Below are 113754 nucleotides of genomic sequence, written 5' to 3' on the forward strand. Positions count from 1 at the left end.
GTACTTCAGGGGTGAGCGGGCCTTGCGTCGGGTGGAACAGGACGAGGTTTGAATGGAGACCCGCGCCAATTACATCGCCATCGGCGCCTTTGTCTTTGCGATCATCATCGCAGCCTTCGTGTTCATCTATTGGCTGGGTGTCACGTCCAACGGCACCAAGAGCGTAAACATCAAGGTTATTTTCCCCGGCGCGGTGACCGGCCTGTCCACGGGCGGGCAGGTGCTCTACAACGGCATCAAGATCGGCGATGTCGGCGCTTTGGAGTTCAATCCGCGCGATCCCAAGGTCGTGCTGGCGACGCTGCGCGTCAACCCCAACGCCCCGCTGCGCAAGGACACCAAGGCAACGCTCGGATTTCAGGGTCTTACCGGGGTAGCCTATGTCGAGCTTTCGGGCGGCACGCCGGGCTCGCCATCGCTGTTCGAGACGGCGGACGACAAGGAACCTGTCCTGTATGCGGAACGTTCGGCTTTCGAGGATATCGTCGAAGGCGCACGCAACATTCTTGGCAAGGCGGACACCACTCTCGACACGATCGAGGAAGTGATCGCCGGGAACCGGGACGAGATCGACCAGACGATCAAGAACATAAACCAGTTCTCCGAAGCGCTGGCCAAGAACTCCGACGGTGTCGACCAGTTCATGTCATCGGTCGCCGACACCGGTGAGGCGTTGACGAAACTGTCGAACCGTCTTGAAGGCCTCGTGGCCAAGGCGGAAACGATCGTGGATGCCGTGCCGCCCGAAAAGATCACCTCGATCGTCAATGATACGGCCGAAATCGCCACGAAAATTTCCGAGGCTTCGAACGGGCTTTCGACGTTGATCGCCGACTCAAAGACGGCGGCGGAAGAATTGCAGAGCTTTACCGCAGGGCTCAACGAGAGCCTGAAGCAGGTCGATGCGGTGCTGGCCGAGGTCAAACCGGGAGATGTCCAGAAGATCGTTCAGGGCGTTTCACAATTCGCAGAAGTGCTCGACAACCGCAGCGCTGATATCGACAAGGTCGTCGCGTCCACGGCGGCGACGATGGAAAACGTCGAGAAGGTTTCAAAAACGCTTGGCGACCGGCAGGTCCAGATTGCTGAATTCATCGACAGCGCGGCCGCTGCAGGAGAACGCCTGAATTCGACGCTCGAGGAGGCGGGAAAGATCATCGCTACCGTCAATCCGCAAAGCGTGCAGGATATCGTCGATGGGGCGGCGAGCTTTTCCAAGGTGCTGAACGAGCGTCGCGGGGATATCGACAGGGTGATCGCATCCGCCGCTTCGTCCATGGACAATATCGAGAAGGTTTCCAAAACGCTCGGGGACCGTGACGCGCAGATCGGCCAGATCGTAGACAATGCCGCGCTCGTGGAAGAAAAGCTCGTCCAGTCGCTCGACGAGGCGAATCGCGTCTTGTCTGCCGTGAACTCGGACGAAGTCGCGCGGATCATTGCCTCGCTCGATACGCTGACATCCGATGTGGCGGGAAAAACCCAGACAATTTCAACGGCGATCGACGATGCTGGAAAGGCGGCAGCGAACATCCGCTCCTTCACCGGCGACATTGAAGGCCGCAAGCCCGATATCGACCAGATCATCACCAACGTGAACGAGCTTTCGAAGAACCTGAATGCCGCAAGCGTGAGAATTCAAGGCGTTATCGACAAGGTTGACGGCATGGTGGCCGGCGATGGAGAGGGCTTCGTTTCCGAAGCGACGAAGGCTGCGGCCGCGATTCGCAAGGCGGCGGATATCCTGCAGGAAAACATCGGGCCGATCGCGAACGGCCTGAACAAGTTCGCCACGCGCGGATCGGCGGATTTCTCGGCCGCAATGGGCCAACTCAACAGGACCTTGGTGGAAATTCAGCGTGCAGTGGCTAATATCGACCGCGATCCGAGTCGCGTGATCTTCGGCGGATCGGATACACCGACATTCGGCGGGGCGAGGCGACGGTGACAGCAAGGGCGTTTCGGGGCGAACGGGGCCGCATTCCGGCAGGCGAGGGGGATGGCAGGGGCGCGTGCCGCCGCGCCTTCCGTGTCGCTTTGGCGCTCGCGTTCGCCGCAGGGCTCGGCGCTTGCGCCAGCACCACGCCTTCCGCGCTATACGGCTTGAACGCGCCGCGCAGCGTGCAGGGCGCGGCAGCCCGCAGCAGCCGCCAGATACTTGTGCCGCAGCCTTCCGCGCTGCAAGCGCTTGATACGGTCAATATCGCCGTCGTCGATACCGGTCCGATCTACACCTATTTTCCGCGCGCGGCATGGTCGGACACGCTTCCGAAAGTCGTGCAGGCCAAGATCATCGAAACGCTGGAAAACACCGGGCGCCTTCGCGGTGTCGGGCGCCCGGGCGAGGGGCTACTGATCGATTACCAGCTCCAGACGGACCTGAGAGCCTTCGAGCTTCGCATCGACGGTCAGGACCGTGCCTATGTGGAAATCGCGGCACGGCTTCTCAACGACCGCACTGGAAGGGCGCAAGCCAGCCGCGTTTTCTCGGCTCAGGTTCCCTCGCGCGGCGTCAACGTGGATCAGGCGGTTGAAGCCATGAATGCCGCCGTGGACCAGGTGTTGAGCGAGATGGCGGCCTGGGTGCTGCGCCAGGTCTGAGCCCTGATGGGGCGTTTCCCAGGGAAGCGTTCCAGAACCAATGAGTCCTGGCCGAACTGTCTTTTTCCTTGGTGAAATTGAAAGAAAAAGGGGCGCATCCGGCTGGATTGCGCCCCTTTTCCTCATAGCGGTTGTGCGTCGCTATTGAATGAGGATGAGGCCCTTGCCCGGAAGGCAAGGGCCTCATTTCGATCAGTCGAGCCTGCCGCTCGCATGCGCGAGCATCGTGTAGACCTTGCCGGTATCCGACGTCAGATAGGTCTGGCTCAGCATGCTGTCGCGGTCGTTGCGCGAAACCTGGGCAAGAAGCTGCTCGAAGTCGCGGATATAGCGGTCTACCGCGCCGCGGAATTCCGCGTCTCTTGCATACTTCTGGCGGATTTCGTCAAACGTCTGCTGCCCTTGAAGGGTGTAGAGCCGACGGGTGAACACGTGCCGTTCGCCGCGCTTGTAACGATCCCAGAGATCAAGGAAGGTCTCATGGTCGATCGCGCGGGCAATGTCCATCGACAGTGAATTGAGCGATTCAACCATGTGCAGCGGAGAGCGGCCGTTAGAGCCCGCGTCGACCTTCGGTGCCTCTTCCGCCGCCTCGTCGCGCGAGGCACGGCGAAGAAGGTCGCTCACCCAGCCGCGGCCCTGCGGTTGCAGCTCTTCCTGGCGGGGCTTTTCCAGGTCGCTCAGCGATACCTTGCGCGGCTCGGCACGTTCCTCACGAGGAGCGGCCGGAGCCTGGCTGGTCTGCGGCTGAGAGGAGGGCTGGCGCTCGCGCGCAGCCGGCTCGGCAGACGCATTGGGCGCGGAGCGGTTGGTGGCGGATGCCTGCTGCAACTGCGCCTTTTCGCCGGAACGCGACACGTCCAGCGAATTGGACTGCTTGGCAACGATATCCGACAGTTCGCCGAGTGCCCGCACCTGCTCGCTGACGATCTTGCGAAGCGCCGCGGTTGATTCCTCCGCCTCTTCGGGAAGATCCAGGATACCCTGCTTCAGCTCCGCGCGCGTAGCTTCGAGTTCGCGATGGACGTCCTTGGCGACATCGCGCATGCGCGTCGTCGCTTCGGTGAAGCGTTCGGAAGCTTCTCCCAGCATCCGCGACATCTCGGTGACGATCTCGTCTTCCGCCGCCTTGATGGATTCGCGGGCCTTCTGCCCTTCGAGCCCGGCGGAACGGCGCATGGACTCGAACTGCTCGGTAATCGCCTGGGTCGCCCTTTCGGCGGCGGCGGCCAGCATCGTCGTCACTTCGCGGGTCTTGTCGTCCGCCGAATTCAGGGTTGCGGAAAGCTGGTCGGTGAAGCTGCGCATCAGGATGTCGACAGCTTCGGTTTTCGCGAGCAACGTATCGGCCACATCTTCGATCGCCGTACGGCGGTCGGCGATGCGCGAGGAAACGTTCGCATCCGTTTCCTCCAGCTTCCGAGCGGCGTCCGAAAGCTGGCGCCCCTGCTCCTCGAAGCGGTGGGCGAGGGCGGTGATATCCGCAAGCACCGTGTTGGAAACATCGCGCAGCAGGCCGACTTGCTGGTCGATCGTGCCGGTGGATGTATTCGTTTCCTGGACGGCGCGGTCGACGGCGGTCCGGAACTCGCCGGCGCTGCGCGACAGGCCGCTTTCGACCGTCGAAAGGTTGAGGCCGGCTTGCTCCAGAACCTCGCTGAGCGTCCCGTTTGCCTGGTTCAGCCGGTCGAGGATGCCGCTGATGTCTTCCTCCAGCCGCGCCTTTGTCGACTGCAGGACGTCGGCAGCCGAGTTGCTTCGCTCATCCAGCGAGTTGATGATGCTGTCGCCGGCTTCCACCAGGGCCCTGGTCGTTTCCAGCCCCTTGCGGGCGAAGTCGTCGGCGGTCTCGCGGCCCTTGACGGTGATCGCGTCGAGGATGGCCGAATGGACCTCTTCGACACGCACCGTGAGACTGCGAGCGCGCTCCTCGATCGTTTCGACGAGGACATTGCCGTCCGTCCCGATGAGCCTGGACATTTCCTCGGTCCGCTCGCCGAGCGACTTGTTGAGTTCATCCGCCTGGGAAAGCAGGTTGGCCGCCACCGCATGACCGCGTTGCGACAGCATGTCGGCTGCCTCGCGCACGGCTTCGGAAATGCGCCCGCGCACATCGTCCGTCTCGCCGGAGATGAGATTTCGGATTTCTTCCGTGGCACGGCCAAGGATCAGGCGGGCCTGTTCGCTCTCCGCCGACAGCGCGCCGGACAGTTCCGCGACCGTCCGCGACAGGTCGGTGCGGGCCTTTTCCGTCTCGCCGCCAAGCGAATCCGCCATTTCCGCGAGCGTTCCCACATACAGCGCACGTGCCTTCTCGCTTTCCGCGGCGAGGCTGCGGGCAGCCTCGTTGACGGCGGTGAAGACAAGATCGCGCACCTGCTGGCTTTCGCCGGAAAGGGCACTCGTCGCCTGCGTGATTGCATGGGTGATCGATTCCGCGGCCTTGGTGCTTTCGCCCTGCAGGACGCCTCGCGCCTCGCCAATGGAACCGAGGATGATCTCGCGCAGCCGGCCGCTTTCGCCGCCGAGTTTGTCGGTGGCTTCGTTCACGGACGTATCGATGATCATGCGCAGGCGGTCGCCTTCGCCGCCGAGGCGGCTGGTCGCATCGTTGATCGAAGCGTCCACAAGTTCGCGCAGCCTCTCGCCTTCGCCGGAGAGCGAGCCCGAAACCCGGTCGATCGTCTGCGAGGCGATGTCGATGACACCGGTGACGGCAACGCGTGCCTTCTCCGTTTCGGAGGACAGTGTGCCGGATATCGCGGCAAGGCGCTCGGACAGGATCTGCTCGAGCTTGCCGGCCCGGCTGTCGAGCGTTTCCGCCACCTCGAACACCTTCGCGCCGAGGGAGACGTTGATTTCCGCCACGCGATCGGCAAGCGAGTCCGTGAGTTCCTGGCTTTGCCGGGCAAGCACGGTGCCCGCGGCTTCGAGCCTTTCGTCGAGTGCGCTCGCCATTTCGTTCTGGCCCGCCACGAACGCGGAGGCGATTTCGCGGGTGCGGGCGATCAGCGTTTCGCTGATCTGGCGTCCGCGCGCATCGAGTGCCTGATCGATCCGCTCCGCGCCCGAAGACATGGTCTCGGCAAGATGCGTCGTCTTGTCCGTCAGGGCCGTCGCCGCATTCTCGACCTTCTCGCCGATCGACTTTTCGAAGGTCGCCAGGTGCTGCTCGATGGACGTACCGATCTCGTCGGAGCGTCGCGTCAGGCTGCGACCGATCGATTCCGCGCGGTTTCCAAGGCTAGCGCCGACCTCGTCGACCTTGGCCGATAGATGCTCGGTGATCGCGTCGGTGCGGGTCTCAAGCACATTGGTGAGTGCCTGCGTCTTGCTTTCAAGCGCTTCGGCAAGAGCGGATGTGCGGCCTTCCAGGGCTTCCGAAAGGGCGTTGGTGCGTCCTTCGATCGCTTCGTTCAGGGTCGCGGTGCGCTCATGCATCGCCGCCTCGAAGGTGGCCGTGCGCTGGTTGAGCGTCATGTCCAGCGTCTCGATGCGCCCGTCGAGCGTCTCGCCAAGCGCGTTCGTACGCTCGCCAAGCGTGGAATCGATTGCCTTTGCGCGGCTTTCAAGTGTCTCGTTGAGCGTCGACAGACGAGCACCGAACGTCTCGTCGATCGCCTGAACACGGCCTTCAAGCGTGCCATCGAGCCTCGACAAGCGTGCATCGAAAGTTTCGTCGATCGCCCTTGAGCGGCTCTCCAGGGTTTCGTCGAGCGCCGAAAGACGGGCGCCGAATGTCTCGTCGATCGCCTGGGCGCGCCCTTCGAGCGTCCCGTCGAGTGTGGAAAGGCGTGCGTCGAAGGTTTCGTCGATCGTTCTTATGCGGCCGTCAAGCGTATCGTCGAGCCGCGTGAGGCGCATGTCGAAGGAATCGTCGATATGCGCGATACGGCTGTCGAGAGAAGTGGTCAGCGCGTTCGTGCGCTCGCCGAACTTCGTGTCGATGTAATGGATGCGGCTGTCGAGCGTCTCTGCGATTGCGCTGTTGCGTTCGTCGAAGGCGGCGATCAGACGGTCGCCACGCTCGCCGACGATGCTTTCAAGCTGTTCGAGCCTCGTGCCGAGGCTCGCCTGCAGGACGTCGCTGCGATGTTCGAGAGTTCCGGTGAAACGCTCGCCCGCGGCGATGATTTCCTGGGAGGCCTTCGAACCGCGCGAACCGATGAGTTCCGCAAGATCGGTGCCGGTCTGGGCCAGTTTCTGTCCGATCGCGACCGTCTGCTCCGAAAGCGTGCCGGATATCTGGCCCGATGCGCTTTCCAGCGTGTCACGGAAGAGGTTGGTCTGGCCTTCGATAAGTTCGGCGATCTCCTTGCCGCGCAGGTTGAGGCGGTTGTCGAGCGTCTCGCCATTGATGGAAATCGCTTCGTGGATGCGCTCGCCGACCTGGTCGAGGCGGTTGGCAAGCTCCGTGCCGCGTACCGAGATAGTGTCGGTGAGGTTCGCCGCCGTTTCGTCGAGCTTCGTGGCGATTTCGCCGCCGCGCAGCGAAAGGTCGACAACGATGGACTCGCCGGTGCCGCGCAGGATTTCGGCCACTTCGCTCGTGCGGCTCGACAGGGTTTCGATAATCTCCGTACCCTTGTGCGCGATCGCGTGGGCGACATCCTCTCCGCGCCGGGAGATGCTGTCGACGACCTGCTCCCTCGTGGTGGAAAGGGATTGGTCGAGCGCGGTGACGCGGGTGTCGATCGTCGACATCAGGTTTTCGGTGCGCCCGGTGATCGTGTCGATCAGGCGTCCGCTCGTCAGCGACAGGTTGGAATTGATCTCCTCGCTGCGTTCGGTGATGGACTGCTCGACAGCCGCGCCCGTGGCGGCGATCTGGTCGGTCAGTTCCTTGCCGCGCACCGACAGGGCCTCGGTGAGGGAGGTCGATGTCGTCGACAGCGTATCGTTGATTTCCTGTCCGCGCTGCGAAAGCGTCTCGATGAAGCCGCTTGCGGTATTGGCGAAGCGGGAATTGATGTCGTCGCCGCGTGTCGCCAGCGTTTCCGTCAGTTCCGTGCTCGTACGGTTCATCGTGTCGACGAGTTCGGAGCCTGTGGAGGTCAGCCTTTCGACATAGTCGGAGCTGCGCGATGTCAGGCTGTCGATGAGCTCAGCGCCTGCCGCGTTGAAGGTCTCGGTGATGTTGGTCACGCGGGAATCGACGGTCGATGTCAGTTCTCCGACCCGATCCTCGATCGCATCGGTCAGCCGTGCGGTCGCCGCATCGACGGAATTGTCGAATTTCTGGGTCGTGGTGTCGAGCTGCTCGGCAAGGGCCTCATGCGCGCCCGCCAGCGCATCGCGCACGCGGTCGGCATTCGTGATGACCGCTTCGCGCTGCGTGACGAGTTCCTCGATCAGCGAGCGGATCTTGAGTTCGTTGTCATTGTAGGAACGCTCGAGCGAGGAAACCTCGTTGTGAACGAGAACCTCAAGCTCGCTGGCGCGTGCGATCGCCCGCTCGATGCCGTCGCCCATGGCCGTGACCTCGCGGCGGATCGCCTGGCCGACACTGAGGATGGATTCCTTGGCGATGTCTTCCGGCTCGGCCAAGCGCAGTGCGACTTCCGTCATTCCGCGGGCGACGTTGCGCATTTCCTGGGCGCGCCAGATCATCATCGCCATGACCCAGAAGAAGACGATGGGAACACCGACCGCGACCAGCGAAAGGACCAGCCCCGGCGCATTTGCGAGGTCGGCAAGGCTCGTGATGGTGGCGGCTTCCGCCTTGAAGGCGTTGAGGGCCAGCATGGTGCCGATCCCGCCCCAGATGGCGCTGAGCAGGAGGGCGATCCAGAATGGCGTCGAAGAAGGACGGCGCTGGAGCGAATAGATCAGGTTGCCGATGGAGCGGCGGTCGTCGTTGGCAGCGGAAGTCGGCCGCCCGCCACCACGCCCGCGGCGGCGGCGCTGCGCCTGCTGCGGGGCTTGTTCTTCGGCCGTTTCGCCAACGGCCGGCTTTTCCGCCTGTTTTTCCGCGTTTTCCGGTGCGCGGGCTTCGGGCGCGGTTTCGCTCGCGCTCGCTTCCGCCTCCTGCGATGTGTCGTCCGGTCCGCCGAAATCGATTTTCAGCGCTTCTTCCACAGCCGAAAGGGCCGCTTCCGCCGGATCTTTCATCTTCGGGGGATTTGCCATCTGTCGTTGCCTCGCGTCCGTACTCTCAACTCACCGGCCGCCGCAGCTTATATCGAGTCGCGCTGCGTGCCAGGGTGCGTCAAGGAAGTGTGCTCCAGAAGCTTACAGCCCTCAGGGGCCCCTTGAGAACACTATCCGGGTGGATCGCATTTGCGCATCTGTTGCCGCTTGCGCGCAAATACGATCATCCAGCCTTGCCGCATCACCATAGCTAATGACACAATAACACCACCCTAACAAGGATTTGCGGCTGTCCCCGCAATGAGCAAATGAGCAAAATCAAGGCGAAAATCGGGTCGAAGAGTGCATCTTCCGAAGTTGCTGCAAAAGCTTCGTCCAAGCCCTCGCCGACGCGCCGGTTGACGGCCGCGCAGCGTTCGTGGCTCGAGCGGGGCCTCGATCAGGCCGGAGGGAAGCTGCCCTTGTTCGATGTCGGGGGACGGGAAATTTCGCATAGAACGATCCGCGCCTGTATCGCCGCAGGCCTTGCAGAACCTTGGTTTTCCAACCCTATCAAGCCTGACTGGCTCGTCTGCCGGCTCACGGAAGAAGGCTATCGCGCGCTCGGCAAGGCACCCCCCGGCGATCTTTGAAAGACATCTCCTCCGATCGCAAATTCGTGGTGCGTCTGGCGTTAACTTTCAGCCTCGTAAAGGTTCGTTAACCTTAATATTTAGAAGTTGAATAATTGTGTTAACCAAAAAATAACTTTCTTGAAAATCTTTCGCGAAATTCACTGCATAAGTGCCTTGCCTTAACTCGAATTTGGGTTAGAGGGGCCGACTCTCGATCTTCCCCTGCCGGCTTTGGGCGGTATTCGGAGCGTCGAGACCGCTCGACCGGACGGGACAATGGTTAACGACCGGCCTGACGGAAGGTGGCGAGATGGCGCAAGCAGCGTTCGGCAATTCTGGCGAGACGGAACGGGCTCCCGATGGAGCCGCGATCGACCTTGCACATCTGGCGCGGCATACGCTCGGCAACCGCAGCCTGGAGCGGGAGGTGCTGCGTCTGTTCGTAACCCAGGCCGAGATGGTGCTTGCGCGGCTGGAAGACACTCAACACGCAATGGTGATCCGCGAGCAGGCGCATACCATCAAGGGGTCTGCGCGCGGTATCGGCGCATGGAAGGTAGCGCTTGCGGCCGAAGCCCTGCAGGACGACACGGCAAGCGGCACCGAAAGCGCGTTGATTGTCTTGAGAAAGGCCATCGAAGAGGCGAATGCCTTCATCGCCGATCTTCTGGGCGAATGAGCGCCTGCCTCACTTACTGCACTGAAACCTTTGTCGAGCGCGCATTCCGTTTCTTCCCTTGACCTTTTCGGGCGAATGGCTATGTCGGTGGCAGTTCCTGTCTGTCACCTCTTCAAGTCTGCGAGCCCATGCCGAAAATTACATATGTCGCGCCCGATGGAACCAAGAGCGAGATCGATGCGCCGGTCGGGTCCACCGTCATGGAAAATGCGGTTAAGAACATGGTCGACGGCATCGAGGCCGAGTGCGGCGGCGCCTGCGCCTGCGCGACATGTCATGTCTACGTGGACGATGCCTGGGCGGAGAAGATCGGCACGCCTCAAGCGATGGAAGAGGATATGCTCGACTTCGCCTACGACGTGCGCCCGACTTCGCGTCTGTCGTGCCAGATCAAGGTGAATGAAGAACTCGACGGCCTCGTCGTGCATATCCCGGAGCGCCAGGCCTGACGTCGAGGCTCCGCCTCATACGTTAAGCAGCAGGTATTCTCGTTCCCACGACGAAATCACCTTGTTGTAGAGCCGCCACTCCAGGCGTTTGACGTCCACGAAAGCGTCAACGAAGCGCTCGCCGAGGATCTCCCTCAGCGGCTTGCAGGTTTCGAGAACGCTCAGCGCTTCATGGATGTGCCAGGGCAGCGATACGCCAAGGGTATGCGCGTCCACGTCCACGGCGGGCTCGGGCAAGCGTTTTTCCTCAAGCCCCAGCAACCCGCAGGCTAGTGTTGCCGCCATGGCGAGATAGGGGTTTGAATCCGCTCCGATCACCCGGTTTTCGACGCGGCGCGCCTCGGGCGGCGAATCCGGTACCCTCAAGCCGCAGGTGCGGTTGTCACGTCCCCAGTGGACGTTGATCGGGGCGTCGGATTCAAGGCGAATGCGGCGGTAAGAATTCACGTTCGGGCAGAACAGGGACATCGCCGCCGGGATATAGGCCTGCAAACCGGCGATATAGTGCAGCAGCTCTTGCGAATCCGAACCATCCTCATTGGCGAAGATGTTCTTGCCGGTAGCGATGTCGATCACCGACTGGTGGATATGCGTCGCTGAGCCCGGCATGTCCTGATGCGGCATGGCCATGAAGGTCGCGACCATGTCGAAGCGGCGCGCGGCCAGCCTTGCCGTACGCTTGAACAGGAACGTCTGGTCCGCGCGCTCTATCGGGTCGCCATGGCGAAAATTCATTTCAAGCTGTGCGGGCCCTGATTCATGAGCCATCGTCGCGATCTCGATGCGGCTTTTTTCGCAATATTCGTAGATCAGGTTGACGACATGGTCGAAATCGTTGGCGTGCTCGATGCCATAGGCCTGACGGCCGGATTCGCGCCGCCCCGATAGACCGTAAGGCACGGTCAGCGGCAGGTCGGGGTCGTCATTGCGACCCGTTAGGTAAAACTCCAGCTCAGGCGCCACGACCGGGCGAAGGCCTTTGTCCGCATAGCGTTCCAGAACGCTGCGAAGGACCTGACGGGGCGCGAAATCGACGGGCTTTTCGTCGATGAAGGACGAATCGCAGATCACCTGCGCGGTTGGCTCGTCGTACCAGGGTACGTAGCGCAGCGTTGCAATGTCGGGGACGGCGCGAATATCCCGGTCGAGCGGGTTCACGACGGCGGAATCGTCCGCCGTGTCGCCTGTAACGGCCTGGAAGAACAGGAATTCGGGAAGCCTGATGCCGTCCGCGATGACGCGGATGAAATCTTCCCGAGGAATGATCTTGCCACGCATCATGCCGTTCATATCCGGCACCATGCATTCCACTTCGTCGATACGAAGGGAACGAAGCCACTCGATGGCATCGCCGACAGAGGAAGGCCGGTGGGAGATGAGGTCTTCTGGCTTGCTGGCAGCGGGCATGGTCAGGCTCCGGAACGCGCGTTGCGAAAGGGCACGCGGGATCGTTTGAGGAAGCGTGATCCCGCCTGTCGCGTCAAGCGAATCCGGAGCGGGCCTTACTCGGCGGGTGCGGTGGCGGGCCGCCAGGGCAGGGCTACCTCGTTGCCTTCGCGCGGGGCGAGCGGCACGAGACGGGCGAGGAACAGGCTGATGCCCGCCATGCCGGCGCCGATGAGAAAGACCGCAGACGGCGAGATCAGCCAGATCAACCCGAATGCCGCCGGGATGAAGACCGCGGCAATATGGTTGATCGTAAAGGCGACGCCCGCTGTCGGAGCGATATCCGCCGGGTCCGCGATTTTCTGGAAGTAGGTCTTCATCGCGATCGCGATCGCGAAGAAGGCGTGGTCTATGACATACAGCGTGGCCGCAAGCGCCGCATTCGTCACGAAGGCATAGGTCGTGAAAACGCAGATCAGCCCGATGTACTCCACAGTCAACGCCCTGCGCTCGCCAAAGCGCATGATCAGTTTTCCGATTTTCGGAGCAAGCAGCATGTTGAAGACGCCGTTCAGCAGGAAAAGCCCGGCAACTTCATGAACATGGTAGCCGAAGCGTTCCACCATCAGAAAGCCTGCGAAGACGGTGAAGATCTGCCGGCGCGCGCCGCCCATGAAGGTCAGGGCGTAGTACAGCCAGTAGCGTTTCCTGAGCACCAGTTTCTTGCGTTGCGGCACGCCTTCGCGGAAATGCGGAAAGGCGATCACGAGAAAGCCCACGACGACGAGCGTCAGCGCCCCGGCGATCAGAAACACCGTCTCGAATGTGAGCTGGAAGGTCTGCCAGGCGATAAAGATGATGCCATAGGCGACCAGCTGCGCGAAAGCGCCGACGGCGATGATCTTGCCCATGCTGGCGGCCGCCGTCTCCTTCGGCAGCCACTGCAGCGAGAGCGACTGGTTCATCGTCTCGTAATAATGAAAGCCCACCGACATGACGAAGGTCGTGAAATAAAAGCCCCATGTCGTCGGGAAATAGCCGGTTGCTGCGACGCCCAGCCCGAGGAAGATCAAAGACACGAACGCAAGCGTCTGCTCGCGCATGACGAGAAGCAGATAGATCGCCGTGAACGCAAGGAAGCCCGGAATCTCGCGGATCGACTGCTGGATGCCGATCTCGCGGCCCGTGAAGTCCAGTTCGTGAACCGCGAAATTGTTCATCAGGTTCCACCATGCAGCAAATGAAAGCTGCATGGCGCCTGCCATGATCATCAGCATGACTGCTGGCGAACGCCAGCCTTTCGCCTGTGCCGGATCGGCGGAAGCGGTGAAATAGCTCATTGTCCGGTCTTCTTCAGGTGGCCTCTGCGGTGGAGGCGCGAATTTAGGTGTTCGCGCTTATGTACCCCAAGTCCGTCTTGCGTGTTAGCGCCAATGTGCCATTTTATGTTGGTGAAACGACAAGATAGGCGGTTCCCCCATGGGTACTTTACCGGCTGAACGCATCCACCCGGAACATTTCGAACGTCCCGACCAGGCCCACCCGGTGCCGGTCGTCGCTTACGCTTCGGACGACAGGGCAGGTTTCACGAGGGCACGTCACAGCCATCCGCGCGGTCAATTGCTTCACATTGTGTCGGGAAGCCTTACCGTCCTGACGGATTTCGGGACGTTCGTCGTGCCGCCGGAGCGCGCGGTCTGGATTCCGCCGTTCGTCGAGCATGAAACGCATTATCCGATCAGGACCGCGCTTAGAACGCTTTACGTCAGGCCGGAGTTCGGGCCCGAGTTGCCGGAAAGGCCGGGCGTCATTCAAGTCACGCCGCTGTTGCGCGAGTTGATCCTGACTTTCATGGAAGGGCCGCGCGATTACGACGCTTCAGGTCCGGCCGGGCGTCTTGTCGCGGTCCTTCTCGATCAGATTTCCCACCTGCCGGTTGCGCCGCTTCAGCTGTCGCTGCCGGTGTCCGGCCGCATGAGGGAGATCGCGGAGGCGATCATCAGGTGTCCCTCCAACATTCCGGCGCTGGGCGAGGCGGCAAGGTCATGTGCGTTGTCGCAGCGCTCCTTCGAGCGCCGCTTCTCCGGAGAAACCGGACTGAGCTACCGCTCCTGGTGCCGTCAGGCCAAGCTTTTTCGGGCGCTGGAGTTGCTCGCTGCCGGCCGCAGCGTGGGGGACGTGGCGCACAATCTCGGCTATGAGGGGCCGAGTGCGTTCGTCGCCACGTTCCGCAAGGCTTTCGGTGTAACTCCCGGGCGGTATTTCCAGAAAGTCTAGGCGGCCCGGATCTCTTCAAAGAACCTGTCGACCAGGGACTTCAGCCGTGTGGAATTGTCGGCAAGATTTCCCGCGGCTCCCAGCAGCTCTCCGGCGCGGGTTTCTGTAACGGCGAAGCCGGCCGACACTTCCGTGATGCGAGTGCTCACGTTGCTGGTTCCCTCAGCGGCCTCCGTCACGTTGCGGGCGATCTCATTGGTCGCGGCACCTTGTTCTTCCACCGCGGCGGCCGCGGCAACCGCCGTCTCGTTGATGCGCGAGACGATTTCCCCGACCGAGCGGATTGCCGTGGCGGCTTCACTCGAAACGGCCTGGATCTGCTGGATCTGCGTCTGGATTTCATCCGTTGCGTTAGCGGTTTGCGAAGCCAACCCCTTCACCTCCGTGGCCACCACGGCAAAGCCCTTTCCGGCTTCGCCCGCACGCGCGGCCTCGATCGTCGCGTTGAGGGCGAGAAGGTTCGTCTGTTCGGCGATATCGCTGATCAGGCTGCTTACGGTGCCGATTTTCTGCGCGGCGGTGACGAGGCCCTGAACGGTCTTGTCCGTCGTGGAGGTCAGTTCCTTCGCCTCGCCTGCAATGCGCATGGCGGATGACACGCGTTCGGACACCTCGCGGATCGATACCGACAGCTCGTCGGAAGCGGATGCGACCGTCTGCACGTTATTGGTGGTCTGGCTCGCCGTCGCCGCTACGTCACTGGCGTTCGCGGAGCTTTTTTCCGCCGTCTCGTTCAGCGAATTGGCGGTCATGTGAAGGTCTTCGGACGCCTTGGAGACATTGGCAAGGATCGCCTCGAGTTCCTCCGCAAAGCCGTTTATCAGCGTATCCACCTTCCTTGCCCGCTTTTCTCTCGCGGCTTGTTCGCCGGCTTGGTCCCGCTCAAGCTTAAGCCTTTCCAGGCCGTTTTCCTTGAAGACCTGCACGGATCCTGCCATGGCTCCAATCTCGTCGCTTCTGCCGGCGAACGGCACTTCGGTGTCCATGTTTCCCCTGGCGAGACCGCACATCGAATCTTCAAGTTCCTTGAGAGGTTTCAGCACTTTTCGCGCGACCGTGTGGAAGCTGAAGCCGATCAGCCCGAGGGCCAATACGCCGATAATCTGGATAAGCGTTATCGAGAAGTTCGAAGTCTGATTGGCGCTCATCGCCTCTTTCTGAGCGACCGATAGTTGCAGGTTTACGAGGCTGCCGACCGGTTCTCCGATCGGATCGATAACCTGATAGAGCTTGCCGTTGATGAAGGCGACGAGTGCGTCGCCGTCCTCGCGCTTGAAGATCGCGCGCAATTCGTCGATCGCCGATTGGGCGACCTTCGTCGCGGCTTCCGTCTCCTCGACCAAGGCTGCTTCCTCGGAAGTCAGGAACGTCGAGGTATAGGCACGCCATTTCTCATCAATGCGCGCGAGCGCTTCATCAAGATTCTCGCGCGCCTGCGCCCAGGTCAGGGCGCCGCTTCGCACCTTATGGCTCATATCCACGATATCGACGGCATAATGATCGGAAATCGATTTCAACTGCTCCAGAGGCACGACGCGGTCGGCGACGATGGTCCTGATGCTGTCATTGGTCTTTATGAGTGCAAGGCCGCTGATCAAGCCGATGATGATTACCGTCAGCGACATGAGACCAAGCGCCAGATAGAGCCTGAAACGAATAGTCATTGTTCCCCCAATTCGAAATGTCTTCGAGGCGTCGGCATTCGCGATCGCGGCAAACAGAAGGCCGGGCGTTTCAGGGAGATCGCTCTCCATCTGGTTGAATTTGCGAATGTGGAAGCCGAGAACCCGCTTTTCTTCTCTATTGTTTTGTTCAGGATGCGTTCGGACCGTCGGATTTCCGGAGAAACCGGCGTCGATAGAATTTCGCCGAAAATGCATCTAATGGTTGTATTGATTAGAATGCCGATGGTAAAATTTCTGTTTCGCAATAGCCGGTTCGCTCGCTGCGAGTGATTTTTCCCTTCTGGCGGATGAGAAACACTGGCGAAATCCGCTTCACGGCCTTTCGGGACATCTGGGTTCGGAGATTTCGAGCCTCGCGAGCCTTGCAAGGGTCATGTCGCGCACATACTGTTTGCGCCGGTTATCCAAATCCGAGAGGACATTGATGCGCTTTGAAGGAACGGCCGATTACATTGCGACCGAGGATCTGAGGATTGCCGTGAATGCCGCAATCACGCTCGAAAGGCCGCTGCTCGTGAAGGGGGAGCCCGGGACCGGCAAGACGGTTCTGGCCCAGGAAGTGGCAAGTGCCATTGGCGCCCCGCTCATAGAATGGCATGTGAAATCGACGACCAAGGCGCAGCAGGGACTTTACGAATATGACGCCGTTTCGCGGCTGCGCGACAGCCAATTGGGCGATGAGCGCGTTCACGACATCAACAATTACATCAAGCATGGAAAGCTCTGGGAAGCATTCGTTTCTCCCGAGCGCCCGGTGCTTCTGATCGACGAGATCGACAAGGCGGATATCGAGTTTCCCAACGACCTGCTCCTCGAACTCGATCGCATGCAGTTTCATGTCTATGAAACTGGCGAGACGGTTTCGGCAAGGCAGAGACCGATCGTGATGATCACCTCCAACAACGAGAAGGACCTGCCGGATGCCTTTTTGAGGCGGTGTTTCTTCCACTACATCAAGTTTCCCGATGCCGAGACGATGGCCAGCATCGTCGACGTGCATTTCCCGGGTATCAAGGAGCGGCTCCTTCGCGAGGCGCTAAGAATATTCTTCGAAGTGCGCGATGTACCGGGCCTGAAGAAAAAGCCCTCCACGTCGGAACTGCTCGACTGGATCAAGCTCCTATTGAACGAGGATATCGACGCAAGCCTGCTGAGCGAGCGCGATCCGAAGAAGCTGATACCGCCGCTTCATGGCGCATTATTGAAGAACGAGCAGGATGTGCATCTTTTCGAGCGGCTGGCGTTTCTTTCGCGCCGGGAAGCGCGTTAGGCCGTCCGCTGATGCTGCGTGTCTCGAAAATCCTGCTTTCCGCCGTTTTGGCGCTCACGTTTTCGCCGTCGATGGCGGGTGCGCAGTCGATCTCGCCGCTCGACAACGCGCCGCTTGATTCCGGCTGGCAGATCGACCCGCATGGCATGCGTCACTACACCGGCCTTGTCTGCCGCGATCGCCTGGGGATGCTGACGAGGGTAAAGGTCCTGCCTGGCGGCATGGATACCATCGCAGGTTGCATCTATGCCACGCCGCAAGGGCTGTATGCGGTTTTGCGTTCGCACGAGAAAGGCGCGAGCGCTGCGGTTGCGGCAAATTTCGCCAAACGTTTTTCGGATGTCGGTTTCGAGCGCGTCAAGACGAGCGGGGCAGCGGCGTCCGGCCTCACATTTTCAACCGGCGAGAGGGAAACCGGTACGCGTTGCGAAACGCTTTGGCGCTTTACCGGCAACGAGCGCGACTACACCTTGTGGATGGCCTATACGCTGCCGGTACAGGAGAGTGAAATCGGTCCGATCGTCGCCGCGATTATCGAAGAGATCGCAAAACGGGATTGACGAAGACAATTGTTGATCCTGTTGTCTTTTCAAAAGCCTGTTCGGAGGATGCGACTTGAAAAGACTGCTCTTGCTCAGACATGCGAAATCGGACTGGAGCCAGCCGGACCTGGGTGATTTCGAGCGCACGCTCAATGACCGGGGACGTCGGTCTGCGCCCTTGATGGGCAGGCATATCGCGGGCCATGCAATGCTGCCCGACAGGGTGCTTTGCTCCACGGCTCGGCGCGCGCGCGAAACGCTCAGCCTTCTCATTCCCTTTTTCGATCGGGAAATGGATATCCGGACGCTGCGCGGTCTCTATGACGCTTCGGAGGACGACTACCTCGAAATCATTCGCAAGTTTGGCGGATCGGCGAAAACCTTGATGGTGCTCGGCCACAATCCGGCGATGCAGGAGACCGCGCTAGGGTTGGCCGGCAATGGCAATCCGGAGTTGATCGAGGCGATTTCCGGGAAATTTCCCACCGCCGGTCTGGCAGTCATTGATTTCGAAGCGCCGGACTGGTCGGATATCGAGGCGAAGAGCGGCAGGGTCGTTGCTTTTTTCCGCCCGAAGGAAGTCGAGCAGACCGCGGATAACGAGAACGGCGAAGCCTGAAGTTACGCAGCGCGCCCGGCTTGCGAGTGTCTCCTGGACGTCTTACATCGGTTGTCGATATCACTTGATAGGGTAAGCCTTTGGCCCGCCGCCCGTTCCTTGCCCGCGTTGCCGACGAAGCCCGCTACGCGATCGACAATCTGAGCGAGTACGCGACCGATCTTGCCGTGCCGACGGTGCGTCTCGGGGTTACGGGCCTTGCGCGTTCGGGAAAGACCGTCTTCATCTCGGCGCTGATCCACAATCTCATGCATGGCGGGCGCCTGCCGTTGTTCGACGTAGCATCGTCAGGGAGGCTTGCGAAGGCGATGCTCGAGCCCCAGCCGGACGATGATGTTCCGCGCTTCGATGTCGAGGCGCATGTGGCCGCTCTGGTGGATGAACGTGTCTGGCCTGAATCCACGCGTCAGGTTTCCGAACTTCGCCTGACGATCGAGTATGAATCGGCTGAGTTCTTCTCACGCACCTTCGGGCGCGGGCGCCTTCATCTCGATATTGTGGACTATCCGGGAGAGTGGCTTCTGGACCTGCCGCTTCTCGACAAGGACTACCGGGAATTTTCGCAGGAAGCTCTCGCAACCGCGAACAAGGCGAACCGGCGAAATCTCGCAGTGGACTATCTTGCCTTGCTTGCGGGCGCCGACCCTGCGGCCGAAGCGCGGGAAAATACGGCGCGGGAGCTTTCGGCCGTCTATAGACGCTATCTGGCCGCTTGCCGGGCGGATGAACACTCCTTGTCCATGTTGCCGCCCGGTCGTTTTCTCATGCCCGGCGACCTGGAAGGATCGCCCGCATTGACATTCGCGCCTCTCGATATTGGCGAGGACGCGGGACCGTTTCGCCATGGTTCGCTTGCCGCGATGATGGAAAGGCGGTTCGAGGCCTATAAGACCCATGTGGTCAGGCCTTTTTTTCGCGACCATTTCGCGCGTCTGGACCGGCAGATCGTTCTCGTTGACGCGCTGCATGCGCTTAATGCCGGGCCGTCCGCGCTTGCGGACCTCGAAGCGGCGCTGGGCGAGATCCTGACCGCGTTTCGCCCGGGCAGGGCGTCTTGGCTTTTCTCCGTGCTGTCCCGCCGCATAGACCGCATCCTTTTCGCCGCAACGAAGGCCGATCACCTGAACCGGGAGGATCACGACCGGCTGGAGAATATTCTGGCCCGGCTTGTCGAACGTGGCGCGCGCCACGCAAAATTTCACGGGGCGGATGTCGAGGTCATGGCAATCGCCGCCGTGCGAGCGACCCGCGAGGCGAGCGTGAAAGCAAACGGCGACAAGCTTCCCGCGATCCTGGGCACGCCTTTGCCCGGCGAAGTCGTGGATGGCGAGACCTACGACGGCGAGACCGAGATCGCGCTGTTTCCAGGCGACCTTCCGGACAACCTGGACGATCTGTTCGCGGGGGATGCCGTTTCGGCGCCGGACGTTCGGTTTGTGCGCTTTCGCCCGCCGAAGCTGGAGCGCACGGCGGAGGGTGTTTCGCTCTCGCTGCCGCACATTCGCCTTGACCGCGCCCTCCAGTTCCTGCTTGGAGACCGCCTCGCATGACCAACCCTAAAAACGGCGCGTCTCCCCGGCGTAACCGCAAACCGACGGCGTTTCGTATCGACGACAGGCGTGTTCAGGAACCGTTGGAAGAAGCTGAAACGCTGGAGCGTGACAGGGCCCCCGTCGCCGGATCGCCCGCGGAAGCCGGGCCGAGGGTGGACCAGGCCAGGCGCTTTGGATGGGGCAAGCTCTTCGCGATCGGCGCGGGTGGGCTTTTGTCGCTCGGCTTCGGACTTGCGATAGATGCGCTCATCCGTGACCTGTTTACGCGAAACGACTGGCTCGGTTGGGCCGGGGTCGTGCTGGCAGCCATGGTCGCGCTTGGGCTTTTCGGACTTGCACTGCGCGAGATTGGCAGCCTCCTGAGGCTAAAGCGGATCGACGAACTTCGCATGACGCTAGCCGAGGCTGCTGATGGCGACGACGAGAAACGCGCCCGGCAAGGGCTTGCGGAACTCATCCAGCTTTACAAGGCAAGGCCGGAAACGGCGGCGGGCCGCAGGCAGTTGCGCGAGCACATGCGGGAGATAATCGATGGGCGCGATCTCGTTACCTTGGCTGAGCGCGATCTGTTGTCGCCTCTGGATGCCAGGGCAAGACGTATCGTGACCGACAGCGCCAAGCGTGTTTCCGTCGTGACTGCCGTGTCGCCGCGCGCGATCGTCGATCTTCTTATGGTGCTCTACGAGAATTTCCGTCTCATCCGCCGCCTGTCGGATCTATATGGCGGGCGCCCAGGCTTCCTCGGTTTTCTTCGCCTGTTCCGCAAGGTCGTGACACATCTGGCTGTTACAGGCGGAATGGCGGCGGGAGACAGCCTCGTTTCGCAGCTTCTTGGTCACGGTCTGGCGGCAAGGCTTTCGGCCCGCCTTGGCGAGGGGGTCGTCAACGGCCTCCTGACCGCCCGCATCGGCATCGCGGCGATAGACGTCTGCCGTCCGGCCCCGTTCGTCAGCGGGCGTGGGCCAACCGTTTCCGACGTCACGGCAGAGCTTTTCAGGTCCGATCCGCAAGCGAAGGCCCTGTTGGAGGAAGTGGAAAATGCCGGCGGCAAGGATGCTTGAGGGCGGGGGCAAGCCGGGATAGTTTGCGCTTATGTTCATTACTTTCTTCGAAGCGCTTAAATCCGCCGGTCTCCCGGTTTCGCTGCGTGAGTATCTGACGCTGATGCGTGCGCTTGACGCCGACCTCGCCGAGCGGCGGGTGGAGGATTTCTATTATCTCGCCCGCGCAAGCCTGGTGAAGGACGAGAGCAACCTCGACAAGTTCGACCGCGTTTTCGGCCATGTTTTCAAGGGCCTCGACCTGATGAGCGAGGTCGAGACGGCGGAAATCCCGGAGGAATGGCTAAGGAAACTCGCCGAAAAACACCTGAGCGAAGAAGAAAAGGCCGAAATCGAGGCGCTGGGCGGCTGGGACAAGCTCATGGAGACGCTGAAGAAGCGTCTGGAAGAGCAAAAGGGCAGGCACCAGGGCGGTTCCAAGTGGATCGGAACGGCCGGAACCTCGCCTTTCGGCGCCTATGGCTACAATCCGGAAGGCATTCGCATCGGGCAGGACGAAAGCCGGCACCGGCGGGCGGTAAAGGTTTGGGATAAAAGGGAATTCAAGGATCTGGACGATACCGTCGAACTTGGCACGCGCAATATCAAGGTGGCCTTGAAAAGATTGCGAAAGTTCGCGCGCGAAGGTGCCGCAGAGGAACTGGATCTTGATGAAACGATCCGCTCGACCGCGCACAAGGGTTTGCTCGACATCAAGATGCGCCCGGAACGGCATAATACGGTAAAGGTGCTGTTATTCTTGGATATCGGCGGGTCGATGGACGACCATGTCCGGATCTGCGAGGAGCTATTCTCGGCTGCTCGCGGTGAATTCAAGGTGATGGAGCATTTCTACTTTCACAATTGCCTCTATGAATTCGTGTGGAAGGAGAACCATCGCCGGCATTCGGAGCGCATCCCCACATGGGATGTGCTGCACAAGTATCCGCATGACTACAAGATCGTCTTCGTGGGTGATGCCTCGATGAGCCCTTATGAAATCGCCTATCCCGGCGGTTCCGTGGAGCATTGGAACGAAGAAGCGGGCGCGACCTGGCTAAAGCGGGTGGCCGAACTTTATCCGAAGACCGTCTGGCTCAATCCGGTGCGCGAAAAACACTGGGACTATACGCATTCCATCCAGATGATCCGCGAGCTGATGGGCGAGCGAATGTATCCGCTGACGATCGAGGGCCTTGAAGAGGCGATGAAGGAACTCGCGCGCTAAAGCGTCGAGGAGAAAGAAAAAAGGGGACGGCAGAATTCTCCGCCGCCCCCAAAAGGTGTTTTAGAAATCCGTTGCCGGATCAGGCCGCGTCGGACTTCACGACCGGGAAATCGATGTCGGTCTGTGCAACGTTGTTCACGTAGTTCGTGAAGATGTTGGCGACGACATTGGCGACGATCTCGACGACTTCGGCTTCGGTGATGCCGGCCTCGCGAGCGGCGGCCAGATCGGCGTCGGCAACGGAGCCGCGGTTCTCGACGATGGCGAGAGCGAGCGTCAGGATCGCCTGGAGGCGCGGGTCGGAGGACTTGCCGCGCAGGTGACCCGGGATTTCGGCTTCGTCAGCCTTGACCATCTTGGAAATGGCGGTGTGCGCGGAGGCGCAATAGTCGCACTTGTTGGCGCCGGCGACGGCAAGGGCGATCGCTTCGCGGGTCTTGATGTCGAAGCTGCCGCCGTTCAGGCCTTCGTTGAACTGAAGGAAGGAGCCGAGGACGGCCGGCTGGTTCGCGACCACGCGGTAAAGGTTCGGCACCATGCCGACCTTGCTCTTGATCGCGCCGAAAAGCTCGGCGGCGGGGGCGGATGCGTTCTCGTCAGCGATCTGGTTGATACGAGCCATTGATAATCACCTTCATGTTGCAGACGGCGCGGGGTCTTGGGGGCCCGGCCGACTTTCGCGTGGGTAAGTGCATTCCGTCACCGGGTGTTGCCGCCGGCGACGCGCTTACATATAATGTTACGGACCGGTCAGTAAATAACAGCAAGCGGACTATCCGTTGAACAATCCGTGAAGGCATTCGTGATGGCGCGCCCCAGAGCATTCGATCCCGAAGACGCACTGCTGAAAATCAAGGAGACCTTCTGGCGCCTCGGCTATGAGGGAACGTCGCTGCAGGATATCGAGGCGGCGACGGAGCTCAAGAAGCAGAGCCTCTACCGCCTGTTCGGCGACAAGCGGAAGATGTATCTGGCAGCCCTCGAACACTACGAGGCGCATGAAGTGCGCACCGCGCTGAAAGCCCTTGAAAGGGAGGGGCCCGCGAGAGTGCGCTTCCGGGCGCTCTTTGACGAGATCGTGGAGGGAGCGATCGCATCCGGCGACCGCCGAGGCTGCTTCCTCTGCAACGCCTGCACCGACCAGGCGCAACTGGACGATGAGACGCGCAAGTTCGTTCGCAAGCAGCTGGAGGCGGCGCTTCAGGCTTTCGAAGAAGCTCTCTCGGCAGAGAAAGCATATGCCGGTAACGAGACGCTGAGGAAGGAGCAGGCAGCAGGGCTGATGGCGGCCTATTTCGGCCTCAGGGTGTTGATCAAGGGCGATATGCCGGAGAGCGTCCTACGCGGCGCTGCTGACGCAGCGATAGCTTCAATTTCAGCGAATTAACGGCGAGTCCGAACGCCTTTTTGTTCCGGGAAATCTTTGCCGGGTGCAGGGTCAAAAACTGCCGAACCGGCAAAACCGGTCTGTCACATCATCCGTTTAACACTTTGTTTTCCATGAAATTCCGCCAGTTTCGGAATTGGCATGGCGATTGCTCATCCATTGGCGACGGGATGACCGGGCATTCGTGCAGTGCTTGCATCCCACCGTTTTTCTGAAGTCCTTGATCGGAGGATCCAATGGGTGTTTTTGGTGCACTGAACGCGGCGGTTTCCGGCCTTACGGCCCAGTCTTTCGCGCTTGAGAATATTTCCGGCAATATCGCCAACTCGTCGACGTACGGTTTCAAGCGGCTCGACACGTCGTTTTCGGACTTTGTAGGCGGCAGCAGCGGTTCGGCGACCAGCCAGCGGTCCGGCACGGTTACCGCCCAATCGCGCACGACCAACCATATTTCCGGCGATCCGCTTCAGTTCAACGATGAAGACACATATATCTCGATCGACGGGCCGGGCTATTTCGTCGTCGCGGAAAAGGTCGGTGACCGCGATGGCCAGCCGGTCTTCGGCGGCAACAATCTCTACACTCGCCGGGGCGATTTCGAGTTCGATAGCGCCGGCCGGTTGGTGAACAAAGCCGGCTACTACCTGCAAGGACGGCCGATCGACCCGGAAACCGGCAATATTTCCGCCGGCGTTCCGGGTATCATCCAGGTCGACAACACGCTGATCCCGGCGGTGGCGACGACGCGCGTCTCGTTGACCGGTAACCTGCCGAAGGCGCCGGATGTATCTCAGAGCCCGCTCACGTTCTTCGAGCCGCTAAATGCGGCTGTAGGCGACAATCCCAATATTGCGGCTGGTACGGCTCTGGGCCAACAGTCGATCACGCAAGCCAATAGGGACCAATTTCTGGAGTCGAGCGTAGGCGGTGGCGTAATCACCGGCTACACGACGATCGGCGAGCCTGTAAACGCTCAGTTTCGCTGGGTGAAGACGCAAGATGCTGTTGAAGGAGCAACCTTGACTGGTGCTCCAGGAATCGATTGGACGGATGATGCAGCCGTTCGGGCCCTAAATGGGCAAAGTCTTACCGTGACAGCGGATAATGGAGATAACTTCACTTTCCCATTCAATAATACGGATACAGCTGCAAAACATGTAACCGACCTCCAGGCAGCGGCTACAGCGGCTGGATTTACAGTAACTATCACGGCAGGCAGCTTTGAGATCACGCGAAATGATGGGGTGAATTTCACAGTTGATGCTTCAAACGGGGCTGTGGCCAGTGCCACGGGAATCCCCGACAATACGCCTTCCCCGCCTTTCGCGGACACATGGGCGCTTTACTACAATACCAATTCCGACCCGCAAGCGGCGGGGGACGAGATCTGGGCAAAGGCCGGCGACTTCCAGTTCGACTCCAACGGCAACCTCGCCTACCCGGCCGATGCCCTGCATACCGTAACGGACCTTACCGTCGACGGCACCAACCTCGGCAACATAACGCTTGATTTCTCGACGGGGCTTACCCAGTTCGACACCGACGGCGTCGATACCCGCTTCAGCCAGAACGGCTTTCCGGCAGGCGAGGTGGTGAACACGGCCATCAGCGATTCCGGGCGATTGGTCGCCACCTATTCCAACGGACGTCAGCGCGACCTTTACGAAATCACGGTCGTGACCTTCCAGGGCGAAAACAGCCTGTCGCGCGGCGATGGCGGTGTCTTCGAAGAGACCAGCGAATCCGGGCCGCCGATCTTTGGCAACGGCGGCTCAATCCTCGGGCAGACGCTGGAAGGCTCCAACGTCGAGATCGCCGACGAATTCTCCAAGCTGATCGTCACCCAGCAAGCTTATTCCGCCAATACGCGGATCATCACCACAGCCGACGAACTGCTGCAGGAGACGATCAACATCGTCCGATAATCCATAAAAGCTCCCGGCGCGAAATCGGGTAGCTCCTGAGCGCCGGGAGCCTTCTTCGTTCATTTCAGGAAAGCGGGTACTCCAATGGGATTGATTAGCGCCCTGAACACCGCCCTGGTCGGTTTGGGGGTGAACCAGCGGCAACTCGATGTTACGGCGTCGAACATCGCGAACGCCGACCGTGTCGGCTATACGCGCAAGGTCCTCAATACCTCCGCCGTCGTCGGTGGCGACGGGCAGGTTATCGGCACGCGGGTCGACGGGACATCGCGTTTGCTGAACGAACAGATCCAGGCTCAATACCAGCAGTCGCTTTCCCAGCAGCAGTATTCAAGCGTCACTGCGGATTTCGCGCGCTATCTCGACAACCTGTTCGGCACGATTGCGGATCCGGGCTCTCTGGCCAACACAGCCAATGCGTTTTCCTCTTCGCTCGCCAATCTGGTGTCAACGCCGGAGGATTATCCAAGCCGCCTCGGCGTGGTCCAGGAAGCCTCGAAATTCGCAAGCAAGCTGAATTCGCTGTCAAGCCAGATCCAGGACCAGCGCCAGAGCATCGAATATGAGATCGCCGACTCCGTCGATCAGGTGAACATCATCCTCGAGCGTATCAAGGAGCTCGATAGCGATATCGTCTCACGCGAATCCGGCGGAACCAGTCCGGTGGAGCTTCTGGACGAGCGCGACCGCCTGGTGACGGAACTTTCCGGCTATATCGACGTCAACGTCCAGCCGACGGAAATTGGCGGATTGCGAATTTCGACCGCAGGCGGGCTGCCGCTTTACGATGTCGACGTGTTCGAGCTGGAGTTCGATGCGCATGGCTCCATCGGCGCGACGTCGGTCTATAGCAAGGACCCGGACGAACGAGGCGTCGGCACCATCCGCATCACGACGGGCCAAGGGCCGGGCTACGATGTCCTGAGCCTTGGCGGGTTTAAGTCCGGCTCCATCGCGGCGCTCGTGGAAGCGCGCGACGAAACGCTGGTGGCGGCGCAACGCCAGCTTGACGAGCTGGCGGCGAACCTTGCCAGAACGCTCAGCACCCACACGGAACCGGCAACGGCCTATCCGGCAAGCCAGGTGCCGCCGAACGATTATCGGCCTGTATTGTCCGGTGTGGCGGATATCAGCGATCTGAAAGCTCTTCCGGCCGGAGAAGCAATTAACGTCAATGGAAAGTCCGTTACCATCGGCGCTGCGCTCAACGCTATCGCCGCCGTGCCATCCACTATCACACTCGACTCCGATGGCGACTACTTAGGCGACGATGCACTCATTCATAATCTGGATGGTGAATCTCTCGTTGTCAGAGACGAAATCACCGGCCAGACGACGTCCTTCCAATTTAACAACAGCGATGTTGTCGCGGATCAACTGCAGAATTTGCAAGATCAGCTCAACCTGCAATTCACGGGCAATGCCGCATCGGGCATTTACACGGTTCAAGGAACCGACAACGGTATTGTCATCTCCGCGACCGATGGCCGGACATTCGAGCTGACAACATCGGGTGACGACATCAACACCCAGCTCGGTGTCTCCAACGATCCATCGGCGCCAACCCTGTCCAGCAATGGTACGACTGAGCTTGAAGCGGCAGCCGCCGCACTTTCCCCGCTGCTCAGCGGACAGGACGTTACCGTCACTGCCGACAACACCACCGGCGAGTTGATCTTCTCAGGTACGGATCCCGACCCGCTGACGATCAGCGGGACGGATTCGACGCTGCAAGCGCTAGGCTTCGGCGACGGAACGGAGACGAGCTACACCGTCTTCAATCAGGTCGGCTTCGATTTTGATCTCGATACGCTGGAGAACGGCGATAACTACACGTTCTCCGTCAAGGACCTGAATACGGGCCTTTCCAAGAACGTCACGATCTATCGAAGCGATGTGGCGGGCGAGCCGGCGATTACGAGCACGCGCGACCCGAACGACATCTACATCGGCATCGACTTCTCAAGCGGCGACTACGACGCAATATCCACCGCGATCAACGATGCACTCGCCAATGATCCGCGCATTGCGGGATCGTTGCAGGCGGAAAACCTTGAGAGCGGAGGCACGCCGACCAGCGGCCTGAGGATATTCGCGGCGGACGCCCGCGATCACCGCATCGAGGGCGCGGCGACGAATTATGCCGTCGGCGGGGCGGGGGAATTCGCCGACGCCCTGTCGCTTTTCACCGATACGGACGGCGCAACCTATACAGGGATTGTCGACGGACGGTCGACGATTGACGGTTTCGCGGGCCGTATCCAGATCAACCAGGAACTGGTGGACGATCCGGGACTGCTTGTCCAATACGCCGACGGGATCGCGAGCGGCGATCCATCCAGACCGCAGGCCCTGCTCGACAAGCTGAATAGCACCAAGGTCGCCTTTTCGACTTCGGCCAAGGTCGGCACCAATACATCGGTCTTCAAGGGATCGGCACTCGACTTCGTGACGACGGCCGTTTCCTACCACGCACGGAATTCGTCCCAGGCAGAAGCCGCCGCCGCTGGACAGGAAGTGGCCACCAACAACCTCAAGGCGCGCTTCGATTCATCGGCGAAAGTCGATGTCGACGAGGAATTGGGTCAGCTCATCCAGATCCAAAATTCCTACGCGGCGAACGCCCGTGTCCTGCAGGCCGTCAGAGAACTCTTCGAAACGCTGATCCGCATTTGAGGGCAGGGGCGAGGTTAAGGAATTGCCATGACCGTATTCAACTCGACATATTCGCTGCCGCCGCAGTTCAGTTATCTGACGAACTTGCGTTCTCAGTTCGATGAACTGCAGAGACAGCTTGCAACGGAAAGAAGGACCGACACCTATGGCGGGCTCGGTGGCAAGAGCGGGCTAGACCTGACGCTCAAGCAGCAGCGATCCGAGATCGGCGTCTATAAGGACACTATCGACGTGGTCGACCTTCGGCTCAGCGTGCTGGACCGGACGAGCACGCGCCTTGAGGACCTGCGTATCGATTCAAAGGCGGCGGTGGACCCGAACGGGTTCGAACTGTTCACAAATGGCAGGACTTCATCCCAGACTGCCACGGAAATCCAGCTTCGGGACTTTATCGCCCAGCTGAACCAGAACGTGGGCGGACGCTATCTCTTTTCCGGCCGGGCGTCCGACAAGGCGCCGGTTCCAACTCTGGAGCGTATTCTGGAAGGTGACGCTGACGAAGCCGGACTCAAGCAGGTCATATCCGAGTACAACGCGGCAGATTTCGGCCCAGAGGTGAACCTGGGACCGGGTTATGAAAGCGCCCACCTTGGACGGCTTGAAACGGACCTCACCGGATCCGTGTTCACCCTTTCGGAAGATGCCGCCGCAGGGGCGCATCCGTTCGGCCTCAAGCTCGCGAGCGTTCAGTCGGGATTAAGCAACGTCGGCGTTACGGACAACTACTCTTCGCCAGGCGCCAGCCCCCGTTCCGTGGAGCTCGATTTTACCGGTCAGCCGGAGCCCGGCGAAACGGTTCGCCTGTTCTTCACGCTGCCGGACGGCACCGAACGCGAAATCCGTATCGGGGTTGAGGGCGAGACGCAGGATAATCCGGAATTCACGTTCCAGATCGGCGCGACCGCAAATGATACCGCCCTCAACTTCAAGGCGACCCTGGAGCGGGCGATCTCGACCGTCGCGAGAACCGATCTAAAGGCGGCCTCCACCGTTGTCGCGACGGAAAACTTCTTCGATACCGCTCCGCGGCTCGATGGCTCGTTCGGCCCGCAGCGCGTCCAGCCGGGACCGGGCGGGTTTGAAGACGCGACGGCGATCGCGACCGACGTCAACAATACGGTGAACTGGTATCAGGGCGAAAACGGCGCGGATTCGGCTCGGCGGACGACGACGGGAACGGTCGATGAGAACCTGACGGTAGACTATGGCGCCCGCGCGAACGAACGCGGCTACCGCGAAGTCGTGCAGTCTCTGGCGGCGTTCGTGGCTGCCGACTTCTCCGCGCAGCAGCCCGACAACCAGGATTTCTACAGCGCGCTTGCCGAACGCCTCAACGGAACGCTGAGCCAGGGCGATGACGGAATTTCGGGCATCCGCCAGAACCACATCGAATTCGCGGCGGCCCAGACGGCCGCCAAGGCGGCGAAGGACCGCCACAAGATCGCCGATGCGACGATCGACGGTGTGGTGGCGGGCATCGAAGGCATTTCCAGCGAGGAAGTGGCGGCCAAACTCCTTCGGGTGCAAACCGTGCTGCAATCCAGTTACCAGACGACGCGAATCGCCGCCGACCTGTCTTTGTCCAACTATTTATAAATCAGGCGTTCAGCTTAAAAAGGAACGGCCGGAGCATCGTAATGTTCCGGCCGTTTTCGTATTTCATAAACCTGGAACAGAAAACGCCGGCCCGAGAGCCGGCGAATTCGTTTTGTCGCGGGGGTGGGCGCTGTTACGCGCCGCGCAACCCCTGTGCGATGTTGCGATTGATCGAAACGAGTGTCCTGGCACGCTCCGGCTTGGGCTCGATCATCAGCTCTACGGTATGACGGAGGATGAACGCGCCAAGCGCCCCCAGGTTGTCCTTCACGTCCTTTGGCAGCGGATTGTCTTCGCCCGTTGCGGAAGTCGACAGGATCGTCCAGAGGCGGCGATTGTAGGTCAGCGCATCGCGAAAGCTGCCGGTATCCGGATTTTCCTGATCCCAGTCGTCCATCGCCGTCTGGATCATCGCGGCTGCCCTCATCAGGAGCTGTGCCTCGAGCTCCCGCGGATTAACTGTGGTCTGGCTGGTCTTCTGATAAGCCGAGGCTGCAAGATTTTGCATGCTCGATCAGCTCCTGTTCGTATTTGACGAGATCCCTGGCGCGCTTCAACGCATGGTAGAGCGAGCCGGTTAAAATTTGCTGATTTATAGCATCCACATACGAGGCGGCACTTGGCGCCGCGTCGAGGAAATCACGGACGAGAGCGAAATAGATCTCTTTGTGGGCTAGGATATCCTTGTTGAGGTACATGAGCTGGACGGCAAGGTAGATCCGTCGCGCCGGCGTGGTCGCGGTATCGGCTGTGACGATGTCCTTCTCGCGAAGGATCGGTTCCTCACCCTCGATAAAAAAGGACGCCCGGTGATCGCCGTTCCGGATCACCGTGGAACCGATTACGATCCGCTCCTGCGGCTTAAGTTCGATCTTCAATGCCATGCATTGTTTCTATCATTTTATGTATAAAAGTCAATTTACTATAGTGAAAAAATAAAGGCGGCAGAAAATTCCGCCGCCTTTGTGTTTTTTCTTAGTATTCGGCAAATATTGCCGATTGCATAGATTAGAACAGTCGGAGGACCGCCTGATCCGCCTGCGAGGATAGCGACAGAGCCGTTGTGGAGAGCTGCTGCCTTGTCTGCAGGGCGAGAAGGTTCGCACCTTCCTCGTTGGTATCGGCAAGGACAAGGTTATCCGCACCGATCTGCAACGTATTGACCAGATCCTTGGTGAAGTCCTGCCGGATGTTCACCGTGGTCAACTGGGAACCGAACTGCGATCCGGCTGTTCGTAGCGCCGTCAAGGCGTCGGCAAGCTGGTTGAGCTTGTCTTCCGCCTCATCATCGCCAAGGGTCGACGCCTGGGTCAGGCTCAGGCCGAAGGATGTCAGATCCTGCCCCGCAATTGTCAGCTCCGAGCGGCCTTCATCACGACGTTCGTTGAACGCAACCTTAAGTTCGGAATCTTCCGAATTGATGAGGTTGACGCCGTTGAAGCTAGCGTCGGCGGCGAGCTCGTCGATCTGGGTCAGAATGTCGTTGAACTGATCGGCGAGATCGGCGTTGTCGGCTTCTCCGGCAGCTGCATAGGCCGTCAGACTGAGGGTGTCGAATACGTCGCCGGTGACGCCCGGGGTAAACGAGCTGTCGATACCGCCCGGGTCGGTGGGATCGTTGCTCGTGCCCGCATCGGGGCCGTCGACGCCGTCAACATCGTAATTTGAACCGAATCCGAGCTTTGCGAAGGCGCTGGCCGGGTCGCTCTGGGTGGTGATGTCACCCGAAGCACTGGGGGCGGGGCCGCTATCCGAACTGATCGTCAGGTTGAGTTCGTCGACGCCCTTGCCGGAGACCTCCAGACGGCCGTCGGAGGTGACGTCCGCCTTGGCGGCGCCCGAATTATTGATCTTGTCTACCAGGTCCTGAACCTTGGTGCCGTCGGTACCAACGGTGAAGGTTACGGTCGACGAAATGCCTGTCGAATTGTCGGTGGTCGTCAGTTCGATCGTGTCGCCGGCGCCGAAGCCAACGCCGGACACCAGGTCCGTGGCCAGAGCGCGTTCGCGCGCGGTCGGTTCGGTCTGGCCGCTGGAGTCGATACCGGCATTGCCCCGGATCAGGGTTTCCGTATCAGCATCCGTATTGGCCTGCTGGGCCTGACGGACCGTCGACTGGGCGCTTTCGACCAGCTTGGTGATCGCGGAGATACCGTTATCGGCGGCTTCCAGCGTCTGGATCGCGTTGCCGATGCCGTCGAGAAGGTTGGTCAGGTCACTGGCTCGCGACTGAAGGCCTTGCGAGGTGAAGAAGTTGGTCGGGTTGTCGAGGGCGGAGTTCACCTTCTTGCCGGTGGCAAGACGGTTCTGGGTTTCACCCAGAAGCTCGGCCGTGTTCTGAAGGGAAAGAAGGTTCTGGCGCACGCCAGCGGAGAGAGTAATGTCGGACATTTCCGATCCTTTCTAGGATGTTCCATTGTGACCGTCTCCTTCTGAGACGTGAGGACAGGATCGGTTGTGAAGCCTAATTTAAGGTTAACGAGTTCTTGTATCCGGACATCAGAACTAATTGATATGTTAAGGGAAAATTACGTTGCGGAAACAAAAAAGGGCGGCAATTGCTCGCCGCCCTTGTGTCAAATTTTCTGTCTGCTGGATTAAAGCAGCCGGAGAACCGCCTGATCGGCCTGAGACGCGAGAGACAGCGCCGTTGTCGACAAGGACTGCCTTGTCTGCAGAGCCAGAAGGTTGGCTCCTTCCTCGTTGGTATCGGCGAGGACAAGGTTATCCGCACCGGACTGCAGCGTGTTGATCAGGTCCTTTGTGAAATCCTCCCGAATGTTCACCGTGGTGAGCTGTGAACCGAACCGCGAGCTTGCGGAACGAAGAGACGAAAGCGCATCAGACAATTGCGCGAGCTTGTCTTCCGCATCCTCCGCGCCAAGACTAGACGCCTGCGACAAACTCAACCCTGTGGATGTCAGGTCGACACCGGCCAATGTGAGTTCAGAAGCGCCATCATCCCGACGTTCGTTGAACGCGACGGTGAGTTCGGAATCGCTGGAGTTGATGAGGTTGACGCCGTTGAAGCTAGCGTCAGCGGCAAGTTCGTCGATCTGGGTCAGAATGTCGTTGAACTGATCGGCGAGATCGGCGTTGTCGGCTTCTCCGGCAGCTGCATAGGCCGTCAGACTGAGGGTGTCGAATACGTCGCCGGTGACGCCCGGGGTAAACGAGCTGTCGATACCGCCCGGGTCGGTGGGATCGTTGCTCGTGCCCGCATCGGGGCCGTCGACGCCGTCAACATCGTAATTTGAACCGAATCCGAGCTTTGCGAAGGCGCTGGCCGGGTCGCTCTGGGTGGTGATGTCACCCGAAGCACTGGGGGCGGGGCCGCTATCCGAACTGATCGTCAGGTTGAGTTCGTCGACGCCCTTGCCGGAGACCTCCAGACGGCCGTCGGAGGTGACGTCCGCCTTGGCGGCGCCCGAATTATTGATCTTGTCTACCAGGTCCTGAACCTTGGTGCCGTCGGTACCAACGGTGAAGGTTACGGTCGACGAAATGCCTGTCGAATTGTCGGTGGTCGTCAGTTCGATCGTGTCGCCGGCGCCGAAGCCAACGCCGGACACAAGGTCCGTGTTCAGAGCGCGTTCGCGCGCGGTCGGTTCGGTCTGGCCGCTGGAGTCGATGCCGGCATTGCCCCGGATAAGGGTTTCCGTCTCAGCATCCGTATTGGCCTGCTGGGCCTGACGCACCGTCGACTGGGCGCTTTCGACCAGCTTGGTGATCGCGTTGATGCCCTTGTCGGCGGCTTCCAGCGTCTGGATCGCATTGCCGATGCCATCCAGCAAGCCGTTCAAGTCATTGCTGCGCGACTGCAGCGATTGCGAGGTGAAAAAGTTGGTCGGGTTGTCGAGGGCCGAGTTCACCTTCTTGCCGGTGGCAAGCTTGTTCTGGGTTGAACCGAGGAGATCGGCCGTGTTCTGAAGGGAAAGGAGATTCTGGCGCACGCCAGCGGAAAGTGTAATTCCTGACATAATATTACCATCCTGGTTTTGTCTGCAGCAACGAATTCGCGTTGCAATTCAGCAAACTAGAAGTGGTCAGGAAATGACTTGTAAAAATACTTGGTTAACATCAATAAAGGTAAACAAAGAGTATCTCGTGCAAAGGATTAATTACGCAACGTAATTAATATTGAGTTGGGCTGATCAGGGGAAAAAAGGAAAAGCACTCGCCGAATCGCTTGCAATCCTTAAAGACTGTAAATGTCGTATCAGGTCTTTGGCTCCCAGGGACAATCTGCGCCCCGATTGTACATAGAATTCGATTGTGGGATGAGATTATATCAGCCCCGCGACCAAGGTCGCAGGATAACGGAAGAATCCATGACGCTTTTCAATTCAGGGCGTTGTTCGATCATCGCGGAGATTGGATTCAATCATAATGACAGTCTCGACCTTGCCCTTGAGATGATCCGGGCGGCTCGTCAGATCGGCTGAGATACTGTCAAATCACGATCTGTCGCGATGGTCCTTTTTCTATATGACAAACCGGCCCGCCGGAGAGGGCCTTGGGGCTTAGCGGATACATCTCCCGTATGCGGTGCGACGACGCGGTTCCGACTGCAATCGATGCGCAGGCACCAAAAACACGGACTGGAAGACAAGCACAAACGAGCGGCTTCCACCTAGAGCGCTTTTGGTGAAAGCGGGACCGCTTTTGTGATAAGAAATTGCTGCAGGATCAATATCTTGAGCATATCCTTGTCGCGAAATCCGATCGCGGATTTGCGGGATATGCCCCGGCAACGGGATGCCCCATTGAGGACATCCGCGACTATACCCACTCGGGCCGAATTCAAGGAAAGTCCGGGAAAGAAACTTCCAATCGTTGGCGGACAGCCTCCCGTTGTCTGTTGGATACACAGAGTATTCCTATAACCGAAGCATTAATAGAGAGTACATGAATTCACATACTCAATAATTTTCCATGAAGTTTTGTAGCTAATGTAGAAAAGCTTTCGTCATGATCAACCAGGTAATAAGTTGTATTACTATACCAAATACGGTTCTCCTCTCCAAGCAGAGCATAGGACGGTCGTCCAAATTCCCATGTAGGTACACCCAGCGAGCCGGCAAGATCCGCAACCGCGCCACTCGACGTGATGACCAGATCCAAGCGAGAAATAAGCGCAGCGACCGTGGCAAGATCATTAAAATGATCTATATCGTCAAAATCGTATAAGTTATTCACCCCCAGCGAGCGTACTCTTTCGATTTCCGGCGCCCGATCATTCGTATACTGCAGGCTAACAAAATCGCAGTTATCCAATCGCAATATATCCAGGAAATCCTCGAGTCTTGCAGAGTTGATTTTGCGGGAACCCTTCGTATTTGAGCTGCGCCAGGCTATCCCGATTTTTTTTCGGGAGCCATTCAATGGCATACGCTTTTTTATTTTCAGTACAATGGAATCATCGGGCATTAGATGATGTTTATTTTTTGGAAAATCAGACTTATTCTTCCTGAAATACATTGGGAGGCTGCCAACAGGCAGCTCGTAATCATACATCTGGCCTTGACCAAGCAACGCCCGTTGTAATTCTAGATTTTGTGATGTGAATTTTATATTTGGAAAGTTGTGAGACAGCAGTGGTATGAGTTTTTCTCGGCATAATACGGTGATGTTGCCAGCTATTTCGCTTAATTCATTGAAAATCGAGGAAAAAGTGATGGTGTCACCAACCCCCTGATCCTCCCAGAGTAATATGTTTTTTCCGGTTAAGTCTTCTCCTTGCCAGCGTGGATACCTGAATTTTCTTTCAGCGACACCGGTGCCTGGAACGTTGAAGCGAAGCTCGGTCAGCTTCCAACCGGCCTCCAGATTGCCGAGGGCTAGTTGGACATATCCCATCGTCAGGGATATCTCTTCCGAATGCGGAAATGCCTTCAACAGGCGAGTAAGTATTTTTTCAGCTTCATCATATTTGCCAAGGCGGTAAAGGGTTTTTGCTTTTCCATAGTGTAAAAAATGCGCTTCTGGATATTGCTCCAGCGCGCTGTTTAGAAGATCGAGTGAGCTATGAAATTGACCGTCCGACAACATCGAACTGGACAATTTGCTCATCGTTAATGCGGTGTCCTTACCGTCAAAATACGGCAATTGGTGGAGAAGAAAATCTGTTGCCTCTTTATTTAAGTCCTGCTTGGATAAGATATCGACGATAAGGAACGTCGCTTCAAGATGATCGGGTTTTTGAGATAATATATATTCACAAAGCTTCTGCGCTTCCTCGATTTGCTTCGCCTCATGCAAGGCTTCGGCAAAATTATGCATTATATCGAAATCATCTGGATTTGCGCGAACCGCTTCCTGATAAGTCTTGAGTGAATCGACTATATTTCCAACTGATTTGAGGCTGTTGGCGTATCTCTTCAATAGAACGGGATTGCCCGGGTTCTTTTCGAGGCCTGCTTTGCACCAATTCGCGACGGCTTCCTGATCATTCAGTTCGGCGAATGCGTCTGCGAGGTTTGCATAAACAAATTTATCCTCGTAGCCGTTATTTACAGCATTCTCAAAGCAATCTATTGCTGTGTGGGTGAAATCCTCTTTGAGATAACAGAGCCCAAGAAAGTTATAGGCAGCGCCGTTGCCAGGCTCCTTACGTATTATTTCTTGGTATATTTCCGAAGCTTCATCGATCTTGCCAGATTTTTGAAGAAGAACGGCTTTTTTGAATAATTTTAGATTGGCCGGTGATGAAGAGAGCATTCCATTGAATCCATATCTAGTCAGCAAATGGATTTATAACTGATTCGATATGGCGAAGAGGGGGGCAAACACCGGATTGTGTATATGTCGCGCGGTAGTGGGCCGCACTGTTCGTCAGACAATCTTGTTCAAGCCGAGCCCTGATAGATCGACGTTGGAAGATGTGGCCAAAGCACGCCGAAGATGTAGCAGTGTCTCGCCCCAGCTCTCCGGGCGGGGATCGTCGGATCGTAGCGCGAAGGTTGCGTAAGCGTGGGCGGGTGACCGGCGGTCATCATCGCTCCCGCCTTCTCCCGGCTCGCCGTCTTCGTCTTTTCGCGCTCGTCCGTCCGGTCGCTTCGGCTTTGCGTTGTTGGAGGGCTTTTCGGCTCTTTGGCTGGCGGGAACGGCCTGCGAGACGGGAAGGGCAGTAGCGGATACGGGTGCACTCGGGGCGGCAGGCTCACGCGCGACAGCGGCGGCGAGCTGAAAAAGCGGCGGGCGAGCGGCGCTGAAATCCATCCTTCCTTCTCCTGACATGGCGGGCTGCCTTGAAAGGAAGGACATTGGGAAGCGGAAATGACCCGCAGGTTACGGAAACCTTTAGAGTTTTAACGATCCCGGCGATATCTCCCGTTCTGGGGCGACAGGGCGCCGGCAATGGTTACGCGAGGCTTTCAGTGATCTCAGAAAGCAAGGAGCCGCGGACTTTCGCCCGCGGCCCCTCGATGCGCTCTAGTGGAACGTTCAGCGTCAAAGAGACTGATTGACGGTCAGTCCGTCGATTGGCTTTGGCTTTTCGGGCTTGGAGCCGTTCGGCCCATAGGTCTTCGCTGAGGATTTGGCGCCTGCGCCCTCGGCCACTTTTCGCAAAAGCCCATCCGCGACTTCCCGCGCCGTCGCGAGGACCGCCAGGTTGATGCGCAGGATCGGCTGGAATTCGCCATGCTTGAGATGAAGCGCTTCAACAGCGCCCGGCGCCAGATTGCCGAGCGCGACCGAATTATCGCGAACATAGGTCATGCCGCGCATATAGATGCTGATAAGGTCCGCCTTCAGGGGCTGCAACTCGCCGGCCTCGGCAAGCTTGCCTTCGCGCACGAGCGCGGTTTCATGTTCGATCGTACGCAGGAGTTCCGACATGGCTTCATTGAGCCGGGCGCAGACCGCCTCGGCCGCTTTCCTGTCGGCGATCCTCGCCCCGAAAAACTCGGGCGCGCGCTCGGCGATCGACTTGTAGGACAGGCTCATGATCAGTTGGTCTCCTGCAGTGCGATGAGTTCACGTTTCACGGAATCGGCAATGCCGATGCCGCCGGATTGAGCGATCGTCTTGGAGTATTCCTCGACCAGCATGCCGCGCCAGGCTTCAGAGCCGGTGCCGTTGCCCCAGGCGCCGCCTTCTTCAAGGCCCGTGAACATGGATTCGAGCATGGTGTTGAGGAATACCGCCTCAAATTCCCGCGCAGCTTCGTCGATGCTTTTCGTGCCGTTGGCGGTGAAGGCCGACGTGCGCAGACCCTCGAAGGGCGAATTTTGCTGAGCGCCCGCAAGCGCGTTCGAAAGCTGAAGGTCGCTCATCAAAGCACCTCGATCTCGGCCTGAAGGGCGCCTGCCGCCTTGATCGCCTGAAGAATGGAAATCAGGTCGCGTGGGCCGATGCCGAGCGCGTTCAGGCCGTTGACGAGTTGCTGAAGGGTGACGGTCTCGGGAACGACTCCAAGCTGGTTGCCGCTTTCGTCATCGACCTGAACATCGGTGCGTGGGACGATCGCGGTTTCCCCGTTTGAAAAGGGGAGGGGCTGGGAGACCTCCGGCGTTTCGGCGATGCGCACGGTAAGGTTTCCTTGCGCAACGGCAACGGTGGAAACGCGCACGTTCTGGCCCATGACGATGATGCCGGAGTTTTCGTCGATCACCACGCGGGCCGGCAGGTCCGGCTCGATGACGAGCTGTTCGATGTCGGTCAGAAGGTCGACGATGTTTCCGTCGAAATCACGCGGCAGGGTGATGTTCACGGTGGCCGGATCGAGCGGTTCCGCCGTGGGAAGGCCTATCAGCTCGTTGATGGAAAGCGCGATGCGCCGGCTGGTGGTGAGGTCCGGGTTGCGAAGCGCAAGGCGAAGGCTTGTCATGGAGGCGAGCCTGAATTCGATCTCGCGCTCCACCAGGGCGCCGTTGGCAATGCGGCCCGAAGTGGGAACGCCGCGCACGATGGAAGCGGCTTGACCCGCGGCGGAAAAGCCGCCGATCGCGACCGGTCCCTGGGCGATGGCATAAACCTCGCCGTCGGCGCCCAGGAGCGGTGTTACGAGAAGCGTGCCGCCTTGCAGGCTTTCGGAGTCGCCGAGCGCGCTCACCGAAACGTCGATGCGCGTGCCGTGGGTGGAAAATGCCGGGAGGTTCGCGGTCACCATCACGGCGGCAACATTTTCCGTGTTGAGGTCGAAACCGCGCGTGTTGACGCCGAGCCGTTCCAGCATGGCCTGCAGGCTTTGCCGGGTGAAGGGAGCGTTGCGCAGGGAATCGCCCGTACCCTGTAGCCCGACAACCAGGCCGTAGCCGATCAACTGGTTGTCTCGGATCCCCTCGAAATCGGCGATATCCTTGATACGCGAGGCGGATGATGCCGGTACAGCAAGGAGCGTCAGGGCAAATATCGACAAGAACGTGCGTAGGAGGAAATTGGACCGCATGGGGCTTCCGTTCCGCGTTGAAATTGTGTTGCGGACACTGAAGCGAATGTCGTGCCAAGTTCAGCCCTTAGCTGTGCCTATTCCATAATGCCTTGAAATATATGGTGTAAACGGGGTCATGACCAATCTTTCTCGCATTTCGCCACCGTCAGGCGGGCAAAAATTACCCGCCAATTAACGAAGGATTTACCAAGACGGAAAATTATGTCCGCAAGCGGTCGGATGCAGGCCCGCAGGATGAGCATGTGAAATGCGGATATCGGGATTCCAGAGTCTTTCTTCCACACAAGCCAAGGCCTCGGCGCGAAGGCGCCCGGCAAGCGGAAGCGCTTTTGCGCCAACGGTTTCGGATGAGACGGCGCAAGCCGCTCCCGCACCCTCGGCTGGAGGCGGGGCGACGGTGACGAGTTTGAGCGCGGTCCTTGCGCTGCAGTCGGTGGAGGATGCGACGAGCGGACGCAAACGTGCGTTGCGCCACGGAAACGACCTTCTCGACGCACTTGAAAATCTGAAAGTGGAATTGCTGGGCGGAAAAGTGGCCGCCGACCGGTTGGAACGCCTTATGGCCATGCTGAAGAGCCGGCGTCCCGGCGACGACGCGGACGTGGAAGCGGTGGTTGACGAAATCGAGTTGCGGGCCCGTGTGGAACTTGCGAAATTGGGCCGATTCGCAGACTGATCCGTGGATAAATTGACACACTTCACGGCGGTTTTCGCTAACCATCTGACGCAATAAAGTTTTTTGTTACGGAAAATTCACCATCACAAGATTGTCGTTGGCAATGCCTGCGGCTATATTCCGACGCGCCTTAAAGGTAGCCGGAGTTGGATATGACGGTGGATATTGCAGCCGACTATCGTCCCACGGTGGACGAACCGTTCATGAATGATCGGCAACGCGAATATTTTCGCAGGAAACTGCTGTCCTGGAAGGAAGATATCTTGAAGGAAAGCCGCGAAACGCTGGCGAATCTTCAGGAAGAAAACCAAAACCACCCCGATTTCGCGGATCGCGCGTCGTCCGAAACCGATCGTTCGATCGAACTGAGGGCCCGCGATAGACAACGCAAGCTCATCGCCAAAATCGATGCCGCACTCGAACGAATCGAAGACGGTTCGTACGGTTATTGTGAAGAAACCGGCGAACCCATCTCGGTCAAGCGGCTCGATGCGCGCCCGATCGCGACGCTTTCCCTGGAAGCGCAGGAAGCGCACGAACGGCGTGAAAAGGTCTATCGGGACGATTGAACGAGACTTGTTCGCCGAACTCGGCCGAGCGCGGGCACCAAGTGCCCGCGTTTTTTGTATCCGGACGCATTTCCGCAGTTGACCGCGCAGGATTTCCGGGTGCGGCGGGAGGTAATGCGGCGGAGACCGCATTTCGATTGTTTTGGTTTGATGCGGTTCACGTTCGGTAAGTATTTTGATTTAAGGTGATCGGACAAAACGAACAAAAATATCCGGTCGCTGGCGATGGATGAAATTTGTATCTTGTCTGATAAACCTTCGGGCGCATCAGTCGTCGCGAAGATGATTGATCAGGTGTACTCCTCCGAAGTGCATCCCATCGCCATGACGACGGCAGACGACCTGGCCGATGCTCCGGCTGTGGTCTTTTCTCTCGGAAACCTCGGTCCCTTCGAAATCCGACAGATCAGAGCGCTTTGCGGGCAGACGGAAATCTGCCGGAAGTCGATCTTCGCGATCCGCGCGCGATCCGAGCGCGCGCGAGCCATGCAGGCCGAGGCCTTCGGCTTCAGGCGAGTCGTATTTCTGGAGGATGGCCCTCAGGCCGTCCAGGATGCGATCACGGCGATCTTCGAGGACGAATACAAGGCGGCGCTTGAGGAATTCGCACCGCTTTCGGCGGAAGCCTTCCTTGCAGGCAGCAGAGCGCTCGCCGCGATCGGCTGCGAACTCAGGCGGCTCAAGCCGGTGCGCATTTCGCGCGTTGCGCCGGGTGCGGAAAAGATCTCGAACGCCATACGTACCGAAGGGGTGGGCGAGCTTGTGAAGGCGGTCAACCTGCACCACGATCCCACCTGCCGCCACTCCATCGCGGTGGCTGGCTACGCGGTTGCCCTCGGTCAGGCGCTGGACCTTGCCGAGGAAGACCTCCGGCTTCTGGCGATGGCCGGCCTGCTGCACGATCTGGGCAAGATGCTGATACCCGTAAGCCTCCTCGACAAAGCGGGCCGCCTTGATTACGGAGATATTGCCCGGATCAGGCAACATCCGGAGCTGGGTGCGAAAATTCTGCGAATGCAGGGCGGCGTGGAGCCGGCGGTGGTGCGTGCCGTACGCTCCCACCATGAATATCTGGACGGCAGCGGCTATCCCTTCGGCCTCAAGGGGGAACGGATTTCGCCGCTAAGCCGGATGCTGACGATTGCCGATATTTTCACTGCGTTGACGGAAAGGCGCGCCTACAAACCGGAGAAGTCGCCCTCCGAGGCGATCGCGATCATGGCCGGAATGGCAGGCCGCAAGATCGATGCGGGGCTGCTTGCGGTTTTTCGCTCCGCTGTGCTCAATACCGCCTTCGCGAGGCGCCACCCGCCGCCCAAATCGCCGGGCCGCCCGGTGCTGAAGGAGGGCATTCACCCTCTCAGGCCGGATGTGGGAAAGCCCCGCTGGACAGTCGCCTGAAATCTTGACCGTTCGATATCCGAAAAAAGAACCGGCATGGCGAGCCGGGGAGCGGGCGCCATGCCGGTTTTTTGCCGTTCTTGCGGGGGAGCGTCGGAACGGCGGGGGGAGAGGCGCCGCCGCCGGAACCTTGCCGGCGGCGGGCAATATGGGTGCAGGGTCAGAACGGAAGCACGATATCGAGGACCTGCTGGCCGTAGGCCGGCTGCTGGAAGTCCGTGATCTGGCCGCGCCCGCCGTAACCGATGCGCGCTTCCGCGATCTTGTCGCTTTCGATCGTGTTGTTGGAGGAAATATCCTCCGGCCGGACCACGCCGGCGACGATCAATTCGCGCACCTCGTAGTTCACGCGGACTTCCTGACGCCCTTCGATCACCATGTTGCCGTTCGGCAGAACCTGGGTGACGACGGCCGCCACCGTGGTGCGAAGCCGCTCTTCGCGGTCCACCGAGCCCGAGCCACGGAAGCGCGATGTCCCCTCGGTGGTCGCAAGGTCGCTGGCGCTCGATCCCGCGGGAAGGAAGATCGTGTCGATCGCATTCCCCAGCGCACCGCTGACGCCGTTGGTATCGGAGCCCTCACGCTCGCGTTCCGTCTCGTTGTCGAATTCCGCGCGGTCGGAAATGGTCACCAGGACGGTCAGGATGTCGCCGACGTTGCTGGCGCGCTGGTCCTCGAAGAAGGCGCGGGCGCCGGACCGCCACAGCGAGTTGTTGTTGTAGTGAACCGGTACAGGCGTCGGCAGCGGCATGCGCACCGGACGGTAGCCCGGCATCGTCGTCGGGTCCTGGATCGCGGTAAGGACCGGCTGCTTGCCGACGTTCGCAATCCGGTCCGCGGCGCCGCATCCCGCGGCGGTCAGGCCGAGTGCGATCACGGCGAAGGTTCTGAGAATTGAAAACGTACGAGACATCAGCGTGCCTCCTCAAGGCTGGCGATCCGCCGAAAACCGGCGTCGACCACGACGCGGCCACGGGAAACGACGGTGGCTGAAACGGTGCGGCGGGACTGAAGGTTGATGATGTCCACGATATCGCCCTTGCCCCCTTGCGCGATGGCCTGACCTTGGGCGGTCAGCGTCATGCCCGGAACCTTGTAGATGAGGGTGACCTTGTCTCCCCGCCCGACGAGCACCGGCGGCTGAAGATCGGCTGTCTGCAGCGGAGCTGCCGGGCGAAGGCCGCGTTTTGCGGCAAGGCCGACGGCTTCTTCAAGGTCGGTGATCATCCGCTCCGTCACGCGGTTGCGCGGCAGCTTCATGATCGTCAGGTCGCCCTTCGAGATGACCGTGCCGCGATCGATCCGCTCCGCCGGTGCATAGACCTCGACATATTCGATCGCCTTGCCGCGAAGCCGGATGGTTTCATTCGTCGTCCCGCTCGAAAGCAAGATGGAAACATCGAGCCGGCCTGTCTCGGCCTGCCAGACAAGATTTTCGATCGCGACCGGTTCGGAAGCGGCGGGGTCGGCGAAGCGGGTGCCGGAAAAGCCGGAAAGGGAAAGCTCTATATCGGCGGTTTCAAGATACGGATTGCGCCGGATGAGTTCGGCGCGAACCTCATCCTCTATGCGCAGGGCATCGATGCGTGTGGCATCGCGCCGCACATAGACCTGGGTGAGCCCGTCGGTCGTGGCTTGCTTATATCCCGCATCGCGCGCGCGGTTCGCCACGAGGTCCGCCGGCACGCTGCCGCCGGTGCCGAGATCCGGCGCACGGAAAAGAGGTGCGTCGGCAAAACGGCCCGCATCGGGATAGAAATCGCCGATTGTGACAATGTCGCGTGCCACCACCACTTCGGAACGAAGCGGCGCATCGGCAAGCGCGCTTGCAAGGCCAAGGGCGCTGGAAAGTGCGAAAGCGGCGAGGCGTTTCAGCATGATCGCGCCTCCCTTAGCGAAGCTGCGACACGGTGGAGGACATTTCGTCCGCCGCCTGGATGATGCGCGAATTCATCTCATACGCGCGCTGCGCGGCGATCAGGTCGGAAATCTCCGTCACCGCCTCAACGTTCGAAGCCTCCAGATGCTTGTGCTGCAGGTCTCCGAAGCCCGGGTCGCGCGGGTTGCCGACGAGCGCGGCACCGCTTGATGGCGTTTCGAGGAAGAGGTTGTCGCCGATCGCCTCAAGGCCCGACTTGTTAATAAAGCGTGCAAGCTGGATCTGGCCGATTTCCTGAACGTCGCCGTTGGCGTTTACCACCTGAACGACACCCTCGGCGTTGACCGTGATGTCGCGGCTGTCCTCCGGCAGGACGATCCCCGGCTGTATGGGATAGCCGTCGACGGTCGTAAGCTGGCCGTTCGCATCCCTCTGGAAGGAACCGTCACGCGTATAGGCGGTATCGCCGCTTGGAAGCTCGATCTGGAAGAAACCTTCGCCACGGATCGCGACGTCGGTATCCTTGCCGGTCGGAGTCACGGTGCCTTGCGTCAGGATGCGCGCGGTGGCCGCCGTCTTCACGCCCGAACCGATCTGCACGCCTGTCGGCACGATGGTGCCCGTGTCCGATGTTGCGGTGCCGACGCGGCGCTGGTTCTGGTAGAGAAGGTCCTGAAAATCGGCGCGCTGGCGCTTGTAACCCGTGGTTCTGAGGTTGGCCACGTTGTTCGAAATGACTTCAACGTTCAGTTCCTGCGCCCGCATTCCGGTGGCTGCGATGTGTAAGGCTTTCATGGTGTTTCAAACTCCTGTCGTGCGGCTCAGGCGCGGATGGTGCCAAGTTCCTCGATCGCTTTTCGCGAGAGGTCATCGCCGTCGGAAATCATCTTGGAAACGGCCTGGTAGCTGCGGGTGATCTCGATCATGCGGGTGACTTCAACGACGCCCTGAACGTTGGAGCGTTCTATCGTGCCTTGCGTCAGACGCGGGTTCGGAACGGGTTCCGCATCCTCACCCTGAAACAGGTTCTCGCCGATGCGGTCGAGGTCTTGCGGATCTTCGAAGTTAACAAGGCGCAGCTTGCCCTTCTCGCCAAGTTCGGTGGAAACGGTTCCGTCATCGGCGATAGAAATCGCGCCGTCCTCGGGCGCGAATTGCAGCGGGCCGCCGTCGCCCAGGACAGGTTTGCCGTCCGCGGTGACGAGCTGGCCGTCATTATTCAAATGGAAGGCGCCGTTACGGGTATACGCTTCGCCATCCTCCGTCTCGACCACGAAGAAACCTTCGCCGCCGATAGCGATGTCAAGCGGATTGCCGGTCTGTGTGAAGGCGCCCTGGCTCTGGTCGTAGATCGACTTGTAGTCGACCACGTAAGAGAGGGTCTTGTCCTGGCCCTGGAACTCGGAAGCTTCCGCGACAGGCATCAAATATTCTTCGAAAAGAATCGATTGGCTCTTGTAGCCTGTGGTGTTGATGTTGGCGATGTTGTTGGCGACGACGTCGAGCTGGTTGCGAAGGGTCGTCTGCCGCGACAGGCCGATAAGAAGTGCGTTCTCCATAATAAACCGTTCCTTGTGCTCCCCGGTGAGCGCCCGGTCTCCCCAGACAAGCGCTCGTTAACCATGAAGCATGTGCCATGCCAATTTATAACCATTTGAAATCATTGATATAAATCTCTAAATGATAATCACCGCAGGCAGATATGTCCGCGCAGGCTGTGCCGGGCGGCAAAAATTACCCACTTCATGCGAATGGTTAATGGCTCGGTAACCACTCGTTAACCATTGCCACCATAGATTTGTCCCTGCGGAGGGCTCAATCAGTCGGCGGGGGTTGGATGACTGCGGAAGCGGATGCGGTAGAACCTGGCCAGGAACAGGAAGGTTCCGCGCCGGGCGGCGGCAAGAGGAAGAAGATCGCCCTGATGGGTGGCGGTGCCGCCATCTTGTTGGCGATTGTCGGCGCGGCAATTTATTTTATTTCCGACGGCTCTTCGTTCAGCGGCGCCGGAGGGGCGGGCGTCGACCCGCAAACCCAAAAGCCCGTTGTCTTTTACGATCTGCCGGAAATGACGGTGAACCTGTCGACTGACGGCCGAGCCACCTATTTGAAGGTGCGTATCGCGCTCGAGGTTTCCGATCGCGCCACGATCGACCTGATCGAGCCGTTCCTTCCGCGCGTTCTCGACGCCTTCCAGATCTACCTGCGCGAGTTACGCCCGACCGACCTGGAAGGGTCTTCCGGTTTGTTCCGACTCAAGGAAGAATTGCTTCGCCGGATCAATACTGCCGTCTATCCGGCACGGGTCGAAGCGGTTCTTTTCAAAGAAATCCTCATTCAATAGGTGCGCCATGGCGGATGAAGAAGAACTCGGCGATCTCGACGAGGCGTGGGGCGAGGCTCTTGCCGAGCAGCGCGGCGATGATGAGGACGACGTGGACCTTGCCGCGGCCTGGGGCGCGGCGCTGGAAGAGCAGGGTGTTGCGGCCGCGGACGATATTGCCTCCCAATGGGCGGCGATGATCGACGACAGCGAACCGGAACTCGATACCGCTTCACGCGGCGCCGACCGTATCCTCAACCAGGAAGAGATCGACAACCTTCTCGGTTTCAGCCTCGAGGATACGCTGCCGGACGACCAGAGCGGCATTCGCGCGCTCATCAATTCGGCGATGGTCACCTACGAGCGCCTGCCGATGCTGGAAATCGTGTTCGACCGCCTCGTGCGGCTGACCACGACCTCGCTGCGCAATTTCACGTCCGATAACGTGGAGGTGTCCCTCGACAACATTTCCTCGGTGCGTTTCGGCGACTATCTCAATTCCATTCCGCTACCGGCGATCCTTGGCGTCACCAAGGCGGAAGAGTGGGATGGCTTCGGCCTTGTGACGGTTGAATCGAGCCTGATCTATTCGATCATCGATGTGCTTCTGGGCGGCGGACGCGGAACGTCGGCCGTTCGCGTGGAAGGCAGGCCCTATACGACGATCGAGATCAACCTTGTCCGGCGGATGCTGGAACTGATCATGGTCGACATGGAGCAGGCGTTCTCGCCGCTCTCGCCGGTGCACTTCAATCTGGAGCGGCTTGAAACGAACCCGCGCTTCGCCGCGATTTCGCGCCCGGCGAATGCTGCCATCATGGTCGAGCTTCGCATCGACATGGAAGATCGGGGCGGCAAGATCGAGATCATGCTGCCCTATGCCACGCTGGAGCCGATCCGCGATCTCCTGCTCCAGATGTTCATGGGCGAGAAGTTCGGCCGCGACCCGATCTGGGAAGGCCATCTGGCAACGGAAATCTACTCCGCCGAAGTGGATGTGGATGCCGTGCTCTACGAAACCCAACTGCCGCTCGGGCGCGTTCTCGGCCTCAACGTTGGAGAGACGCTTGTCTTCGATGTCGGCCCCCAGGACAACGTCGCCATCAAATGCGGTGGCATCCACCTCACCGACGGCACGCTCGGCAAGGTGGAAGATGCAATATCAATCCGCGTCAACCGAGGCTTGCGCAAGCCGAAGATGACGCTCGCCGCCTTCGAGCGCGCGATGCAAAAGGAAATGGAAACGTCATGAGCAACCTGCCGATCGGAATTGTAATCGAGTCCCTGGTTGCCGGGCTGCTGTTTGTGACCATTGGCTATTGCTGGACCCTGAACCGCCGCCTCAAGCGTTTGCGCGCCGACGAGGAATCCCTGCGCGCCACGATTTCGGAGCTGATTACGGCTTCCGAAATCGCCGAGCGGGCGATCGTCGGGCTGAAGACCACGGCGGGCGAGACCGACAAGACCCTCGGCAACCGCCTGAGTCAGGCCGAGCGCCTTTCCAGGCAACTGGCCGAGCAGATCGAGGCCGGGGGCATCGTCCTGGAACGCATCAGCCAGATCGCGTCGGCTGCGAAAAAGCCGTCCACGGAATCTCTTCCCGAGATGGAGGAAACGCCTGCCGCGAGCGCGCGCCCCTCGGCGACCGTCTCCGTCAGGGACCTGCGCGAGGCCGCTAGCGAGGCTGCGGCCCGTCTTGAGCAATTCCGCAAGAGGCATGGGGAACAAGCGGCGTGAAGCTGAGATTGATACCGGCCCTCGTCGTTTCGGCGGTAGCACTGCTGGTGCTGAAACTCATCGGGCTGTCCGTGGATGGTGCTTATGTCATTTCGCCGGTGCAGACGGCGGCGGCCCAGCAATCGAGTGCGGACATAAACACCGCACAGCCCAAAGCGGCGACGACAAGCGGCGCCGATGCGGGCAAGCCGGACCAGCCGGCGGCTCCCGAAAAGGCGCCGAAGGGCGAAGACGCGGTGCTGCCGCCCGCTTTCGACGCCTTCGGCGAAAACGGCCGTCAGCCGCTTGAGATCGGCGGTTCGCCGGCGGAGCGCAAGGTTCTTGAAAGTCTGAGCGAGCGCCGGCGCGATCTCGACAGCCGCGAGCGGAAATTCGACCTTCGCGAGCAGCTTCTCAAGGCGACCGAGGACAGGATCGACGAAAAGATCAAGTCCCTCGAGGAAGCGGAAACCCGGATCAAGGGGCTTGAGGACCAAAAGAAGAAGAAGCAGGAAGAGAAGCTCAACGACGTAGTCCTGATGTATGAATCCATGCGTGCAAAGGATGCCGCGCGCATCTTCAGCCGCCTTGACATGAATATCCTCGTTCGTGTGGCCAGCCAGATGAAGCCGCGAAAAATGGCGGACGTCATGGCTGAGATGGAAGCCGATGCGGCGGAAAGACTGACGATTGCACTGGCAAGCGGCGCACTCCGCGCCGCGGAGCCGGAAATGGCCGAAGCGAAACCGGAACTTCCGAAGATTCAGGGAAACTGACCGAAAAGAATTTCGTTGTGATGGCCTCCCGTAAGGCGGCGTTAAGGCCGCCGGTATAATTTCGAAACGTCAATTGCGTAGCGACAGGCCGAGGACCGATAACAAGATGCGGAGCGGAGCCAAACCCGGCCTTCCTATGCTGTTTGCGCTGGCCATGAATTTCGCGCTTGCGGTGTTGCTTGTTTTCATGAACGTCGGCGTTGCCGGTGCCGAGCCGCTTAGGGCCACGATGACGGCCACGGCAGAGGAAGGCGGCTATGGCCGTCTCGTTCTGACATTTCCCGAGCGCAGCCTTCTCCCGCAGTACGATGCGCTTGTCGCCAATAACGTTTTGCGCGTCACGTTTCACGAACCGATCGATGTCGATGTCGGCGACGTTCCGGCCAGGCTCGGTGATTTCGTATCCATCGCCCGCCAGGATCCGGATGGCATGGCGGTTCGTTTCGCGCTTATCCGGGATCTTCGCATCAACACGATGGAAGCGGGTGAAAAGCTCTTCATCGACCTGCTCCCGAGCGGGTGGGACGGACCGCCGCCACGCCTTCCCGACAGCGTGATCGAGGAACTGGCAAAACGCGCCGAAGCGGCGTTGAAAAAGGCGCGGGCACTGGAACAGGCGCGCCTGCGCGGCCAGACCGAGCCCAAGGTCGACCTGCGCATCGGGTCGCATCCCACATTTACCCGGCTCTCCTTTCAGTGGAACATCGCATTCGATTCCGCCTTCATTCGTGAAGAGGACATCGTCCGGGTGACGTTCAACCATGATGCATCGCTGGATCTTTCGGATTTGCGGGCCCATTTGCCTCCCGGCATCGTCGATGCGACCTCTTTTGCCGACGACGGCAAGCTCAAGTTTCTTTTGCGTCTCGGCGAGGGTGTGAACGTTCGCGCATTTCGTGAAGACAATGCTTATGTCGTCGACGTGACGCCGGACCGCGAAAACGGCGACCCGATCAATCAGTTGATAGATGCCGAACTCGCCCCGCCCGTATCGCCCGATGCGCGCGACGTGGTCGAAACGACGGGACGGCCCGCGAGAGATTCGGGGGAGGAGAAGACCGCCGGCCAGACACCCAAAGCACAGCCAGAGGCGAAGTTGTCTCATCGCACCGGGCAATCAACTTCAGGCAAGCGGAAGGCCGCTGACGGGTCGAAGTCCGCGGAACCCGTTGCAGCGAACGCAGCCGCGAAGACACCGCAATCGGCAGGGAATGGGGAGGGCAAGGGACACAACCCTGACGAACGAGACGTTTCTGGCGAGCCCGTTCCTTCGGCGATCGATCTGACCGCACTTGAAAACGCCAAGCGTAGCAACGTCCTGCGCGAGGTCAATCCGGAAAGCCCGCCGGAAGACTATGGTGAAGATGCCCGCCGCTTCGTGGGCGCGGAGGCGCGACGAATCGGCAACACGGTGCGGGTGGTCTTCCCGTTTTCCGAACCTGTGTCTTCCGCGATCTTCCGCCGATATCAGAGTATCTGGCTCGTGTTCGACACGGACGATCCGGTCGATATCAGGGGAATGCGCTCGGTTCTCGGCGAAAGCGCCGAAGAGGTCGAGATCGAGGAATTCGAGGGTTGGCAGAGCGTGCGCATCGATCTGGCGAAAAATGCGCTCGCGACGGTTGCCGCCGAGGACGGCAATTGGATCTTGACACTGGGGGAAACGATCGTCGAGCCTTCGCGCCCCCTGCAAATTAAGCGCAACGTCCGCAACGACGGCGGGACGATCCTCCACGTGCCGATCAAGGAACCGCAGCACGTGCGCCGCTTGAAAGATCCCTTCGTTGGCGACGAGATCGTGGCGGTGACCGCATTCGGGCCGTCGCGTGGTCTCATCAAGCCGCAGGCCTTCGTGGAACTGGATGCGCTGATGTCGGCCCACGGCGTGGCGTTGCGCAAGAAAGCGGAATACCTGGACGTCAAAATCGACGGCGATGCCGTTCGGATCGAAGGGCCGCGAGGACTTCATCTGTCCAATGAGCACCTGCAGCAGGGCACACGTATCCTCGAGACGATCATCGATCCGGATCAACCGGGTCAGATAAACCTGGGCGCGCTCATGACGGCGAGCACGCCGGATTTCCTGACGCGGGCAAAAAACCTGCAGTTCAAGATCGCATCGACCCCGGAAGGAGAAAGGCGCGGACCGAGAATGGATCTCGCGCGCTTTTATCTTGCACATGGCCTGGCACAGGAATCCCTCGCCATGATGCACCTTGCCGCCGAGGACGACCCGGCGATCGAGCGCGACGCCAGCTTCAACCTCATGCTGGGGGCCGCACAAATACTCGCGGGCCGTCCGAAGGTTGCCGAAAACCATTTGAATCGACCCGAGCTCAGAAACAGCCCCGATGCGGCCGTGTGGCAGACGATTGCAAGTGCCACGCTCTCCAAATGGAATGAAGCAAGGCTGACGTACCCGCGCGGAAGCGCGGTTATCGGCAACTATCCGGTCTCCGTCGAGAATGAATTCAATCTTTCAGCGGCAGAGACATTGGTGGAATCCAATGATTTCGGAGAAGCTTCGCAGGTCCTTTCGGAGGTTGATCCGAGCGCCGTTTCGCCCGGACAGGCCGCGCGCTATGACCTTTTGCGAGGGCGGATCGCAGATGCCTCCGGCAGGTCGCGCGAAGCCTTGACATCCTTCGATCTCGTCCGGCGTTCGATAGATCGTCCGCATGCAGCCGAGGCGGCATACCGGTCGCTGCGCATACGCTACCGGGACGGGGAAATCGGCACCAGCGAGGCGATTGAACAGCTTGCCGGTCTCGCGACGTCCTGGCGCGGCGATGAAACGGAGCTGAAGACTTTGCGTTTGCTGTCGAAGCTCCAGGTTAAACAGGGAAACTACCGTGCGGCGTTCGAGAGCATGAAAGCCGCTGTCCTCGCCGATCCGGATTCGCCGACGACAAGGCTGCTTCAGGAAGACATGAACGCCGTCTTCGCTTCGCTGTACCTCGATGGAAAGGCGAACGGGATGGACCCGGTCGAGGCTTTGGCCCTGTTTTATGACTTCCGGGAACTGACTCCGGTCGGGCACCGGGGCGATGCGATGGTGCGCCATCTTGCCAGCCGGCTGATTTCCGTGGATCTGCTCGAACAGGCGGCGGAACTCCTGCAGCACCAGGTCGAAAACCGTTTGAAGGGCGCGGCGCGAGCGCAAATCGCCGCGGACCTGGGCGTCGTCCACCTGATGAACGGAAAGCCGGAGGAAACGCTACGCGTCCTGAACCGGACCCGGCAGGCGCAGCTTCCGCGTACGCTGACGCGTCAGCGCAACATTGTCGAGGCGCGCGCGCTGACGGAAAGCGGCCGGCCGGACCTTGCCCTTGAAATCGTGCGGAATATGCGCGGCGAGGATGTGGAGAGACTGCGCGCCGACACATATTGGGCAGCGGGCCGTTTTCGGGACGCCGGAGAGCAGCTTGAGGAAATGAGCGGCAGCCGCTGGGGCGACAACGTGCCGCTCAGCGACCGCGAACGGTCCGACGTCCTGCGCGCGGCAGTCGCCTACTCGCTTGCCGAGGACCAGTTTTCCCTCGATCGTTTGCGCACGAAATTCGCCCCGAAGATGGCCGACGGCCCGCAAGGAAAAGCGTTCGAAGTCGCTACCCGTCCGATCAACGATCGCGGTGTCGAATTCCTCTCCGTTGCCGACAGTCTGGAGCAGGTGGATTCGCTTGATATTTTCCTGTCGGAGTATCAGCGCAAATACCTGCGGCCCGCCGCAGGTCAGCTCGTGGCAAGGTCAGGCAAAAAGCGGGAAGTCACGGGTGAGGCCAAGGATGTTATCGGGCCGGCGGCTGCTGCCGGTGATAGCGGTGGGGCGACCGCCGCACCTCAGGGCTGAAGCTTCCACCGAAGCGACGGGATGCAGACGCGAGCGGCGGGTTTGCGCGCCGCAAATGGCTGTGCGGGTGACGGATGGTCGCCGCCATGGGATGAAACACCATCATCGCGAACCGGCCAGGGCGCGCTGCGGCCGCAATAAAACATCCGCTCGACAGGAATTCGCTTCAGGATCGATTCCGTGAACGGATCCATGCCGCCATATCCGGTCCGGATTTGGCGGCATGTTGCATGGGGTTATCTACCCCCCGGCAAAGCTGCGAACGAGACTGCCGGCAACCATGTTCCAGCCGTCGACCAACACGAAGAAAATCAGCTTGAACGGCAGGGAGATGACGATTGGCGGCAGCATCATCATGCCCATCGACATGAGCACGGAAGCGATAACCAGATCGATGATCAGGAACGGCAGGTAGAGCAAGAAGCCGATTTCGAAGGCGCGCCGCAGCTCGCTGATCATGAAGGCCGGCACAAGAACGCGCAGGCTGATATCCTGAGGCGTTTCAGGCGTTTCCTGCCGGGAAAGTTCAAGGAAGAGGCCGACATCCTTCTCCCGCACGTTCGCCCGCATGAACGTATGAAACGGTACCGATGCGCGCTCGAACGCCTGATCCAGCTCGATGGTCCCGTCCACGAGAGGCTGAATGGCATCGTCATAAGCAGTCTGAAAAGTCGGCGCCATGATGAAGGCTGTAAGAAACAGCGCGAGGCTGGTCATGACGGCGTTCGGCGGAGCCGTCTGCAGGCCGATGGCGGATCGCAGCAGAGAAAGCACAACCACGATACGCGTGAAGCTCGTCACCATCACGATAATGGAAGGTGCGAGGCTGAGGATCGTAAGCAGGGCGACGAGTTGGACCGCCCGCTCCGTTAACGTCGTCCCCTCGCCAAAATCGATCGAAAGTCCCTGTGCGCTGACCGGCGATATGGCGAATACCGCCATCGCAGCCGCGACGGCCAGGAGAGGCATCCCCCTCCTGAAGTACTGCCGGAAAATGGCTGACGTCATTTATTCCTGTTTCCACTTATCTCGTTGAGAAGCTTGGCCATCTCTTCTTCGATGGCGTCGATGGTCACAGGATCGCTTTTCTTTTTTGCTTCGGACGCAGCTTCCCCAGGCTCCGCTTTCGCGCTTTCGCCGGATTTGCGGTCTTCTTTCGCTTCCACAGCGTCGGCGGCCGGCGTTTCGCCTTCCGGCTCCGCCTTTGCTTCGGGTTTCACTTCAGTCTTCGTGTCCCCGGCGGTAGGTGCTGGCTGAACCGGGATCGATGCTTTCGCTCCTGGCTCTTTCTCCGCAAGGACTGAGGGAACCGGTTCTTTCGAAGGGGTAACCGTAACCTCGGCGATATTGCGAGGAGGTTCCTGACCTGATTGGCCGCTCGCCGGCGTTTCGGATTTCTTCTCATCGGCGACTGGCGTGGCGGTATTGCGCTCAGGTGTGGAAGAGGCTGTCGGCGCAGGCGAGGCTTCCGCGGCGGGCTTCCCCTCGCCAGGCGTTCGAGGAGGCGTGACCGCCGGCGCCTCGCGTTGCGGTGTCGCTTTCGGTTCGTCCCTTACAGCACGCAACTCCGGGCTCGCTTTCGTTTCCGTACCGGTAGGCTTTTCAGCCGGCTGATCCAGCGCACCGCGCAGGCTTTCCTCCAGGTGGCCCGTAAGGTCCAGACCCGGCCCGGCAGCCGGTTCCGGCGCGACAGCTGGCGCGGCGGGCGCTTTATCCGACGGTTTCATGTCCTCGGGTGCGGCGCTTATTTTCGGCTCGGCGCGCGGAGGAGGTGCATCACTTTGCTGCGATATGGGCGAAACCGGCGGGCGGGGTGGCTGCGGCGGCTGCGGCTGCGGGCGTTGCGGAAAAGCCGATCGCGCGGCTGCCGCAGGGCCGGAAGAGGGGGGTGATACGGCGCGATGCGGCTCCCGTGCAGGGCTTTTCTCACCGCTCTGCGAAGGACGCTGCTGCTGCGGGGGGGCCTTGTCGGGCGGCGGTGCTTTGTCCGGCGACGGCGCTTTCGGTGTCATGTCCTTGGCGAGATGGGCGACCGCGGCTCCTGCGGCGGCCACTGCCGCGCCCGCACGCCTTTGCGGCGTGGAGGCCGTGCCCTGCCGCTCTTGCGGCTGCAGTGCGGGCGAGGGCGCGCGCTGCGCAGGAGGCTGTGGCGCGGCAGGCGAGCGCAAGGGCTGTACGGGGCGTTGCTGGGCCTCGGGGCGCTGCTGCGGCCGGGCGGCCGGGCGCGGTTGCGGCGGAGGCTGCTGGGCCGCGGCTGGCTGAGGCGTCGGCTGGGGCGATACAGCGGCCACCGCAGGCTCTTGCGCCATGGAAGCTTCGGGAGACATCTGCACCGGCTGACCGGGTCGCGGATAATTCGCGCTGACAGGTACGCCGCGAACGATATTCTGCTCGACAACCACGTCGGTCGGTCCGCCGATGAGGAGAAGATGCTCCACGTTGTCGCGGCGAATGAGTACCAGCCGCCGGCGAGCGTCAAGCCCGGTGGCATCCATTACCGCGATGCGTGGCTGTCTGTTGCGGTTTCCCGACAACCTCGAGCCGGTGATGCGACGCAGGATCCAGACGAAGACCGCAATGAGCGCCAGGACGATCAGCACGGCGATGAAGAATTGAACGCCGCGGGCAAAGCCGGCATCCATTTCAAAGGTTTCTATCAGCCATTCGCTCATACCAATTGAATCCCATGTTCGTGCCGATCATGTCCGCTCTGACTGGATGCGGGCCCGCAGGCACCGGCAACTACGCTGCGTGATCACCTTCGATGGCGGTCCTATCAATTGATGCGGCGCAGCGCCAGAGTTGCGACTCACATTCTCCGTTCCTTCTTCGGTCCGTGAGCCTTCCCGTAAGGGCGCTGCCTGCGCCTTGTTTTATAAGCGTATTAGATGATTCTCACCATTGTGCGAGGTTAACAGGGTTTGGAAAATTATGCCGAGTTTACATTGCACAATGCGAATTACGGAAATTTTTAGGCGCAGAATTCCGCCGCTTTTGTGCGGACGCTGCTTAACGGCCGTTAACCGTTAACGCCTCATTAACTACTTCGTCGGCAATTTCTACCCAGTACCGAACGGAGAAAGCCATGCCCATTTCGGATTTGCCTGTATTCCAGGCGCTGAAGGCGAAGATGCAGTGGCATCAGGTTCGCCAGGGCGTTCTGTCGCAAAATGTGGCGAATGCCGACACACCCGGTTTTGCCGGCAAGGACTTGAAAGAATTCAAATTTTCGACCGAGCTTGCCCGCACTTCCACCGGGCTCGACACCGTGACGACGAACAGGGGGCATCTCTCGGGTAGCCTGAAGCGGGGAGAATATTCCGCGAAGGTCGAAGAGATGCCGTCCTTCGAGACGACACCTGACGGAAGCACGGTCGTGCTCGAAGAGCAGATGATGAAAGTGACCCAGAACCTTCTGGATTATCAGGCGGCAACGACCCTCTACAGCAAGGGTCTCGGCCTGATACGGACGGCTTTGTCCTCCAGAGGAGCCTGATTGAAGGCTTGGGCTATCCCGTGACGGAGGCCGGACGATGGACTTTGTAAAATCGCTTTTTATCGCCGCATCAGGCTTGAAGGCCCAAAACGGGCGCATGCGTGTGATTGCGGAAAATATCGCCAATGCGGGATCCACCGCGCGCACGCCGCAAGGGGATCCGTATCGGCGCAAGATACCGACCTTCCAGGCGGCCCTCGACCGCGAAATTGGGGCGGAGATGGTCAAGCTCGGCAAGATCGAAATGGATCAGTCCGACTTCGGGCAGAAATATGAACCGGGCCACCCGGCCGCGGATGAAAACGGATACGTGCGCGTTCCGAACGTCAACACGCTGATCGAAACCGTGGATATGCGCGATGCCCAGCGGAGTTACGAGGCGAACCTGAACGTCATCACAACAACACGCAGGATGCTCCAGCGGACATTCGAGATCCTGCGCGCATAAGATCAAGTGCACCCGACAAATGAATTTGGCCCCACGCATAATAATTCCAGACGAACGGAGTTGAGGTCATGACTTCACCAGTTTTTTCCACGCCTGCTGCAGCGGCGAATGCGTATAACGCCACGGCGGGGCTTACGAATCAGGTAATCTCGTCACAGGATGACGAGACGCCCGACTTCGGAGCGCTCGTCAAAACGGCCGTCACATCGGTGGTCGAGCAGGGGCGCGAGGCGGACGGCAAGGCGCTGGGTCTTGTGCAGGGCAAGTCGGACGTCGTTGACGTGGTCACCGCCGTTGCAGAAACCGAGGTCGCCATGGAGACCCTGGTTTCCGTGAGGGATCGCGTGATTTCGGCCTATCAGGAAATCCTGAGGATGCCGATCTGAAGACGCCCATGATGACAAAGGACGCGATATGACCGGCGCGGAAGTATTGGATGTTGCGAGGGAAGGCATCTGGACCCTCATTATAGTCGCCGCACCGGTCATGATCGTCGGCCTTTTGATCGGCATCGTCATCGCGCTCTTTCAGGCGCTGACGCAGATTCAGGAAATGACCCTGGTATTCGTGCCAAAGATCATCGCGATCTTCGTCACGCTGCTCATCGCATTGCCTTTCATGGGCCAGGCGCTGATGGGTTTCACGAATACGGTGGCGGATCTGATCGTTGCCAGCGGTTAGGCCCGAAAGCGCTGCGGGAGTGTGATCGGCGATGACGCTTGATCTCGGCTTTCTGCCTCAGGTCGCCACTGTTTTCGTGCTGGTGTTCGCAAGGCTCGGCACCATGCTCATGCTGATGCCGGCACTTGGTGAAGCCGCGATCCCTACGCGGGTCCGTTTGACGATCGCCATTCTGCTGACCTTCGTATTCTATCCGGTCGCGGCACCCCTTTACCCCATTTCTCCGGCAATGCCGCTGGCAGGCCTGCTGGTTCTGCTTGCCGGGGAAATGGCGATAGGCTTCTTCATCGGCCTCGCGGCGAAACTGATCACCTACGCCTTGCAGATTGCAGGCGTCATATTCGCAAGCCAGTCGGGCCTTGCGTTCGCGCTTTCCAACGATCCGACCAACGAAGGCCAGCAAGGGGCAATCGTTGGAACCTTCCTGAGCCTGCTTGGCGTGACGCTCGTTTTTACGACCGATACGCATTACCTGATCATCGCCGCCCTGCACGACAGCTTCATGCTGTTTCCGCCTGCCAACTGGATACCCGTTGGAGATTTCGCCGACCTTTCGACGCAAATGGTTGCCGGTGTTTTCGAGATAGCCGTACAGATGAGCGCGCCTTTCATCGTGGTCGGCCTCGTCTTCTATTTCGGCCTTGGGCTGCTCAACAAGCTTATGCCCCAGATGCAGATTTTCTTCATCGCGCTGCCGCTCAACATCGTCGTCGGGATCCTGATCCTGCTTGCGCTCTTGATGACGATCATGGGCTGGTACCTCGAACATTTCGAAACGGCGCTCGGCCGTTTCGTCACCGGATAGTCGGAGGAGGCAAATGGCCGAAGAATCCGACGATTCGGAAAAAACGGAAGACCCTTCCCAAAAACGCCTGGACGATGCCCTCAAGAAAGGCGACGTTGCCAAGAGCCAGGAGGTGTCGGCCTGGTTCGTATTGCTCGGCATCGGGCTTTCGATCGCCATCATGGCGAAGCCAGCGGCGGCAGGTCTGCGCGACACGCTTCGCGCCTACTTCGAATTCGCGCACACGATCCCCGTTGAGGGGACCGGCCTGAAGGAGCTTTGGTATCAGACGGGTACCAGCATCGCGAAATCGCTCGCGCTTCCGCTCCTGATGCTTTTGGTCATGGCGGTCGCCGGCAACCTGGTTCAGCACCGGCTCGTCTGGTCGGCGGAGAAAATCAAGCCGAAGTTCAACAAGATTTCGCCGATTTCCGGGTTCAAGCGGCTTTTCTCGTCGGAGAGCCTCGTCAACTTCAGCAAGGGCTTGGCGAAAATCGTCATCGTCAGCGGGCTTATGGTCGCCGTTCTCTGGCCGGAGCGCGATCGCATCGACACAATGATCTTCCGCGAAACCTCTTTCATGCTGGCTGAAACGCGCGAGCTGATCATCAAGCTGATCATCGCGATCATCGCCTTCATGACCGTGGTGGCCGCCGCCGATTTTCTCTACCAGCGCCATCGGTGGTTCGAAAAGCAGAAGATGACGAAGCAGGAGGTCAAGGAAGAATACAAGCAGACCGAAGGCGACCCGCACATCAAGGGGCGGCTCAGGCAGCTGCGCATGGAGCGTTCTCGCAAACGCATGATGGCGGCGGTGCCGGATTCTACCGTGGTGGTGACCAACCCGACCCACTATGCGGTTGCGCTGAAGTACGAAGACGGCATGAGCGCGCCGGTCTGTCTTGCCAAGGGAACCGACACGGTCGCGCTGAAGATCCGCGAAGTCGCGAAAAGTCACGATATTCCGGTGGTCGAGAATCCTCCGCTCGCACGCGCGCTATATGCGACGATCGACATCGACCAGGAGATTCCGGAAGAACACTACAAGGCGGTCGCGGAAGTCATCGGCTTCGTTCTTAACCTGAAACGGCGCCGGCGCGGACGGGGAAGAACTGGAAAATCCTGATCACTTTGGGTTATCGGTTGATTTTCCCGGTGCGGTAGACGATTCCCTTGTTAAGTATTGGGAGGCAAAAGTGCGTCCGTGGGCGCGGCCCGGGGCAGGGGGCGAAAAGGCAATGAGCGACAACGACGCGCAACCGACACAGCCGGTGATCGACCGGACGGAACGTACCGGCAATATCGGGCTCCTGATGCTGCTGGCTTTGGGGTTGATCGCCGCCGCCGCCGCCTTCGCGCTGATGAACCGCGAACAGGCCGAACCCTATATCCTCGTGCTCCTTGGCGTGCTTGCCGTCGTCGGCGTCTTTTCGCTTTTTGCCGGTGCGATCGGCCTTTTGCGTTTTTCAGGCCGTGGATCGCCGAGCCCGATAGCTTCCGCGTTTCTCGAAACATTCGCCGATGGCGTGACGATCACCGACATGGATGGCCGTATCATCTATGCCAACCAGGCCTATGCGACGCTCACGGGTGCGGAAATCGCAGCCGATGTGCGCAGTGTTGAACGCGTTTTCTCGGCCGACCCAAATGCCGCCGATGCGCTCTTTCGCCTGTCGCAGGCTGCTCGCGAACAGCGCAGCGCCCGGGAGGAAATCCGCCTGCCGTGCGCCCTGGGCCAGACGGAAGGCGAGCCGCACTGGTACAAGGTGAGCGTACGTCCGGTAAAGATCGCCCTTGGCGCCGACGGGCGGGAGCGCGAATGCACGACCTGGCAGATCGCCGATATCACGCGGGACCGTGCCGACCAGGAAATGTCTTTCCAGGAGTTGCAGCGCGTCATCAATTTTCTGGACCATGCGCCGGCCGGCTTTTTCTCTTGCGATACGCGCGGGCGCCTCGTTTATCTGAACGCGACGCTTGCGGACTGGCTGGGGTACGATCTGGCGCAGTTCGATGCCGGCGAAATCGATCTGTCGGATTTCATCAGCGGCGACGGGGCGGAGCTCCTTCGTTCCATCCATGGCAAGGCGGGCGAGGTGAAGAGCGAGACGTTCGATCTCGATCTCGTCACACGTCATGGCCGGGGATTTCCGGTCCGGATCATCCACCGCGTTCCGTTCGGGGCGGAAGGGGTGGCGGGCGAGAGCCGGACGCTCGTTCTCAATCGCTCGCCCGGCGAGGACATTTCGGAAGAGCTTCGCGCATCCGAGGTTCGTTTCGCCCGGTTTTTCAACAACACCCCGATCGCGATTGCCTCTATCGATCGAAACGGGAGGGTCGGCAAAACGAATGCGCCGTTCCTGCGTCTGTTCGGCGTGAGCGATACCGGCCCGAACGGGGTCACCCTTCTCGACCTGATTGCGGAAGGCTCGCGCGATGCGTTGAAAGAGGCGCTCGACAAGGCACACGACGGCCAGGGCGAAATCCCTCCGGTCGATGTTCGTCTCGACGATCGCGAGGACGGGCGGAGCGCCACATTCTACATCTCGGCCGTGCGCGATGGCGCGGAGGATGGGGAGGTGGCTATCGTCTACGCGCTGGAGACCACCGCGCAGCGCGTTCTCGAAGCGCAATTCGCCCAGGGCCAGAAGATGCAGGCCGTCGGGCAGCTCGCCGGCGGTGTCGCGCATGACTTCAACAACGTGCTGACCGCGATCATCGGCTTTTCCGATCTCCTGCTTGCAAGCCACAGGCCGAGCGACCCGTCCTTCCAGGACATCATGAACATCAAGCAGAATGCGAACCGTGCGGCCGGCCTCGTTCGCCAGCTCCTTGCCTTCTCGCGCCGCCAGACCCTTCGTCCGAAGGAACTTGCGCTTGACGATGTCCTTGCCGATCTTTCTATCCTGCTGGACAGGCTGCTGGGCGAGAAGGTCGAGCTCAAGGTCGTGCACGGGCGCGATCTCTGGCCCGTGATGGCGGATCTCAACCAACTCGAGCAGGTGATCGTGAATCTCGCAGTGAATGCGCGCGATGCTATGGCGGGAGGCGGTCAGGTTACCATCCGCACATCCAATATATCGGAAGCGGAATCGACCTCCTACGACAACACGCGCGGCATGCCCGCCGCCGAATACGTGCTGATCGAGGTCTCCGACACGGGACACGGCATGCCGCCGGAGGTGATGGAGAAAATTTTCGAGCCGTTTTTCTCTACCAAGGAAGTGGGCAAGGGTACCGGCCTCGGGCTTTCCACCGTCTATGGCATCATCAAGCAGACCGGCGGCTTCATCTTCTGCTCCAGCGAAGTGGACAAGGGCACGACATTCCGCATTTTCCTGCCGCGCCATGTACGCAAGGAGAGCGACAAACCCGTCGAGAAGCCGGTCGAGCAGCAGCAACTGTCGGATCTGACGGGCTCGGCATCCATTCTGCTCGTGGAGGATGAGGAGGCGGTGCGCGCGTTTGCCGCGCGGGCGCTCTCCTCACGCGGCTATACGGTCCACGAAGCGTCGAGCGGAACGGAAGCTCTCGAAATCATGGAAGAGACCGGCGGCAAGGTCGACATCGTGGTTTCCGATGTCGTCATGCCGGAAATGGACGGCCCGACGCTGCTTCGCGAATTGCGCAAGACGCAGCCGGATCTGAAGATCATCTTCGTATCCGGCTATGCCGAAGAAGCGTTCGAAAAGAACCTTCCGGAAAACGAGAAGTTCACCTTCCTTCCGAAGCCCTTCACGCTGAAGCAGCTGGCAACGGTCGTGAAAGAGGTTCTCGGCAGTTGATGGAGCTGTTATCCGGCGGATTAAGCGGAAGGACCTAGCCGGTGATCGCGCCCGCGCAGCCCGAAGCTGCTTCCGCCTTGCGTTTCAGTCCGATCAGGCTTTCGGGATTGTTGTATTGCGGCTGGGTGAGCGCGAAGACCTGCTCAAGCGCGGTTCCCGCGTTGTTGACCACGAAAACCTCCTGAACGACGAGTGTGTTGCACGCTGTTCCCTGGAAGCGCACGCGAATGCGGAATTTGCGGTCTCCGTTGTCGGACGGGCCGAATTCCTGGTCGAGTGCAGGAATTTCCTCGGTGATGAGCCGCTCAAGGACCACCATGTTCGGTTCGTTCTGGATGATCGGTGTGCCGCGTTCCGCAGCGCCGCTGACGAGCGTCTGGCGAACCGTCTCCGGATTTGCCGAAACGGTTACGGATTGCGCGCCTTGCGGCACGGTTAGTGCAGCTTTCTGCTGCGCGCCCGGCAACGTTGATCGGGAGGACTGGCAGGCAGTGAGGGCCAGAGCGGCCAAGACGACGGCAAGCAAGCGATACATGGCGAACGACCCATTGGTATCCGGTGCGGCGGGCCACGGCCGGGCCGCGACACTCGATCAATCCGATGATCGGTTACCTATGGTTAAAAAAACCTCAGTCCGGTGTCACGGGAAATATTGCACGCCAAAAGGAACCGGCCCGGCGATGCCGGGCCGGGCAAAGGCCGCACGGGGTGAGGAAGCGTGTCGCTCCGTCGTGCCGATGTCAGGCTGCGGGCTCACCATCTATCGGCAGGCGAGACGGCTTAATGGCGTGGGATCCATCGCCGATGAGGATATGCGCAAGCATCGCCACGAACAGGAACACGGGATATTCCCAGCCGCCGCCCTCGTTGCTGAACACCCAGCCGTTGCCGAGATGGACGGTGGTCGCGGTCAGGAGGATGGGGATAAGAAGGATTGCCGCATAGCGGCTGTACACGCCGAAGACCATCGCCAAACCCAAAATGATTTCCATCAACGGAACGGGCCAGGCAAAAATCGACGGCAGGCCCTGGGATTCGAGCCAGCTCGCGAAACCGGCAATTCCGAAGACCAGGAACTTGAGCGAGGCGTGTGCAATCCACATGATGCCGAGGGCGACCCTCAGAAGCATTGCGCCGACACCGGAAAGGCCCTGACTGTCTGTCATGACGTTCGACTCCTTATGTTGCAATTGCAACGGATATAGAGGAATTTTAATGCAATTACAACAAAAATGGGATTACGCCTCATGACCGCTTTGACCGCTGCAGGAGAAAAGGCCTGGGTGGGATTGATCCTTGGATCGCGTTCGGCCTTTTCGCGTGTTGAAGCCGCACTGAAGGAAGCGGGCTTGCCGCAGCTCGTCTGGTACGACGTGCTTCTGGAACTGTCCCGCGAGGGCCGGGGGCGATTGCGCAACAAGGATCTGGCCGGGCGCATGTTGCTCGAAAAATACAATCTCTCCCGCCTGATCGACCGGATGGCGGCGGAAGGCGTGGTGGAACGGGTGCACGATGCGAGCGATGCCCGCGGTGCCGCCATCCAGATCACCGACAAGGGGCGCGAGCTGCGCGAGACGATGTGGCCGGTCTACCGCGACGCGGTGGCGGCGTCCTTTGCCGATCGCTTCGACGAGGGGGAACTTGAAACCCTTGCGGCAATGTTGAAGCGGGTGCGCTGAACCTTAAAAGGTCCTGCCTGTTTTGAAGCCGCCGCCGCTGCCGCCGAAGCTGCCGCCGGTGGAAAACCCTCCGCCCGAGCGGCCGCGCCGACCGAGTGTCGGCCCGCCCATGGAGCCTGGAAGACCGAACCCGTCCGGAAAGCCGACGCCGCGCCCGCGGCTCGTTCGCCTGCGATGCGATCTTTGCGCCCGAGCCCAGTAGTCCGCACCCGTAATTGCCCCCCGGATAAGCTCGCCCAGCAGAACGGAGGCGAGATTGTCGTCGGAGAAAGTGGAATTCCAGTCGTCGTAACCATTGCGGCGAAACTCTCTCGTCACGCGGGAAAGTTCCGCCCGCCGGCGGCCGATATCGGACAGGATGCTCCTGTCGTTGGAGATATCGAATTCCAGGCTCTTTTTCCGGTCCTCGATCTCCTGCAGCCGGCTGATGATCCTCTCGTCTTCGGGAGAAGGTGTCGCGAGCGCATCCTGCCACAGCTCCCGAAGGCTTTCCGCACCGAGTGAAGCGGCCAGCGCCTCGCGCGCTTGTTTGAAGCCTTCGTCCTCGCCGTTTAGATAGACGCGCTCTTTCTCGACGAGTGCGGACAGAGCGTGTTCCAGTTGTTCAAGCTTCTCCGAACGCTGATCGATATCGTCATCCAGGGCGGCGATCCGCCCGGCGATGTCTTCGCCGGCGATTTCTTTCGCGGCCAAGCGTGACATTTCCGCAAGCCGGTCCATCTCCGCTTGCGCTTCCCGCTCACGGTCCGTGGCGTGCTGGTCGAGCCGGACCGGGATTTCAGTAAGCATGGCATAGTTTGGCCGGGCGTCGTGATAGCGGATAAGGCTTGCGACCCATCTGTCCAGAAAGCGGACCAGCCCGGTGTGGGAATAGGCGGATGTGCCGAACCCGCGGTTCCACAGGTACATGAACAGAGGATCGGATTCGTAGGCGATGCCCTTTTCGTCCCGATCCGCCTCGGCCTGGCGGGCCTTTTCCCTCGCGGCTTCGGCGGTGGAGCGAATGGTGTCAGTCTTTTCTTTCTGGGCGATATACCCGGCATCTCCGGCCAGCCGGTCGTCGACACGATCCATCACCTCGTCGAGCTTGTCGGCAAGCGCTTCCCGCTCGCTTGCAAGGCGCGTGCGTTCATCGGTCGCCCTGGCGATATTTCCTTCCATCCCGCTTCGTTCGGCACGAAGATCGGCAATTTCGCGCGCCCGGTTGCGAAGAAGTTCGGCGATGGACTCCCTAGCAGTGCTCAAACTCCGTTCCAGTTCGCCCTTCCTCTCGCCCTCAAGACGGAAGGCGGCAAGTTCCCTGAAGCCGGCAAGCTGCTCTTCTCGCAGTCGCGCGATTTCGGCATCGCCTTTTTCGAGCCTGGCGTTGACCGCCGCTTCCTCCCGGCGCAATTCCGCCAATGCCTTTTCTATGGATCCGAGAGTCTGCCGTCCGCTCAGCATGTCGGCTCGATTTCCTTCATGCGGTTACCATTGGGTGATTGCTCCGGGCTCGACCGGCATTTCCCACTCGGGGTCAAGCCGGCCCCGCTCTTTTCGCCCAAGCAGATTGTCCTGGACGATGCCGTCTGCTTCCTTGTCCTCGCGCACGGCGTCGAACGTTGCGCGCGGCACGCGCTGGGCCCAGATATTGACGCGCTTTCTGGCGTTGTCTTCTTCGGATATGACCTGGCGCTCCAATGCGTTGCCATCGGGCCCGATCGCCTCGACCACGAGATAGTAGTTTTCGGTGGTCCGGTTGACGTCGGGAATGCGCGTAACGCCCGTGGGCATGTCAGGGCGCGATACGATGCGCACGTCATAGACGGACAAAAGCCGCGCCTCCAGCGCCTTCATGTCGGCAAGGGCCTTGCGTGCGGCCGCCGCTTCGCCGTCTTCCGCCGCCCGCTTGCCGTCGGCAAGAAGGCGTTCGGCGTCTTTTGTCGCGGCATCTTCCAGGCTGATGTCCGTAATCCGCGCGGCCGTTGCTTCAAGCTCGGCGGGAAGCGTTTCGCTAAGTTCCACGCGCAGTTCTTGCGCGGCACGCTCCGCCGGCGCGACCACGAGGAAGCGATAGGCAAGAACGGCGGCGACAAGGACGGCCAGCCCGATTGCCAGCCATTTTCCCCAGATGCTGCGGCGAATGTAGAGCATCGCCAGCGTACGGCTGAAGCCACCGGCTGGAGGACTGTAAACGAAGCGGTTTTCCTTCAGCCCCTCCACGCCCTCGCGCAAGATGCGATCCGGCACCTCGATGCCCTGGCTTTCGTAGATTTCGCGCAGGCGCTTGATCATCGCCTCGTCGCGCTGATCGGAAGCAAGCTCCTTCAGCGCGAGCGCTTCGTCATGGCGCAGCGTATCGACCACGTCCATCGCCATCATCAGGTCGTCGAGGGGCGGCTGCGCGGACTTCGAGGTGTTTGACATCGCGGATCCGGCCGGCCGTTACGCTGGCAGCGCCTTCACATCGGCGGCGAGTTTCGCAAGCCGCCGCTTGCCGTCTTCCACCGCGGTGCGGATTTCTTCCGAGTTCTTCGTCGCCTGCTCGCGCATTTCGGAAATGATCTCGCGGGAATTCTCCTGGAAGTTGACGACGGAATCGACGAGCTTCTTCACCGCCGCCGCCTGCACGGTCGGGCCATAGCCCGCTTTCAACGCGGCTTCCTGCACCTCATCGCCAATCTCGGCCAGTGTCTCCAGGCTCTTGGAAACGCCTTCCTTCATCGAATTCAGAGTTTCGGTCGATTCATGCAGCCCCTGCAAGCCCGTGAAGGATGCATTGAGCGCGGTCAGCACGGATTCATTGGTTGAAAAGAAGCTGACGGATTGCGCGTAGATGCGTTCCTTGGCGTTGGTGGTCTGCATCAGCCGCGCCATGATCACCTCCGACGTGTTGTAGCCGATCGTCAGATTGTCGGAGAGGTCCTTGGCGACCTGATAGCGCTTCTCCTCGTCCTGCATGGCGCGCATCTTCTCGTCGCGCGCAAGCTCCAGCTTCGCTTTTTCCGCGGCATCCCCACCCTTGTAGTCTTCAACGGTGTTGCTTGCCGACTGTAGCGCCTGCTTCGACGCATCGAGCTTGGCGGTCGCGGTGTTGAGGACTTCGAGCGCCATGACCTCCGCCTGCTTCAGGGCGCCACGGTAATCGCGGTAGGCTTCGAGAATACGCTGCTCGCGCTCGATCTGGTCCTTCGTATCGCGTGCAACATCCTGATAGGTGCCGCGGATCTTGTCGAAACGGTCGGATATGGTTCCCCGCGTCATGTCGCGCCATTTGTTCGACAGGTTCTCAAGAAAGGAGAGCTTGCCGTCGGCAAGCTGGTCGACGAGAGATTTGGCATCGTCGCGAATGGAGTTGAATGCCTCGGTTATGGCTTCGTAGCGCTCACCGATCGCCATCGCCTGGATTTCGTTTCGAACGACTTCGTTGAAGGTGGACGCCTGGCCGAGCGTGCGCGTAATGACCGCGACCTTGTCTGGCGAAAGATCGGAAATCTGTTCGAGAAGGGCGTTGATCGGTGCTTCGCCGGTCGAATCCGGCATCAGGCCCATATCCCTCAGCGCTCCGACCGCCTTGTCCAGATACTGCATCGGTGAAAGGCTTGTCTCGGCCATATTCAACTCCCCGTTCCTTGGTGAGATCGGCCGGGAAATCCCGGCATACCCGGATGCGCTTCTTCAAATTTCAAAACAATCCGAACGGCTAAGTCTTGTCCTTGCGGAATGTTACACTGCCAAGACGCAAGGGCCAGTCTTTTTATCTCTCGCTGCAGGTTTCCAGGGCGATACGCGCGGCAAGCCGTGCGTTGTTGCGGACAAGCGCTATGTTGGTGGCCAGGCTACGGCCATTTGTCAGGTCGTAGATGAGCGACAGGACGAAGGGCGTTACATCCTTGCCCGAAATGGCGCGCTTCGCCGCTTGCTCCAGCGCGGCATCGATGCAGCCCTCCATTTCGCTGGAAGGAATCTCCGCTTCCTTCGGGACCGGATTGGCAACCAGTACGCCGCCGTGGTCGCCGAAAAGCCGCCGCGTCCGCAAGAGCCTGGCGATCTCGGCCGGCGTGTCGAGGCGGTAAGGGGCGGGAAGGGAGCTTTCGCGAGACCAGAAGGCCGGAAAGCGATCCGTTTGATATCCCACGACCGGCACGCCCCTGGTTTCCAGCACTTCCAGGGTCTTCGGCAGGTCGAGCAGGGCCTTGGCGCCGGCCGCTACGACGCAAACGGGTGTGCGGGCGAGCTCGTCGAGATCGGCGGAGATGTCGAAGCTGTCCTGCGCACCGCGGTGAACGCCGCCGATGCCGCCTGTCGCGAAAACCGAAATGCCGGCCGCATGCGCCGCCATCATCGTTGCCGCCACGGTCGTCGAACCGGGTTGGCCGGTCGCAACCGCAAAGGCAATATCCGCGCGCGAGCATTTCATCACGTGGTCGGCCTTGGCGAGACGTTCCAGCTCGCCATTAGACAGCCCGATGTGGATTGCGCCATCGAGGACGGCGATGGTTGCCGGTACCGCGCCTTGCTCGCGGATATCGGCTTCGACCTGAAGCGCCGTTTCCACGTTCCTCGGCCACGGCATTCCGTGGGTGACGATCGTCGATTCGAGCGCGACGACGGCGCCGTCCTTTTCGAGCGCGGCCGAAACCTCCGGCGCAATCTTCAAGATATCGGTCATAATCCTGCCTTTCGGACGAACTCCGCTTTCCGGTTCGAGTAGCACTAGACCGGAACTACCGGAACCTTTTGTCTTTGAAGATGGAAAATTCCAACGGAAATCGACGCGATCAATTCTCCCGCATCCGCTGTTCGATCGCATCCCAGTTCAAGTTGTCGGGGGCACTCCCTTTTGCCTCGACGGCAATCGCCGACGCGGCAAAGCCTGCCTCAAGTGCTGGACGGCCAGCCGGGACTTTCAGCCGGGCGGCGATCCAGCCGGCGATCAAGGCGTCTCCTGCGCCGGTCACATCCACAACCCGGGCGTTGAGCGGAGAGATCGAAAAGCACTCTCCTTGCAAGGCGCATCCGGCAGGCCGGGCGCCGTCGGTCACGCAACAGGCTTTCGCTCCCTGCCGGGCGAGTTTTGCCGCAAGTTCAAGCGCGCTGGCGCCGGGCGTCATGCCCGCCAGTTCGGCAGCTTCCGCGCGATTGCAGAACAGCATGTCGAGGCGGGGAAGGATCGCGGCAAGTCGCGGCGCCTTCGCGACCGAGACGGCATCGGCAACGAGCAGCCTTTCCCCGGCCATCTCCATGACGCGCGAGAGCAGCAAAGCGGGCAGATTTGCATCGACGAACCAAATCCTTGCCGATGCCGCCGCGCCCTCCATTTCGTCGAAAAAGTCCGGGGGAAGGCTGTCGGCGATCTCTCCATGAACGGCCGCCGCCGCCAGGCTGCCGTCGGGGTCGTGCAGCGCGACGTAGCGTCCGGTCGGTTTTTCGAGTTCTCTCACGTCGGAGATCTCGATCCCGGCCTCCGCGAGCATTCTCTTGAGCATCGCACCGGTCTCGTCTTGCCCGACAGCGCCCGCAAGGGCGCTTGATACGCCGCATCTTGCCAGCGCGCGAGCAACGTTCGCCGCGACACCACCCGGCGTTTCGATGAAATCCGAAGGCGTTGAGGTATCGCGTTTTATCGTTTGCCTGGCCTTGACGATCGTGTCGAGATTGATCGCGCCGAATGCGGCAACTTCGCAATGTGATGTTCTGGTAGGCATGAAACTTTCTTGGCTGAGGGGAATGGCGTGGCGAGCGCGGCGATGATTCTCCTTTTCCGGTCGAAGGTTCAAGCGGCAAGTGAAATCTAACGCAACGTAATTTATTCAATTTACACACGGAACATATGTTGAACATATTGAAAATTATGTCGAATCTCCAATGCGTTGTTTCCGCTTTTATTTGAGGAACAAAAAGTGTACAAAAGCATCGATTGAAACGCCGGGTGCAATCGTGGAATAAGGAGCAGGTCAGTACATGTCGCAAAGCACACTCCGCCTCGTAGAGGGCAACCAGATGGACAAGACCAAAGCACTCGACGCCGCGCTGTCGCAGATCGAACGCGCCTTCGGCAAGGGTTCGATAATGCGCCTCGGCCAGGGGCAGGCGGTGGAAGTGCAGACGGTGTCGACAGGCTCGCTCGGCCTCGATATCGCACTCGGCATCGGTGGCCTGCCCAAGGGCCGCATCGTTGAAATCTACGGGCCGGAATCCTCGGGCAAGACCACGCTCGCGCTCCACACCGTGGCGGAAGCGCAGAAGCTGGGCGGAATTTGCGCCTTCGTCGACGCGGAGCATGCGCTCGACCCGATCTATGCGCGCAAGCTCGGCGTGAATATCGACGACTTGCTGATATCCCAGCCGGATGCCGGCGAGCAGGCGCTGGAAATCGCCGATACGCTCGTGCGTTCCGGCGCGATCGACGTCCTGGTGATCGATTCCGTTGCCGCGCTTACTCCGAAGGCGGAACTCGAAGGCGAGATGGGCGACAGCCTGCCGGGCCTGCAGGCGCGCCTCATGAGCCAGGCGTTGCGCAAGCTCACCGGCTCGATCTCGCGCTCGAACTGCATGGTGATTTTCATCAACCAGATCCGCATGAAGATCGGCGTGATGTTCGGCTCTCCGGAGACGACCACGGGCGGCAATGCGCTGAAGTTCTATGCGTCGGTACGCCTCGATATTCGCCGCATCGGGTCCGTCAAGGACCGTGACGAGGTGGTCGGCAACCAGACGCGCGTGAAGGTGGTGAAGAACAAGCTCGCGCCGCCGTTCAAGCAGGTAGAATTCGATATCGTCTACGGCGAGGGCGTGTCCAAGACGGGCGAACTGATTGACCTTGGCGTCAAGGGCGGCATCGTCGAGAAGTCGGGCGCATGGTTTTCCTACAACAGCCAGCGGCTCGGACAGGGGCGTGAGAACGCCAAGCAGTTCCTGCGTGAAAATACCGAAGTTGCAGAAGAAATCGAACTGGCTATCCGTCAGAACGCCGGCCTTATCGCAGAGCGGATCACGGATCCGGCCGGCGGTTCCGAGGACGACTGACCATAACCGGACGGCCTGTCGGGCCGTTTTGTCCGAGCTGCGTGAATGATATTCGGCAAAGGCCCTGGCGAAAGAAGCGCCGGGGCCTTTTCGCGTTTGCCGGCTTGCCCTTGGCTGGACAGCTTCATGGCCCGCAGATAAAAGGCAAACAGTGAAATCTGCCTGCCGGGGACGGGGCGGTGCGAGGTGGTCGGGAAGAAGGTGGAAAGCCTTGAAAGCCACCGTAGCCAACCAAAAATTCCGTTGTCGGCGCCACACACGAAGGTGAAAGAAAGCTCAATGAGCGGTGTAAACGAAATCAGGTCGGCGTTTCTCGATTATTTCGCGAAGAACGGACACGAGGTCGTCTCGTCCGGTCCGCTTGTCCCGCGCAACGACCCGACGCTGATGTTCACCAATGCCGGCATGGTGCAGTTCAAGAATGTCTTCACGGGTCTTGAAAAGCGTGATTACAGCAGGGCGACCACCTCGCAGAAGTGCGTGCGGGCTGGCGGCAAGCACAATGATCTCGACAACGTGGGCTACACGGCGCGACACCACACCTTCTTCGAGATGCTCGGCAATTTCTCCTTCGGCGACTATTTCAAGGATCGAGCGATCGAGCTTGCCTGGAACCTGATCACCAGGGAATTCGGCTTGCCCGCGGACCGCCTCCTGGTAACCGTCTATGCCGAAGACGATCAGGCCTTCGATCTCTGGAAAAAGATTGCGGGACTGCCCGAGAGCAAGATCCTGCGTATTCCGACTTCGGACAATTTCTGGGCAATGGGCGATACGGGTCCCTGTGGTCCGTGCTCGGAAATATTCTACGACCATGGCGATCACATCTGGGGCGGGCCTCCGGGCTCGGCGGAAGAAGATGGCGACCGCTTCATCGAGGTGTGGAACCTCGTCTTCATGCAGTACGAGCAGCTCGCCAGCGAGCGTATCGACCTGCCTCGCCCGTCCATCGATACCGGAATGGGGCTCGAGCGTATCGCAGCCGTCCTGCAAGGCGTCCATGACAACTATGATATCGATCTTTTCCGGGCGTTGATCGCGGCTTCCGAAAATGCGACCGGCGTGGATGCGGAAGGTAAGGCAAGGGCGAGCCATCGTGTCATTGCCGACCACCTGCGCTCGACGAGCTTCCTGATTGCCGACGGCGTGCTGCCGTCGAATGAAGGGCGCGGCTACGTGTTGCGTCGGATCATGCGGCGCGCCATGCGCCATGCGCATCTTCTGGGTGCGACCGAGCCGCTGATGTGGAAGCTGGTGCCTGTGCTCGTGCGCGAGATGGGCCGGGCATTCCCCGAACTTGCGCGCGCCGAGGCGCTTATCACCGAGACGCTCAAGCTTGAAGAAACCCGTTTCCGCAAGACGCTGGAGCGTGGCCTGTCGCTGCTTGACGATGCGACCGGAGACATGCGCGAAGGTGCCGAGCTTGATGGCGAGACGGCATTCAAACTTTACGACACATATGGTTTCCCGCTCGATCTGACGCAGGATGCCCTCAGGGCACGGGGCATATCCGTCGACACGGGAGGCTTCAACACGGCTATGGAGCGGCAGAAGGCGGAAGCGCGTGCCGCCTGGGCCGGATCCGGCGAAGCAGCGACGGACACCGTGTGGTACGCCCTCAAGGAGCGCGTGGGCGCGACCGAGTTCCTCGGCTATGAGACGGAAGCGTCGGAGGGGATCGTGGCGGCGCTCGTCAAGGATGGCGAGGAAGTCCGCGAGCTCAAGGCGGGCGATACCGGCTTCGTCATCACCAACCAGACGCCATTTTACGGTGAATCCGGCGGTCAGGTCGGCGACACCGGCATCATGAGCGCCGCTGGCTTGCGCATCCGCGTGACCGACACGCAAAAAAAGGCGGATGGACTTTTCGTTCACAGCGTGACGATTGAAGAAGGCACGGTTGTACCCGAGCTCGCGGTTGAGATGGAGGTCGATCATCTTCGCCGTAGTTCCATCCGTGCAAACCACTCGGCGACCCACCTGCTGCACGAAGCGCTTCGCGAGGTTTTGGGAACGCACGTCGCGCAGAAGGGCTCGCTCGTCCAGCCCGACCGGCTGAGATTCGACTTCTCTCATCCCAAGCCCATCGAGGCGGATGAGCTTCGCGAAGTCGAGGCAATCGCCAATGAAGTCGTTCTCCAGAATGCACCCGTCGAAACGCATCTCATGGAGGTCGACGAGGCGATCGAGCAGGGCGCCATGGCGCTCTTCGGGGAAAAATACGGTGACGAAGTGCGTGTCGTCTCCATGGGTACTGCCACCCATGGTGAGAAGGCGGGCGAGACCTATTCTCTGGAGCTTTGCGGGGGCACGCATGTGCGCCGTACCGGGGACATCGGCCTTGTCACGGTGGTTCAGGAGGGTGCGGTTGCCGCAGGCGTCCGCCGTATCGAGGCGCTGACGGGCGAGGCGGCGCGCGACTATCTGGAAGCGCAGGACAAAAGGCTGCGCGAGGTTGCCGGGCTGCTGAAAGTAGCGCCGGGCGACGTTGCAACGCGCGTTGCGGCTCTCATCGAAGAGCGCCGCAAGCTTGAACGCGAACTGGCGGATGCCAGGAAGAGGCTTGCCATGGGGGGCGGCGGTGCCGGTGGTGACGCTCAGGCGGTGCGCGAAGTCGGCGGCGTGAAGTTCATGGCGCGCGTTGTGGAAGGCATCAACCCCAAGGACCTGAAAGGCCTCGCCGATGAAGGCAAGGCGAGCCTCGGCTCCGGCGTTGTTGTGCTGATCAGCAAGGGCGAGGAAAACAAGGCTTCGATCGTCGTCGGCGTCTCGAAGGATCTTACGGACCGCATCAGCGCGGTCGATCTGGTGAAAATAGGGTCCGAGGCGCTGGGCGGGCGCGGCGGCGGAGGGCGGCCCGATATGGCGCAGGCCGGTGGCAGCGACGCCGGCCAGGCGGAAGCGGCGGTTGAAGCGATCGCCTCAGCGCTTGCATCCTGACGGGAAAATGCCGTATTCCGGCGAGCGAGAAGAAATGGCGGGCCAATCGAGCCCGCCTTTTTCGTTTCGCGGGATCAGACGACAGCCGCCACAAACCCGAGCGACGCCACCGCAAGGGTAAGCGAAATGATGAGGATCTTCGTCATCGTATGATTGGGGGTGGTGGAACCGCCTCTGACCTTGTCCGTTTCGATAACCGTCATGATAGTTTTTCCAGTTCGTCAGGTTGTCCGCAGGCCAGCTGCACAAAGCTGCGGCCCGCCTGACTCATTAGGTGTGGCGGAATGTCGCACTTGCCACTCACGAGATGCGCGCGGGCGGTCACGAATGCATGAGGCGTTTCGGGTGCGATGCTTGAAGGGAGGAAAGTTTCGCAGCGACTTCAAAGTTCAGGCTTAAGTGCCGATACTGACTTGCGGTTTTATCTCGGTGGCTCGACGATGTGCATGACGTTGCGTTGGTATGCTGAAACGAGGCATGAGAGCGGTTGGGCGGAGGAATGACGGAAGGCTTCAAGACGACGGCATACAGGCTTCTTGAAAAGGGCGTGACCGGAGATCCGCTCGGGCGGCGCGTCAATCGGGTGCTCGTCTTGTTCATTCTTGCGACTGTCGTAGTGGCGTTGCTGGAAACGGTGCCTGAAGTGTCGGCCAGATATTCCCGGTTGTTCGCACTCGCCGAACTGGCCACCGGCCTCGTCTTCCTTACTGAGTATCTGGCAAGGCTGTGGGTTGCGGACCTGCATCCTCCGCTACGCCGGTTCGGGCCCATCGGCGCGCGATTTCGCTATGCGCTACAGCCCGAGGCGATCATCGACTTTCTGGCCGTCTTGCCTTTTGTCGTCGGCCTGTTTGTCTCGGACGCAGCCTTCAAGGCCTTCGTTATCGTCCGGCTTGTGCGTTTCCTGAAGCTTGCCCGCTATTCGCCGGCGCTGCGTTCGCTGATCAACGCGGTCGCGCAGGAGCGTCATGCGTTGATCGCCAGTTTCGTCATCATCTTCGGTGCCGTACTGGTCGCGGCGACCGGCATGTATCTGGTTGAGCGGCATGTTCAGCCCGAGAAGTTCGGGTCCATACCCGCGGCCATGTGGTGGGCGCTGGCCACACTGACAACGGTCGGCTATGGCGATGTCGTGCCCGTGACGGCAACCGGCAAGGTGCTTGGCGGTCTCGTCATGATGATGGGCTACGGTCTGTTCGCCTTGCCGATCGGCATCGTGGCAACGGCATTCGCGCGTGAAATCCATTCGCGCGAGTTCGTCGTGACATGGGCGATGGTCGCGCGCGTGCCGCTGTTTGAGGACCTCAGGGCAACGGAAATCGCGGACATTGCCAAACTCTTGCGCGCGGTAACGATAGGCGCGGGCGAGATCGTCACCGAAAAGGGCGAGGATGCCGACTGCATGTATTTCATCGCGAACGGAGCGGTGGAGGCGGATTTCGGCCATTCGCGCCTGCAGCTTGGGGAAGGGGCCTTTTTCGGTGAGATGGCGATGGTCGGCCCGCGCAAACGCGCCGCGACCGTTACCGCGCTCGAGCGCACGGACCTCATGGCGTTGAGTGCGAGCGACCTTGGCGTCCTCATGCAGCGCCGGCCGGTACTTGCCGAACGTATTCTCAAGGAAGCCGAGGAACGCGCCGCGACGACCTTCTATCCCGACATCGATATCGCCGAGGAGGAACTGGAGCAGGAAGAGGCGGCCTTGTCCGAGACCGTCGCCGACAGCGGCGAGGGTAGCGAAGAAGAACCGGAGCTTTTCACTGAAGCCGCATCCGACACGGAAGGATCGTCGGAGCGAAGCTGACCGGCGCGCATGGATCGCGCGGTGAAATTCAGATCCCGAAACGAAAAGGACGCCCGTGCGGGCGCCCGATCCGTTCGTATATGCAATGAGCTTCAGGCCATGGCCTTCTGCAGGTTCTCGTCGATCTTGTCGAGGAAGCCGTTGGTGGTGAGCCACTTCTGGTCCGGGCCGACGAGAAGGGCCAGATCCTTCGTCATGTGGCCGGATTCCACCGTATCGATGCAGACCTTTTCCAGCGTCGCTGCGAATTTCGCAAGCTCGTCGTTGCCGTCCAGCTTGGCGCGATGGGCAAGGCCGCGCGTCCAGGCGAAGATCGAGGCGATCGGGTTGGTCGAGGTTTCCTCGCCCTTCTGGTGCATGCGGTAGTGGCGCGTCACGGTTCCGTGGGCGGCTTCCGCTTCCACCGTCTTTCCGTCCGGCGACATCAGAACGGAGGTCATGAGGCCGAGCGAGCCGAACCCTTGCGCGACGGTGTCGGACTGAACGTCGCCGTCGTAGTTCTTGCAGGCCCAGACATAGCCGCCGGACCACTTCAGGGCCGCCGCCACCATGTCGTCGATCAGCCGGTGCTCGTACCAGATCTTCTCCGCCTCGAACTTGTCCTTGAACTCGGCCTCGTAGATTTCCTGGAAGAGATCTTTGAAGCGCCCGTCATAGGCCTTGAGGATCGTGTTCTTCGTGGAAAGGTAGCAGGGCACCTTGCGGTTGAGCGCATAGTTCATCGAGGCGCGGGCAAAATCGCGGATCGAATCGTCGAGGTTGTACATCGCCATGGCAACGCCCGAGCCCGGTGCCTGGAACACCTCATGCTCGATCTCCTGGCCGTCGTCGCCGACGAACTTGATCGTCAGCTTGCCGGCCCCGGGGAAGCGGAAGTCGGTCGCGCGGTACTGGTCGCCGAAGGCGTGACGGCCGACGATGATCGGCTGCGTCCAGCCCGGCACGAGACGGGGCACGTTCTTCATGATGATCGGCTCGCGGAAGATCACGCCGCCCAGGATGTTTCGGATCGTGCCGTTCGGCGAGCGGTACATGCGCTTCAGGCCGAATTCCTCGACGCGGGCCTCGTCGGGCGTGATCGTGGCGCATTTCACGCCGACACCGTATTCCTTGATCGCATTGGCCGCATCGACGGTGATCTGGTCGTCCGTCTCGTCGCGCTTTTCGATGCCAAGGTCGTAGTACTTCAGGTCGATGTCGAGGTAGGGGTGGATCAGCTTGTCCTTGATGAACTGCCAGATGATCCGCGTCATCTCGTCGCCGTCGAGTTCGACGACCGGATTTGCGACCTTGATCTTAGCCATGATGCTGTTGACCTCTCGTTTCGATTGGGACCGGCGCCCATGGCGCAGGAGAATTCGATTCGCTGCCGCTTGCGCCTGGAGATTCCGGCATCAGGCAGCCCTTGCGCGGCCCCTATAGCAAAGGGCGGCGCAAAGGCAAAGCTAGCTCCTTGTCAACAATTCGACGGACGGTTGAAAATCCTCGATATTTCCGCTCTTGGAGTAGCGGAAAAATTTTCAGCCCTTCGCCATCCTCTTGCCGGCAAGCGCGATGGCGATATAGCTCCACCCGTTGAAGGCGATGGAAAAGCCGGCAAGGATGCCGAGTGCCCAGGTGCCGGAAAACGGGAATTCAGCCCAGATCATGATACCGGCAAGCAGCGATATTGCGCCGGCGGCGACGATCCAGCCCCAGCCGTCATGCGGCTTCAGGCGAAAACCGAGGATGAGCTGGGTTATGCCTTGCGCGACGAAGACGGCGGCGACGACAAGTGTCAGCGCGAACGCGCCGAACACCGGATTGGCATAGATCAGGATGCCGCCGACGATCGCGACGACGCCTGTGATGAGTTGCCACAGGAATCCGCCCCAACCTTGAACCGAGAATGACTGCCACACTTGCACCGCGCCGCCGATCAGGAGCACGGCGGCGATCACCAGCGCGACGGCGATCGACGTGGCAAACGGAAGGGCGATGGCCAGAAACCCGCAGATCACGAGCACGATGCCGAGCACAAGGAACCAACCCCATTTCTCGCGCACGGTCTGCGTCACCTGCGCCACTTGCGCTTGCATGTTTGCATCTGCCTGATTGGTCATTTCCACCACCCCTTCGGTTTCCGCATCTCTCCCGGCAGGGCGTGCATGGTATTTCCCAACACATGGAAACGCTTGCCGGGCATCAATGAACTATCGCAGCGTAAAGTAGCGAGAATGACAAGGGAAATCTGGTGATATTTCGTCGTTGCGGCATTCGAAGCGTTCGCGCACTGAGAATGTATTTTCGTAAAACCAATCCCCGGCTCTTTGGCCTCATCCATAATACCCCCCATCGCCCGGCTGCTTGTGGGACCGTGACGGTGCCGGCTTAGGTGATGGACCCAAAAATAAGGCTGGAATGGCGCTTAAAACGGCAAAGAGATGCTAGGAGAAGCGCGCGGAGCGGGTCTGCCACCCGGTCAAGCGCTTCGACGTGGCAGGTCGAAGCCATTTTCGCGTCCTTTCAGGATATGGCGGATTTGCCCGGCAACGTCGTTGCAAGCCTTTGAAAACCGGACGGTATCCTGCAGGCTTGCGCAGAGCATATTCCGCCAAAACGGACAGCGTTTTGGCGACAAGAATATGCTCCAATTTTGGACTGGAGCGAATTCTTGACACGAAAGCGATTTCGCTTTCGTGGAAAGCGCTCCGGTATCCGAACAAAATCCGCGCATACCATTTCAACCTTATTTGTGGGTCCATCACCTAAAGGGCTTAACGGACCTGATTAGGCTGGCGTGCTCCCCTCGGTGGGTGGCCGCTGTAGTGCGGGTGGCCAGTCGCTAGTCCGAAGGTCCGGGTGTGACGGCAAGGCTCCCTCGGGAGTATTTGCCCGATGTCCGGGGAAAAGCTTTCGGCTACGGCGCCGGTCGCGGATGCGAGTGTGGCCGCGGGAGACAACGTCATGGGGCGAGCGCTTTCCGTTCAGATGCTTGCATCTGAACGTCAAGAATTCGCTCTACTAATAAGTGCGCATCGTCTTGTCGGCGAAATGGTCAATTTCGCCGGACGATGCTTGCGCGGCGGAACCGCGACCCTCATTACAAAAAAGCAAAGAGGCGGCGATGCCGCGCCTCACCGTTCCCAGTCTTTAAGCTCCGGCGCGAAAGCGTGCGGAGGTATCGGCACATGTTCTCCCTCTAGCCTTATTCCCTGTCTTAAGCTAAATCCCGCGCCATGACGCGAAATGCCCGTATCGACCCTGAAACCGTGACTGTCGACGTTCTGCCGCCGGCGGTGATCCTTTGTGAGCCGCAGCTGGGCGAGAATATCGGCACAGCTGCCCGCGCGATGGCGAATTTCGGCCTTGTGGACCTGCGCATCATCAACCCGCGTGACGGCTGGCCGAGCGAGAAGGCGCGTGCCGCTGCAAGCCGGGCGGATCACGTGATCGACAATGTCCAGGTGTTCGACAGCGTCGAGGCGGCGATTGCCGATCTCAGGTTCGTCTACGCGACAACGGCGCGGTCGCGGGAAATTTCCAAGCCGGTGCGGGGGCCGGACGAGGCGGCGCAAACCGTCTGTGGTCATGGCCGTGAAGGGCACAAGACCGGATATTTGTTCGGGCGGGAGCGCTGGGGCCTCAACAACGAGGAAGTGGCGCTTGCCGATGAGATCGTGACGCTTCCCGTCGACCCGAATTTCGCCTCGCTTAACATCGCGCAGGCTGTGCTCGTCTGCGCTTATGAGTGGCGCATGAAGGCGACCAGGGGCGCGCTTCCCTTCCGCGTTGACGAGGAAACGCATCCGCCTGCGGAAAAAGAGGACGTCGTGCGCCTGTTCGAGCATCTGGAATCGGCGCTCGACAACGTGAATTTCTTCCGCCCGCCCGAAAAACGCCCGTCGATGGTGCTCAATCTTCGCAATATCCTGCAAAAGGCGAACCTCACCCGTCAGGAAGTGAAATCGCTCAGGGGCGTGATCGCGGCGCTTGAACGCCGCCCGACGCGCCCACGCAGGGAAGAGCCTGAAGGGCGGGACGACGAATGAGCGCAAACCGGCCGGTCCTGATCGTCGATTCCGGCATCGGGGGCCTGTCGGTCACGCGTGAGGTGAGGGCGCTCTTGCCCGGCCTGTCGGTGGTTTATCTCGCGGATTTTGCTGCGTTTCCTTATGGCGATTGGGATGAGGCGGAGCTTACGGATCACGTGGTGTCGCTGACTGCGAAACATGTGGCCGAACATGGGCCATGCGCCGTTGTCATTGCCTGCAACACGGCTTCCACGCTTGTGCTGCCGGGATTGCGAGCGACGCTTGATATTCCTGTCGTCGGCACGGTGCCGGCGGTCAAGCCTGCGGCGGAGCGCACGAAAAGCGGGCTGATCTCCATTCTTGCAACACCCGGCACGGTGAAGCGGGATTACACGTTCGATCTCATCCGCCAGTTCGCGCCGGATGTTGCTGTCACCCTCGTCGGGGCGACCGGCCTTGCCCGCATGGCGGAGGAAAAACTGGCGGGCCGTGCGGTAGACGGCGCGCGCCTTGCCGCCGAAATTGTGCCTTGTTTCAAGGAAAAGCGTGGGAAACGAACCGATACGATCGTTCTTGGATGCACGCACTACCCGTTCCTCGTGGAGGAGATGCGCGCTCTTGCGCCCTGGGAAGTCGACTGGGTCGATCCGGCTCCGGCCATCGCCCGGCGTCTTGCCGATGTCATTGAAGCGCCCGATGCGGGGACTGCGCGTTTCGACCGGTATATCTCGACGGCGGGAGTAGCGTTCGATTACCTGCCGTTCATCGGCGAAAAGCCGCATGATTCCTGATGAACTGGTTTGACATGGGCCCCGCATTCCACTAAACACCGCGCGAGCTTGGCGGGTCGTCATTGGCCCGCCATGGCTTTTTACGCACCCGTGGACCTGCTGGCGGCGCAAGATGCCGGCGGTCCTGTCGACCCGGTAACGGGGAGAGGAGGGCGCGTTTCCTTGAGAAGGGCCATCCCTTCAAAAGACCAACAGACAAGAGGAAACGGCGAATGTCCAAGCGCCATAGCACGAAGTACAAGATCGATCGCCGTCTCGGCGAAAACATCTGGGGCCGTCCGAAGTCCCCGGCCAACCGCCGTGAATACGGCCCGGGCCAGCACGGCCAGCGCCGCAAGGGCAAGCTTTCCGACTTCGGCGTGCAGCTGCGCGCCAAGCAGAAGCTCAAGGGCTACTACGGCGATATCTCCGAAAAGCAGTTCATCAAGGTCTACAAGGAAGCTTCGCGCCTGAAGGGCGACACGTCCGAGAACCTGATCGGCCTGCTCGAGCGCCGCCTCGACGCGATCGTCTACCGCGCGAAGTTCGTGCCGACCGTCTTTGCCGCGCGCCAGTTCGTCAACCACGGCCACGTGAAGGTGAACGGTCAGCGCGTCAACATTCCGAGCTACCGCTGCAAGCCGGGCGACGTTATCGAGGTCAAGGAAAAGTCCAGGCAGATGGCGCTGGTGCTGGAAGCGACCCAGCTGGCTGAGCGCGATGTGCCGGATTACATCGATGCCGACCACAACAAGATGACCGCCACGTTCAACCGCGTGCCCCAGTTCTCCGATGTGCCGTACCCGGTGCAGATGGAACCGAACCTCGTCATCGAATTCTATTCGCGCTAAGCGAACTTGCTTTAAGATCCGATCAAGGCCGCTCTTCCGAGCGGCCTTTTTCATTTCATGGCCGGGCTGGCTTCCGCTTGCTTCGCGCCCGGCGCTCGGGCATTGTGCGCCGCGAATTGAACGCAGGAATTTTGCGGAACTGGATCGTGACGGAAATGACGGCAGCAATTGAACAAGTCCGGAAGGGTAACGATGCCGCGGAGGAGGCTGACTGCCCCGCGTTATTTCGCAATGCACCTTCCTCGGTGGAGTTCAAGAAACTCAGGAAGCGACTTCTGCGCGAGGCCCGTCAGGCGATCGACGACTATTCCATGCTGCCGGGCGAGGGGCGCCCGGCAAAATGGCTGGTATGCCTCTCCGGCGGCAAGGACAGCTACACGCTGCTTGCCGTCCTCATGGATCTGAAATGGCGCGGTCTTCTTCCTGTCGAACTTGTCGCCTGCAATCTTGATCAGGCGCAGCCTGGTTTTCCCGGCCATATCCTGCCGGATTTCTTCGAAAACCACGGCATCGAGCACCGTATCGTTCGCGAGGATACCTATTCGATCGTCACGGACAAGATACCTGCGGGCAAGACCTACTGCTCGCTATGCTCGCGCCTGCGGCGGGGTATCCTTTATCGTACCGCACGGGAAGAAGGGTGTGATGCCATCGTTCTCGGACACCACCGCGAGGATATCCTCGAAACCTTCTTCATGAACCTCTTCCACGGCGGCCGGCTTGCGTCCATGCCGCCGAAGCTCGTCAACGACGAGGGTGACCTTCTTGTGCTTCGACCGCTCGCATATTGCGGGGAGAAGGATATCGCGAAGTTCGCCTCGGCCATGAATTTCCCGATTATTCCTTGCGACCTCTGCGGCAGCCAGGACGGTCTGCAGCGTGCGGAGATCAAGAAGATGCTGGAGGGTTGGGAGAAGCAGGCTCCAGGGCGGCTTGGCGTCATGGCGCGTGCCCTTGCCCACGCGCGCCCGTCGCATCTGCTCGACAGGAAGCTTTATGACTTCGAAAATCTCGTGCCTTCCGGGTCGGTGGTTTCGGACGCTGGCGATGCGGAGGAACCTTGCGCGGCAAGCCTTGCCATGACAGAAAAGCTCTTCGCGGCGGAATAGCCGTTCAATTCACCCATTTTTCCTTTCAAGGCGGCGAATGTGCCTGCTTTTCGAGCGGGAACGGAGCGGCATTTTCGTGCCTGCGACCGCCGAGACTTATCTGCGAATGACCGGGACTGGGAAGTTATGACGGCGAACATTCCGTGCGGCATGGATTTCGGCACATCGAATTCCACAGTGGCACTTGCGCATTCGGGCGCGACGAACCTTTTGCCGCTCGAAGGAGAGCGCTCGGTGATTCCGAGTACGATCTTCTTCTCCTTCGAGGAGGATGAGGTGCGCTTCGGCCGCGACGCGGTGCTTCAGTATGTGGGAGGTGTCGAGGGGCGGTTGATGCGGTCCCTCAAGAGTGTCCTGGGCTCTGCGACGATGGCGGAGAAAACCGCGATCAAAACGCGGCGATGGGGCTATGGCGAGATCATTGGCCTCTTCATCCGCGAAGTGAGACGGCGGGCTGAAAACGCGGCGGGAAGGGCGCTGGACGAGGTGGTCCTCGGACGTCCTGTATTCTTCGTCGACGATGATGCCGCAGCCGACCGGCGGGCTCAGGACGAGTTGGAAGCGATTGCACGGGATGCGGGTTTCACGTCGGTCGAATTCCAGTTCGAGCCGATTGCGGCGGCCCTGGATCATGAGCGGACCGTGCAGGGAGAAGAGCTTGCGGTCATCATCGATCTTGGCGGCGGCACATCGGATTTTTCCGTCGTTCGGGTCAGTCCCGAAGGGCGTGCGCAGACCGACCGGCGCGACGATATCCTTGCAAGTTCGGGCGTTCACGTCGGAGGCACGGACTTCGATCAATTACTGAGCCTGAAAAGGGTCATGCCCGAATTCGGCTTGGGGACCCTTGCACGGGACGGCAAGCGCGATTTGCCGAAATGGGCCTTCTACGAGCTTGCCACCTGGCACCGGATCAATTTCCTCTATACGTCCAAGGCGGTTCAGCAACTCAAAGAGCTACGCTATGACGCGCGCGAGCCGGAGCGGATCGCGCGGCTGATCGAACTGGTGGAAAGACGCTTCGGGCATGCGCTTGCCGGAACCGTCGAGGAAGCGAAAATCGCGTTGTCGGAAGCGGATTTCCATAGCCTCCACATACCGATGCATGATGGAGACCTCGCCGTCGATATCACCGTCACCGATCTGGTGGAGGCGATCCAGACCTCGGTCGGGCGGGTGGAACGCGCCTTGGACGAATGCCTGATGCTGGCTGAAGTTCCGGCGACCGCTGTATCGACTGTCTTCCTGACGGGGGGCTCGGCATCGATTCCATTTGTGCGCGACCGGTTGACTCGAAAGTTCAGCGATGCTCGCATCGTGCAAGGCAACGTATTCGGCAGTGTCGGATCGGGGCTGGCACTCGACGCCGCCCGCAAATTCGGCAGTCGTTCGGAAGAATTGGCTCAAACGGGGTAGGTTAAAATCACCGCTTGTTCATCGGGCACCTGGCTCCTGAAAAAAATCTTATTTTGAATTAGCGCATGTGCAATCCATCAGAGCCGCCGACAGGCTGATTGCGCACAAGGATCACGAGGGCTGGCGTTTCACCATGCTTGTCGCTTTGGGCAAGGCCGCCATGGTCACGGCAGAGATCTTCACCGGTCTGCCCATTTTCGGGAGCAAAGACGGTGAGCGTTGCGCAGTTGACTTCGCGCAGACCTTGCGCCTGTTCACCGGCCACCGCTATTGCTGCCACGGCCAGCGCGGCAAGGGCGGCAATTCCCGTCAACCTTCTGATGGCTATGCTCATTCCGGCATCCTCCCGATCACTCCGCTCTTCCGAAACCCTTTCGGCAGATCGCAACTGTGGGATGGAGAATGGCGGCCGACTGCTGACTGAAGGGTGAAACCGGCATTCATCCTTCGTTCAGAATAAAGTGATTCGGCATGTATTGCCGGTGCCTCAGCGTCACACTTTGCCTGCGGCACGAAAAAGGCAGGCCAAAGCGTGGCCTGCCTTTGTGTTTCCTGTGGATAATGGGCGTGTCAGGCGCTTTGGCTCGTCGAGATGCCCTTTTCTTCAAAGGCGGCCTGCAGTTCCTGATTCTGGAACATCTCGCGAATAATGTCGCAGCCGCCGACGAATTCGCCCTTGATGTAGAGTTGGGGGATTGTCGGCCAGCTGGCGAATTCCTTGATGCCCTGGCGAAGCTCGTCGTCCTCGAGCACGTTGACGCCCTTGTAGGGCACGCCCACGTAGTCGAGAATCTGCACGACCTGGCCGGAGAACCCGCATTGCGGGAAGGCCGGGGTGCCCTTCATGAAAAGTACGACGTCGTTGGATTCGACTTCGCTCTTGATCCAGTCCTGAATGCTCATTTGGCTTTGTCCTTTCGTTCCGCCGGGGCAAGGTCCGGCGAGCGGGATCTCATTTATGACCTATTCCGGAGCCGAAGTTTGAAGGGCGAGCGCGTGCAATTCGCCGCCCATCTTTCCCTTCAGCGCCTGATAGACCATCTGATGCTGCTGCACGCGGCTTTTGCCGGTGAAGGCATCGGAGACGACGACGGCGGCATAGTGGTCTCCGTCGCCGGCGAGGTCGCGGATCTCGATCTTTGCATCCGGAAATGCATCCCGGATAAGTGTCTCGATCTCACATGCATCCATCGCCATAAGCGGTTTCCTTCCCGTTCCGTTTTTATTCAGCAGGGATTTCCGTTTGCCCCGCCATGTAGCTCGGGAACCAATTTTCATAGGCTTCACGCAGCTTTGCAACGGATATGGAGAGGATTCCCTCAACAGTCAATTCGTCACCCTTTACGGTGCCTAGCTGAACAAGCGGTACGCTCGCGTCCTTCGCATCGCTGATGATGGCATCGACTGCGTCTTGTCTGCAGGTAAGGACATATCGTCCCTGATCTTCGCCGAAAAGCGCGGCATGCGCGGGCGCGCCAACCTTGACGGATGCGCCGAGACCTCCGGAAATCGCCATTTCGGCAAGTGCTGCGCCCAATCCGCCGGACGAAATGTCGTGGACTGCCGTTACACGCCCCGCACCGATCAACTGGCGCACGAGCGTACCGTTTCTTTTTTCAGCAGCCAGATCGACAGGCGGTGGCGCGCCTTCCTCACGGCCCAGGATGTCGCGAAGATATGCGCTCGAGCCGAGGTGCGTTCCTTCACCGCCAAGCATCAGGATCACGTCGCCTACCGCGTCGAATGCGGCCTTTGCGCGATACGTCACATCAGGCAGAAGTCCGACACCGCCGATTGCGGGCGTCGGCAGGATCGCTTCGCCGTGCGTCTCGTTGTAAAGCGAGACGTTGCCGGAAACGATCGGCATGCCAAGTGCTGAACAGGCCTCGCCGATGCCTTTGATCGCACCGACGAACTGGCCCATGATCTCCGGCTTTTCGGGGTTGCCGAAATTGAGATTGTCCGTTGCTGCAAGCGGCTCCGCGCCCACTGCGGTGATGTTGCGCCAGCATTCGGCAACGGCTTGCTTTCCGCCTTCATATGGATCGGCCTCGACATAGCGCGGCGTGACGTCCACCGAAAATGCAAGGCCCTTGCGCGATGTTCCGCTTTCGCCCGGCACGCGGATGACACCAGCATCGCCGCCGGGCATCGTCATGGAATTGCCCTGGACGAGCGTGTCGTATTGTTCATAGACCCAGCGGCGGGATGAGCCGTTCGCATTGCCGATCAGCGTGAGCAGCGCCCTCGTATAGTCGTCCGGCTCCGCGATTTCGGATGCCGCGATCACCGGGCGTGGCATGGTTTCGGCATGCGGGCGGTCGTATTCCGGTGCCTCGTCGCCAAGTTCCTTGATCGGCAGATCGGCAACTTCGATGCCCTTATGGATCACGCGGAAACGAAGGTCGGCCGTCGTCTTTCCGACAATGGCGAAATCCAGGCCCCATTTGCGGAAGATCGCCTCGGCTTCCTCTTCCTGTTCCGGGCGCAGCACCATAAGCATGCGCTCCTGGCTTTCGGAGAGCATCATCTCATAGGCGCTCATGCTCTCTTCGCGCACAGGCACCTCGTCGAGGTCGAGCTCGATGCCGAGATTCCCCTTTGCGCCCATCTCGACAGCCGAACACGTAAGCCCGGCCGCGCCCATGTCCTGAATGGCGATCACCGCACCGGATGCCATGAGTTCAAGGCAGGCCTCGAGCAGGCATTTTTCGGTGAACGGGTCGCCGACCTGAACGGTCGGGCGCTTTTCCTCGATGGTCTCGTCGAACTCCGCACTTGCCATCGTCGCGCCGCCGACGCCGTCGCGCCCCGTCTTGGCGCCGAGGTAAACGACGGGAAGGCCGACGCCCTCGGCCTTGGAATAGAAGATCGCATCCGTCTTCGCGATACCGGCTGCGAATGCGTTGACGAGGCAGTTGCCGTTGTAGCTTGGGTGAAATTCCACTTCGCCGCCCACGGTCGGTACGCCGAAGGAATTGCCATACCCGCCGACGCCGGAAACAACGCCGGAGACAAGGTGCTTCGTGCGCGGATGATCAGGGTCGCCGAAACGAAGCGCGTTCATGGCCGCAACCGGCTTCGCACCCATGGTGAAGACGTCTCGCAGGATGCCGCCCACGCCCGTTGCCGCGCCCTGGTAAGGCTCGATGTAGGAGGGGTGGTTGTGGCTTTCCATCTTGAAGATCACCGCCTCGCCGTCGCCGATGTCGACAACGCCCGCGTTCTCGCCCGGTCCCTGGATCACGCGCGGGCCCTTGGTCGGAAGCGTCCTCAGCCACTTTTTCGAGGATTTGTAGGAGCAATGCTCGTTCCACATGGCCGAGAAGATGCCAAGCTCGGTAAAAGTCGGCTCCCGGCCGATGAGCGAGAGAATGCGCTCGTATTCGTCCGGCTTCAGCCCATGGGATTCGATGAGCTCTGGCGTGATCTTGATGTCATTGGGGATCATGTTTCGTCCGGGCAGCGGCGTTGATCGCGATGGTCTGAATTGCCGCGCCTTGTTAGCAGATGCAATGACTGAGGGGAACTGCACGATGCCGCGCAAGTCCCCTTTATCGCGCCATCGATGCTTTATTCCTCACGAATAATCGTCGTAGCTTGCCGTCGGTTCGGCCAAAAGGCGCCTTATCACCTCAAAGCCGGCCCTTGCATCGTCGAGCGATTTCGGTGCCGTGAACCCGAACCTGACACGGTGATAGACCTTGTCCGTGCGCGCGGGTTTGAACTCGTCTTCATCGTCGATGAGCACGTTATTCTGCAGAACCGCCTTCTTGAATGTGCCGGAAAGCCAGGGCTCGGGCAGTTTCATCCAGAGAAATGGCACCCTTGGGTGGGAGCGGAAATCGAAGCCCGCGAACATTTCCCTTGCCAGAGCTTCCCGCTCGGCGACCACGTCCTTCACCTTCTCCCGGATTTGATCGGCCGCGCCCGAAAGCACAAGCCGTGCCGCAAGTTCGGCCAGCAGAAAGATCATGCCGCCGGCAGCCATCTTGTGTGCGGTCAGAATGCGCTGGACATAGGCCGGAGGGCAGGCTACGTAACCGCCTCGAACGCCGGCGGCAATCGCTTTGGAAAGGCTTGTGACGTGGAAGGTCCGTTCCGGAGCCATCGCGGCGATTGGTGTCGACTGGTTCTCGATCATGGCGCCATAGACGCCGTCCTCGATCAGCCAGACGTTGTATCGCCTGGCAATCTCCACGATTTCGCGGCGGCGCGCATCCGGCAGAATGCCGAGGGTCGGATTGCGCATGGCCGGCATCAGGAAAAGTACCTTGGGGTGCCATTGAGCGCAAAGCCGCTCGAAATCTTCCGAGAGCACGCCCTCGTCATCGGATTCGACGATTATCACGCGCCTTCCAAGCAGCGGCACGGTGCGTGCGAACGAGCTGTAGGTAAGGTTTTCAAAAACAATAAGGTCGCCGGGCGCCGTCATCGCGGAAAGAACGGCAACGATCCCCGCATGCGCACCGACTGTTGGCACGATCGTTTCCGGTGCGGGTAGCCAGCCGCCGCAGGCGGCCCAGCGGCTTCCGGCCTCCAACCAGTTGCGCGGGTGCGTGCGCGAGTAGCTGGCGATCTCATGCGGATGCGACCTGCTGATATCCATGAGGATGCGTTCGAGTGCCGCCGACTGGCCAATGTCGGGTGCCGCGCTGCTGTCCATCATGATGGTTCCCGGTTCGGGAAGGATCGCACGCGTGCCCGCAAATTCTATGCTGGTGGCGAGCCCCTTGCCCTCAACGATCTCGTTGTTGCCGGGCATCGGCGTGTTGCGGGATTGGATGTAGGTGCCGCGGCCGACTTCGCCGCTCACGAGCCCACGCTCGCGCGCAAGCGCATAGGCCCGCCCCACGGTGCCGATCGTCACACCGATGTCGTATGCGAGATCCCGTTGCGGCGGCAGCTTGGTGCCGGTTGGCAGAAGACCGGAGTGGATATCTGACTCGATCCGGTCTGCCAGGCGCACATAAAGCGGCCCATCGCCCTTGGAAATATCTGGGAGCCAATTTGTCATGGTGACAATTATCTATCTTGATCCAAATTTTGAGTCAATTGATATAGAACTTCTCAAGTGTGTGGGGGGCAATCTTACCTCAAACGTCAGAAATCGAGATTAAAATGGGTTCAATTGGTACAATATCCTCGGTTCAACGCCTGCTCAGCCTGATTGATTCACTGATTGGCGATCCGCGCATTCCGGCGCCTTCGGGTTTCGCCCGCGCGTGGGTGAATTATTTTTTCGGCCGTTACCGCAAGCAATTGTCCCGCCGCGATCTCATGGGGCTGACGGACGAGCAATTGGCTGATGTTGGCCTCAGCCGTGCCGACGCGCAAGCAGAAGCGCGCAAGCCTTTCTGGAACTAGGGTCTGGACCCATAAAATTGACGGAAATGGTATGAGCCGATTTGGTTGGATACGAGGAGCAAGAGCGCAGGAAACCAGGCCGGTTTTCAAGATCTTGCGACAAAGTAGCCGGCCAAATCGGCCATATCTTCGAGACACCGAAACGGCTTCGATCTGCCGCGTCGAAGGGCTTGACCGGGTGCCCGACCCGCTCCGCGCCCTTCTCCTTGCACTTCTTTGCCGTTTCAGGTGCCATTTGCATCAATTTTATGGGGCCAGACCCTAGATACTTCTCCGTTCGAACCGCAGCGGGCAACCTGCAGCCTGTCCGCTGTGCCGGTCCGCGGCCGGATTTCATTTCCGGCCGCGCACCGGTCTTCCCCTTGTGCGCCACATTCAGGCACCATGTATTATTGCCTGGGTTTCCTGCATCAGGGGTAATCGCTTTGGCCGCTTCCCGTCGCCTGTTCCTGATCCTGAATGGCAAGGCCGCGCAACGCGAGGATGTTCGCGGCGCGATCGCGGCCGTTAGAGAACGTGGCAACCACGTGCAGGTGCGTGTCACTTTCGAGGACGGCGACAGCGAACGCTATGCGAAAGAAGGCATGCGTCTGGCGCGGGAGGGCGAGATTGACGTCATTGTAGCCGGTGGCGGAGATGGCACGCTCAATCAGGTCGTCAATGCATCGCTTGTGGAAGACAGCAGCCCGAAGTGCTCCTTCGGGTTGCTTCCGCTTGGCACGGCAAATGATTTCGCCCACGGGGCGGGGTTGCCCGCGGCAGATCCTTGGGCGGCGCTGGCTCTTTGTGCCGAGGGCGACGCTACGTCCATCGATGTTGGCGAAGTGGAAAATCGTGTCTTCGTAAACCTTCTGACCGGCGGTACGGGATCGCGTATCACGGTGGAAACCGACCCGGCCATGAAAAAGCTGATGGGCGGTGCAGCCTATATCTTCACCGGGATAGGACGGCTGCACGACTTGCAGCCCTGCCGCGGAGAGTTCAAAGCCGATGGGTTTGCCTGGAAAGGGGAATTTCTGGCCATGGCCATCGGAAATGGCCGCATGGCCGGCGGCGGGATCGAGCTGTGCCCCGATGCAAAGGTCGATGATGGCATGCTCGATCTCATGGTCGTGCCTTTCCTGTCGCGTGAGACACTCGGCGAGACGTTGCGAACGATTGCCCAAAACGGATTGGGCGAACTCGCGAACACGGTGGTCCGTGCCAAGGCCGACCGGTTCGAAATTCAGTGCGACGACGAATTGTTCGTAAATCTCGACGGCGAACCGGATTCAGGCCGTTCCTTCGATATCAGGGTCAGGCCCAAGGCGTTGCGTTTTCACTTGCCTGAGTGAAACGCTTCCTCGAACCTCGTCAGATCGCGCAGCGTTTCAAGGCATCTTCGTCCCATTCCAGGCCAAGCCCGGGGCCGCGCGGAACGATGCAGCCGTTTACCGGCAGCAGCCTTTCCTTGAGGATTGAGCCCGCGAAATCGAGATATTCGAGGTAGTGAGCGTTCGCGGTCGCCGCCAGAACGTGGGCGGAAGCTTCGATGAAAAGGTGGCTGGAAACGGGAAGCGATGCCCCTTGCGCCATTGCCGCCGCCCGCATGAAGCCGGTTACGCCACCGATCTTCATGAGATCGGGCATTACGAAGTCGCTGGCCCTTGCTGAAATGGAATTCGCCGCGCCTTCCGGAAACCACCAGTTCTCGCCGGTCTGTATCGGGACTGGGGATTTCTCGCGGACCAGGGCGTGTCCCGCCAGGTCTTCAGCCGGAACGGGTTCTTCCACCCAGGTGATATCGAACTGCGAAATCGCCTCTATCCGCTCCAGCGCTTCGGGAACGTCGAGCGACTGGTTGTAGTCGACCATGACCCGCATGTTCGGGCCGATAATATTCCGCAGTTCCTTCAAGGTGCGGGTGTCATCCGCAATCGCGCCCAGCCCGAGCTTGATCTTAATCGCCCTGAAGCCGCGCTCCAGTGTGGTTTCCAATCGTGCGGCGTCGCGTTCGGGATCCACGACGCCATAACTGTCGTAGGCTTCGATGGGCTTCGTATCGCCACCAAGCAGCTCCGCCAGCGGCATGCCGGCCGCCTTCGCCAGCACATCCCATAGCGCCATATCGATGCCGGAAAGGGCCATGCCGACGATGCCCTGCCGCCCGAGCAAACGGAACATTCGCTCGCATTCGGCGTAGATCGAGACGGGTGCCGCATTCTTCCCGATGAGGTTAGGGGCAAGATCGTCGATGAAAGATACGAGGGCTTTGAGCGTGAGCGGGGTATAGGCGAACAGATAGCTCGTTCCCCGAATGCCATCGCTGGTGATGAGATCGATAATGACCAGAGGAGCCTGAGTGATCTCCCCGGACGCCGTCTTGACCGGCGCTTCGATCGGCGCATTCACAGCTCGCGCGGTTATCTTCTCGATCTTGCCGGGCAGGGATGCGCGTTCAGAAGACGTCATTTTCTCGAACTCCATGAAAAAGACCGCCGGAATCTTCCGGCGGCCCATCGTACAGCAGGTTTCGATCCGGCGTTACACCGCGCCCGTGTATTCGCCGCGCGCGGGATAATCGACCTTCTGGACGAAATCGAGCGCCGGCAGCATGTCCTTGAAGACAGGGCGGGAGAACGGCATGGATTGTACGGACGCGAAGTAGAGCGTGTTGTCGGGCCTGACGAAAAAGACGCCGGGTTCCGAAAACAGATCGGGCTCCACGACGCCGATCGAGGTTTCGCCACGGCTCGTGGAGATATAGAGACCCCACTTGCGCGCATCGGCCAGCGACAGCCCGTAGCCGAGGCGCAGTTCCTTCAGTTCCGCGCGCTCCGCGAAGTCCTGTGCACGCTCTTTGGTGTCGGAAGAGATCGCGATCGCCTCGATGCCGCGTTCCGAAAAATCGGGAAGCAGGCGCTGCAACTCCTTGAGATAAGTTGCGCAGATCGGGCAATGCAGGCCCCGATAGAAAACGAGAAGCGTTGCGAATGTCGGCTGTTCCGCCTGCAGGTCGAATGCGCCGTGGTTCAGAGTGTCGATTTTCAGATCCGGCACGGGCTGGCGGGGTGTCAGCATGAAGTATTCTCCTGCATTCTGCTTGTATGGACGTTTATTGGCTTCGCGTGTCTGTGGAGGTGCTGCGCCGTAGCTCCAAAGAGAATTATTCGGGTCAGCGGCTAGCATCGCTCATCGGTTTAGCGTACATTGCGCAAAATTCCATACCTGATTATTGATCCTGCGTACGGATGCCGAGAGTGTGAACATGACTATCAGCCATGGTGTCGACCGGTTATCTGCTTTGATCGACCGGTTTCGTATCCGTGCCCACGTTGCCTGCGTGGAAGGGGCGACGGCAAAGCCCAATCTCTTCATCACCACTTCGGCCGGTGATGGCGAAGGCAGGCCGCCGCTGGAAGCGCTGATCTTCCGACCGCGGGACGGAGGCTCGCTATGCGCAAGCGGCAGCGTGGTTGTTGCCGCGCAAGTGGAACTCGGCGGTGAGGATGCGCCCTTGTCGCTTGCCTTGCCTGAAGAGGTGCGCGTAGATCTGTCGCGCGCTCCCGCGCTTGCCGCGGTCGCCTGTGTTTTGCGTGATGAGCTGGAAACGCCGCGCTGCGGGCGTCAGGCGGCGGTTGATCGCCTTTGCGAGGTCGTGGTCATTCGCCTTCTGAGATACGCGATGGAAACGGGGGCTGCCGGTCACGGGCTTATAGCCGGCCTGTCGCATTCGCAGATCGCGCTGGCGATGGTTGCCATGCATGAGGCGCCGGAGCGTACGTGGAAACTTGAGGACCTGGCGGAAGTAGCGGGCATGTCCCGTACCGTATTTGCCACGACGTTCCGCGATGTCGTGGGTCAGACGCCGGGCGCCTATCTCGCCCAGTGGCGGCTTATCGTTGCCCGGCAGGAAATTGCAAGCGGCCTGCCGCTCAAGACGGTTGCGGGAAGGGTGGGGTTTGCGAGTGCCGCTGCATTCACGCGTGCCTATCAGCGTGCTTACGGACACCCGCCGCGTGCCGATCGCCGGCCCGTGCTGGAAGCGGCCGAGTAGACCTGAAGCCGGTGAAACCGCGTCAGGCGGTTTCCAGAAGGTTGGCGATGCTTTCGAAAAGCGTCCGCCCATCCGTGCCGCCTTGTAGCGGATCGACGAGATTTTCGGGGTGCGGCATCATGCCGAGCACGTTGCCCTCGCCGTTCAGGACGCCTGCGATGTCGTTCACGGACCCGTTCGGATTGGTTCCCTCGCCATAGCGGAAGGCGACCTGGCCTTCGCCTTCGATTTTCTCAAGCGCTTGCGGATCGGCGAAATAATTGCCGTCGTGATGGGCGACGGGACAGCGCCAGACCTGGCCGAGCGCAAACCCGCGCGTGAATGGCGAGGTGGTATTGACGGTCTCAAGCTTCACTTCACGGCAGACGAAGTGCAGGTCGGCATTGCGCATCAGCGAACCGGGCAGGAGACCCGCTTCCGTCAGCATCTGAAAGCCGTTGCAGACACCCAGCACAAGCGTGCCTTTATCCGCTGCTTCCGCTACCGCCCGCAAGACCGGGGAGCGCGCGGCGATCGCGCCGGCCCGCAAGTAATCTCCGTAGGAAAAACCGCCGGGCAGAACCACCAGATCCACATCCGGCAGCGCCGTATCCTGATGCCAGACGGCTGCCGGCTCATGCCCGGTGACCAGCTTCAGCGCATTCATCATGTCGCGTTCACGGTTGGAGCCGGGGAATGTGATGACGGCGGATTTCATGGGAGTGAAGCCTCACATCGGATCAGACGAGGATGAATGCGGCAAGCAGTGCAAGAACGGCCGGAAAGAGGATGAAGACTGCGGCCTTGATCGCGAGAAACCGGATTGCCTTCGCGCTGTCGTCATCCATCAGGCAGTCCTTAAAGGATCTCGATGGCGTAATTCTCGATCACCGTGTTGGCCAGCAGTTTCTCGCACATCGCAGAGAGGTCCGCCCGGGCCTTTTCGGCATCGCGGTCTGACAGTGCGATATCGAAGACCTTGCCTTGGCGCACTTCGCCCACGCCGCCGAAGCCGAGGGAGGCAAGCCCGTTTTCGATGGCCTTGCCCTGCGGGTCGAGAACGCCTGTCTTCAGCGTGACGGTAACACGTGCTTTCATGTGTCTTGTCCGGATCGTGTTATCTGCCGTTGCGGAAAGTCTGATTGCCGCAATTCGATACATGCCTTTGTGGCAGTGAAAAAGGCCGCAGCGATGCGGCCTTTTGTTTTGTCCCGGGTTACTGGACGAGGACCGGCCCGGTGCCGGCGGGGCGGTCGTTGTCGTTCAGGATCCCGAGGCGGCGCGCCACCTCCTGATAGGCTTCCAGCAGCCCGCCCATATCGCGGCGAAAGCGGTCCTTGTCGAGCTTGTCGTTGGTCTGGATATCCCAGAGCCGGCAGCTGTCCGGCGAGATCTCGTCGGCAACGACGATGCGCATCAGATCGCCTTCATAGAGGCGTCCGCATTCGATCTTGAAGTCGACGAGGCGGATGCCGACGCCGAGGAAAAGGCCGGTCAGGAAGTCGTTGACGCGGATGGCAAGCGCCATGATGTCGTCAAGCTCCTGAGGCGTTGCCCAGCCGAAGGCCGTGATGTGCTCTTCGGAGACGAGCGGGTCGTCCAGTTCGTCGTTCTTGTAGTAGAACTCGATGATGGAGCGGGGCAGTTGCATGCCTTCTTCAAGGCCGAGACGCTTGGCAAGGGAGCCGGCGGCAACGTTTCGCACCACCACTTCCAGGGGAACGACTTCCACTTCCCGGATCAGCTGTTCGCGCATGTTCATACGGCGCAGGAAATGCGTCGGAATGCCGATGGCGTTCAGGTGATTGAAGATATATTCCGAGATGCGGTTGTTGAGCACACCCTTGCCGTCGACGATCTCGTGCTTCTTGTTGTTGAAGGCGGTCGCATCGTCCTTGAAGTGCTGGATGAGCGTTCCAGGCTCCGGGCCCTCGTAGAGGATCTTGCCCTTGCCCTCATAAATTCGCCGACGGCGGTTCATTGGCACATACCGTGTTCTAGATAGGAAATCCATGTTCCAGCAGGAACTCCGTTTATTGGTTCGCCGGTGTCGGGGAGGACGGATTGGCGGCGAACGATCTTTCGGCCCCCACTTTAGTGGCGCGGAACCTACACGATCGGTGAAAAAAGCACAATCATGTGTCTGAGCATCGTATACGGCTTTTTATTACATCCTATCGTAGGGTCGATCCCGCGTTGATTTGGCAAGCCATGGGGGATATGCAAAACGTCATCGAGCGCCCATATGGGGTAAAGGGCTACAGCCCTTGGGGGGAGTTTTCTCTCCGCGGATCGTCGATTGGCAGGAGACAAGCTGATGAGCACTTTCGACAGGCGTGAAGAGGCCTTCGAGAACAAATTCGCGCATGACGAGGAGTTGCGCTTCAAGGCGATTGCGCGGCGCAACAAGCTCTTGGGCCTCTGGGCGGCTGAAAAGCTCGGCTATGAGGGCGACAAGATCGAGGAATATGCGAAATCGGTCGTGCGCGCCGATTTCGAAGAGCCGGGCGACGAGGACGTGTTCCGCAAGGTGCGAGCGGATTTCGACGATGCCGGCGTGGACCAGTCCGACCACCAGATTCGCAGGACGATGCAGGAGCTTCTCCAGCAGGCGATCGAGCAGATCCGCACTGAAGGCTGAAAACGGCTTTCCCGCGGAATCCCGATTTGAAGAGACATCGTCCCGGTAACGGGGCGGTGTCTTCCTGTTTTCCGGGTGGGTCTTGCAGGTTTGTCCGCGACGGGATTTCATTGCCGCCTATCTTTGAAACTCATTGGATCCGAAACTTCATGCCCGATTCCCGTATTTCGCTCGCAAGCCGGTTGAGAGCCGGTGAAACCGTGGTGACTGCATGGTCGTCACTTGCCGCTCCGATCCTTTCGGAATTGATGGCCCATTCCGGCTATGAGGCGATTGCGCTGGACATGCAGCACGGGCTGCATGACATCGCCTCGGTACGCGATGCGATCGCCTCCATTATCGCCGGCGGAGCGCATCCGGCTGTTCGTGTGGCTGTCGATGATTTCGCGACCGCTTCGCGCGTGCTCGACTTCGGCGCGGAAGCGGTCATCATGCCGATGGTGAATTCTGCCGAGGATGCGCTTGCCCTGGTCGCGGCAACGAAGTTTCCTCCGCTCGGCGCGCGCAGTTGGGCGCCTCACCAAGCCGCGCGCCGGCTGGGCTATGACGGCTTGGCGGATTATACGGGCCGTGCGAACGAAGAAACGCTTGCTTTCGCCATGGTCGAAACGCCCACGGCACTTGCAGCCCTTGATGACATTTGCGAGGTGGAAGGTCTGGACGGCATATATGTCGGGCCGAGCGACCTGAGCTTCACATTGTCTGAAGGCGATAGTGTCGATCCGACCGGAAAGCGGGCGATGGAGGTCAGCGCAGAAATTGCGGCCCGTGTCACCTCGAAGGGCAAGATCGCCGCGATCTACTGCATGACGCCCGAGCACGCCAAGGCGGCGATCGGGATGGGTTATCGCTATGTGACGCTCGGCTCGGACCAGGCCTTTATCGCCAGTGGCGTCAGCGAGCTCCTATCCCGGTTGAAGGATTAGTGCGCGGTACCTTGCGCGATATCGACAAGAATGTGGTCAGGGTATCGAAAACCGGGTGATTTCTTGTCGCGCAAGTGATCCTGCTTTCCTGGGGGGTCAGGAGCCTCAAAACTCAAGCGTTTTCGGTAACTTCAGGACCACCGCAAGAGAAACGGCCGTTGCCGCCAGCACATAATACACGGGCGCGAAGTCGTCGCCGGTTCGGGCGACGAGATACGTGGCAATAAAGGGTGTCGTACCCCCGAACGCGGCCATGCAACAGTTGTAGCCGATAGCGACGGCGCTGCAGCGCACGTCCGCAGGAACCAGACCTGAAAGCACCGTCAGCGACAATGCCCAGCCTATAGCGTTAAGGATGGAAAAACCGAGCTGACCGGCGAAAACGAAACCGAGCGTCGTTCCGTGCATCAGATACCAGAGCGGCCAGGCGAACAAGAACGTACCCGCGACGCCGATCAGGAACACTGCACGATAGCCCAACCGATCCGCCGCGTAGCCGGCCGCAAGGACGACAAAAGCGATAATGACGAGGTTGAGGGTCGAAATATCGAGCGCTTCGCTCGTCGAGAAGTGCATTTGGTCAGTGAGATAGGACGCCGCATAAACGAAGATTATGAAATAAATGATGGCTGTTGGAATGAGCAGGCCGATCATCTGCAGGATTTCACGCCAATGCCGGGTCAATGCGGCGAAGACCGGAGAGATGCGGGTACGGGCCACCTTGGCCATCGCGGACGATTCGTTCATGTAGAGCCGCAGGACAAGGCTGACCAATGCCAGCAATCCGCCTGCGAAAAAGGGCAGGCGCCAGCCCCATGCGCTCATGGCCTCGGTGGAAACAGTCGAACTGACAACCGCCGGCACGCCCGAGCCGAGCACGCATCCCCACATCATGGCGAATGGAATCCAGCTGCCGACGAAAAACCGCGATGAGGGCGATGCCTCCTCGATGACGAGGACACCCGAGGCGGTATATTCGCCGGCAACGGCGATGCCCTGGATTATGCGAACTGCTGTCAGCAGCAGGGCTGCGGCAAAACCGATCTGGGCGTGGGTCGGCAACAGGCCGACCGCCACCGATCCGGCGCCCATGATAAGGACCGACCAGATCATTGCCGGCTTGCGCCCGAAGCGGTCTCCAATGTGGCCGAAAATCACGCTGCCAACAGGGCGCGCCGCATAGCCGACGGCAAGAACGGCAAAGGAGGCTAGAAGCGAGGCGATATGATCGTCCGATGGAAAGAATATCCGTCCGAGGATAGGGGCCAGGAACCCGTAGACGGTGAAGTCGTACCATTCGAGAATATTGCCGCTTACGGCCGCCATAACGCTGCGAGGGCTGAGATTGGTCCCCTTGACCTGCATTTCCCGAACTCCTCTCGCGGTGGGGTCCTTTACCTGAGTTGGAACGAGGGCGCATCAACATAGCAGATGGTGGACAATAATTACGCGGCGTCATTAGTTCATGAGCCAGGCGACGATGGCACCTGAAACGGCTGTAATATCCGATGAGATGGATGAAGATTGGGGTAGTCGCGCCCCGCCAGGCATTTCGGCGGTGCGGATTGAGGCCGTATCGCTGGCTCCAAGGATCCAACTGATGATCCCTGTCGAAGATCGATTGATTCGCGCTCATTTGGGCGCAGACAATTTGCCCCTCGAGAAATTATGCGAGCATTCCGCGCCTGTAAGGGCGCGGACAAGCTGTCACGGGAATATGCCGGATCAGCTTGCCTGCGTCCTTGTGAGGATTGCCGCCTGAAGGCAAGTCGCAGTTCAGATGTACCGTGCGATGATCTTGGCCATATGCTCGGGCCCGTAGACGGGGGGCAGGATCGTCATCAGCTTCGAATCCGGCCCGATCAGATAGACGAGGCTTCCGTGCGAATAGATCGCGCCGCCGTTTTCGTCATGTCCGACCACCTGAATATCGACCTGGAACAAATCGCGGACCTTGCTCAGTTCCTTTTCGGAGCCTGTCAGGCCGGTAATGCCGGAATTCCAGCGGGGCAGGTTCTTGCGCATCGCCTCCGGCGTATCGCGGGCCGGGTCGATGGTGATCATCACCGTGTTGAACTTCCGGTTCTGATCTTCCAGCAGTTCCATCGTCCGGGCGACATCCGGCATGACGGCGGAACACACTGCCTCGCAGCTTGCATATCCGAAGAACAGCGCCATAGGCTTGCCGGCGAAATCGGCTTCGGTCACGCGCTTGCCGTTCTGGTCGATGAGATCGAAGCGCGCTTCGACGTCGATCGGAAAGGGCAATGCCGGGCCGCCTGGCGGCAGATCGTCGCTGCCGGGTTCCGCCTGCTTTGCGCTTGCAGGCTGCGGCGAGGTGCCGGCATCCGTTGCAATTGCATCGCCGGTGGCGGCTGAGGGTGGGTTTTCCACCGTCAGCCCCGCCGTCGTCACCGATTCGGGTTCGGTGGCGCGGTTGATCTGATCGTAGGCGAATGCAGCCGCAACTCCGAAGAGCGCGGCCGCAATCCAGCGGATCATTCTGCGTTTTCCTCCAGGTACTTCTCGTCGACCTCATGGCCGAGGCCGAAGTAGCCGGTCTTCTCGATCTGGGCCTTGATCGCCGGGTCGCGGCGGAACCAGGGTCCCTTACCCTTCGCTTCGGGGTATTTCTTGGCCCATACCTTGGTGAAGTTGTTCGTCTTGGCGAAATCCTTGTCCTCGATCGGGCGGATCAGCTGGATCTGAAGAAGCTTGGACTCAAGGCCGGGCGTGATGTCGCTGTCGCCGACGAGCAGACCGTCGACCTCGACCATCTGACCGCAATATTTGGCCAGGTCGTATGCCGCGCCGGAGAAGATCGGCTGCCCGTTCTTGTTGGCGAGGAACATCCGGTCGTCGTCTTCGCGGATGACGACCATCTGCCGGTCGCCGCCGCCGCAGTCGTCCGGGCAGTCGCCCGTCAGTCCGCAGATGGCATCGGTCACCTTGCCGGTGAAGCGGGCCTTTTCTTCGCCGAAAAGGTTCCAGGACTTGGCCTGGCTGTTCGCCGAATAGTCGACGTCACCGGCGATTGCCGGGGTGGCCACCAGAATGGCGGCCAGGCTCATGATCAGTTTTTTCATCGCTTCTGCCCCCTCACTTGTTCTTCGGTTGCGCGAAGGGCGGCACGAAGCCGAAGTCTTCATGGTTTGTAAGCACGATGCCTTCGTCGTTCACCACGTCGTCGACCATGATGTATTTGATGCCGTCGCGCTCATAGAGCATGCCGTCGGCGGTAACCCGGTGGGTCTGCACCGAAAGCAGGCTGGTTCCATCGGCGACGTTCTTCGTGTCCTTCCATTTCAGGACCATGTAAACGGTGCCGTCGTCGGCCAGGATGCCGACGGGAATGCCGCCTGCCGCACACCAGAGTGCGCAGGTGTGGTGGGCAGTGCCGCGCACGGCGTCGGGCCCGCCCATCACGCCCGAAAAGTAGCACCAGGTATCTATGATTTCCCCGGTGATCTGAACGTGTTCTCCCTGCGTGCCCTGCGATGCAGTGGCAGGCACGGCAGCCGCAAAAGCCAATGCGGCGCCCAAGACGAATTTTTTCAGCATTGCATTCTCCCCTGAATGCTCATCGTTCTAAACAGACTGAGGCAAGGGTGGGGGAATATGAACGCACGAACCACTCAATTTTTCGTGGGAGTTCCGCGCAGTAGCCGATATGCGCAACGGCAATTTCCTGCGAGGCAAACGATGGGAAATGCTCGATTTCAGGTGTTTTCCCGCCACGGGGTTTATGCAGATGATAAAATCGATCCCGTTTCCTGGTCTTGAAGCCGATCAGGGTGCATGGAGGCGAAATTGTGCCGGATCGATTGGGCGGCTATTCGGGTTTGCGTCTTGAGCGCGGTATTCGCGATGAACCTCGTTCCGCTCGCGGCTCAGGAGGCGTGTGAGCCCGTCGTGCTTCCGCCGGGGGAAAACCAGGTCGTGATTTCCGGCGAGGCTCCGCCGCGATCCCCGGTTTGCTATCTTCTTGAAGGAAGGGAAGGGGACGCGCTTCATCTCAGGCTCCTTGGCGCCGGCAATACGATGTTCACGGTCGTCGGCGTTATCGATGCCCGGATCGACTATCGGTTCCTGATGGAGGGCAAGTCTTACGAGATTCACATCACGCAGATGTTGCAGAGTGACGACCCGGAGCCCTTTCGGCTTCGATTGACGATATCGGGCGGCAAGGAGTCCGGCCTGCTGCTGCTGCGCGACCCGATAGCGATCCGGCGCCTGCAGTCCGTGCTTGGAACCCTGGGGTACGATCCCGGACCTGTGGACGGGATATTCGGCGGCAAGTCGAGGGCGGCTCTGGCCGAGTTCCTCAACGAACATGACATCGGCTTGCCGCCGTTGCCGACGGAAGCCGCCATGCAGGCCCTGACGGATACGCTGAACAGGCTGGCCGCGCGGCTCGATCAGGCGAAGGCGGAAAGGGAATTCAGGCTCAAAGCTCTTTCATGAGATGGGCGAAGGCGAGCACGCCTTCCGGCCAGGGTCCCTGGCCGCTTTCCGTGTTCAGATGCTTGGCGTCGCCTGCATCCAGTAGTTTCGTTCCCCAATGTCGGGAGAAAATCTCGGCACGATCGAAGCTGCAATAGGGGTCGGTGCGGCTTGCCACCTGCCATGCATGAAAGGGCAGGGGATCGAGTGGCAGCGGGCCGAAATGGCGCAGCTTGATGGGGACACGTGCGGGGTCCTCTACATCCGGACAGCAGACGAGGAAGGCGCCGTGAACCTTGCGCGCGATCCTCGGTGCGGCATGGACGACAACCGCAACGCCGAGCGAATGCGCGACCAGAACCACGGGGCGCGTCGATGCCTCGACCTCTTCCACGAGCCGGTCCACCCAGTCGGCAAGCACGGGATCGTCCCAGTCGTCCTGCTCGACGCGGCGCGATGTCGACATCTTCTCCATCCAGCGAGATTGCCAGTGGTCGGGGCCGGAGTTCTGCCAGCCCGGCACGATCAGGACGTCTGCGTCTGCTGCTTTCATTACATATTCCGTCGGAAGTTCGTCTTGTCCGGTCAGTCTCAGGACAGCGGGCCGAAGAAGCCGTTTTTCAGCGAGGCCGCCCAGTCGTCGCGGCCGTTTTCAGATGCCTGCATCGCGGCGCGATCCCAATCATATTCGATCATGCGCTCGGTAAAATCCCATCGGCCACCGGTTTTCGTCGCGATCGCATATCGTGCATGTGGGCTTCCCGACTCCATTACATGATGGTTCGGGTGGTCGTCGTCATAGGAAGGCAGCCCGACACTGCCGGCGTTGAGGATCGTCTGACCCGTGGAAACCCTGATCAAACGCGGTATGTGCGTATGTCCGCAGAATATCAGGGATGCGCTTTCGCCTTCCAGCTTTTCGCGGGTTTCCGCTTCCGACGCCATATGCCCCTTCGGTCCGACGACCTTTTCGGTCAGGTAGACGTTGTCGCGGGTTGGCGTGCCGTGGCAGAGGAAGATTTCCTCGCAAAGTCTTTCCGTTGCCGGCAGCGTCTGCAGCCACTCCCGGCTGGTTTCGCTCAAAAGGGGCAGCGTGAATGCGTCCGAGGCACCCATTTTTTCCAAAGGCCGGTCGAAAAGCTGGCGATCATGATTGCCGCGGATCGTCAGCCAGTTCTTGTCGATCAGCAATTGCGCCGTTTCCTCCGGCCAAAGGGCACCCGAAACGCAATCGCCAAGGTTTACGATCACATCGGGCGCCTGCGCCTTCAAGTCTTCAAGAACGGCCTCGAGCGCGAGAAGGTTGCCGTGGATGTCCGAAATGACGGCAATGCGCATCGATCAACTGTCTCCGAAAACCCGCTTGAAGATCGTGTCGACCTGCTTGGTGTGATAGTCGAGGTTGAAGCGCGAGCGGATTTCTTCTTCCGAAAGTGCGGCACGCACATCCTTGTCCGCCAGAAGCGAATCCAGGAAATCGACCTCCGCATTGCCGGACGTTTGGTAGCTTTCCCAGACCTTCATGGCATTGCGCTGGACGAGGCGGTAGGCGTCCTCGCGCGAAACGCCGGCCTGCGTCAGCGCAAGCAGGATGCGCTGCGAATGCACCAGTCCGCCGAGCCGGTCCATATTGCCGATCATGCGCTCGGGATAGACGACGAGGTTCTCGACGACACCGGTCAACCGCGCCAGCGCAAAGTCGAGCGTCACCGTCGCGTCCGGGCCGATCATGCGTTCCACGGAAGAATGCGAAATGTCCCGCTCGTGCCAGAGCGCGACGTTTTCCATCGCCGGCATGGCATATGAACGGACCATGCGCGCAAGGCCGGTGAGGTTTTCCGTCAGCACCGGATTGCGCTTGTGCGGCATGGCCGATGAGCCCTTCTGACCCTTGGAGAAATATTCCTCCGCCTCCAGCACTTCCGTGCGCTGGAGATGGCGGATTTCGGTTGCCAGACGCTCGATCGACGAGGCGATCACGCCAAGGGTCGCGAAATACATCGCGTGTCTGTCGCGCGGGATCACCTGCGTGGAAACCGGCTCGGGCTTCAGGCCCATCGAGGCCGCCACATGCTCCTCGATGCGCGGATCGATATTGGCGAAGGTGCCGACGGCACCGGAAATCGCACAGGTGGCGATCTCTTCGCGCGCGGCGGCAAGGCGGGCCCGGCAGCGGTCGAACTCCGCATAGGCCTGCGCCATCTTCAGGCCGAAGGTCACAGGCTCGGCGTGGATGCCGTGGGAGCGGCCGATGCAGACGGTGTCCTTGTGCTCGAACGCGCGGCGCTTGAGGGCCGCAAGCAGCGCGTCCATGTCCTTCAGCAGAAGGTCCGTGGCGCGCATGAGCTGGATGTTGAAGCAGGTGTCGAGAACGTCCGAGGATGTCATGCCCTGATGGACGAAACGGGCGTCAGGCCCGACGATTTCCGCCAGATGCGTGAGGAAGGCGATCACATCGTGCTTCGTCTCGCGCTCGATCTCGTCGATGCGGGCGATGTCGAATGTGGCCTTGCCGCCCTTGTCCCAGATCGTCTTGGCCGCTTCTTTCGGAATAACGCCGAGTTCGGCCAATGCGTCGCATGCGTACGCCTCGATCTCGAACCAGATGCGGAATTTCGTCTCCGGTGACCAGATTGAGACCATCTCGGGTCGCGAATAGCGCGGGATCATCGGCGTCGTCCTGTTTGTCGAATTGCCCCTTGAGAGGGCCGGGCAAGCTCGCGCAGGGTCTATCAGAGCCCGCCGAGCTTCTCAACGCGGCGGGTTGGAATTTCGCGCGAAGATCACGGCTTTCGCCGGGCATACAGGAAAGAGACGGCCAAAATCAGCGGCAGTGCGACCGGCAACATCGGGCGCACGCCTCCGACCACGAAAATGTAGCCGGATGACGCACCCGTAAACAGAATTTCCATCAGGAGTCCGCGGGAAAGATGCGTCTCATGCCACTGGCTGTAGTAGATGCGGAACTGAAGGTAGAACAAAAGCGCCGTTATGCCGGCGCTCGTCAGCGTCAGCGCAACGAACATCGCCGCGAACCGAGCGCTGGGCTGGGGGCGGTACTTTGCGACAATGCCCGCCAGGCCGAGTGCGATCGGGGCTGCCAGGAAACTTCCCGCGGCGAATAGCGCCACCGCCACGAGTGAACGTTCGCTCACAGCATAGCCGCGCCCGATCGTCAGCGCGAAATAGGCGCTTGCAATCAGGAATGCCCAAACAAACGCAAAGCCTATCGCCCGCACGCCGTCCCCCATGTTTGCAGTCAGGCTCGGGCGCAAGGGCGGTTTCGTCAAGAAATCGCGGCCCGGGCCGCCGAACGGATCGCCTCGATGTTCGCCCGGTATTCCTCCAGCCCATCTCCCTTGAAGACGGCGGAGCCCGCGACAAGCGCGTTCGCCCCCGCTTCCGCCACAAGCGGCGCGGTTTCCACGTTGACGCCGCCATCGACCTCCAGGTCGATCGGCCGGTCGCCGATCATAGCCTTGATACGGCGGATCTTCTCGATCTGCGAGGGAAGGAATTTCTGGCCGCCGAAGCCGGGATTGATGGTCATGACGAGGATGAGATCGACCGTGTCGAGGATATACTCGATATCGCTCTCGTTCGTGGCGGGATTGATGGAGACGCCCGCCTTTTTCCCGAGCGCGCGGATCGCCATCAGCGAGCGATGCAGGTGCGGGCCCGCTTCGGCGTGGACGGTGATGATATCGGCGCCTGATTTCGCGAACGCCTCAATGTAGGGATCGCAAGGCGCGATCATCAGGTGGACGTCGAAGACCTTGTCGGTATGCGGGCGCATGGCCCTGATTACATCCGGGCCGAAGCTGATGTTCGGTACGAAATGGCCGTCCATGACGTCAAGGTGGATCCAGTCGGCGCCCGCCTTGGCCACGTCGCTGACCTCCTGGCCGAGTTTCGCGAAGTCGGAGGCAAGGATCGACGGGGCAATGACGAGATCTCGAGACATATGGCGCACTCCGGATGGCGGCTGAAACAGGGATGGACGCGCGCTACCACAGGCCTTGCCAAACGGCAAGCGTGAGGCCGCAGATGGGCTTCACAAAACGCCGGTGACTGCCAGAAACCGCCCGTCGGGGCCTTCGAAACCGTGGCTTTCCATGAGAATGAGCACCGCAAAAACCGGGGCGCCCCTGGGGTCCGGATAGTAGGTTACCACGCGCTCGATCCTGTAACGCAGCGGGCATTTGCGGCTGTCTGGTACCGATGCATCATCGTTCAGGACCTGCGTCTTGCCGTTTTGCGAAAGGGCGAGGCGAAAGCCTTTCGTTTGAATGCTGTAGCTCTCGCATTTGGCGTTCGGCAGTTCGAATTCCTCAAGTGTGAGTTCGATCGGCTCGTCGATCGGCGGCACCACGACGCGTGGCCATACGCTCATGACATGCGGATCGGCGGAAAGTTCGGAGCGCGGATTGTGGCCGACGGTCAGGCCCTGATGTCCTATGCCCTTCGCCTCGAGAAGCGCCCGTGCCCTTGCAAGGTTGTCTTCGCGCGCCGAAGCGAGTGCTGCGTCGAAATCGATAGGGTCGATGACTTCGTCCACCTTGCGGAAGGGGCTGCCGTCCACCCATCGGTCTTCTTCGACGTTGATGACGTAAATGCTCGAATAAGGAAAGCCGGAGCCGTCCTGGATGCCGTATTCCTCGAAGGCGAAATACCTGCCGTCTTTCGAAAAGCCCATGATCTCGGTGTTGGCGAAGTCGCCGGCCTTGGCGGGCTGAAGAGCAGCCGCGATGAGGACGAGGAAAGCGGGCAGGAAAAGGGCTGCCGTCATACGGACGGCGAGACATGCGGCTTTCATTTGCGGCGGCTCCTTCGCGCGGACCGGGGGCGGATGCGGGGCGTTCTGCGGCAACAGTGCCACAAACTACGCAGCGTCATCCAGCCCGGCAGCTTCCTGTCTCGCGCCTATTGGCCGGATGATCGCGCGCCGGCGGCTAAGGAGGCGGCGGACTGCCGGGCGATGCGCCGCGCCACTGGCCTCAAAAACAACGGCAGCAGGTAGATCGGCAATTGTCCGAGCCCGAAGAAAAGCCACGCGAGATCCGGCACCGATCCGCCCAGTGCAGCCACGATCAGCCCCATGTTCCGGTTGCCGACCGCATGGGCAAGCACGAAGGCATCTTCGCTTGCCGATGCGCGGAACATCAGCAGCGTCACGCCCATTTGCGAAAGAGCGATGGCGAACGCGGTCACGACGACGCCGATCGTCAGCAACGGGCGCGCGAGGAAGCTGTCCGCTACGCCGTCCATGACGGCGACGGCGAAGAAGAACAAAAGCACGACGCTTAGCCCGTCGATTTCCGATTTCCACGAGACGATACGGTCCGGCCCGGCGATGCGCCGGATGATCCACGCAAGGCCTGCCGTGGCAATTAGCAAGCCGACGAGACGAAGGCCGAGCGAAAGCGGATCGATCGGCAGCGCATCGCCAAGGATGATCTCGCCGATAAAGGGTGCTGTAACCGGCGTCGCCAACATGGCGACGATCAGGAGAGCAAGGCTCAGCCCCCCGTTCAGCCCAAGCAGGGATACGAATGCCGGCGCGGACATGATGGGCGGTGCGGCGGTAACGAGAAACAGTGCCACGCCTATCGCGGGCATGGTCTCGAGCAGGCCCATGCCCTTCACGGCGAAGCCTGATCCGAGAGGGACGGCGAGCATCATCCAGACCACGGCGAGAAGGACGAGCTTCGGGCGGCGCAGCCGTGCAAGAACGTCGATCGGCGCAACGCGCAGGAAGGCGAGAACAAGGAGACAGAAGATCGCTTCCTCGACGAAGGGGCGCACCAGGGACGACAAGGGCGGCAGAGCCATTCCGAGGAACGCGCTTACCGCAACGGCAGGCGTACCGCGATGGCCGAGCCAGCGAAGACCCTGTACTAAGGGTTTGAACATTGGTGCTGATTCTCTCCGGTTGCTGGTTTCGCCGTCCACTCGGATGGCGCAGTATCCGGGAAAGGCACGGCAAGTGGCAAGGCTCTGAATAGGTGCGTAAAGTCGACGTTATCGTTCTGGGCGGAGGTATCGTCGGCATTACCGCCGCGATCTACCTGCGCATGAGCGGGCGCGACGTGCTGGTCGTGGAGCGTGGACGCCCCGGAGACGAAGCCTCGCGGGCCAATGCCGGCGTTTTGATGCGCGAGGGCCTTCTGCCTTTCTCCTTTCCGGACGATCCGCTCAGGCTCATGGGCGCCGTCTTCAACGCATCGCCCCGGTATCGCTACGATCCGCGCGTTTTCTCGAAGTTGTTTACCTGGGCAAGGCGCTTGCGCGAGACATCGGAGCGGGACAATGGCATGCGCTATGCGAATGCCATGGCGGCGCTGCAGCGCACTTCGATCGTCGAGCACAAGGCCCTTGCCAAACGCGCAAGCGCAGAGCGTTTCCTTCGCCCCTCCGGATGGATCAAGCTCTACCGAAGCGATGCCGGGCTTGAAGAAATCGATTCTGAGCTTCACTTCGCAAGGATCTTCGGCACGACCTATGAAGACCTGGATGAACAGCGTCTCTCCGCGCTCGAACCCAATCTATACGCCGGTGAATTCAGCCGGGCGCTCTACTTTCCCGAAAGCCTCTCGGTGTCGAGCCCCGGCGGGCTGACGAAGGCCTATGCCCGGCATTTTCGCGATGTGGGCGGTTTGGTCGAAATCGGCGACGCGCGATCGCTTGAAAGGGATGGCGGCCGCTGGACGGTGAACACGCTTAACGGCAGGGCGAGCGCTGACAATGTCGTAGTTGCGCTGGGCGCGTGGTCGCCGGAGGTTCTGGAACCGCTCGGCATCGAATTTCCGATGATGGCGTCGCGAGGTTACTATCGCCACTTCCGGCCGGACGGAGGCGTCAGCCTGAGGCGTCCCATCCACGATGTCGAGCAGGGTTACGTTCTGAGCCCGATGGAGCGGGGCCTGCGACTTACGACGGGGCACGATTTCACGTCCCTCGACGCGAAGCCCGAGACGGCTCAACTGCGCCGTAACCTGAAGGCGGTGCGGAAGGTATTTCCGCTTGGTCGTGAAGTTCAGGAAAAGCTGTGCTTTGCAGCAAGGCCGCTTCTTCCTGACAGCCTGCCGGTGGTCGGTCATGCGCCAGGTCATGAGGGGCTATGGCTGAATTTCGGCCATGCCGGACATGGCCTTACCACGGCGCCCGCGACGGCTGTGCTGCTCGCGCAGCTGATGAACGACGAAGAACCGTTCACCGATCCATCCCCGCTGTCGCCGCTGAGATTCCGCCTTTAAACCCCCAATCTGCGCTCTAGTTTTCCCGCAAGGGCAAAGCTGCGGTATCCTTGACCGTATGGACGACGATGCGTGACTGGACGTCGGAGACGAGCGTGTTGTCGAGGAGCTTGAGGCGCAGGAAATCGTCGTAATGCTTTATGTCGTCGGCAACGACCTTGAGCAGGTAGTCGACGGCGCCCGTGATCCGTTCGCAGATGACCACTTCCGGCCACCGTTGGATCAACTTGTCGAAGGTTTCCATGTTCTCGCGGCTCGGAACCGTGAGCTTGACGAAGGAATAGGCGACAAAGCTGAGGCCCACGGCCTCCCGGTCGACGACGGCGACGATATGACGGATGACGCCGGTTTCCTTGAGTTTCTTGATGCGCCGCCAGCAGGGCGTCTGGCTCATGCCGGCCTCGCGCGCGATCTCGGCGATGGATAACGAAGCGTCACGCTGGAGAATCCGAAGGACTCGTATGTCCGACGGATCGAGGAGGATTTTTTCGCTCATTGGCCTATCGGCTGAATAAACATTCCGCTTTTTGGGGTGGAGGGTAGCAGGATAGCACAGAAATCCCCCTCAAAAAGAACGAGATTAAGATCGAAAGAATTCTCGGTCGCAAAGCGCGTCAATTGTGCGTCCGCGTTGCGACGGAAGAGGAGGCCGTCGATGAACGCCATTACGAAGCCGATTACACTGGACGACAAATATCTGGCCGTTGCGGGGCGGGTCTATCTGTCCGGCATACAGGCGCTTGTGCGTCTGCCGCTTGATCGCGTCCGGCTCGACCGGCAGGGGAATCTCAAGACAGGCGGCTTCATTTCCGGCTATCGCGGATCGCCGCTCGCCGGCTACGACAGCGAGCTTGAACGTGCGAAAAAGCACCTGAAACCTGCCGATATCGTCTTCAAACCCGGCGTGAACGAGGAACTTGGAGCAACCGCCGTCTGGGGCAGCCAAAAAGTGAGCCAGCACGGCAAGGGTTCCGACTTCGACGGCGTTTTCGGCATCTGGTACGGCAAGGCGCCCGGCGTCGACCGGGCGGGCGACGTCCTGCGCCAGGCGAACGCCAGCGGCACGGCGGCACATGGCGGCGTGCTGGCGCTCGCGGGCGACGATCACCTCGCGAAATCCTCCATCTTGCCGGCGCAAAGCGAATATTTCTTCGAGCATGTGGAAATGCCGGTCTTCAACCCCTCCGACATTCAGGAAGTGCTCGACTACGGCCTCCACGGGCTGGAAATGTCACGATTCGCGGGCCTTTGGAGCGGGCTTATCTGCCTTGCCGACACCATGGACGCCTCGGCGACGATTTCCGTCGATCCGGGCCGGCTGAGTTTTGTGCGGCCCGAAGACCGCGACCCGCGCAAGGACGAGGATCTGAACCGCGTTCTCCTGCTCGGCAACCGCATGGAGACGGAGCGTCTTCTGCGTGACGTCCGCATTCCGGCGGCCCAGGCCTACGTGCTCGCCAACCGGCTTGATCATGTCGCATTCGGAGCGATCAAGCCGCGTATCGGCATCGTCGCGACCGGCAAGGCCTATCGCGACCTGCGCCAGGCGCTCGATCTTCTGGGCATCGACGAGCGCAAGGCGCGCGAGATCGGCCTTGCGATCTACAAGGTCGCCATGCCCTGGCCATTGGAGCCGGTCGGCCTTTCGAAGTTCGCGCGCGGGATCGAGCGGCTTCTGGTCGTGGAGCACAAGCGCGCCTTCATGGAAGGCCAGATCAAGGATATCGCCTACGGCTGGGAGGAGCGGGCAAGGCCCGAAATCTGGGGTAAGAAGACGCCGGCCGGCGCTCCGTTCCTTTCCGACGTTCTGGAACTGACGGTGCAGGAAATCGCGCAAGGGCTGCTGCGTTTCCTGCCCGGCGATTTCGTCACGCCGGACATGCGTTCCGTTACCGAGCGCATGGTCAAGCAGTCCATGTGGGCGCAAGGCCACGCGGAACGCGCGGCCCGCGTTCCCTACTTTTGCTCCGGTTGCCCGCATTCCACCTCGACCGTCGTGCCTGAAGGCGCGCGCGCGATGCCGGGCATCGGCTGCCATGCGATGACGGAAATTCCGGGGCGCACGACCGACGGCCAGATCGCCATGGGCGGTGAGGGCGTGCTTTGGGTCGGCCAGTCGGAGTTTTCCAACGACAAGCATGTGTTCGTGAACGTGGGCGACGGCACCTATTTCCATTCCGCCATCCTGGCGATCCGCCAGGCGCTGTCGTCCAAGGTCTCTATCACCTACAAGATCCTCTATAACGACGCCGTCGCGATGACGGGCGGACAGAAGCTCGACGGCACGCTGACGGTGCCGCAGCTTACCCGCCAGCTCGAAGCGGAAGGCGTGGAGCGCCTTTTCGTCATTTCCGACGAGCCGGAAAAATACATCGGCCGCCATGATCTCGCGCCCGGAACGGGGGTTGCGCATCGTGACGAACTGATGCGTATCCAGAAGGACTTGCAGGAATATTCAGGCGTTTCGGTGATCGTTTACGATCAGACGTGTGCGGCCGAAAAGCGCCGCCGCCGCAAGCGCAAGGAATTTCCCGATCCGGACCTGCGCCTTTTCATCAACGACCGCGTTTGCGAGGCCTGCGGCGACTGTTCGGTGCAGTCGAACTGCATCGCCGTCGAGCCGGTTAAGACCGAATTCGGCGAAAAGCGGCGCATCAACCAGTCGAGCTGCAACAAGGATTTCTCCTGCGTGAAGGGTTTCTGCCCCTCTTTCGTGTGGGTAGAAGGCGCGGACTTGCGCAAATCCGAGGGCTCGGGCGTCGATATCGATGCGCTTCTGGCCGAACTGCCGGACGTTGAAATACCGGCGCTTGGCGCAACGCAGAACCTGTTGATCGCCGGGATCGGCGGCATGGGTGTGACGACGACGGCTGCCGTGCTTGCAATGGCGGCCCATGTGGACGGCAAGCAGGCTTCGACACTCGACATGACGGGCCTTGCCCAGAAGGGCGGGCCGGTGACCTCGCACGTGCGTTTCGCTGCCGCCGACAAGGCGATCGAAGGCCCGCGCGTACCGACCGCAAGCCTCGACGTACTGCTTGCGACCGACATGGTGGTCGCCACCAACGCCGAGCAGTTGGCCCTGATCGACCGCAAGAAAACAGGCGCTTTCGCCAACACGCGCGTCGCGCCCACGGCGGAGTTCGTCATGAAGCAGACGCTCTCCTTCGACGAGATGCGCATGCAAAAGACGCTTGAGGAAGCCTGTCCGCTTTATCTTGCCGTGGATGCGGCGAGCATCGCCGAAAAGCTGCTGGGCGACGCCATTTACGCCAACATGCTTCTCGTTGGCATGGCGTGGCAGGCAGGCCGCCTGCCGCTGACGCTGGAAGCGGTGGAAACCGCGATCATGCTGAACGGTGCGGCGGTGAAGAATAACCTGCGCGCCTTCCGCGCTGGCCGGATTCTGGCGGTTTCTCCGGAAAAGATCGTCAAGGCGCTGCCCGGCAACGAAGGGCCGAAGCAGATGGATCTCGATGAGCGGATCGCCTTCCTGAAAGCTGAACTAACCGCTTATCAGGACGCGGCCTATGCTGAACGCTTTGCAAAGCTGGTGGAAGGAATTCACTTGGTGGATCAGGAGTTTGGCCCCGGAACGATGCGCCTGACTCGAACGATAGCCGACAACCTCTTCAAGGTGATGGCCTATAAGGACGAGTACGAGGTCGCGCGGCTTTACGCCGATCCCGAGTTCGAGAAGAAGGTGCGCGCTCAGTTCGCCAACCCGAAGAAACTGACGGTCATGCTGGCGCCGCCGCTAGTTTCAAGGACGCTCGATCCGAAGACCGGCCGCCCGGCAAAACGCGCATTCGGGCCGTGGATATTTACCGCTTTCCGGATGCTTGCGAAGCTGAAGGGCCTGCGCGGTACTGCACTCGACATCTTCGCGAAAACGGCGGAACGCAAGGCCGAACGGGCCTTGATCGAAAGCTACACGGGCGATGTGAAGCAGATCGAAGGCCTGATCGGCACCGCGAATTACGGGCTTCTGGTGGAAATCGCCCGGGTACCGGATCTCGTGCGCGGGTTCGGCCCGATCAAGGAAGCGAATATGGAGAAGGCGGCGGCAAAGCGCGCCGATCTCTTCGCCCGGCTCGACAAGGAGCACGAGAAGGGCGTCTTCATGGACGCCGCCGAATAAGCGGAACCGCACAAAGGGGAGGCGCCGAGGAGAATTCCGCAAACGCCCGAAAAGGTAATTTCGATGCCTTTGCGGGTGAAAGAGAATTCCTTCGGCGCCGTTTCATCCGAAACGTTCAGCCCAGGACGGCTTCACGTCACCATCCCGAATTGTCGCCGCGTAAATTCCTCGCGCGATCGCCCGCGCCATAGTCGCTGCCGCGAGGGCACCAAGTTCGACCTGCTCGGCCAGCGGATCGACCAATCCCCGCTTGCCCGTCGAGACCGCAAAGATCAGATCCCCATCAAGTGCCGTATGGGAAGGCCAGAGCGCGCGGGCGAAACCGTCATGCGCCATGACGGCGAGGCGTTTCAGCTCACCCTTGGACAGGACAAGATCGGTCGCGATGACGGCGATGGTCGTATTGGCGCCGGGCGAGATCGTATCGAGCTTGGTGCGGATTTCGGAAGTATTGGAGGGAAGTGGTGAGGGAAGGCCAAGGCCGCCGAATTCCGATGACCGCTCGAAGGGGGCCGCCCAGAAGTGCCGGCCGTCGCCGACGGTCGCGGATCCGAGTGCGTTGACGGCGACAAGCGCGCCGACGGTGGCGCCCGATTTCGTGCGGGCCGAGGCGGAGCCGAGCCCGCCCTTCAGGTTTGCCGTGGTGCAGCCGATGCCGGCACCCGCCGTGCCGGTCTCGAAGTCCTGTCCCTTGCCGGAAAGGGCCGCTTCCAGCGCCTGCCGGCCAAGGGATTTGTAAGGGTTGTCCGGTCCCCAGTCCTTTTCGCCGCCGTTCAGGAGATCGAACAGGATCGCGGTGGGAACGATGGGCACGCGTGCCGGACCGACCGCGAAGCCGCGCCCCATTTCCGCCAATGCCGCCTGAACGCCCGAGCCTGCGTCGAGACCGAAGGCGGAGCCGCCGGAGAGCACCAGCGCGTCGACGGCAGGCACGGTCTGCTCCGGTTCCAGAAGGGCAACGTCGCGTGTGCCGGGAGCCCCGCCGTGGATCGCGACGGAGGCCGCCGCCGCCTCATCCGGCAGGACGACCGTGACGCCGGACTTGAGCTTCTCGTCGCCGGCATTGCCGACGCGAAGGCCCGGAACGTCAGTAATGAGATTGCGCAGCTCGCTCATATTCGTTTCCGCCGGCCTGCCTGCCCAGCCTGCATGTCTGCAATGGGCGGCGCGTCAAAGCTTGTGGTAATCGCGGTCGAGATAGATGAGCGCGCCTTCGGCATTGCCGAGGCTGGTGGCGACCACATGGCCGAAGATGACCGAATGGGTGCCGGATTCCAGGATCTCCGTCACCTCGCAATCGAGCGCGACGCGCGCGCCCTCCATGACGGGAGCGCCGGTGGCAAGCGTGAGCCAGGACGCGGTGGCGAAACGCTCGTCCATGGAAAAGCCCTTGCGGCCGGCGAAGGCATCGGAAACGTGTTGTGCGCTGGCGGGCAGGGTATTGAGGCACAATACCCGGTTCTTGCGGATGCCGGCGTTGAGCCGCGCATCGCGGTGAACGCAAAGGAGGATCGTCGGTGGCGTATCGGTGACGGGACAGACGGCGGAAACCGTGGCGGCGATGCGCCCGCCCGGACCGTCGGTGGTGACGACGTGGACGGCGGCGCCGATCCGGCTCATCGCCTCGCGAAACGCGGCGGCGTCGAGCGGCTTGCCCGTCGCTTCGGCGGTATCTTCCTGCCGCAGTGTCCGCATGACCGTCATACCCTCTCCCCCGGTCTCCGCGCTATCGCTAGAGCGCTTGCCCTGAAAGCGAAATCGCTTTCGTGACAAGAAATCGCTCCAGAATCTATATCTTGAGCATATCCTCATCGCGAAATCCGATCCTGATTTCGCGGGATATGCTCTAGCCTTTTGACCGGCTTAAACCAAAAGGCCGCGCAATGCATCATTACGTAACGACGCTTACGGTCCGGTTAAGCGACATCGTGGAACGGCGTGTATTGGATTAACGAACCGCTCAGATTGCAAGCACGC

The 113754-nt window shown here is 60.3% G+C and carries 105 protein-coding genes (1 of these 105 only partly in view); 49 read left to right on the top strand and 56 right to left on the bottom strand.

Going from position 1 to position 113754, the window contains the following annotated elements:
* The 3 genes in view from GR183_RS02105 to GR183_RS02115 are tightly spaced (each overlapping or abutting the next) and all read left to right on the top strand, a layout consistent with a single transcriptional unit that may run on beyond the window.
* On the top strand, positions 1-52 hold the final stretch of the coding sequence (locus GR183_RS02105) for an ABC transporter ATP-binding protein (RefSeq protein WP_160773922.1). Its footprint begins 791 nt before the window's first position; the window shows 52 of its 843 coding nt (coding positions 792-843); its start codon lies off the left edge, out of view; the stop codon is at positions 50-52.
* Positions 53-1948 (top strand): MlaD family protein, encoded by a 1896-nt coding sequence (locus GR183_RS02110; RefSeq protein WP_160773923.1) that lies wholly within the window; start codon positions 53-55, stop codon positions 1946-1948.
* The gene (locus GR183_RS02115) at positions 1945-2601 is read left to right on the top strand and encodes an ABC-type transport auxiliary lipoprotein family protein (protein ID WP_208999727.1); all 657 of its coding nucleotides are present in this window, start codon (positions 1945-1947) and stop codon (positions 2599-2601) included. Before GR183_RS02110 ends, GR183_RS02115 begins: the two co-directional genes overlap by 4 nt.
* Before the next feature lie 192 nt (positions 2602-2793).
* Here GR183_RS02115 and GR183_RS02120 read toward each other — a convergent pair whose 3' ends face one another.
* Positions 2794-8730 (bottom strand): apolipoprotein A-IV repeat region-like domain-containing protein, encoded by a 5937-nt coding sequence (locus tag GR183_RS02120; protein ID WP_160773924.1) that lies wholly within the window; start codon positions 8728-8730, stop codon positions 2794-2796.
* Positions 8731-8999: 269 nt separating this feature from the next.
* Between GR183_RS02120 and GR183_RS02125 the strand changes: the two genes are divergently transcribed.
* From GR183_RS02125 to GR183_RS02135, 3 genes are all read left to right on the top strand, one after another.
* Positions 9000-9323, top strand: coding sequence for a hypothetical protein (locus GR183_RS02125; protein ID WP_202395831.1), 324 nt, complete (start codon positions 9000-9002; stop codon positions 9321-9323).
* Between the two features lie 292 nt (positions 9324-9615).
* Positions 9616-9984 (top strand): Hpt domain-containing protein, encoded by a 369-nt coding sequence (locus tag GR183_RS02130; RefSeq protein ID WP_160773925.1) that lies wholly within the window; start codon positions 9616-9618, stop codon positions 9982-9984.
* A 128-nt stretch (positions 9985-10112) separates the two neighbouring features.
* The gene (locus GR183_RS02135) at positions 10113-10433 is read left to right on the top strand and encodes a 2Fe-2S iron-sulfur cluster-binding protein (protein WP_160773926.1); all 321 of its coding nucleotides are present in this window, start codon (positions 10113-10115) and stop codon (positions 10431-10433) included.
* A gap of 15 nt (positions 10434-10448) precedes the next feature.
* On the opposite strand, the gene GR183_RS02140 is transcribed toward GR183_RS02135, so the two are convergent.
* Together GR183_RS02140 and GR183_RS02145 are read right to left on the bottom strand one after the other, a co-directional pair.
* Positions 10449-11840, bottom strand: coding sequence for a glutamine synthetase family protein (locus GR183_RS02140; RefSeq protein ID WP_160773927.1), 1392 nt, complete (start codon positions 11838-11840; stop codon positions 10449-10451).
* Positions 11841-11935: 95 nt separating this feature from the next.
* Positions 11936-13159 carry an MFS transporter gene (locus GR183_RS02145; RefSeq protein WP_160773928.1) on the bottom strand — a complete coding sequence of 408 codons (1224 nt, stop codon included), beginning with the start codon at positions 13157-13159 and terminating at the stop codon, positions 11936-11938.
* Between the two features lie 139 nt (positions 13160-13298).
* Here GR183_RS02145 and GR183_RS02150 point away from each other — a divergent pair, with 139 nt between their 5' ends.
* Positions 13299-14096, top strand: coding sequence for an AraC family transcriptional regulator (locus GR183_RS02150; RefSeq protein ID WP_160773929.1), 798 nt, complete (start codon positions 13299-13301; stop codon positions 14094-14096).
* Here the strand turns inward: GR183_RS02150 and GR183_RS02155 are convergent.
* On the bottom strand, positions 14093-15760 hold the full coding sequence (locus tag GR183_RS02155) for a methyl-accepting chemotaxis protein (RefSeq protein WP_160773930.1): 1668 nt from the start codon (positions 15758-15760) through the stop codon (positions 14093-14095). The genes GR183_RS02150 and GR183_RS02155 overlap by 4 nt on opposite strands.
* Before the next feature lie 445 nt (positions 15761-16205).
* Here GR183_RS02155 and GR183_RS02160 point away from each other — a divergent pair, with 445 nt between their 5' ends.
* The 6 genes from GR183_RS02160 (at position 16206) to GR183_RS02185 (ending at position 22033) form a co-directional block, all read left to right on the top strand.
* Positions 16206-17051 carry an AAA family ATPase gene (locus GR183_RS02160; RefSeq protein WP_160773931.1) on the top strand — a complete coding sequence of 282 codons (846 nt, stop codon included), beginning with the start codon at positions 16206-16208 and terminating at the stop codon, positions 17049-17051.
* Between the two features lie 11 nt (positions 17052-17062).
* Positions 17063-17611, top strand: coding sequence for a hypothetical protein (locus GR183_RS02165; protein ID WP_160773932.1), 549 nt, complete (start codon positions 17063-17065; stop codon positions 17609-17611).
* Between the two features lie 55 nt (positions 17612-17666).
* Positions 17667-18212, top strand: a complete 546-nt coding sequence (locus GR183_RS02170) for a SixA phosphatase family protein (protein WP_160773933.1) — start codon at positions 17667-17669, stop codon at positions 18210-18212.
* A gap of 80 nt (positions 18213-18292) precedes the next feature.
* The gene (locus GR183_RS02175; RefSeq protein ID WP_160773934.1) at positions 18293-19762 is read left to right on the top strand and encodes a YcjX family GTP-binding protein; all 1470 of its coding nucleotides are present in this window, start codon (positions 18293-18295) and stop codon (positions 19760-19762) included.
* Positions 19759-20826, top strand: coding sequence for a YcjF family protein (locus GR183_RS02180; RefSeq protein WP_160773935.1), 1068 nt, complete (start codon positions 19759-19761; stop codon positions 20824-20826). Before GR183_RS02175 ends, GR183_RS02180 begins: the two co-directional genes overlap by 4 nt.
* A 31-nt stretch (positions 20827-20857) precedes the next feature.
* Entirely contained in the window at positions 20858-22033 is a 1176-nt protein-coding gene (locus GR183_RS02185; protein ID WP_160773936.1) for a vWA domain-containing protein, read from the top strand.
* A 79-nt stretch (positions 22034-22112) separates the two neighbouring features.
* Here GR183_RS02185 and GR183_RS02190 read toward each other — a convergent pair whose 3' ends face one another.
* The gene (locus GR183_RS02190) at positions 22113-22655 is read right to left on the bottom strand and encodes a carboxymuconolactone decarboxylase family protein (RefSeq protein WP_160773937.1); all 543 of its coding nucleotides are present in this window, start codon (positions 22653-22655) and stop codon (positions 22113-22115) included.
* A gap of 183 nt (positions 22656-22838) precedes the next feature.
* Between GR183_RS02190 and GR183_RS02195 the strand changes: the two genes are divergently transcribed.
* From GR183_RS02195 to GR183_RS02210, 4 genes are all read left to right on the top strand, one after another.
* Entirely contained in the window at positions 22839-23420 is a 582-nt protein-coding gene (locus GR183_RS02195; RefSeq protein WP_160773938.1) for a TetR/AcrR family transcriptional regulator, read from the top strand.
* 236 nt (positions 23421-23656) lie between these two features.
* A complete protein-coding gene (locus GR183_RS02200) occupies positions 23657-25345 on the top strand; it encodes a flagellar hook protein FlgE (RefSeq protein ID WP_160773939.1) in 1689 nt (562 codons plus the stop codon).
* Positions 25346-25429: 84 nt separating this feature from the next.
* A complete protein-coding gene (gene flgK / locus GR183_RS02205; RefSeq protein ID WP_160773940.1) occupies positions 25430-28021 on the top strand; it encodes a flagellar hook-associated protein FlgK in 2592 nt (863 codons plus the stop codon).
* A gap of 27 nt (positions 28022-28048) precedes the next feature.
* The gene (locus tag GR183_RS02210; protein WP_160773941.1) at positions 28049-29617 is read left to right on the top strand and encodes a flagellin family protein; all 1569 of its coding nucleotides are present in this window, start codon (positions 28049-28051) and stop codon (positions 29615-29617) included.
* 133 nt (positions 29618-29750) lie between these two features.
* On the opposite strand, the gene flaF is transcribed toward GR183_RS02210, so the two are convergent.
* The 9 genes from flaF to GR183_RS02255 form a co-directional block, all read right to left on the bottom strand.
* Positions 29751-30125: a flagellar biosynthesis regulator FlaF gene (gene flaF / locus GR183_RS02215; RefSeq protein WP_160773942.1), complete on the bottom strand. Its 375-nt coding sequence runs from the start codon at positions 30123-30125 to the stop codon at positions 29751-29753.
* Complete coding sequence (gene flbT / locus GR183_RS02220; protein ID WP_160773943.1) at positions 30073-30501, bottom strand: flagellar biosynthesis repressor FlbT; 429 nt, start codon at positions 30499-30501, stop codon at positions 30073-30075. The genes flaF and flbT overlap by 53 nt, the downstream gene beginning before the upstream one ends.
* Positions 30502-30625: 124 nt before the next feature.
* Complete coding sequence (locus tag GR183_RS02225; protein WP_160773944.1) at positions 30626-32008, bottom strand: flagellin N-terminal helical domain-containing protein; 1383 nt, start codon at positions 32006-32008, stop codon at positions 30626-30628.
* 206 nt (positions 32009-32214) lie between these two features.
* Positions 32215-33597, bottom strand: coding sequence for a flagellin N-terminal helical domain-containing protein (locus GR183_RS02230; RefSeq protein WP_160773945.1), 1383 nt, complete (start codon positions 33595-33597; stop codon positions 32215-32217).
* A gap of 934 nt (positions 33598-34531) precedes the next feature.
* Positions 34532-36337: a tetratricopeptide repeat protein gene (locus GR183_RS02235; protein WP_160773946.1), complete on the bottom strand. Its 1806-nt coding sequence runs from the start codon at positions 36335-36337 to the stop codon at positions 34532-34534.
* A gap of 114 nt (positions 36338-36451) precedes the next feature.
* Positions 36452-36838: a hypothetical protein gene (locus GR183_RS02240; protein WP_160773947.1), complete on the bottom strand. Its 387-nt coding sequence runs from the start codon at positions 36836-36838 to the stop codon at positions 36452-36454.
* Positions 36839-37069: 231 nt separating this feature from the next.
* Positions 37070-37567, bottom strand: coding sequence for a hypothetical protein (locus tag GR183_RS02245; protein ID WP_208999728.1), 498 nt, complete (start codon positions 37565-37567; stop codon positions 37070-37072).
* A gap of 2 nt (positions 37568-37569) precedes the next feature.
* Positions 37570-37896: a rod-binding protein gene (locus GR183_RS02250; protein WP_160773948.1), complete on the bottom strand. Its 327-nt coding sequence runs from the start codon at positions 37894-37896 to the stop codon at positions 37570-37572.
* Positions 37896-39011, bottom strand: coding sequence for a flagellar basal body P-ring protein FlgI (locus GR183_RS02255; protein WP_160773949.1), 1116 nt, complete (start codon positions 39009-39011; stop codon positions 37896-37898). The genes GR183_RS02250 and GR183_RS02255 overlap by 1 nt, the downstream gene beginning before the upstream one ends.
* A gap of 250 nt (positions 39012-39261) precedes the next feature.
* Here GR183_RS02255 and GR183_RS02260 point away from each other — a divergent pair, with 250 nt between their 5' ends.
* The 3 genes from GR183_RS02260 to GR183_RS02270 all read left to right on the top strand — a co-directional run bounded on the left by GR183_RS02260 (position 39262) and on the right by GR183_RS02270 (position 41660).
* The gene (locus tag GR183_RS02260) at positions 39262-39690 is read left to right on the top strand and encodes a flagellar assembly protein FliX (RefSeq protein ID WP_160773950.1); all 429 of its coding nucleotides are present in this window, start codon (positions 39262-39264) and stop codon (positions 39688-39690) included.
* A gap of 152 nt (positions 39691-39842) precedes the next feature.
* Positions 39843-40259 (top strand): RNA polymerase-binding protein DksA, encoded by a 417-nt coding sequence (gene dksA / locus GR183_RS02265; RefSeq protein ID WP_160773951.1) that lies wholly within the window; start codon positions 39843-39845, stop codon positions 40257-40259.
* A gap of 324 nt (positions 40260-40583) precedes the next feature.
* Positions 40584-41660, top strand: a complete 1077-nt coding sequence (locus GR183_RS02270) for an HD-GYP domain-containing protein (protein ID WP_160773952.1) — start codon at positions 40584-40586, stop codon at positions 41658-41660.
* A 160-nt stretch (positions 41661-41820) separates the two neighbouring features.
* On the opposite strand, the gene flgH is transcribed toward GR183_RS02270, so the two are convergent.
* From flgH to flgF, 4 genes are read right to left on the bottom strand one after another with little or no spacing between them, the layout of a single operon-like run.
* Positions 41821-42573: a flagellar basal body L-ring protein FlgH gene (flgH, locus tag GR183_RS02275; RefSeq protein ID WP_160773953.1), complete on the bottom strand. Its 753-nt coding sequence runs from the start codon at positions 42571-42573 to the stop codon at positions 41821-41823.
* Positions 42573-43538 (bottom strand): flagellar basal body P-ring formation chaperone FlgA, encoded by a 966-nt coding sequence (gene flgA / locus GR183_RS02280; protein WP_160773954.1) that lies wholly within the window; start codon positions 43536-43538, stop codon positions 42573-42575. Before flgA ends, flgH begins: the two co-directional genes overlap by 1 nt.
* Positions 43539-43551: 13 nt before the next feature.
* A complete protein-coding gene (gene flgG, locus GR183_RS02285) occupies positions 43552-44334 on the bottom strand; it encodes a flagellar basal-body rod protein FlgG (protein ID WP_160773955.1) in 783 nt (260 codons plus the stop codon).
* A gap of 26 nt (positions 44335-44360) precedes the next feature.
* A complete protein-coding gene (flgF, locus tag GR183_RS02290; RefSeq protein ID WP_160773956.1) occupies positions 44361-45098 on the bottom strand; it encodes a flagellar basal-body rod protein FlgF in 738 nt (245 codons plus the stop codon).
* A gap of 278 nt (positions 45099-45376) precedes the next feature.
* On the opposite strand from flgF, the gene GR183_RS02295 reads away from it, so the two are divergent.
* The 5 genes from GR183_RS02295 to GR183_RS02315 all read left to right on the top strand — a co-directional run bounded on the left by GR183_RS02295 (position 45377) and on the right by GR183_RS02315 (position 52204).
* Entirely contained in the window at positions 45377-45883 is a 507-nt protein-coding gene (locus GR183_RS02295) for a flagellar basal body-associated FliL family protein (protein ID WP_160773957.1), read from the top strand.
* Positions 45884-45890: 7 nt separating this feature from the next.
* Entirely contained in the window at positions 45891-47114 is a 1224-nt protein-coding gene (fliM, locus tag GR183_RS02300; RefSeq protein WP_160773958.1) for a flagellar motor switch protein FliM, read from the top strand.
* A complete protein-coding gene (locus tag GR183_RS02305; RefSeq protein WP_160773959.1) occupies positions 47111-47599 on the top strand; it encodes a DUF6468 domain-containing protein in 489 nt (162 codons plus the stop codon). Before fliM ends, GR183_RS02305 begins: the two co-directional genes overlap by 4 nt.
* Entirely contained in the window at positions 47596-48354 is a 759-nt protein-coding gene (locus tag GR183_RS02310; RefSeq protein ID WP_160773960.1) for a MotE family protein, read from the top strand. Before GR183_RS02305 ends, GR183_RS02310 begins: the two co-directional genes overlap by 4 nt.
* Before the next feature lie 136 nt (positions 48355-48490).
* Positions 48491-52204 (top strand): tetratricopeptide repeat protein, encoded by a 3714-nt coding sequence (locus GR183_RS02315; protein ID WP_160773961.1) that lies wholly within the window; start codon positions 48491-48493, stop codon positions 52202-52204.
* Positions 52205-52444: 240 nt separating this feature from the next.
* On the opposite strand, the gene fliP is transcribed toward GR183_RS02315, so the two are convergent.
* Positions 52445-53173 (bottom strand): flagellar type III secretion system pore protein FliP, encoded by a 729-nt coding sequence (gene fliP / locus GR183_RS02320; protein WP_244313580.1) that lies wholly within the window; start codon positions 53171-53173, stop codon positions 52445-52447.
* Between the two features lie 35 nt (positions 53174-53208).
* A complete protein-coding gene (locus GR183_RS02325; RefSeq protein WP_160773963.1) occupies positions 53209-54876 on the bottom strand; it encodes a flagellar biosynthetic protein FliO in 1668 nt (555 codons plus the stop codon).
* Between the two features lie 413 nt (positions 54877-55289).
* Between GR183_RS02325 and flgB the strand changes: the two genes are divergently transcribed.
* The 7 genes from flgB to cckA all read left to right on the top strand — a co-directional run bounded on the left by flgB (position 55290) and on the right by cckA (position 61398).
* Complete coding sequence (gene flgB, locus GR183_RS02330; protein WP_160773964.1) at positions 55290-55700, top strand: flagellar basal body rod protein FlgB; 411 nt, start codon at positions 55290-55292, stop codon at positions 55698-55700.
* A gap of 37 nt (positions 55701-55737) precedes the next feature.
* Positions 55738-56148, top strand: coding sequence for a flagellar basal body rod protein FlgC (gene flgC / locus GR183_RS02335; RefSeq protein ID WP_160773965.1), 411 nt, complete (start codon positions 55738-55740; stop codon positions 56146-56148).
* Between the two features lie 68 nt (positions 56149-56216).
* On the top strand, positions 56217-56534 hold the full coding sequence (fliE, locus tag GR183_RS02340) for a flagellar hook-basal body complex protein FliE (protein ID WP_160773966.1): 318 nt from the start codon (positions 56217-56219) through the stop codon (positions 56532-56534).
* A gap of 28 nt (positions 56535-56562) precedes the next feature.
* Positions 56563-56829 (top strand): flagellar biosynthesis protein FliQ, encoded by a 267-nt coding sequence (gene fliQ / locus GR183_RS02345; RefSeq protein ID WP_160773967.1) that lies wholly within the window; start codon positions 56563-56565, stop codon positions 56827-56829.
* Positions 56830-56860: 31 nt separating this feature from the next.
* On the top strand, positions 56861-57634 hold the full coding sequence (gene fliR / locus GR183_RS02350; RefSeq protein WP_160773968.1) for a flagellar biosynthetic protein FliR: 774 nt from the start codon (positions 56861-56863) through the stop codon (positions 57632-57634).
* Positions 57635-57647: 13 nt separating this feature from the next.
* Complete coding sequence (gene flhB / locus GR183_RS02355; protein ID WP_160773969.1) at positions 57648-58739, top strand: flagellar biosynthesis protein FlhB; 1092 nt, start codon at positions 57648-57650, stop codon at positions 58737-58739.
* Between the two features lie 112 nt (positions 58740-58851).
* Positions 58852-61398, top strand: coding sequence for a cell cycle histidine kinase CckA (cckA, locus tag GR183_RS02360; RefSeq protein WP_160773970.1), 2547 nt, complete (start codon positions 58852-58854; stop codon positions 61396-61398).
* A 34-nt stretch (positions 61399-61432) separates the two neighbouring features.
* Here the strand turns inward: cckA and GR183_RS02365 are convergent, their stop codons facing one another.
* Both GR183_RS02365 and GR183_RS02370 read right to left on the bottom strand, forming a co-directional pair.
* Entirely contained in the window at positions 61433-61933 is a 501-nt protein-coding gene (locus GR183_RS02365; RefSeq protein WP_160773971.1) for a hypothetical protein, read from the bottom strand.
* A gap of 205 nt (positions 61934-62138) precedes the next feature.
* Positions 62139-62564, bottom strand: a complete 426-nt coding sequence (locus GR183_RS02370) for a DoxX family protein (protein ID WP_160773972.1) — start codon at positions 62562-62564, stop codon at positions 62139-62141.
* Positions 62565-62645: 81 nt separating this feature from the next.
* On the opposite strand from GR183_RS02370, the gene GR183_RS02375 reads away from it, so the two are divergent.
* Positions 62646-63077, top strand: a complete 432-nt coding sequence (locus tag GR183_RS02375; RefSeq protein ID WP_160773973.1) for a MarR family winged helix-turn-helix transcriptional regulator — start codon at positions 62646-62648, stop codon at positions 63075-63077.
* A 3-nt stretch (positions 63078-63080) separates the two neighbouring features.
* Here the strand turns inward: GR183_RS02375 and GR183_RS02380 are convergent, their stop codons facing one another.
* From GR183_RS02380 to GR183_RS02400, 5 genes are all read right to left on the bottom strand, one after another.
* On the bottom strand, positions 63081-64520 hold the full coding sequence (locus GR183_RS02380; protein ID WP_160773974.1) for a coiled-coil domain-containing protein: 1440 nt from the start codon (positions 64518-64520) through the stop codon (positions 63081-63083).
* 24 nt (positions 64521-64544) lie between these two features.
* Positions 64545-65483, bottom strand: a complete 939-nt coding sequence (locus GR183_RS02385; RefSeq protein ID WP_160773975.1) for a DUF6384 family protein — start codon at positions 65481-65483, stop codon at positions 64545-64547.
* A gap of 18 nt (positions 65484-65501) precedes the next feature.
* Positions 65502-66671 (bottom strand): RLV_5639 family protein, encoded by a 1170-nt coding sequence (locus tag GR183_RS02390; protein WP_160773976.1) that lies wholly within the window; start codon positions 66669-66671, stop codon positions 65502-65504.
* A gap of 142 nt (positions 66672-66813) precedes the next feature.
* Positions 66814-67728, bottom strand: coding sequence for a pseudouridine-5'-phosphate glycosidase (locus tag GR183_RS02395; RefSeq protein ID WP_160773977.1), 915 nt, complete (start codon positions 67726-67728; stop codon positions 66814-66816).
* A 109-nt stretch (positions 67729-67837) separates the two neighbouring features.
* On the bottom strand, positions 67838-68764 hold the full coding sequence (locus GR183_RS02400; RefSeq protein ID WP_160773978.1) for a carbohydrate kinase family protein: 927 nt from the start codon (positions 68762-68764) through the stop codon (positions 67838-67840).
* A 256-nt stretch (positions 68765-69020) separates the two neighbouring features.
* On the opposite strand from GR183_RS02400, the gene recA reads away from it, so the two are divergent.
* Both recA and alaS read left to right on the top strand, forming a co-directional pair.
* Positions 69021-70085 carry a recombinase RecA gene (recA, locus tag GR183_RS02405; protein ID WP_160773979.1) on the top strand — a complete coding sequence of 355 codons (1065 nt, stop codon included), beginning with the start codon at positions 69021-69023 and terminating at the stop codon, positions 70083-70085.
* Between the two features lie 279 nt (positions 70086-70364).
* A complete protein-coding gene (gene alaS / locus GR183_RS02410) occupies positions 70365-73025 on the top strand; it encodes an alanine--tRNA ligase (RefSeq protein ID WP_160773980.1) in 2661 nt (886 codons plus the stop codon).
* A 74-nt stretch (positions 73026-73099) separates the two neighbouring features.
* Here the strand turns inward: alaS and GR183_RS22100 are convergent, their stop codons facing one another.
* Positions 73100-73228 carry a hypothetical protein gene (locus GR183_RS22100; protein WP_260513295.1) on the bottom strand — a complete coding sequence of 43 codons (129 nt, stop codon included), beginning with the start codon at positions 73226-73228 and terminating at the stop codon, positions 73100-73102.
* A gap of 296 nt (positions 73229-73524) precedes the next feature.
* Between GR183_RS22100 and GR183_RS02415 the strand changes: the two genes are divergently transcribed.
* A complete protein-coding gene (locus GR183_RS02415) occupies positions 73525-74829 on the top strand; it encodes a cyclic nucleotide-gated ion channel (RefSeq protein ID WP_160773981.1) in 1305 nt (434 codons plus the stop codon).
* Between the two features lie 92 nt (positions 74830-74921).
* Here GR183_RS02415 and GR183_RS02420 read toward each other — a convergent pair whose 3' ends face one another.
* The 3 genes from GR183_RS02420 to GR183_RS02430 all read right to left on the bottom strand — a co-directional run bounded on the left by GR183_RS02420 (position 74922) and on the right by GR183_RS02430 (position 77152).
* Positions 74922-76133, bottom strand: coding sequence for an NADP-dependent isocitrate dehydrogenase (locus tag GR183_RS02420; RefSeq protein WP_160773982.1), 1212 nt, complete (start codon positions 76131-76133; stop codon positions 74922-74924).
* A 216-nt stretch (positions 76134-76349) separates the two neighbouring features.
* Complete coding sequence (locus GR183_RS02425) at positions 76350-76931, bottom strand: HdeD family acid-resistance protein (protein ID WP_244313581.1); 582 nt, start codon at positions 76929-76931, stop codon at positions 76350-76352.
* Positions 76928-77152, bottom strand: coding sequence for a hypothetical protein (locus GR183_RS02430; protein ID WP_160773983.1), 225 nt, complete (start codon positions 77150-77152; stop codon positions 76928-76930). The genes GR183_RS02425 and GR183_RS02430 overlap by 4 nt, the downstream gene beginning before the upstream one ends.
* Before the next feature lie 895 nt (positions 77153-78047).
* On the opposite strand from GR183_RS02430, the gene GR183_RS02435 reads away from it, so the two are divergent.
* The 5 genes from GR183_RS02435 (at position 78048) to GR183_RS02455 (ending at position 82988) form a co-directional block, all read left to right on the top strand.
* The gene (locus GR183_RS02435) at positions 78048-78860 is read left to right on the top strand and encodes an RNA methyltransferase (protein WP_160773984.1); all 813 of its coding nucleotides are present in this window, start codon (positions 78048-78050) and stop codon (positions 78858-78860) included.
* The gene (gene murI, locus GR183_RS02440; protein ID WP_160773985.1) at positions 78857-79633 is read left to right on the top strand and encodes a glutamate racemase; all 777 of its coding nucleotides are present in this window, start codon (positions 78857-78859) and stop codon (positions 79631-79633) included. The genes GR183_RS02435 and murI overlap by 4 nt, the downstream gene beginning before the upstream one ends.
* Before the next feature lie 212 nt (positions 79634-79845).
* Positions 79846-80463, top strand: coding sequence for a 30S ribosomal protein S4 (gene rpsD, locus GR183_RS02445; RefSeq protein WP_160773986.1), 618 nt, complete (start codon positions 79846-79848; stop codon positions 80461-80463).
* A gap of 155 nt (positions 80464-80618) precedes the next feature.
* On the top strand, positions 80619-81572 hold the full coding sequence (gene ttcA / locus GR183_RS02450) for a tRNA 2-thiocytidine(32) synthetase TtcA (protein WP_160773987.1): 954 nt from the start codon (positions 80619-80621) through the stop codon (positions 81570-81572).
* 126 nt (positions 81573-81698) lie between these two features.
* Positions 81699-82988: an Hsp70 family protein gene (locus GR183_RS02455; RefSeq protein WP_160773988.1), complete on the top strand. Its 1290-nt coding sequence runs from the start codon at positions 81699-81701 to the stop codon at positions 82986-82988.
* Positions 82989-83046: 58 nt separating this feature from the next.
* Here the strand turns inward: GR183_RS02455 and GR183_RS02460 are convergent, their stop codons facing one another.
* From GR183_RS02460 to GR183_RS02480, 5 genes are all read right to left on the bottom strand, one after another.
* On the bottom strand, positions 83047-83322 hold the full coding sequence (locus tag GR183_RS02460; protein ID WP_160773989.1) for an antitermination protein: 276 nt from the start codon (positions 83320-83322) through the stop codon (positions 83047-83049).
* A 236-nt stretch (positions 83323-83558) separates the two neighbouring features.
* Positions 83559-83891: a Grx4 family monothiol glutaredoxin gene (grxD, locus tag GR183_RS02465; RefSeq protein WP_160773990.1), complete on the bottom strand. Its 333-nt coding sequence runs from the start codon at positions 83889-83891 to the stop codon at positions 83559-83561.
* 60 nt (positions 83892-83951) lie between these two features.
* The gene (locus GR183_RS02470; RefSeq protein ID WP_160773991.1) at positions 83952-84185 is read right to left on the bottom strand and encodes a BolA family protein; all 234 of its coding nucleotides are present in this window, start codon (positions 84183-84185) and stop codon (positions 83952-83954) included.
* A gap of 25 nt (positions 84186-84210) precedes the next feature.
* A complete protein-coding gene (purL, locus tag GR183_RS02475) occupies positions 84211-86439 on the bottom strand; it encodes a phosphoribosylformylglycinamidine synthase subunit PurL (RefSeq protein ID WP_160773992.1) in 2229 nt (742 codons plus the stop codon).
* 129 nt (positions 86440-86568) lie between these two features.
* Entirely contained in the window at positions 86569-88005 is a 1437-nt protein-coding gene (locus GR183_RS02480; protein WP_160773993.1) for an aminotransferase-like domain-containing protein, read from the bottom strand.
* Between the two features lie 59 nt (positions 88006-88064).
* Here GR183_RS02480 and GR183_RS22105 point away from each other — a divergent pair, with 59 nt between their 5' ends.
* Both GR183_RS22105 and yegS read left to right on the top strand, forming a co-directional pair.
* Positions 88065-88355, top strand: a complete 291-nt coding sequence (locus GR183_RS22105; RefSeq protein ID WP_202395794.1) for a DUF1127 domain-containing protein — start codon at positions 88065-88067, stop codon at positions 88353-88355.
* A 425-nt stretch (positions 88356-88780) separates the two neighbouring features.
* Entirely contained in the window at positions 88781-89689 is a 909-nt protein-coding gene (gene yegS / locus GR183_RS02490; RefSeq protein WP_202395795.1) for a lipid kinase YegS, read from the top strand.
* 19 nt (positions 89690-89708) lie between these two features.
* On the opposite strand, the gene GR183_RS02495 is transcribed toward yegS, so the two are convergent.
* Both GR183_RS02495 and GR183_RS02500 read right to left on the bottom strand, forming a co-directional pair.
* Positions 89709-90806: an enolase C-terminal domain-like protein gene (locus GR183_RS02495; protein ID WP_160773995.1), complete on the bottom strand. Its 1098-nt coding sequence runs from the start codon at positions 90804-90806 to the stop codon at positions 89709-89711.
* 72 nt (positions 90807-90878) lie between these two features.
* Complete coding sequence (locus GR183_RS02500; protein ID WP_160773996.1) at positions 90879-91415, bottom strand: peroxiredoxin-like family protein; 537 nt, start codon at positions 91413-91415, stop codon at positions 90879-90881.
* Between the two features lie 187 nt (positions 91416-91602).
* Between GR183_RS02500 and GR183_RS02505 the strand changes: the two genes are divergently transcribed.
* Entirely contained in the window at positions 91603-92391 is a 789-nt protein-coding gene (locus GR183_RS02505; RefSeq protein ID WP_160773997.1) for a helix-turn-helix transcriptional regulator, read from the top strand.
* Between the two features lie 22 nt (positions 92392-92413).
* On the opposite strand, the gene purQ is transcribed toward GR183_RS02505, so the two are convergent.
* The 4 genes from purQ to purC all read right to left on the bottom strand — a co-directional run bounded on the left by purQ (position 92414) and on the right by purC (position 94384).
* Positions 92414-93088, bottom strand: a complete 675-nt coding sequence (gene purQ / locus GR183_RS02510) for a phosphoribosylformylglycinamidine synthase subunit PurQ (protein WP_160773998.1) — start codon at positions 93086-93088, stop codon at positions 92414-92416.
* A gap of 22 nt (positions 93089-93110) precedes the next feature.
* Entirely contained in the window at positions 93111-93218 is a 108-nt protein-coding gene (locus GR183_RS21865) for a phosphoribosylformylglycinamidine synthase-associated small membrane protein (protein ID WP_160773999.1), read from the bottom strand.
* Positions 93219-93228: 10 nt separating this feature from the next.
* Entirely contained in the window at positions 93229-93468 is a 240-nt protein-coding gene (purS, locus tag GR183_RS02520) for a phosphoribosylformylglycinamidine synthase subunit PurS (RefSeq protein ID WP_160774000.1), read from the bottom strand.
* Between the two features lie 118 nt (positions 93469-93586).
* Positions 93587-94384, bottom strand: coding sequence for a phosphoribosylaminoimidazolesuccinocarboxamide synthase (gene purC, locus GR183_RS02525; protein ID WP_160774001.1), 798 nt, complete (start codon positions 94382-94384; stop codon positions 93587-93589).
* Between the two features lie 303 nt (positions 94385-94687).
* Between purC and GR183_RS02530 the strand changes: the two genes are divergently transcribed.
* Both GR183_RS02530 and GR183_RS02535 read left to right on the top strand, forming a co-directional pair.
* Entirely contained in the window at positions 94688-95011 is a 324-nt protein-coding gene (locus tag GR183_RS02530; RefSeq protein ID WP_160774002.1) for a DUF1476 domain-containing protein, read from the top strand.
* A gap of 149 nt (positions 95012-95160) precedes the next feature.
* Complete coding sequence (locus GR183_RS02535; protein ID WP_202395797.1) at positions 95161-95937, top strand: HpcH/HpaI aldolase family protein; 777 nt, start codon at positions 95161-95163, stop codon at positions 95935-95937.
* Positions 95938-96042: 105 nt separating this feature from the next.
* On the opposite strand, the gene GR183_RS02540 is transcribed toward GR183_RS02535, so the two are convergent.
* The 4 genes from GR183_RS02540 to GR183_RS02555 form a co-directional block, all read right to left on the bottom strand.
* A complete protein-coding gene (locus tag GR183_RS02540) occupies positions 96043-97302 on the bottom strand; it encodes an MFS transporter (RefSeq protein WP_160774003.1) in 1260 nt (419 codons plus the stop codon).
* Between the two features lie 411 nt (positions 97303-97713).
* The gene (locus tag GR183_RS02545; protein ID WP_160774004.1) at positions 97714-98439 is read right to left on the bottom strand and encodes an SCO family protein; all 726 of its coding nucleotides are present in this window, start codon (positions 98437-98439) and stop codon (positions 97714-97716) included.
* Positions 98436-99023, bottom strand: a complete 588-nt coding sequence (locus GR183_RS02550; RefSeq protein ID WP_160774005.1) for a hypothetical protein — start codon at positions 99021-99023, stop codon at positions 98436-98438. Before GR183_RS02550 ends, GR183_RS02545 begins: the two co-directional genes overlap by 4 nt.
* A 13-nt stretch (positions 99024-99036) precedes the next feature.
* The gene (locus tag GR183_RS02555; protein ID WP_160774006.1) at positions 99037-99498 is read right to left on the bottom strand and encodes a hypothetical protein; all 462 of its coding nucleotides are present in this window, start codon (positions 99496-99498) and stop codon (positions 99037-99039) included.
* Between the two features lie 288 nt (positions 99499-99786).
* Between GR183_RS02555 and GR183_RS02560 the strand changes: the two genes are divergently transcribed.
* Positions 99787-100401, top strand: a complete 615-nt coding sequence (locus tag GR183_RS02560) for a peptidoglycan-binding domain-containing protein (protein WP_160774007.1) — start codon at positions 99787-99789, stop codon at positions 100399-100401.
* Here GR183_RS02560 and GR183_RS02565 read toward each other — a convergent pair.
* The 7 genes from GR183_RS02565 to GR183_RS02595 all read right to left on the bottom strand — a co-directional run bounded on the left by GR183_RS02565 (position 100385) and on the right by GR183_RS02595 (position 106293).
* Positions 100385-100933 carry an RBBP9/YdeN family alpha/beta hydrolase gene (locus GR183_RS02565; protein WP_160774008.1) on the bottom strand — a complete coding sequence of 183 codons (549 nt, stop codon included), beginning with the start codon at positions 100931-100933 and terminating at the stop codon, positions 100385-100387. The genes GR183_RS02560 and GR183_RS02565 overlap by 17 nt on opposite strands.
* A 38-nt stretch (positions 100934-100971) precedes the next feature.
* Positions 100972-101718 (bottom strand): metallophosphoesterase family protein, encoded by a 747-nt coding sequence (locus tag GR183_RS02570; protein ID WP_160774009.1) that lies wholly within the window; start codon positions 101716-101718, stop codon positions 100972-100974.
* 3 nt (positions 101719-101721) lie between these two features.
* Entirely contained in the window at positions 101722-103050 is a 1329-nt protein-coding gene (gene purB / locus GR183_RS02575) for an adenylosuccinate lyase (protein WP_160774010.1), read from the bottom strand.
* A gap of 113 nt (positions 103051-103163) precedes the next feature.
* On the bottom strand, positions 103164-103670 hold the full coding sequence (locus tag GR183_RS02580; RefSeq protein WP_160774011.1) for a hypothetical protein: 507 nt from the start codon (positions 103668-103670) through the stop codon (positions 103164-103166).
* The gene (gene rpe / locus GR183_RS02585) at positions 103667-104344 is read right to left on the bottom strand and encodes a ribulose-phosphate 3-epimerase (RefSeq protein ID WP_160774012.1); all 678 of its coding nucleotides are present in this window, start codon (positions 104342-104344) and stop codon (positions 103667-103669) included. Before rpe ends, GR183_RS02580 begins: the two co-directional genes overlap by 4 nt.
* A gap of 90 nt (positions 104345-104434) precedes the next feature.
* Positions 104435-105196: a DUF2259 domain-containing protein gene (locus GR183_RS02590; protein WP_208999729.1), complete on the bottom strand. Its 762-nt coding sequence runs from the start codon at positions 105194-105196 to the stop codon at positions 104435-104437.
* A gap of 107 nt (positions 105197-105303) precedes the next feature.
* Positions 105304-106293, bottom strand: coding sequence for a bile acid:sodium symporter family protein (locus GR183_RS02595; protein WP_160774013.1), 990 nt, complete (start codon positions 106291-106293; stop codon positions 105304-105306).
* Between the two features lie 92 nt (positions 106294-106385).
* On the opposite strand from GR183_RS02595, the gene GR183_RS02600 reads away from it, so the two are divergent.
* Entirely contained in the window at positions 106386-107636 is a 1251-nt protein-coding gene (locus GR183_RS02600) for an NAD(P)/FAD-dependent oxidoreductase (protein WP_160774014.1), read from the top strand.
* Between the two features lie 16 nt (positions 107637-107652).
* Here GR183_RS02600 and GR183_RS02605 read toward each other — a convergent pair whose 3' ends face one another.
* Positions 107653-108132 carry an Lrp/AsnC family transcriptional regulator gene (locus tag GR183_RS02605; protein WP_160774015.1) on the bottom strand — a complete coding sequence of 160 codons (480 nt, stop codon included), beginning with the start codon at positions 108130-108132 and terminating at the stop codon, positions 107653-107655.
* 159 nt (positions 108133-108291) lie between these two features.
* On the opposite strand from GR183_RS02605, the gene GR183_RS02610 reads away from it, so the two are divergent.
* Complete coding sequence (locus tag GR183_RS02610; RefSeq protein ID WP_160774016.1) at positions 108292-111777, top strand: indolepyruvate ferredoxin oxidoreductase family protein; 3486 nt, start codon at positions 108292-108294, stop codon at positions 111775-111777.
* A 102-nt stretch (positions 111778-111879) separates the two neighbouring features.
* Here the strand turns inward: GR183_RS02610 and GR183_RS02615 are convergent, their stop codons facing one another.
* Together GR183_RS02615 and GR183_RS02620 are read right to left on the bottom strand one after the other, a co-directional pair.
* Complete coding sequence (locus GR183_RS02615; RefSeq protein ID WP_160774017.1) at positions 111880-112893, bottom strand: P1 family peptidase; 1014 nt, start codon at positions 112891-112893, stop codon at positions 111880-111882.
* 54 nt (positions 112894-112947) lie between these two features.
* A complete protein-coding gene (locus tag GR183_RS02620; protein ID WP_244313582.1) occupies positions 112948-113481 on the bottom strand; it encodes a flavin reductase family protein in 534 nt (177 codons plus the stop codon).
* Positions 113482-113754 lie beyond the last annotated feature (273 nt).

Source organism: Stappia sediminis, from assembly GCF_009826895.1.
Classification (GTDB): Bacteria; Pseudomonadota; Alphaproteobacteria; order Rhizobiales; family Stappiaceae; genus Hongsoonwoonella; species Hongsoonwoonella sediminis.

Excerpts from the sequence above, each read along its gene's own strand:
- GR183_RS02110 (WP_160773923.1), top strand. The coding sequence starts at position 53 with ATGGAGACCCGCGCCAATTACATCGCCATCGGCGCCTTTGTCTTTGCG.
- GR183_RS02120 (WP_160773924.1), bottom strand. The coding sequence starts at position 8,730 with ATGGCAAATCCCCCGAAGATGAAAGATCCGGCGGAAGCGGCCCTTTCG.
- GR183_RS02125 (WP_202395831.1), top strand. The coding sequence starts at position 9,000 with ATGAGCAAAATCAAGGCGAAAATCGGGTCGAAGAGTGCATCTTCCGAA.
- GR183_RS02130 (WP_160773925.1), top strand. The coding sequence starts at position 9,616 with ATGGCGCAAGCAGCGTTCGGCAATTCTGGCGAGACGGAACGGGCTCCC.
- GR183_RS02135 (WP_160773926.1), top strand. The coding sequence starts at position 10,113 with ATGCCGAAAATTACATATGTCGCGCCCGATGGAACCAAGAGCGAGATC.
- GR183_RS02140 (WP_160773927.1), bottom strand. The coding sequence starts at position 11,840 with ATGCCCGCTGCCAGCAAGCCAGAAGACCTCATCTCCCACCGGCCTTCC.
- GR183_RS02145 (WP_160773928.1), bottom strand. The coding sequence starts at position 13,159 with ATGAGCTATTTCACCGCTTCCGCCGATCCGGCACAGGCGAAAGGCTGG.
- GR183_RS02150 (WP_160773929.1), top strand. The coding sequence starts at position 13,299 with ATGGGTACTTTACCGGCTGAACGCATCCACCCGGAACATTTCGAACGT.
- GR183_RS02155 (WP_160773930.1), bottom strand. The coding sequence starts at position 15,760 with ATGACTATTCGTTTCAGGCTCTATCTGGCGCTTGGTCTCATGTCGCTG.
- GR183_RS02160 (WP_160773931.1), top strand. The coding sequence starts at position 16,206 with ATGCGCTTTGAAGGAACGGCCGATTACATTGCGACCGAGGATCTGAGG.
- GR183_RS02165 (WP_160773932.1), top strand. The coding sequence starts at position 17,063 with ATGCTGCGTGTCTCGAAAATCCTGCTTTCCGCCGTTTTGGCGCTCACG.
- GR183_RS02180 (WP_160773935.1), top strand. The coding sequence starts at position 19,759 with ATGACCAACCCTAAAAACGGCGCGTCTCCCCGGCGTAACCGCAAACCG.
- GR183_RS02185 (WP_160773936.1), top strand. The coding sequence starts at position 20,858 with ATGTTCATTACTTTCTTCGAAGCGCTTAAATCCGCCGGTCTCCCGGTT.
- GR183_RS02190 (WP_160773937.1), bottom strand. The coding sequence starts at position 22,655 with ATGGCTCGTATCAACCAGATCGCTGACGAGAACGCATCCGCCCCCGCC.
- GR183_RS02195 (WP_160773938.1), top strand. The coding sequence starts at position 22,839 with ATGGCGCGCCCCAGAGCATTCGATCCCGAAGACGCACTGCTGAAAATC.
- GR183_RS02200 (WP_160773939.1), top strand. The coding sequence starts at position 23,657 with ATGGGTGTTTTTGGTGCACTGAACGCGGCGGTTTCCGGCCTTACGGCC.
- flgK (WP_160773940.1), top strand. The coding sequence starts at position 25,430 with ATGGGATTGATTAGCGCCCTGAACACCGCCCTGGTCGGTTTGGGGGTG.
- GR183_RS02210 (WP_160773941.1), top strand. The coding sequence starts at position 28,049 with ATGACCGTATTCAACTCGACATATTCGCTGCCGCCGCAGTTCAGTTAT.
- flaF (WP_160773942.1), bottom strand. The coding sequence starts at position 30,125 with ATGCAAAATCTTGCAGCCTCGGCTTATCAGAAGACCAGCCAGACCACA.
- flbT (WP_160773943.1), bottom strand. The coding sequence starts at position 30,501 with ATGGCATTGAAGATCGAACTTAAGCCGCAGGAGCGGATCGTAATCGGT.
- GR183_RS02225 (WP_160773944.1), bottom strand. The coding sequence starts at position 32,008 with ATGTCCGACATTACTCTCTCCGCTGGCGTGCGCCAGAACCTTCTTTCC.
- GR183_RS02230 (WP_160773945.1), bottom strand. The coding sequence starts at position 33,597 with ATGTCAGGAATTACACTTTCCGCTGGCGTGCGCCAGAATCTCCTTTCC.
- GR183_RS02235 (WP_160773946.1), bottom strand. The coding sequence starts at position 36,337 with ATGCTCTCTTCATCACCGGCCAATCTAAAATTATTCAAAAAAGCCGTT.
- GR183_RS02240 (WP_160773947.1), bottom strand. The coding sequence starts at position 36,838 with ATGGATTTCAGCGCCGCTCGCCCGCCGCTTTTTCAGCTCGCCGCCGCT.
- GR183_RS02245 (WP_208999728.1), bottom strand. The coding sequence starts at position 37,567 with ATGAGCCTGTCCTACAAGTCGATCGCCGAGCGCGCGCCCGAGTTTTTC.
- GR183_RS02250 (WP_160773948.1), bottom strand. The coding sequence starts at position 37,896 with ATGAGCGACCTTCAGCTTTCGAACGCGCTTGCGGGCGCTCAGCAAAAT.
- GR183_RS02255 (WP_160773949.1), bottom strand. The coding sequence starts at position 39,011 with ATGCGGTCCAATTTCCTCCTACGCACGTTCTTGTCGATATTTGCCCTG.
- GR183_RS02260 (WP_160773950.1), top strand. The coding sequence starts at position 39,262 with ATGCGGATATCGGGATTCCAGAGTCTTTCTTCCACACAAGCCAAGGCC.
- dksA (WP_160773951.1), top strand. The coding sequence starts at position 39,843 with ATGACGGTGGATATTGCAGCCGACTATCGTCCCACGGTGGACGAACCG.
- GR183_RS02270 (WP_160773952.1), top strand. The coding sequence starts at position 40,584 with ATGACGACGGCAGACGACCTGGCCGATGCTCCGGCTGTGGTCTTTTCT.
- flgH (WP_160773953.1), bottom strand. The coding sequence starts at position 42,573 with ATGTCTCGTACGTTTTCAATTCTCAGAACCTTCGCCGTGATCGCACTC.
- flgA (WP_160773954.1), bottom strand. The coding sequence starts at position 43,538 with ATGCTGAAACGCCTCGCCGCTTTCGCACTTTCCAGCGCCCTTGGCCTT.
- flgG (WP_160773955.1), bottom strand. The coding sequence starts at position 44,334 with ATGAAAGCCTTACACATCGCAGCCACCGGAATGCGGGCGCAGGAACTG.
- flgF (WP_160773956.1), bottom strand. The coding sequence starts at position 45,098 with ATGGAGAACGCACTTCTTATCGGCCTGTCGCGGCAGACGACCCTTCGC.
- GR183_RS02295 (WP_160773957.1), top strand. The coding sequence starts at position 45,377 with ATGACTGCGGAAGCGGATGCGGTAGAACCTGGCCAGGAACAGGAAGGT.
- fliM (WP_160773958.1), top strand. The coding sequence starts at position 45,891 with ATGGCGGATGAAGAAGAACTCGGCGATCTCGACGAGGCGTGGGGCGAG.
- GR183_RS02305 (WP_160773959.1), top strand. The coding sequence starts at position 47,111 with ATGAGCAACCTGCCGATCGGAATTGTAATCGAGTCCCTGGTTGCCGGG.
- GR183_RS02315 (WP_160773961.1), top strand. The coding sequence starts at position 48,491 with ATGCTGTTTGCGCTGGCCATGAATTTCGCGCTTGCGGTGTTGCTTGTT.
- fliP (WP_244313580.1), bottom strand. The coding sequence starts at position 53,173 with ATGCCTCTCCTGGCCGTCGCGGCTGCGATGGCGGTATTCGCCATATCG.
- GR183_RS02325 (WP_160773963.1), bottom strand. The coding sequence starts at position 54,876 with ATGAGCGAATGGCTGATAGAAACCTTTGAAATGGATGCCGGCTTTGCC.
- flgB (WP_160773964.1), top strand. The coding sequence starts at position 55,290 with ATGCCCATTTCGGATTTGCCTGTATTCCAGGCGCTGAAGGCGAAGATG.
- flgC (WP_160773965.1), top strand. The coding sequence starts at position 55,738 with ATGGACTTTGTAAAATCGCTTTTTATCGCCGCATCAGGCTTGAAGGCC.
- fliE (WP_160773966.1), top strand. The coding sequence starts at position 56,217 with ATGACTTCACCAGTTTTTTCCACGCCTGCTGCAGCGGCGAATGCGTAT.
- fliQ (WP_160773967.1), top strand. The coding sequence starts at position 56,563 with ATGACCGGCGCGGAAGTATTGGATGTTGCGAGGGAAGGCATCTGGACC.
- fliR (WP_160773968.1), top strand. The coding sequence starts at position 56,861 with ATGACGCTTGATCTCGGCTTTCTGCCTCAGGTCGCCACTGTTTTCGTG.
- flhB (WP_160773969.1), top strand. The coding sequence starts at position 57,648 with ATGGCCGAAGAATCCGACGATTCGGAAAAAACGGAAGACCCTTCCCAA.
- cckA (WP_160773970.1), top strand. The coding sequence starts at position 58,852 with ATGAGCGACAACGACGCGCAACCGACACAGCCGGTGATCGACCGGACG.
- GR183_RS02365 (WP_160773971.1), bottom strand. The coding sequence starts at position 61,933 with ATGTATCGCTTGCTTGCCGTCGTCTTGGCCGCTCTGGCCCTCACTGCC.
- GR183_RS02370 (WP_160773972.1), bottom strand. The coding sequence starts at position 62,564 with ATGACAGACAGTCAGGGCCTTTCCGGTGTCGGCGCAATGCTTCTGAGG.
- GR183_RS02375 (WP_160773973.1), top strand. The coding sequence starts at position 62,646 with ATGACCGCTTTGACCGCTGCAGGAGAAAAGGCCTGGGTGGGATTGATC.
- GR183_RS02380 (WP_160773974.1), bottom strand. The coding sequence starts at position 64,520 with ATGCTGAGCGGACGGCAGACTCTCGGATCCATAGAAAAGGCATTGGCG.
- GR183_RS02385 (WP_160773975.1), bottom strand. The coding sequence starts at position 65,483 with ATGTCAAACACCTCGAAGTCCGCGCAGCCGCCCCTCGACGACCTGATG.
- GR183_RS02390 (WP_160773976.1), bottom strand. The coding sequence starts at position 66,671 with ATGGCCGAGACAAGCCTTTCACCGATGCAGTATCTGGACAAGGCGGTC.
- GR183_RS02395 (WP_160773977.1), bottom strand. The coding sequence starts at position 67,728 with ATGACCGATATCTTGAAGATTGCGCCGGAGGTTTCGGCCGCGCTCGAA.
- GR183_RS02400 (WP_160773978.1), bottom strand. The coding sequence starts at position 68,764 with ATGCCTACCAGAACATCACATTGCGAAGTTGCCGCATTCGGCGCGATC.
- recA (WP_160773979.1), top strand. The coding sequence starts at position 69,021 with ATGTCGCAAAGCACACTCCGCCTCGTAGAGGGCAACCAGATGGACAAG.
- alaS (WP_160773980.1), top strand. The coding sequence starts at position 70,365 with ATGAGCGGTGTAAACGAAATCAGGTCGGCGTTTCTCGATTATTTCGCG.
- GR183_RS22100 (WP_260513295.1), bottom strand. The coding sequence starts at position 73,228 with ATGACGGTTATCGAAACGGACAAGGTCAGAGGCGGTTCCACCACCCCC.
- GR183_RS02415 (WP_160773981.1), top strand. The coding sequence starts at position 73,525 with ATGACGGAAGGCTTCAAGACGACGGCATACAGGCTTCTTGAAAAGGGC.
- GR183_RS02420 (WP_160773982.1), bottom strand. The coding sequence starts at position 76,133 with ATGGCTAAGATCAAGGTCGCAAATCCGGTCGTCGAACTCGACGGCGAC.
- GR183_RS02425 (WP_244313581.1), bottom strand. The coding sequence starts at position 76,931 with ATGACCAATCAGGCAGATGCAAACATGCAAGCGCAAGTGGCGCAGGTG.
- GR183_RS02430 (WP_160773983.1), bottom strand. The coding sequence starts at position 77,152 with ATGGATGAGGCCAAAGAGCCGGGGATTGGTTTTACGAAAATACATTCT.
- GR183_RS02435 (WP_160773984.1), top strand. The coding sequence starts at position 78,048 with ATGACGCGAAATGCCCGTATCGACCCTGAAACCGTGACTGTCGACGTT.
- murI (WP_160773985.1), top strand. The coding sequence starts at position 78,857 with ATGAGCGCAAACCGGCCGGTCCTGATCGTCGATTCCGGCATCGGGGGC.
- rpsD (WP_160773986.1), top strand. The coding sequence starts at position 79,846 with ATGTCCAAGCGCCATAGCACGAAGTACAAGATCGATCGCCGTCTCGGC.
- ttcA (WP_160773987.1), top strand. The coding sequence starts at position 80,619 with ATGACGGCAGCAATTGAACAAGTCCGGAAGGGTAACGATGCCGCGGAG.
- GR183_RS02455 (WP_160773988.1), top strand. The coding sequence starts at position 81,699 with ATGACGGCGAACATTCCGTGCGGCATGGATTTCGGCACATCGAATTCC.
- GR183_RS02460 (WP_160773989.1), bottom strand. The coding sequence starts at position 83,322 with ATGAGCATAGCCATCAGAAGGTTGACGGGAATTGCCGCCCTTGCCGCG.
- grxD (WP_160773990.1), bottom strand. The coding sequence starts at position 83,891 with ATGAGCATTCAGGACTGGATCAAGAGCGAAGTCGAATCCAACGACGTC.
- GR183_RS02470 (WP_160773991.1), bottom strand. The coding sequence starts at position 84,185 with ATGGCGATGGATGCATGTGAGATCGAGACACTTATCCGGGATGCATTT.
- purL (WP_160773992.1), bottom strand. The coding sequence starts at position 86,439 with ATGATCCCCAATGACATCAAGATCACGCCAGAGCTCATCGAATCCCAT.
- GR183_RS02480 (WP_160773993.1), bottom strand. The coding sequence starts at position 88,005 with ATGACAAATTGGCTCCCAGATATTTCCAAGGGCGATGGGCCGCTTTAT.
- GR183_RS02495 (WP_160773995.1), bottom strand. The coding sequence starts at position 90,806 with ATGACGTCTTCTGAACGCGCATCCCTGCCCGGCAAGATCGAGAAGATA.
- GR183_RS02500 (WP_160773996.1), bottom strand. The coding sequence starts at position 91,415 with ATGCTGACACCCCGCCAGCCCGTGCCGGATCTGAAAATCGACACTCTG.
- GR183_RS02505 (WP_160773997.1), top strand. The coding sequence starts at position 91,603 with ATGACTATCAGCCATGGTGTCGACCGGTTATCTGCTTTGATCGACCGG.
- purQ (WP_160773998.1), bottom strand. The coding sequence starts at position 93,088 with ATGAAATCCGCCGTCATCACATTCCCCGGCTCCAACCGTGAACGCGAC.
- GR183_RS21865 (WP_160773999.1), bottom strand. The coding sequence starts at position 93,218 with ATGGATGACGACAGCGCGAAGGCAATCCGGTTTCTCGCGATCAAGGCC.
- purS (WP_160774000.1), bottom strand. The coding sequence starts at position 93,468 with ATGAAAGCACGTGTTACCGTCACGCTGAAGACAGGCGTTCTCGACCCG.
- purC (WP_160774001.1), bottom strand. The coding sequence starts at position 94,384 with ATGGATTTCCTATCTAGAACACGGTATGTGCCAATGAACCGCCGTCGG.
- GR183_RS02530 (WP_160774002.1), top strand. The coding sequence starts at position 94,688 with ATGAGCACTTTCGACAGGCGTGAAGAGGCCTTCGAGAACAAATTCGCG.
- GR183_RS02535 (WP_202395797.1), top strand. The coding sequence starts at position 95,161 with ATGCCCGATTCCCGTATTTCGCTCGCAAGCCGGTTGAGAGCCGGTGAA.
- GR183_RS02540 (WP_160774003.1), bottom strand. The coding sequence starts at position 97,302 with ATGCAGGTCAAGGGGACCAATCTCAGCCCTCGCAGCGTTATGGCGGCC.
- GR183_RS02545 (WP_160774004.1), bottom strand. The coding sequence starts at position 98,439 with ATGATCCGCTGGATTGCGGCCGCGCTCTTCGGAGTTGCGGCTGCATTC.
- GR183_RS02550 (WP_160774005.1), bottom strand. The coding sequence starts at position 99,023 with ATGAAAAAACTGATCATGAGCCTGGCCGCCATTCTGGTGGCCACCCCG.
- GR183_RS02555 (WP_160774006.1), bottom strand. The coding sequence starts at position 99,498 with ATGCTGAAAAAATTCGTCTTGGGCGCCGCATTGGCTTTTGCGGCTGCC.
- GR183_RS02565 (WP_160774008.1), bottom strand. The coding sequence starts at position 100,933 with ATGAAAGCAGCAGACGCAGACGTCCTGATCGTGCCGGGCTGGCAGAAC.
- GR183_RS02570 (WP_160774009.1), bottom strand. The coding sequence starts at position 101,718 with ATGCGCATTGCCGTCATTTCGGACATCCACGGCAACCTTCTCGCGCTC.
- purB (WP_160774010.1), bottom strand. The coding sequence starts at position 103,050 with ATGATCCCGCGCTATTCGCGACCCGAGATGGTCTCAATCTGGTCACCG.
- rpe (WP_160774012.1), bottom strand. The coding sequence starts at position 104,344 with ATGTCTCGAGATCTCGTCATTGCCCCGTCGATCCTTGCCTCCGACTTC.
- GR183_RS02590 (WP_208999729.1), bottom strand. The coding sequence starts at position 105,196 with ATGAAAGCCGCATGTCTCGCCGTCCGTATGACGGCAGCCCTTTTCCTG.
- GR183_RS02595 (WP_160774013.1), bottom strand. The coding sequence starts at position 106,293 with ATGTTCAAACCCTTAGTACAGGGTCTTCGCTGGCTCGGCCATCGCGGT.
- GR183_RS02605 (WP_160774015.1), bottom strand. The coding sequence starts at position 108,132 with ATGAGCGAAAAAATCCTCCTCGATCCGTCGGACATACGAGTCCTTCGG.
- GR183_RS02610 (WP_160774016.1), top strand. The coding sequence starts at position 108,292 with ATGAACGCCATTACGAAGCCGATTACACTGGACGACAAATATCTGGCC.
- GR183_RS02615 (WP_160774017.1), bottom strand. The coding sequence starts at position 112,893 with ATGAGCGAGCTGCGCAATCTCATTACTGACGTTCCGGGCCTTCGCGTC.
- GR183_RS02620 (WP_244313582.1), bottom strand. The coding sequence starts at position 113,481 with ATGACGGTCATGCGGACACTGCGGCAGGAAGATACCGCCGAAGCGACG.